This is a genomic window from Microbulbifer maximicatervae (SeqCode) (assembly GCF_052467305.1).
In genome coordinates this window covers 3915542-4030884 of record NZ_CP174306.1, presented here as the reverse complement: position 1 = coordinate 4030884, position 115343 = coordinate 3915542, and the positions used below count along the sequence as shown (strand labels likewise).

Below are 115343 nucleotides of genomic sequence, written 5' to 3'. Positions count from 1 at the left end.
TTTGTTACCGGTGTGGTAGGTTGCTATCTATGTGGTGCAGCTGCCAAGAAAATGGGAGTTCACGATCACGGCGGTATTGTTTGGGATGAAATGGTGGGCTACTGGCTCACCATGTTTATGGCTCCTGCAGGTTGGGCTTGGGCGCTATACGGTTTTGTCCTCTTCCGGATATTTGATATTGCCAAGCCCCCGCCCATTGGTTGGGCTGATCGCAAGGTGCAAGGTGGCGTTGGAATTATGCTCGACGATATACTGGCCGCCGTTTACGCGTCACTGGTGCTGCAATTAACCGCATGGGTACTGGGTGTCTAGGTTGGATAGGGAAGATCAATGCGCAGCTATTTTGCATTTGTAGTTAGCTTTTTACTTGCACTGAATGTCAATGCTCAGCAGGTGCAGCTAAAAGGTCTGTTTGGCGATAGCGCCATGCTGGAGATTGATGGCCGCCAGAAAATCCTTAAGGCGGGACAAAAATCCCCAGAGGGCGTCACCCTGTTGGAAGCGACTACTCGTTATGCACGGATCAGTGTTGCTGGGCAGGAGCAAAAGCTGACTTTGGCGGCTCCTATCGCAACCAGTTTTGCCAAGGCGGCAAAGGCTGAAGTACGGCTTTCCGCTGATAGCCGGGGTCATTACATGACGGATGCCTGGGTTAATGGCATGAGAGTGCCGATGATGGTGGATACCGGTGCTACCAGCATTGCCTTCAATTATCCCACCGCTCGCCGTCTCGGTTTGAATTTGGATACTGCACAAGAAATACGGGTTTCCACTGCCAATGGAGTTACCAGGGCTTACAAAGTGAGCTTGAACAGTGTAACCATTGGCGGAATCAAGCTTCACAATGTTGATGCGACTGTACACTCCGATGATTTTCCCAGCGTAGTGCTTCTCGGCAATAGTTTTCTCAGTCGGGTTGATATGGAACAGCAGGGCGGCGTGCTGCTACTGCGCGCTCGACACTGATTTAAAGAGGTATTAAGTTGACCATTCGTTTTGTGGAATCCTCAAAACTGCCCACCTCTTGGGGTATGTTTGAGATGCACGGTTTCGAGGAAGTGGAAACCGGAAAAGAGCACGTGGTACTCACCATGGGTGACTTCGATACCGAAGAGCCTCTGTTGGCCCGTATTCATTCTGAGTGCCTGACCGGAGATGCACTATTCTCCCTGCGCTGTGATTGTGGTGCCCAGCTACAACATGCGATGCATCGCATAGCGATGGAGGGGCGTGGAGCTATTTTCTATCTCCGCCAGGAGGGCCGCGGTATCGGTCTGTTAAATAAGATTCGCGCTTACCACTTGCAGGATTGTGGTGCGGATACGGTGGAAGCCAATGAGCAGTTGGGCTTTGGCGCGGATATGCGGGATTACTCAATTCTGAAAGCAATGATCGAACACCTGGGTATTCATGCCATTCGCTTGATGACCAATAACCCGCGTAAGGTAAAAGCGCTGGAGGACTTGGGCATCAATGTGACTGAGCGCCTGCCGCACCAGTCTGGGCGCAATCCCCACAATGCCAAGTATTTGTCCACTAAAAAAGGCAAACTTGGTCACCTGATTGAAAATGAGGATGAAGAAGGAAAAGAGGAAAACTAACTTTCACTTTTCTTTAAGCACCCCAATAAAAAAGGCCGGAGTTATCCGGCCTTTTTTATTTTGAAGAAATTATTTAAACTGAATTCGGATATTTCAAGCTCGATTTTAAACTATTCAGAGGCTTTTAATTCTTAAAGACCTTGCCCCCTTTCATCACAAAATCCACATCTAAAAGCTCATCGATATTATCCAGTGGCGAGCTATCGGTGGCGATAATATCGGCGTACTTACCGGACTCAATGGTGCCCAGTGAATCGCTCATATCGATCAGGTCGGCGGCGTTAACGGTAGCGGATTGCAGGATGGTCATATTGTCCATACCGGCTTCACTCATCAGTACCGCCTCGCGAGCATTGATGCCGTGCTTGGATACACCTGAGTCGGTACCGAAAGCAATTTTTACTCCGGCATTGACTGCTTTACGGAAATTGCCGCGCATGTCTGTGCCAACACGAATGGCTTTTTCCTTCTGAGCTTCAGATAAGACATCGGTATTTTTTGCCAGCTGTACCACAGTATCGCCGGCGAGAAGTGTCGGAACCAAGTAAGCGCCGGTTTCTTTAAATAACTTATGGGCGCGGGGACCTGCGTAGGTGCCGTGCTCAATGCTGTCTACACCAGCTTCCAGTGCGGCGATAATGCCTTCTTCCTGGTGCGCATGACTGGCCACCTTGCGACCCATACGTTTGGCTGCAAGGACCACCTCTTTTAACTCATCCATTTCCATCTGCTGACCAGTTCCGGTAGCGCGATCGGTGAGCACACCACCGGTAGAGGTAATCTTGATAAAGTCAGCACCATATTTGATCGCATGGCGGGTCGCGCGTCGGCACTCGTAGGGGCCGTCGCATACAGTTTTGGTCTTGTCATCATGCAGCTCCATTAGCTCTGGACTGACCCCGCTGATATCTGCGTGGCCACCAGTTATTCCCACCCTGCCGGCTGCAACAATTCGCGGGCCATCTACCCAACCTTTATTGATCGCATCGCGCATCGCATACATTTCTTCACCACTGTTACCAGCGTCGCGCACAGTGGTAAAACCAGACTCCAGGGTTCGCATGGCAAACATTTGCGAGCGCATCTGGGTCAGCGGCATGGACATCTTGAGAGCCTCGGTATCATTTTTAGGTCCCAGCTCACCTTGTAAATGCACGTGCATATCCATTAAGCCCGGCATTACGAAACTATTTTTAAGATCAATGACTTCAGCGTTATCCGGGCTTACATAACCGGATCTGACAGCACTGATCTTGCCGTCCTCGATAATTACACTTTGCTCTTGTAAAGGTTTCTCACCGGGAACGGCGAGTAGTGTGCCTGCATGGATAACAGTAGTTTTTGCCAGTGTCGCGGATGAGAGAAGAGTTGCGATGCCGCAGAGAAGGAGACGCTTCATGATTTGTACACCTATTTATTATTTAGGTACACGCTAAATCAATCTGCGGAATATGACAATTGCGAGCTGATTACTTGGTGAGAGCCGGGAAATAGTTTCTAAAAAATGAAAAAAAGGCCGGAAAATCCGGCCTTTTAAAATTTATAAAGAATTAATATCTACGGCGTGGCTGCACAAATACTGCGGTAGTTCGGCCGGGCAGAGTAAAGGTGCCGCTGCTCCTATCAAATTTTACTTTGTGCAGGCGTAAGTCTACTGATCGGCGCTGACGTGGGTGCTTGAACAGGTACTCACCAATAAGGTTTTCGCTGGTAAATTCCAATGATTCGTCATCGCCATTAAACAGCACCACAATACGTTCAAAGCGGCGATCGATGTTGCCACTGGATTCGGATAACTCCATCACAATCAGCCCAGGAACCTGGTCGGGTCCGGTGTTGAGGAAATTGAGGTGTGCCTCTACGGACTCTGCATCAGACAAGCGGAACAGGGGAGAGCTGTTGCGAATCGCCAGCTGCTCGCGGAATAGAGCAGAGCTCCACAAGCGGTGCCGGCGCTCGGGAGCCAATTCCGGGTTTGCCAGTAAAGGTTGCATCAGGGACCAGTTATCTTCGTTTTTATCTGCGATAGGTAAACCCGCAGCCCAATTATCGGTGGCGAGGCTGAAGTCCAGCGCATTAAACCAGTCACCGGAGTTGTAACTGTCCCGATCCATCGACTTTGAGCGCAGGAAATCCTGGCCTGCGTGGATAAACGGCACTCCCTGGGCGAACAGAACCAGGGAATTACTGAATGCCTGGATACGCACTCGTTCAGCCAAGTCGGCGCTGTCACTGGCTTTGATCTGTACTCCGTCGAACAGCGTCTCGTTGTCGTGGGCGGCAATATAATTAATGGATTCCTGCGGGTCGGCGGTATAGCCGGTGGGCTGGCCGTTATAGACCAGCTCGCTGCCGGTAATGATATTGCCGTTGGCATCTTCAAAAGGATAATCCGCCAGGTTGCCGGCTAGGGAAACGCGGACTTTATCTGCCAGGGTTAGCAGTGTGGCACGCTCATCTTCTCCCTCAAACTTACCGTTGCTGTCGGTGAACAGACCGGTACCAAAGCCCTGCTCCTCAAAGCCTCCGAAGGGGTTGCCACCACGCACGGAATCGCGCAGGCGATCGTTAAAGGTGCCGATACCGCTGCCGGCCATATTGCCCTGGCGGGCCTGTACAAAGCGAGCATCGTCAGCCACCTCGCCAAAATTCCAGCCCTCGCCGTACAGATAGATAGCGCTGCCATCGACACCATCGGCTGCGGGGGTCAGTGATTGCAGTGCCGCTTGCGCCTTGAGAATATTGTCGAGGCTGTGATGTCCCATCAGATCGAAACGGAAGCTGTCCACCTTGTAGGCCCGGGCCCAGGTGACCAGGGAATCGATCATCAGCTTTTCCATCATGGCGTGCTCACTGGCGGTATTGGCGCAGCAGCTACTCATTTCCACACCGCCTTCCAGATTGCGGCGGTGATAATAGCCGGGGACGATTTTATCGAGTACGGAGTTGTCGTATTGGCCATAGGAGCTGGTGTGGTTGTAAACCACATCCATTACCAGTCGCAGGCCGGAGCGGGATAGCCCCTGCACCATTTGACGGAATTCGCGAATGCGTGCAGGTCCATCGGGAGCGCTGCTATAGCTGCCTTCGGGGACCGTGTAGTGCAATGGATCGTAGCCCCAGTTAAAGCCATCGGTATCGCGAATTGCATCTACCTGGGCCTGCTGCTCGCTGCTGTCCGATGCGTAGTCTGAGAGGTCCGGTGTTTGCTGCTGCTGCATGCGATCCTCATTGACTGTGGCAAAGTCAAAGGCCGGCAGCAGGTGGATATGGGTGAGGCCGGCGCGGGCCAGTTTATTGAGGTGGCGCATGCCGTCGCTGTGCTTGCGGGTGAAAGCCTTGAAGGTGCCGCGCTCTGCTTCGGGGACAGTTTGATCCGCAATACTGAAATCGCGTACGTGCAGCTCGTAGACACTGATATCTTCTGGCTGGGTTAACTTGGGCTTGCGCAGGCGGTCCCAACCGCGCGGCATCAGGTCCCGGTCATTCAGGTTAATGATCTGGCTTTTGCCGCTATTGATGGAGAGACTCAGGGAGTAGGGGTCGGTGACCAGGTTGGTTTCAATCTGGCGGCTGAAGTAGGAATACACCTCGACCTCGTAGAGGTAAAAGCTGCGGTCCCACTGCTTATCGATATCGGCACTCCAAACCCCGGTAGATTCATCGCGCAGCATGGATACCACCTGATCGGCGCTATCGCTGCTGGAGTCTGTAAACAGGTGCAGCTTTACTGCCCGTGCGGTGGGAGCCCAAAGATCGAGCTGGATATTCTCCTCGCCGACACGGGCACCGAGTTCACCGTCGTAGTAGAAGCGATCATCGAGCGCGCCTGCCATCTGCACACCAGTCGCATCCAGTAAGTTGCCTTCCGCATCGTAAGCGGCGAGGGCCAGCTGCTGGGTGATCAGATCGCTGATGGAGGCCTGCCCTGGCAATTGCCAGGCACTGAAACTGGCCAGGTGCGGGAATTTTTGTAGGGCGCTGTCGGGCAGGGTGGTGATAGGGGTGAGGTCGATGGTGCCATCGGAACGGATATCACCGTCCTCCAGTTTTAGCTCGGCGCTGTTGCTGTAGTGCAATTTAACCTCGATACCTTCCTGCACCTGGATATCCCAGGCAAAGCTGATGGTATCCACCCAGTGAGCTTTATCGCTGCTCAGGTCACCCTTGGCGAAGCCGTCACTGCTGACGGTGACTTCTTTACTATTCGAGTCAAAAGCAAAGTAGATTTCGTCGTAATCGGCAGCCACGGTAAAGCTGACGTTAGCTCCATTGTTGCCGTAGCTCTCCTCCCAGCCTTCGTGCAGGGCTACCTTGAATTCATAGGAGCCGGCAGGAAGCGCTGAGGTGATAAAGGTGTAGGTGCCATCTCCATCGGCATCCTGCATCCAGCTGCGCAGGCAACCGGGTTGCCAGTCTCCCGGGCACCCCAGCAGGGATTGGAAGTTGCCGGCTACAGTGGCGACCACGCTATTGTGGTTGTCGGTGATCCAGTGACTCTCGTGGTCGTAGATAAATTTAACTTCGCGGGCCTCATCCAGGCTAAGGGAAATATTACCGCCGTCCCGCTGGCCGCCCGAGCCATAATTTTCATCCCAGCTGTTGTTGAGAGCGGCTTTGTACTCCCAGTTGCCACCGGGTATCCAAAAGTTGCCCTGCCATTTGTCGTCTTCGCTGTCATAGCTGAGCAGGGTGGCGACACAACCTGGTTGCCAGTCGCCATCGCAGCCCAGTTGGCTTTGTAGGTTTCCGGGAATATTGACCTCTGTGGGATCTGGTGTGTCAGATGCCCAAACCGGTATTTGGATGGAGCAGAAGACTGCCCCCAGAATCAGCCCGGCCCTTGTGCCGGGCCCTGTAAATTTTGTTGTTGGCATAGCGCTTCCCATTTTTTGTTGTACTTGTTGCGGTTCTCTCAGTTGGTATTGAATCGCAGTCACGCATTGACGGCCTCCCACCCCGAGGAGGTGGAGGTCTGGGGGAGGTGGTTGGGGGTGTCATAAAACCTTTATAAATTCGTCACTTGGTGGAAACACCCGCAGGAGAAGATGCTTCTCGAGTAAACGCGATGGCGAAAGAAAAAGCCGGATCTATACTCAACTGATCGGGTTATGGTGAGTCGAGAAAGGTGATGCACTCGCTGTAATCGGATTCGAAGGCCGGCTTTTGCCGGCTTTGCTTTTTGTGGCGGGGCAATTACTAAGAGGCTTCCCGGGATTATCCTTGCTCCTATCCCCGGGTAGTGCTAATTTGCCCATAGCCCGCCAGGTATTTTGGCGGAATCCAGAACTCAATGACTGCGGAGGATGATTGATGATTGTTGCAACCCTCCGTCGGGTCCAGTAGCAGCCTCCAGCTGCCCACGCCCGGCGATAGATTCCTAGACGTCGGGCTTTCCCTGAGAAAGCTCTGTTGGCCGCGTATCTGCGGTCGCTTGGTGCTTTGTTGCGCCCAGAGGGTTTCAATCTTGAGTAAATCTCACTTTACCCGCCGGTCTGTTAATAGATTCGGCACTAAATCCCCATCTATCAAAATTGAGCGGGAAGCTTCTCCGCTGCAAAAACTCGGTTGGAAGTCTTTTTTCCAGCAGCAGCTGACGCTCGAAGAACTCGAACAGTGTTTGCCGCTGCGGGTTATGGCTGTACACCGCAGTCGCCTGGAATTGGCCGGCGAGCAGGGGGCTGTGTCCCTTCCGCTAACCGGGAGTCTTGTGGCTAATTTACCCGCGGTGGGGGATTGGCTGTTGTTAGAGAAGAGCAGTGGATATTTCGTGCGTTTGTTGAGCCGCAGCAGCCAGTTTGAGCGCATGGCACCTGGGGGGCATCAGGTGCAGATGATTGCCGCCAATGTCGATAGTGTTTTTATTGTTTCGTCTCTGAATGATGACTTTAACCTCTCACGTATTGAGCGCTATTTGGCTCTGGCTCGGGAGTCTGGTTGCAGCCCACACCTGATACTGACTAAGACCGATCTGTGTGAAGATACAGCCCCTTTTCTTCAGGCATTGCGTCCATTCGGCGAATTACCCGCTGCAATGGTAAATAGCCTGGATCGAGAAAGCGTGGCACAGCTGCGCCAGTGGTGCTTACCTGGGGAAACTATCGCGCTGTTAGGTTCTTCTGGAGTGGGTAAATCCGCTTTGCTAAATGCGCTGTATGGCGAACCCCTGGCTGAGACTGGGACCATTCGCGAAGCCGATAGTAAAGGGCGTCACACTACACGGAAACGCTCTCTTCACTCCCTGAGTTGGGGAGCGCTGTTACTCGATAGCCCTGGAATGCGGGAGCTAGGATTGGTGCATGTTGAAGATGGCGTGGCGGAGACTTTTTCTGATATCGAGGCCTTGTCCAGAGAGTGTCGCTTTTCTGACTGCCAGCACCAGTCAGAGCCAGGCTGTGCGGTACAAGAGGCAATAACGGGCGGTTCGCTGGATGATCGGCGCTTGCGCAATTGGCAAAAACTGCAACAGGAACTAAGCCGTAACGGTCAAACTCTCGCGCAGAAACGGGCAGGGGAGAGAGCGCTATCCCAAATGTATCGATCTGTACAAAACCAGGCGCGTAAACACAAATATTCAGAGGATTAATAGAACTGGCGCCCGGGAATTTTCCCGGGTGCTTCTCAATTAATGAGAGAGTTTTAACGTGACAACGCCTAAGATAATGAGCAAAACCCCCAGGTAGCGTCCAAGGCTGGTGGAGTCTCCAAAGAACAGCACCCCTACCGCAAAGGCTCCGGCGGCACCAATTCCCGTCCAGACCGCATAGGAAGTACCAATAGGTATCTCCCGTTGCGCCAGCCACAAAAGAAATCCACTGACCCCAATAAATACCACAGCCATAACCACACCCAGAAGGCGGGTGTTACTGCCCTGTGAAATTTTCAGTCCAAGCACCCAACCAATTTCGCATAGTCCGGCGAGTATTAAGTAGAACCAGGCCATGATATTCCTTTAAAGAGACTCGGCGATTTGCTTCTAGCGGAGAAATCAATGTTGACATGTCAGTAAACAAGTCTTTCCCGTATTAGAACAGATATAGTTGAGAATAGCTGAGATGGCTTTATTGAAAGTCAGGTGGATAGCTGTGCCTCGCTCCCATTCAGTAATTAATCTCAAAGTGCAGCCGGACCCGTTTGAGCTCTTAATACGCTATCTATTAGTTACATTGCCAAGTGCATTGTTTCGGAGGAAGTTGTGGAGCATGATAAATAAAATCTTTACTGAGAGGGCTTTGCATTGTTTTCCAGATGAAATCTGGAAAACGATAAAACTGTGCGAAAGTCTATTTAAATCAGAGCCCAAACTTGCGCGAAATGAATTTTTCTATATCATTGTAATGATAATTATTATCATTTGGTACTGGTTCAATACCCTTGTAAATTTAAAATAACTATCAGATAAAGTAATTAAAACTTATGTCAAATAGATTGCCACCTGAATGGGCCAAGCAAGATGCAATAATGCTCACTTGGCCCCATGCGGATACTGATTGGAAACCGATACTAAACGAAGTAGAAGCGGTTTATATTTCTATTTGCGAAGCTATAACTGCTCGGCAAAAACTGGTAGTCGTTTGTCATGATGAGGTTTTAAAAATACATATTAGCCAGTTATTACATGGGGCTAATGTAATAATTCAGAACATTCAGTTTGTTGTTGTTGCTACAAATGATAGTTGGACGAGAGATCATGGCCCAATTTCAGTAGTGAACAGCCAAGGAGAAGTTGTTGCTCTCGATTTTACGTTTAATGGATGGGGAAGCAAATACCCGGCTGATTTAGACAATCAGATTAACCAGGAAATGTTTAAGCAATTGGGTATCTGTAATTGGCGAAAAATTGACGTCGTTCTTGAAGGTGGAGCAATAGATATTGATGAAAAGGGCAACCTTTTAACGACTGAGCGCTGTCTGCTAAATAAAAATCGTAACCACCGCATGACAAGAGCGGATATCGAGGGACTGCTAAAAACTGAGTTAGGTGCAAAGAATATTCTATGGCTGGATCATGGCGCATTAGAGGGCGATGATACAGATAGTCATATCGACACTCTTGCACGGTTCGCACCTAGCCAAACTATTGTCTATCAGGGCTGTAATGAAAGTGGTTATCGTTTTTTTGATGAACTTGAGAAAATGAAGCAGAGTTTATTACAAATGCGCTCACTTGATGGGAAACCATTTAATTTGCTGGAATTACCATGGCCTAGCGGACAAGTAAATGCAAGTGGCGAGCGTTTACCTGCCACTTATGCCAACTTTCTAATTATCAATGATGCGGTACTAGCTCCTGTATATGATATTGAAGAAGATACTGAGGCGTTACAAACTCTCCAGATGGCATTTCCGGAGCATCAGATAGTTGCAGTTAATTGCCGGCCCATTATCGAACAGTTCGGTAGTTTGCATTGTTTAACTATGCAGCTGCCGAAAAACCTCATGGCTAATTAGGCGTTAAAAATAATTTTTTGCATCTAATCTAAAATTAAACAATCTAGCGAATTTATTAATGAGTAACATAGTTAAAGTGGCACTTGTTCAGCAAGATAACACTGTTGATTGCCAACAAAATATTGATAGATCAACTCAGGGAATACGTGCCGCAGCGAGTGAAGGCGCTGATTTAGTAGTGCTGCAGGAGTTGCATCGTAGCCTATATTTTTGTCAGTCAGAAGATGTGAGTTTATTCGATTTAGCTGAGACGATCCCCGGACCCAGTACGGATTATTTTGGAAGGCTTGCAAAAGAACTCGGCGTGGTCATAGTGACCTCTCTGTTTGAAAAGCGTGCTGCAGGTATTTATCACAATACTGCAGTGGTATTGGATAAAAATGGCTCTATTGCCGGAAAGTATCGAAAAATGCATATTCCGGACGATCCGGGATTTTACGAAAAATTTTATTTCACGCCTGGTGATTTGGGCTTTGAAGTTATAGATACGAGTATTGGCAAGTTGGGCATATTGGTTTGTTGGGATCAATGGTTTCCTGAAGCTGCCCGACTGATGGCAATGGCTGGAGCAGAATTACTGATTTACCCAACCGCAATTGGATGGGACCCGCGCGATGATGCGGCTGAGCAGCAACGGCAACTTGAAGCCTGGAAAATTTTACAAAGGTCCCACGCGGTAGCGAATGGCGTACCAGTTATTAGTTGTAATCGTGTGGGCCATGAAAGTGATTCCAGTGGAAGTTCTGCCGGCATTGATTTCTGGGGTAATAGCTTTATCTGTGGTCCACAGGGCGAGCTACTTGCCTGTGCAAGTGAAAGTGATGGTGAGATACTAATTGCGAATATAGATATGGAGAAAAGTGAACAAGTACGTCGTATTTGGCCATACTTGCGAGATAGACGTGTCGATCATTACCAAGACTTAACGAAAATTTACCGTGATTAAGAGTTGATAGTTTGGGTCTGCCAGATTTCCTAGAAATTAGCAGACCCAATTTACTAAATGGCTAGTGGTTCGCGACACTGCTGAAGTTGTTGAATTAGGTATCTATCTCTAGCTAGTGTTTCTTTACAGTCATCACCAAACCATTCCAGTGAAGCTTCAATGTTGCGGACTCTCTTGTCTGGATGCTGACTAATATGACTTACGAATTCCTGATAGTTAACAGCGCCATCAAACAGCGGGACAATACCTTCCCGCGAGCCAGAAGCAGAATATACATTAGCAGGCGAGAACACATTCAGGAATTCTGCAGAACTTACATTTTTTAAGTGGATATGATTAATATTATCTTTTAAAGCCTCAAAAGCTGGGATCACTTCAGTTTTTGATTCCCAGACATGGAGTACGTCAAAATTGATTTGAAGATTGTCACAAGCAACGCTCTGTAATAAATTTTTTGTTGCTGGGACGGAATCCGCATATGTATTGGGATGTGTTTCAATAATTAAGTTGAGATCATGTCGGGACATCCATTGACAGACCTTGCGCAACGTCTTTGTTAATCGTGCAAAGCCATGCTCAGATGTGTTTGCGCTTGCCTCGGAGCCGGCAAAAGTCCTAATTTTCTTAGCGCCCCAATGTTTTGCTAAGTAACATAAATGTTCTACTTGTTTATGTAACTCTGCTTCAGTGGCATATAGCGCTAAATAATCACTTAACATCGTGATTTTTAGGCCGTAGTCCGCCAACCAATTTTTATTATATTCTGGTTGAGAGGCGAGATTTTTTGCGTGAGTTCCCCACAATTCAATACCCTGAAAATGATTATGCTTCGCCCACTTTGCTAAATGATCAATTGAAACCAGTTGATGGCGAAAAGAGATTGTACAGATAGATAAAATCATATGCACACCTCATTGGAACGTTCTTTGTTAGTAATAGCTACATGGTTTTGCCATTGTTGAAATAATGTATGTAGCTGACGTTTGATTTTAAATTCTCGCTGATCTTGTTGATCCAGTAGCTGCATGATTTCTGTTTTAATATCTGTCGATGATTCGGATGGATAGTTTCCTTCAGTAGCGTAATTCGCGATTTTCATAGAACGAAATTGAATCTGCTTATAAGTGGAAACTAACTCTTCAATAATGTCGCACCATGTTTCAAATTCATCAAAATCCAAATTCAGTTGCAACATAAAATATGCTAAGCCATGTTCGTAGGCATACTTTCGAATAGCCAATACGGGAAGCTGAGTGAGAGCATGGCTCAAATTAGAGGGGCATAGCTGACTTTCAGGAGCCAAATGTGCCTTGACAATTTTTCGCACAGCATCCGTCATCGGATTATTGTTTAAGTTCAAACAGGTAGTAAAATAGTCATGGATTGCCTGATTGGAGCTTGGTTTAATTTGGCTGCTATCAAAGATATAACCGCCAGCAACAGCATCCGACTCAATTGCGTGTAATACTTGTTTTTTATTTTGCTCTCCTTCCCAGCGAAAATCAGGATCCCACATAAATAACATTTCTGGATTTTGACTATTTTCCAGCATTACGTAGTGAGGGAATGGATTCTGGTTAAACTTATTTTCGCGTTCTGGCAACCTATACATATCTAGCATTACCATTATGTTCTGACTGGCAGATTTATTGTCTAGTAATGTTAGTAAAGTGTTAATATTGTCGCTTTTGGATAAGCCTTGGTTGTACCAGGACTTTACCTCGACACCATAAATTTTCTCGAACCAGTTTCGAAAGAAGTCATGGTTCAAATTCTCAGCGTGATAGTTGATACAATAATCATTATCAACTACAACATCGGCGTCCCATACACCAAAGTAAAATGGTCTATGGTCAACATGATCATTTGCTTTGATACACTCGCATAGACAACTCACAAAACAATGTACTTTAATATCCTCAAACTCTTCTGTCTGCTCTTCAGCTTGTTCTGTTGGAGCTATTTCGACTCCTGATTTCTCTTGAGGATCGGTATGTTTGGGAGAAGCGCCATTCTCGCTCTTATAGTTAACCCGGCCTAATATAAACTCACTAAAGCTATCGACTGTATCAAAATCCTTCAAGTTCAAGGCTTCATCGGGTATATCAATTCCCAGCTTTAATTCCAAGCTAATAAGTACTTGCAGGATCAGTACGGAATCAAGGTATAAATCTTCATTTAGCTTGGAGTGAAGCTGAACATCTTCTATATGTGTTAGATTCAACTCATTAGTAAGTATGCTCTGAATCGAATCTACTATTTCAGTCTTTTGCATAATTAATATATTGTTTGTTTGCTCAATAGATAGCCCCTACTTACTAGTTGGCTCTTTCAGCTTGTTTTCCTTCACTACTTTTATTTGTTCTGGTTAGTATGTTCTGTTGATAGTTCAGCGCAATCTGCTTACGGTTCACTTTACTGTTAGCCATTCGCATTATCTCATCGACCGGCTGTAATATTTGCGGTACTTGAAATAGTGCTAAGTGTTGACTGCACCATTGGCGTAGTTCGGAGGGGTCTATTGCTGGGGAAGCGACATACTGTAGGCAAACTCGTTGGCCCGCAAATTGATCATCTATCTTAAATACCACTACATCATTAACTTGCGGGTGTTCAAGTATGATATCTTCTACTTCTGCAGGATATACATTTAGCCCTGATACGATGATTGTGTCATCCATTCGTGCAAGAAAATGCAGTCGACCATTTTCACTCAAATATCCGATATCCTGTGTTTTAACAGTTTTAATTCCTGATGCAGTTTTTACATAAGCAACTATCTCTTGCTGTTTATTGTCGAGATTACCACAGGTAATTTCGACATGAGGTAATGGCTTTCCTTGATCGTTAGCAGCAGATAAATCCTGTCCTATACTAATACAGCCCGCTTCAGAGCATCCATACTGTTGATATAAGTTTTCTACACGTGCCTGAATCTGCTCAAATACCTGTTGTGGCATAGTGGAACCTGAAGTCATAGCAGCAAATAGTTTGCTATTGGCCGGCCATAAACGTAGTAATCCCTGCAACATTACCGGAGAAGAATACAAAAGCGGACGCTGACAACTCTGCAGCTTCTTGATAAGGTATTTAGGATTGATATTGCTAATTATCAGTGGTGACTGACCCCGATTCAGAGCAACCATTACGCCACAAATTAATCCATATGAATGGGTAACGGGACAAGCGACAACTGGAGTCATGCTGTCCGGGTCGCTGAAAGCCTGGCAATAACTCTTTACCTCAATATCAATATCCGCCCAGCTTCGCAATATGCATTTTGGTTCACCTGTGGTGCCGGAGCTCATTTGAATAATACCTGCTTCAGATTTATTCAAATTAGTTGCCGGTAGCTCAATTAATCCTGCTAAGTCACCATAAATCAGCAATTCGCAGCCAGCTTTTTCTGCCATACGCTTTGCAGTATCCTTTGGAACACTGGGGTGGATAGGCATGGCAGATATTTTCTTTGACTTTAAGTAATAACATAGAGTCAACCAAATAAAATTATCTTCAACACATACCGCAACAGCGTTACTCTCATTAATAGTATTTATTGAGACATAGGACTGCTGTTGCTCGTTAAAGTCTTCTTTACTATAAAACTTATCATTTATTGTAAGCATAGGATTTTCCTGGTACTGCTGGCACTGATATTGATGTCTTGGAGGTTTCCTTTTGGGTATCATGTAAAGCAGCGTCTGCTAACGGATTTCTTATGTGATGATGAAATTCTGTTTCACGATTCCCGCGAAATTTCTTATCCAATAGTGATTCGGTTTTAATTTCCGGTTGGAATAAATCGATTTGGGCTATGCGCTTTTGATCAGTTAAGTTTGATTGCTGATATTTTCTAAAGCTGTGATAAACTGATTTCCAGAATTCACTTTCTGGAAATTGGTAGTAATCTTCAAGTAATACGGCCAAGTCAGATAAATTAAAAACCAATAAGGTATCTACTAAAAGTTCGCGCAAAGCTTCGACACTTTCCATCCAATAATATTGGTTTGGCCCGCCAAAACTATATTCTTCCTCGAAGTCAGTAAAAGTAGGCGCTAATTCCGGTTGTGCTAAGTAATTGTGAACGTACTCCATGCTTTCATGAAAATCGCGCACTATAACTTTTTCAGGCCAACCATCTTTATGTTGCAATAAGATATTTTGCCCGTGCGCCTCAATTGCAATACCGTGATGAACTAGTAAGTGCCATATGGGAATAATCACCTTTTCGAGCAGGTTCTCCAGCCAACTATGACAACCATATTCGGCAATCCAGGGCTCGATAAAAGGGCTGCCATCTTGTTCTATTATACTTAGGGCTACAAAAGGTATTACAGTTTTCTCATCACAGTATGAGTGCAGGCTCTGTCGAAAAATTACACCCAATTGACCATCGAGATTCTCAATCCATTCCTGATGTTCAGTGCCATCATTTGTAGGCCTTATTCCGGCGTACTCCGCCAGCAAAATCATATTTTGCTTCAGGTAGTTATCCGACTCCAGAATTTGTATTAACCAGTTTGATATAGCAGGTGCAGTACAAATGGTGTGACTTTCTATAGTGCGTAGTGAAGAAGTATTAATTATATTCAGAGGTAGTTTTATATTAGCTTTTTCAGGATGGCTAATATTTAATAATGTACGAATAGAAATGCTGGCTTGATATTGATCGCCAGCCTCTCCAAGGTAAAATACTTGTCCATCAGCAATAGCGGGCTCAAGTTTATCTTTTAAAAACTTCCACTGCCATGGATGGATGGGCATCAATGAAAATGCAGTACTATCGGAAGTTAGATTTTTAATTTGTGTATTTAACTGCTGGTAACATTGTTCACCAAGCTCAGTTTCCCAAAATATTTTTTCAGTTACAGAGTTAAATCGACGCTTCAAATAGCATCGTCTAATCGCCAACCAATGTAGTTGAAAATTATTGCCAAACTCTGGACCATAAAGTTTATGATCAAGCTCACTAAACCCAGTTCGTGCCTTGAAGCATGGATGATAAGGGTGCCCTTCATCAATTGCAGACTCTAACTGGGTATATGTTAATTCACGACGGCTTATATGGCGGTTTAAATGCTTATTGTTCCACTGGCAAAGTTTAACAGTTTGTTCGAGCTCAATTGCCAGCTTTTTCTTTACTACTACTGAAGTAGGCAAGTCTTCAACAAGGGCATTTAGTGTTATTGGTTGCCAATCAATGCTTTGAGATATATTTTTTATCCATTGTGCCTGAAGTTTTGTATCTACATGCTTTTCATCTCTTTGAGAAAAAAACATTTCTTCTGTATTGATTCTAATTCGACTAAAACCAGAAATTCTTCCTGAAGCACGATAAAAAGATCTTCCTAATGTAAAATAGAAAAAACCATCGTGATAAGAGTAATCACAAAGATGCTCGAACAACAATGCTTCCAAGAGCTGGCGAATCACTCTTTTTTCTTCAGCTAAGTGGCTGTCAGAATTTTTATAAGGAGAGATTTCTAAGTCTTGTTGAGATAAATGCTGCTGTGGGTTAACTGTGAGCAAGAGTCACCTCGTTAACTTGCTTATGGGTAGTCAAGCTTTCTTGATGCAGGTCGAAGAAAGGATTTCGTATATTAGTGTAAACAGCTAATTCTTTTTCCGCTTCCAGCTCATCAACATCTTCAACGCGAGTTAGAAGGTTTCCCTTGCAGGGAATACTAGAATTATTAAATAATCTATCTGTAAAGTTTTTGCCGACGCTTGTCAGTACCCTAGAATTTAGAAAATTAAGCTTGCTGTAACTTAATTGTAATAGTTTATTCTCATCAATAAGGTCATCTTGTCCCATACGGCCAATAATTGAGAATAACTGATTGACAAAAAGATAGTATCCAAACCGGTCTGCAATCATATTGTCAGGATAAAATAAGTCAGGATTATTCCTCAACTCAGGTACAGCTTCGAGCAACTTATCCTGCATTTTTTCTGACAAGTAGAAACCTTGATTGTCTCGGTAGTAGTATCTAATTGGACAGTCATCATAAATAGTTAATAGAGAATTTTGTTGATGAGCTTCTAAACCAATACCCTGACTATCGTAAAGTCTAATTGTTGGTTCAATTGCACATTGCCAATAACAATTAAACCATTTTAACGCTGCTTCCTCTACGCTAATGCCCTGCTTGGAAGCCAAGCTTAAAACTTGCTGCGCTAATTTAGACTGAGTTCCGGATAAGATAGGGTCTTGTACCAATGCAGCGATTGAAACTGTGGGTAGTTCTAGACTGTTTGTATCTCTACTGAATGGATTTTGCCGTATAATAGTTTCAAAGCCTGTTTCCTGCATATTAGGTAATTTAACAGTAATAAAGGCAGGATCTTCAATTAAAACAAACTGTGGAAATTTTTGCTTGAAGTTGCTTAATGAGAACAACTTTCCAACATTTAATCCCGGATCTAATTCGTGAGCCATATTTTTTCTTAGCGAATTAGTTATTTTTACAGGGATCGAGAGCTTAATCATATAATTCAGCTCACTGCAGTACAAAGTGCGGACAGAAGAAGTGGGCGTAAACATCTTACCCATAAGACCTAAGTCGACAATTAATCCGTCACGTTGTAAATGCTGAACATAGTCCTGGTGTAACAGCCACTGTGCTTGTAGGGGATGTACAGGTATTAGTTGTTTATCGATATCAATATCAATATCGATATCGGCCCCTAATATATTATTGATAATTTCCTCAACGCTCTCGTCGAGTAAAGAATCTTGCTCCAGAAGATCTTTTGACACGGCAAAAAAGTGTAATTGAAATTTAGATTTCAATTCCGGCGTATACTTTTCATGTTGCCAAGAGTGAATGCCTTGGCGTGACTTGGGTGTTGGATGAAGCCAATGTCCAAATAACAGAGACTGTTCAGAACAAATATAATCGGAGCTATTAAGTGTAGGATCATCTAGTCGCTTAGTAAGATAATCCTGCATGATTTGAAGACTTTCTAAAGTGCGATTTAATAGTTCTATTTTGTTGGCTGGAGTATTTGGCTTATTGTTTTGGTTATTATCTTTTGCATAAATGTTATCTATTAACATCATAATCGCAGAAGTAAAATCTATGGGTTGCCAATTCCATTGATTTGCTAATTTGCGATAGCTTTTAGTAAATACATGTCGGCCGACAATTGAACGATAAGAAGCCTCTAAAGCAAGTGTAACTCCAGTTCCGTTCAAATAAAGTTCTAGTGCATAACCATTTTCTTCTTCAAGGGCCACACCAGTTTGTAATTGCCAATCAGAGCTTGTATGCCAAACACCGGGGTCAACTTCTCTTATATATGCATTAGCAAATGCTTGAAAAGAAGCCTTTTCCGCCAGCTCTTTTGCGGTGAATGGCATGACGATATTCTCCTGGAGATACTAAGTAAAAGAACTTACCCAGATGATAATGATACACATTCTCACCAGCAAGTAAGTTTACAATTGTTACTATTGTTTTAGAGCTGTATCTCACTTGGCGTTACTTAGACTGAAGTTTGATTTACTTTCAGCTTCGTAGGCCTGTATTGGTAGCAAAAATAGGCGGCCAACAAAAAGGTGCACCATTCTGCTAATGGCAGTGCAACAATAAATGATAAATCACTTATTGCTGCTGGTAATAAGTGCCAGCTGGGCAACATATAATAAAAGGCAATCAAAAATACGGCGGGGAATAATAAGCTGCGGTTAATAGCAACTAAAGCTGAAGGTTTTGGTTTGTGTATTGCTGTTAAGTAACAGGTTAAGACGATGTTAGTCCCATTAATTAAAAATAGTGGAAGCAACAATGGCAGCAATTGCATGCTGACTCGGGATATTTCCTGATCTTGTTCATTGGTAAACCAACTCAGAACAGTTTCTGGCCAAAAAACGAGCAGCGCAACGATTATGATACCCAGGCAGATGGTACTTAATATTGCAATTGACAAAAAAGATTTCACTCTAGTTAAGTGCCGAGCGCCAAAATTTTGACTGACAACGATATGAAGTGCATCAGCTAAACCATAACTAAGCATGACACTTAAGAAAATGAAGTAATTGACCAGAGTAAATGCCGCTACACCATCTACGCCTAGCCGCATTATCATTAAAGTATTTAGAATGAAAAAAATAATACCAACAGATATCTCGTTTATAAACTCTGATATACCGTTATAAGCTGAGTTAAGAAGTAGTTTCCAGTTTCTTTGTTGTAATTCGAACTTAAGTGTTCTTTTCTTGCTAAAAAAATAACGGCTCAATACTAAAAATTGTATAACTTGTGCTATTGCAGTTGCATAAGCAGCCCCAGCTAATCCGAATTCCAAGTACACGATAAACCAGGCATCGAGAATAATATTGAGAACAGCGCCGATTACTAATGCACATGTGGCTAATATCGGATGGCCATCAGCACGTACAAAATAATACAGCACCATTGTGGTTAACTGTAAAATGAACACCCAGCGAATGACGTCGAAATATTCCCTTGCTAATACAGCAACCTGGGCTGAAATATTGAGTATTTCAAAAAGTAAATCGTTGAAGGCTAAGCTGCCCAGCGCTAACAGAGTGTTAATAACCACAGCGGCAATAAGGGATTGGCTGAAGATGGCGTTTGCTGTTTTCGGATCTTTCTCACCTATGGCTTTACCTACGCTCACAGCCCCGCCTATTGCCAGCATGATGGCAATAGCTATCAACAAGGTGAAGTACGGGATCATTAGAGTGATTGCAGCGAGAGCGTCTGTACCTATGGTGTTGCCGACAAAAAAGCCATCAATCAGGTTGGCGCTTGTTATTGCAACTAAGCCGACTATTGAAGGTAGTACATAGTAAAAAAAAGTCTTGACGATACGACCGGAAAGCGCTGGATTTTGGGCTGACATTAAAGTGTCTCAAATCATGAGAAAATAGGTTCTGAGGCAGTATTATATATTCCACTTGTTGCAAATGATAGTGATTATCATTAATATCGGTGAATTTAGGTTGATACATAAAGCTGCATCGTGAAGTTTTGATGTTCTAAATGTGAACAGATTTGTGTTATAGCCAATGCAATATTGTGTTGGGCACTAAGCATGCTGGTGGCGTGTCCCGGGCAATGGTTGTACAGGAAGTGCGCAGCAGTATTGATGTTTTGCAGTGCTAAATGTCCTGGTAAGTCATATGTGTATCCATTGAAAATAGTTTAGAAAATGTACTATTAAAATTACTGTCAGACGTCAAAAGTAAGAGCTATGTGTAGGTTCCAGTCGGGTTCCCCCATATTAAGGTCGTCCGTGGGCGAGAGTATTTTTGCGCTATGAATAATTTTGGATTCAAAAAATTCAAGTTTTAATTTGGTTGTGGATAAGAGGCTGTTGTGGCAAGTGCGCATATTTTAATATTGGAAAGTGATACTAAAATAAGCAGACAATTGAGCGGCACTTTGCAAAAGCAAGGATTTGATGTCACTCAATGTCAAGATGTTAGTGATGGGTTGATGGTGATGCCCGCAGGCTATTTTGATCTTATTTTAGTTAATGCGTTTTTGCCCACCAATGATGATTTATCACCTTTACAGGCTATACGTAGCTGGGGCCAAACGCCTGTAATTGTTCTCTCTTCAGTTAATACAACGGCAAAAAGGATAGAGAGCTTTCGGCAGGGGGCTGATGATTTTATATCCAAACCGATTGATTCCACTGAGATAGTGCTGCGTGTAAACGCAATACTGCGTAGGACTCACAAGGGGGAAAGTAACATTGAGGGTGAGATTGATATCGATCATTTAAGGTTATTAAAATCAAGGCAGCAGGTTTTTTATAGGGGAGATAATTTAGCGTTTACACCTATTCAGTTTCGATTACTTTGGATACTCGCTGAGAACCGATTCAAGGTAGTTAGTAAGCAATTTTTATATCGTGCGGTACTCAACAGGCAATTTTCCCGTTATGATCGAAGCCTTGAGATGCATCTTAGTCGTATCAGGAAAAAGTTTATTGAAGTTGGTATATCGGCTGACCGCTTTGCTACGATTCATGGCAAAGGTTATAGATTTTCATAATAAAAGACTAGCTTAAGTTAAACGGTAAATTTAGGTGTACTAAGTATCGGTTTAGGCATTATTCAAGTATTTTTTCCTTTCTAAAATTCTAATCAGGCTTGTTTAACATCAGCAAGCTTAAAGCTGTCTTTGAGTTCAAAACGTTTTAATTGTCGACGGTTTTTATTAGCTATTATGCTCCCGTAACAATTGTAAAAGTGGTTTTTTTCGGCCATGAAAGCAATTAACATCTTTGATAATGATTATCATTACCAAAGGTGTTAATTGCTGAATACATCTTTTCGTTTAAAAGTTGGCTCGGCATAAAGTGAATTAATTAAGAAGTGGGGATATGAGCACTATTAATAAAGTTGAGGCTGAGCATGATAGGCAATTTTTAGCTTTTTCAACGGTAATTCACATTGACAGCGAGAGGATGATTAGGCGTTTATGTAAGCACTTCGCTCACAAAGTTAATGCCCACTGGAGCAGCGAGTGCGGCCATATTGAGTTTGATATGGGTTTCTGTGATATGAACGGAAGTGGAGATCAATTGGATTTGTGTTGTGGTGCTAACTCTGATGCGGAGTTAAAAGAGATCATAGATTGCATTGATTCCCACTTCTTACGATTTGCGAAAGGTGTGGAATGTTCACTTCAGTGGAATCTAATGAATTCTTAATGGTAAAAAGATGTTAGAGAAAGATAAACTCGAGAGTGAAGTTAATACTCAGTGGAATATAGCTGAGGCAGGGAATATTTATGGTGTTAACCAGTGGGGCAATGGTTATTTCGATATAGATTCACAGGGTAATGTTGTCGTAAAAAATCCTAGTGATGAAGAGGCAGATGCTGTTCCCTTGATGCAAATTGTAGAGGGTATGCGGGACCGCGATTTACACATGCCTGTTTTACTGCGTGTCGAGAATATTCTTGATAAAAGTATTAGCTCACTTAATGAAACTTTCCGTCAGATAATCGAAAAACTGGATTACCAGAATAAATACCAAGGTGTTTATCCAATTAAAGTAAACCAGCAGGCCCAAATTGTCGATGAAGTAGCTCAATTTGGTTCTCGCTATCAACATGGATTTGAAGTTGGTAGTAAAGCTGAAATGATTGCAGCTTTATCCACCATCGAAGAACTTGATAGCCTAATTATTTGTAATGGCTATAAGGACCAAGAATTTATAGAATTGGGGTTAGAGGCAACAAAACTTGGATTGAAATGTATCTTTGTTATTGAAACCTTAACCGAATTGCCGATTATTGTAGAGCGAAGTCAAGCGTTAGATATTTTTCCTCATATTGGAGTGCGCGTTAAAATGACGACTCAAGTGAGTGGACATTGGAGTGCTACCAGTGGTGAGAGAAGTGTATTCGGACTGTCATCAAGTCAACTTATACATGTGGTTGATTACTTAAAAGAGCATCAAATGCTCAATTGCCTTGAGTTACTACATTGCCATTTGGGCTCTCAGATTCCTAATATCCGTGATATCCGCGGTGGTGTATTAGAAGCCTGTCGCTATTACTCCGATTTATGTAAAGAGGGCGCGGCATTAAAGTATATTGATTTAGGTGGTGGTTTAGCAGTTGACTACACCGGTAGACAATCAAGTACCGGGCAAAGCCGCAATTATTCACTTGAGGAATACTGCGAAGATATTATTGATACAATTAAGAGTACATTAGATAGCAAGAACTTACCCCACCCGATAATTGTTACGGAGTCTGGTCGTGCTACTGTAGCCTACACATCAATTTTGCTCTTTAATATCCTTGATGTTGTAAGTTTCGACTCAGAAGAGCTAAAAGAAGCTGAGGAAGATGAGCATCAATTGCTTCAAAATATGCGTGAAATTCTGACTTATTTGAAGCCTCAAAGATTGCAAGAGTGCTTCAATGATGCGCAGTTTTATCGGGACGAAGTTCGCGAATTATTCAAGCGTGGCCAAATAGATCTTCGTGTTCGTTCTGTATCAGAGACAATTTATTACAATGTTTTGCATCGTATAAAAGAGACTCTTTCAGAAATGGAGCGAATACCTGAAGATCTGGAAGGCTTGGCAGATTCATTAGCTGATATCTATTATGGTAATTTTAGTTTATTTCAGTCCTTACCTGATAGCTGGGCTATTGATCAGTTATTTCCTGTTATGCCTATTCATCGACTAAATGAGGCTCCAAGTCGGCGTGCTATCTTGGCCGACATTACCTGTGATTGTGATGGAAAAATTGAGCGATTCGTAGTCAACCAGGTAGTCGAAAAAACCTTACCTCTGCATTCAATAAAGCACGGTGAGGAGTATTATCTCGGTGTTTTCCTAGTGGGCGCTTATCAGGAAACTCTGGGTGATCTGCATAATTTATTTGGTGATACGAATGTTGTCAGTGTGAGACTGAATTCAGATGCCAGCTTTGAGTTTGTGAAAGAGGTTCATGGGGATACTATTGAGGATGTTTTAAGCTATGTCGAGTATCAGCCGCATGAAGTAAAGACGCGTTTTCGTAATAAGGTTGAAGCGGCTGTTCGCAGTGGGCGTATTAGTGCTCGTGAACGCCAGCAAATAATTAAGACCTTCAATGCAAGTATGCAAGGTTATACCTATTATGAAAGAGATTAGAAACCAGTGAGAGACATGACCTGTTTAAATCTTTATCTGTATATATGAAGGCTTAAATCTAAGTATGTCGACGATGCCAGATCTTCGATCTGGCTAAAATATTTAAGCCCTACTCTGTGAAGCTAGCTCCTGACCACGTTAATAAATTCTTTGTTTTTATATAGTTATGCTGTTAGCACCTATCCTGATTTAGTGTTTTAGGTTTATATTGGTTACTTTAGCGCCAGATAATTTTCTAAAGTGATAGTATATACAATTATACAGAATCTATTCTTCTTTATGACCAGTGCAGAACTCTGAATATACTTACTTTTATACTTTAGTGTGCTTGAGCTCGAAAGATAATCTCTCTGTAAAAATTGTTAAGAGTTTTGATCTTTCTTATTTCTTTGTCTGATTGTTACTTGCATTTTTTATTGCGTAAAAAGTAACGAGAATTAAAATATTAAATTTTACGCCATTTAGTAAGGAAACTAGGGTTAGCTAATATTTATAAGGATCATGAATATGATTTTCTGATATTATCTGGTCACAACATAAGATATTCTATCTTTTAAAGAATAGGGATGTGGACTTGAGGATCATAAATAAGATCACTTTGGGTTATATTGCACTGGCTCTGCTTCCGATCAGTTTTTCACATAGCAGTGAAACTCAGATTGAAACTATCGTTGTGACTGCGGGTAGATATGAACAGGATATTTCACAGCGGGTGGAGAGTATTTCTGTTGTAAATAATGATGTGCTCAGAAAAAGTGGTAATACCCATATTCAACAAAGCCTGGTGAGTGTACCTGGAGCAAACCTAGCAAGAGGGAATGGACAGGAATACCTGCCAGCCCTACGTTCCCCGGTACTGACTGGTGCGGGAGCCTGTGGTGGTTTGTTGACAGCAGAGGATGGGATTCCACTGAGAGCAAATGGATTTTGTAATATCAATGAGTTATTTGAATCCTTCAGCGAGACAGCTCGGCATGTCGAAGTTGTTAGAGGGCCTGCTGGTACCCTCTATGGCTCTAATGCAATGCATGGATTGATCAATGTTATCAGCCGCGATCCTGTAGAAGGAAAGAATGGATCTCTCAACACTGAAGGGGGGCCCCACGATTACTATCGATTGGGTGTATCAGCAGATCATCGCCTCAGTCGTGAAGGTGATGTGATCAGTGCAGATTTGTATTTGATGACTGATGGAGGATATAGGGATCAGTCAGGATTGGACCAGCAAAAGGCTAGCATCCAGTATACCCACCAGGTCGGTGATAGCAGAGTTCGAACTCGTCTAGTAGCGACAAGCTTAAATCAGGAGACGGCTGGTTACCTCGAGGGTGACGGAGTTTACCGCAATCGTCGATTGAGTCGTACCAACCCTAATCCAGAGGCGTTTCGAGATGCCAATTCTCTCAGATTTTACTCTCTGATTGATATACCTGTGAATCAAACTAGTCAATTACATTTGGCTCCTTACCTCCGTAAAACTGACATGCGTTTTCTGCAGCATTATTTACCGGGGCAACCAATGGAGGAAAATGGCCAGGAGAGTGTTGGGATAAGAAGCGGTTATTATCTGGAACTGGGTGAAAAGCTTAATCTGCTAACCGGTATAGATACTGAATTAAGTAAAGGATATCTCCTGGAAGCCCAAGAGAGTGTTACCGAGGGCTCTGAATTTCTGCAGGCAACCATACCAGAGGGAAAGCACTACGATTATGAAGTCGTAGCCTGGAATATCGCCCCCTATGCATCGGCAACCTGGAAGGTTAATGATCAATTAGAAGTCACTGGTGGAGTCAGGATTGAATCTGCACACTATGACTACGACAATCAAATGCTTCCCGGGCGCACAGGTGAAAATGGATTACCCTGTGACTTTGGAGGCTGTCGGTTTAGCCGGCCAAATGACCGAAAAGATAGCTTTAACAATATATCCCCCAAGTTGGGAGCGCTATTATGGTTAAGTAATGAACTACAACTCTTTACTCAATTGGCCCAGGGTTATCGTGTACCCCAAGCGACAGAGTTATATCGATTACAGCGAGAGCAGACGGTAGCAGAGCTGGATCCAGAGGAAATTAATAGCTTTGAAGTAGGGCTGAGGAAAATAGGCGACTCTTTGTCATATGAGTGGGTGGCTTATACGATGAAAAAGGAGAATGTAATATTTCGTGATGCTGACTATTTTAACCAGTCCAATGGCAAAACCCGGCACTGGGGAGTTGAGTTGGCTGTAGATTATGAATTCACTGAAAGCTTACGGCTAGAGGTGAGTACCAGCTATGCAGAACATCGCTATGCAGATCAAAGGGAGTTGCAAGGTGTAGAACTGGATGGAAATCTTGTAGATTCTGCGCCAAAGACCTTTGGTAGTTATCGACTTCACTGGTCCCCGAATTCTTTGGTATCAGCGGAGCTTGAATGGTTACATCAGGGTAGCTATTTTACAGATCCTCAAAATGCTTATCGGTATCCAGGACATGACTTACTGAACCTCCATTTGGCCTGGCAGTGGAAACAATATGAAATTTCTACTCGAATACTGAATATTACCGATAAAGCCTATGCTGAGCGCGCGGATTACAGTAGTTTTAGTGGTAGCCGCTATTTCCCCGGAGAGCCTCGCTCAATTTACTTCGGAATTAATTTTGATTGGTAATGTAGAAAGGGCTTGCTTTTAATTTTCAGGTTTCATTTGAGCATCACGAATCAAAGCTGCCATCCGATAAAAACCATGAGCCATTTTGGTGTAGGGCGTAAGTAAAAAAAATGCGAGAACTGCACCCAAGTGTAAATCCAATAGTAGGGGTAGTGCAGCTGTTCCCCCCAGGGCAAATAGTAATAGACCGCTGAGAGCGATAAATAACAGTAGGCCAACAAACCCCATCTCCCCGCTCCAAACCCTTGCTGAGCCAAGTTCTGGATCAGCCTTGAGCTTTAGCTGAATAAGCTTGCTACACCCCACTAATATGAGTAATCCACCGGGGATACCAAGTAATTTGGGTACAGAAAAAATCGAGTATGGCCCTGGCATGTTCAGAAAGTAATACATTACTGTGCCCGAACAGGTGGCTGCAAAGCACAATAAAAAGCCGTATAGAACAGCTTGGTGTGCGTATCGTCGCTGGTTGCTGAATCGGTCTTCCTCTTCGAAGTTACATCCATCTCCGTGGCCCCCGGATAGATTCTTTAGTTTTCCTGCTGAAATTAATGCACTTCTAAATTGACCCCAGGTAATTTTTTCCCCGCCGACTTTCCTCCAGTAGCGACGTAAACTTATCCCCAGGCTAAACAGCGGATAAAGAAAGGCCGGTAAAAAAATACTGGTCATAGTGGCGTGAGAAACAATTGCGTAGAAGCCCTCACCACCACTGGGTTTCAATACTCTTATTACATAAAAGATGATGGCAAATCCGATGATAGTAGCCAGGGCGATCAGACTGCCGCGTTTTTGGAACATTCTAGCAATACCTCCCGGCCAGGCAAAAGTTTCCCAGCTTTTCTGTCGCGCTTCGGCCATGACTTGGGGAATATTAATATTGAATTCGTGGGGATCGGTATACTGGCAGGCGTAGTAACAACCTCGGCAGTTGTGGCAGAGATTGGCCAACTGGGTGATGGTTCCCTCTGAGAAAGAGCGGTGTAGTTGAAGTGCTGGAAAAACGGCGCAGTAGCCCTCGCAATAGCGACAGGCATTACAGATTTCTGCTTGCCGCCGTGCCTCTTCCAAATTATCCATTTGCATAGTTAGCGGCTTCCCTTCCAGCAATACGCCCAAAAACGGTGCCGATCATCATACCCAACCCAGCCAAATATCCCTGACTAAGGATTGACCCGGCCATGGTTTCCCCTGCAGCCCACAAGTTTTTTACCGGCCCTGTGGCAGTGCTGCACTGGGCATTCTCATCAATCTTGAGCGCCAGATAAGTGAAGGTAACCCCGGTGCGCAAGCTATAGCAGTAAAATGGTGGCTCGCTGATGGGGCGGGCCCAATTAGTTTTTTCTGGTGTCAGGCCGGTAGTGGCGACACTATCCAGCTCGGTGGGGTGAAAAGCGTCACTACTGCCACAAGCAGCATTGAAGGTTGCTATGGTATCGATCAGTTTTTCAGAGGGTAAACCGGTTTTTTCCGCGAGTTCCTCCAAGGTATTCGCCTCGGTAGGAGGGAATGCTGACGGCATAAACATTTTTAAAGACTTGGAGTCGATAATTGCAAAAGCCACTTGGTCTGGCTGTTGTGCGACAAGGCGGCCCCAGATGGCATAGCGTTTGGGCCAAATATCTTCTCCCTCGTCATAAAAGCGCTGGGCATCCTTGTTAACGACGATGGAAAAGGGGACACAATCCAGGCGGGTTACTATGCCCCCATCAAACTTCGGCGCTCGCCCGTCAATTGCCACTGCATGGCACTGGGTGGGATCTCCGACGGACTGCACGCCTTGCTCCAGTAAATCTTCCAAGACCACACCCCGGTTATAAGGTGTTCCGCGTATCAGGAAATTTTCGGCAGCTGGGCCCCAGGCTTTTTCCAACCACTCAAGATTGGCTTCGAATCCGCCGGAGGCTGCTACAACTGACCTGGGTTCAATTTGGTATTGCTGTCCCTCGTAAACATAGTCGACACGAGCAATAAGATTGCCTTTCAGCTGCAGGTGCTTAACGTGTGCCCGATACAGCACATCAATGCCTAATTTGTCTGCAGTTCGGTAATAGGCGTTAACCAGGGACTTACCGCCGCCGAGGAAAAAGGCATTAGTACGTGTGAGGGATAGAGTGCCGGACAGAGGCGGCTGGAAATGAATGCCGTGCTTTTGCATCCAGGGAAGCGCTTTTTCTGATGAGCGTATAACCAGCCGAGCTAACTGCTCATTGGTTTTACCCCCGGTAACTTTTAGCAGGTCTTCATAGTACTCGTCTTCACTGTAATCACCTTCCAATGGACCCAGGGGGCCTCGGTGCATACAGCGTATATCCCTGGTGTGGCGGGAATTGCCGCCTCGATAGGGCTTGGGGGCAGTTTCCAGGATAATCACCTTGGCCCCGAGTTCGGCAGCAGTTATAGCTGCGCACAGAGCGGCATTGCCACCCCCAATTACGGCGAGGTCGTAGTGAGTGTTCACCGATAGAAAACCCTTTTGCAATGGATCAGTGTTCCATTGCAAAAGGTAGGTGAAAATTGAGAATAAATAGGCGGGCAGGCAATTCCTGCCGCAAAAAATCGTCAGCTGGTGGCGGGTTGTTCAGCTTGCTGCATGTCGATGTGAACAGATACAGAGGCCTGGCTTTCCAGCCAGTTGTCCATGCGCTCTTCAAGAATATTCAATGGCAGTGCCCCAGATCCCAACAGAGCGTCATGGAAACTGCGAATGTCGAAATTGCTATCCAGGGTTTCCTCCGCTTCCGCACGCAGCTCTTTAATTTTGAGCTGCCCAAGCTTGTAGGCCAGGGCCTGACCGGGCCAAATTAAGTAGCGGTCTATCTCGACGGTCACATCGTGGAGCGGTTTGGCGCTGTTCTCCATAAAGTATTCGATCGCTTCCTCGCGGCTCCAGCCCAGCTGATGCATACCGGTGTCCACTACCAAACGCACTGCACGCCACATATCGTAAGAGAGTGCACCGAACTCGCTGTAGGGATTTTTATACAGGCCCAGGTCGTAGCCGAGACTCTCGGAGTAAAGGCCCCACCCCTCTACAAATGCAGTGTAGAAAGTCATACGGCGCAGCGGGTGAATATCAGTTTGCTCTTGTGCTAGGGCAATTTGCAGGTGGTGACCCGGCATTGCCTCGTGCACTGTGAGCGCCTCCATTTCCCATTTCGGGCGGCTGGGCAGGTTGTAGGTATTGGCAAAGAAGATACCTGCACGGCCAGCTTCGTTGGAGCCGGGCAGATAATAAGCCGTTGTTTGGGATTGTTCTGAATAGCTGGGTATCGGTTTCACACCATAGGGCAGGCGCGGCAAGGTGCCGAACAGGGCAGGCAGCTCTGCATCAATGCGCTTGGCAATATCGCGGTAATCCCGCAGTAACCCCTCCCGGCTGGTGTGGTAAAAGCGCGGGTCGGTACGCAGAAACTCGGTGAATGCTTTGAAGTCTCCCTGGAAGCCTGTCTTCTGGATAACTCTATCCATCTCCCCGCGAATTCGCTTCACTTCCGAAAGCCCAATGCGGTGGATCTCCTCGGGGCTGAGGTCGGTGGTGGTATTCTCTTCCACTTTATGGGCGTACCAGCGCAGACCGTCAGGGCGGCTGGTTAAAGCGGTATCTACCTGGGCCTCGGGAATATATTTGCGCTCAACAAATTCAGCCATACCCTGCCAGGCCGGTACCAGTTGTTTGCTGTAAATGGCATAGGCGCGTTGCTGCAGACTTTTCCGCTTAGTTGCTGGAATGGCCTCAGGCATTTGATTAAATGCTGTCAGCAATGGGCTGTGCTCCGGCGCGGTAGGTACCAGTGCGCGTATTTGACGCGGCAGGTCGCGCAGGGTGATTTGTGGTGGTGTGACTCCTTTGCGCAGACCCCGGCGCATCAGCCCCTGGGTTTGTTCAATCAGGATTGGCAACCTTTCCAGACGGCTGATTATTGTTTCGTAATCGGCTGCAGTGCGCTTGGGCATGCTATTGATCACTTCCGGTATGCTGCGTTGGATGCCGCTCATATGGGTAAGCGGTTGCAGATGATCCGGGAACTGGAAGCCTTTCACTTCTCCCAACAAGTCCTGGTAAAGCAGTTGGTAATCCAATTGCTGTTCGGTTGGCAGATCGCTTTGATCGATATTACGTGCAGCCCCTAAAAGGATCCTGGTCTGCTTTTGACGCAGTTCCACAGACTTAAGAGAGTTATCCACCCAGCGATGATTTTGCCCTGGGTAGCCTTCGTAGGTTGCTAGGCTGGGGTAACTCTCCATTATCCAGCGATAGCGCAAATCCTGCAGGGCAGTGAGCCGCTCTGAGGCGCTGCTCTCCGGAAGGGATTTGTAGGCTTTTCGGAAGGTGTCCTGGTCCATCGCCGAGGTATTGAGGCTCACAACAAGTCCCAGGGATGAAAATAGGGCTTTTCTGATAAACGACATAATCCCCTCAAGTGAAAACGTGTGGCCCAAATAGTGGCCGGATTTAGTCAATGGGTGGTTTGTTACCACTGCCGGCAATTTATTGCCGGGTATTCGAAGAGCAGCCAGCAGAATCAGCTGGCTGCCAAAGGCGGGCTGGATCAGTTGGCTGCCGCTGTGCGACTGCTAAACTCCTGGTGATTGATCAGTTGCAAGCGCCTGCGAATTTGTTCCTCAATACCGGAGGCATTGAGGCCGATGGCCGCCAGCAGGTCTTTGTGCTTGCCGTGCTCAATAATTTGATCTGGAAGCCCCAGTTGCAGAACCGGTACCGACCGCGCAGTGCTATTGAGGTATTCGAGTACGGCACTGCCAGCACCACCAGCAATGGTGTTCTCTTCGATGGTAACTAAGAGTTGGTGACTCTCGGCAAGTTCATCGATCAGTGTCTCGTCCAGGGGTTTTACCCAGCGCATATCGGCTACGGAGGCCCCCAGCTGCTCTGCAGCGGCCATAGCGGGGCCGAGTAAGGTTCCGAAGCTGAGGATGGCTACACCACTGCCCTGGCGCAACAGGCGCCCCTTGCCGATCGGTAGCTCTGTCATTTCCTTGTTGATGGCGGTACCCATACCGGTTCCGCGTGGATAGCGCACAGCAGTGGGGCCGTTGTGTTGGTAGGCGGTATAGAGCAGCTGGCGGCATTCGTTTTCGTCACTGGGCGCGGCGATAGCCAGGTAGGGCAGGCAGCGCATAAATGTGAGGTCAAAACTACCCGCGTGCGTGGGGCCGTCTTCGCCCACCAGGCCGGCGCGGTCGATGGCGAAAGTGACATCCAGGTTTTGGATTGCCACATCGTGCACCATTTGGTCGTAGCCGCGCTGTAAAAATGTCGAATAAATAGCAACTACCGGCTTCTGGTCTTCACAGGCGAGGCCCGCAGCGAGAGTGACGGCGTGCTGTTCGGCAATGGCTACGTCGTGGAAGCGGTCCGGGAAGCGCTTGGAGAACTCCACCATACCGGAGCCCTCACACATGGCCGGGGTAATAGCGACCAGGCGCTCGTCCTGTTCTGCGGCATCGCACAGCCACTGGCCAAAAATATCCTGGTACTTGGGCAGTTTCTTCTTGCCGGGTACGGCCACTTGCACCTTGGCTTCCGGCTCCAGCTTGTTCAGCGCGTGGTAGCCCACCGGATCCTCTTCAGCGGGGCCGAAGCCTTTGCCCTTGGTGGTGGCAATATGCAGGAGTTGCGGGCCCGGCTGGCTGCGCAAGTTGCGCAGGGTGTGGACCAGGTCGTGCATATTGTGGCCATCCAGGGGACCCACGTAGTTGAAGCCCAACTCTTCGAACAGGGTGCCCGGCGTGATCATGCCTTTGACGTGCTCTTCGGTACGTCGCGCCAATTGCCAGGCTTTGGGGATGGCAGACAGTATCTTACGGCTGCCCTCGCGCATATTCAGGTAGGTTTTACTGGCCAGGATTTTGGCGAAATAGGTAGCCAGGCCGCCGACATTTTTTGAGATAGACATACTGTTGTCATTGAGAACAACCAACATGTCCTTGCCGGTATGTGAGGCGTGGTTCAGGGCTTCGAAAGCCATTCCCGCCGTCATGGCGCCATCGCCAATCACCGCCACTACCTTGCGATCGTCAGGGGAGCCCAGGGCCATACCCAGGGCGGCGCTGATCGAAGTGCTGGAGTGACCGACACCAAAGGTATCGTAGGGGCTCTCGCTGCGTTTGGGGAAGCCGGACAGGCCCCCTTGCTGGCGCATGGACAGCATCTGCTCGCGGCGACCGGTGAGGATTTTATGGGGGTAGGTCTGGTGGCCCACATCCCAAACCAGCCGGTCCTCCGGGGTATTGAATATGTAATGCAGGGCGATGGTCAGTTCCACCACACCGAGACCGGCACCAAAGTGCCCGCCGGTCTGGCCGACACAATACAGCAGGTACTCGCGCAATTGGCTGGCGAGTTCCGGCAATTGGCGTTCATCGAGGGCGCGCAGCTGCGCCGGGTCGTCGATCGAGTCGAGAAGCGGTGTCTGCGGGCGTGTGCGTGGAATTTCTTCGAGCATCAAATGTATCAGTTGCAACAGATGGTGATATTGAGGGGGATTGTATGCCCGTGGCGGGCATATTGCATCCCAAACCCCACAGGCAAGGCTGTGACTTAGTGTCCGCGCTGCACGATATAGTCTGCGAGCTGCTGCAGTAGCAGGGTATCGCCATCGAGACTTTGCAGTGCCTGGGAGGCCTGGGCGTGCAGTTTTGCCAGCTTGTCCCGGGCGCCGTCGACGCCGAGCAGAGAGACATAAGTGGGTTTGTTGCGCAGGGCATCGGCGCCCTGGGTTTTGCCCAGAACCGCGGTTTCAGCAGTGATATCGAGAATATCGTCCTGAACCTGGAATGCCAGGCCAATAGCTTGGGCGTAGCGGGTAATAATCTCCAGCCCCCTCTCGCTGGCACCCCCCAGCAGTGCGCCCATACGTGCGCTGGCACAAATCAGAGCCCCGGTCTTGAGGCGGTGCATGGGCTCCAGCTGATCCAGGGTGAGGGTTTGGTCAACGGAGTCCAGGTCGATAGCCTGGCCGGCGACCATACCTCGGGCCCCCGCCGCAGTGGCGAGTTCACGCATAAGCTTTAACTGCAATTGAGGGGCAAGCGGTTCTGCGAGAAGTAACTCGAAAGCTTGGGTTTGCAGTGCGTCGCCGGCGAGAATGGCTGTGGCTTCGTCATAGGCGATATGACAGGTGGGGCGACCTCGACGAAGGTCGTCGTCATCCATTGCCGGCAGGTCGTCATGGACCAGGGAGTAGGCGTGAATGCACTCCAGGGCCGCTGCTGTGCTATCGCAATAGGCCAGGTCAAAATCGACACCCCGAAAAACCTGGGCACAAGCGTAGACGAGAGCGGGGCGCAGGCGTTTGCCGGGGCCCAGTGCGGCATAGCGCATTGCTTCGAACAGCTTTTCTGAGCCGTCGATCGGGGTGTTGAGCGCCTGCTGGATTCTGCTTTCGACGCGTGTGGAGGAGGCCTGTAGAAAGGCTTTCAGCTCCTCTGGCAGGTTTGCGGAACTCACTTAAACTGGGTCCCCGGAGTTGTCGTCGGCATCAAAGGGGAGCTCGCGGATATTGCCGCTCTCTTCAATTAACAGCTTCACTTTCTGCTCGGCTTTGGCGAGCTTCTGTTGGCACTCCCGGGTGAGTTTCACTCCCTTTTCGAAATCAGCGAGAGCCTCCTCCAATGGGAGATCTCCGCCTTCGAGTCGCTCAACCAGCTGTTCCAACGCCTCGAGACTCTCTTCAAAAGTTGCTGTTTTTTTCTTTGCCGCCATAGCATCGCCTCTTAATTGCGGGGCAACCTTAGCGGCTGGCGCTGCGGGGGTCAATTCCATGGCCCCCTCATCCGGGAGCCTCTTCTCAGTGTCGTTTAGGCGTGCAATTCCTAGAGGCTCGACTCCCGGGATAAAAGATAGTGCGCCAGGGCTTTTTTCTGCACCGCCGTAAAGTTGTAGTTAGGCATTGGTGGTGTTGGGGCATCGAAGTAGTCAGCCAGAGTCTGCGCTGTGTATTTAGCGGACAGGTTGCGCAGGGGAAACTGGGCCTGATGGCAGTGGGCACAATCGTTAGACCGATAGAGCTGCGCGCCCAGTTGAACCACCTCGGCATCTATTGAAGGCGCGTTGGCCGTGGATGTTTTTTGCAGTTGTGGCTGCTGTGTTGTCAATACAGCTTGGCGAGGGGCCCCTTGGCTCACACGATAAACTGCACCGGCGTAGTCATCGGAAATATAGATATTGCCCAGTTTATCCTCGGCGATGGCGACAGGGCGGCCGTAAACCGTTTGGCGGTCATTACTGAGAAATCCCCACAGGAAATCCCTCTGTTGAATTTCCCCGTCGTCACTCCAGTGTAGGGAGACAACTTTATAGCCATCTTTCACGCTGCGATTCCACGAGCCGTGCAGGGCGACCAGCGCTGCATGGCGATAATCCTTAGGCTGTTCCACACTGCGCAAAAATTTAATCCCGAGTGGCGCGTTGTGAGCGCGAAATTCGTACACAGGAGGAATTGAGTCAGCAATCTTTTGCTGGATTTCAGGGCTTGCATCCACCCCAAGATCCGGATCGGGAACCCGGTCACCGTAGGCGTAGGGCCATCCGTAGAATTGGTCTTTGCGAATCAGGTTGAGCTCATCTGGCGGCAGGTTGTCGCCGAGCCAATCGCGGCCATTATCTGTTGCGTAAAGTCCGCCATCTTTTGGAGACCAATCGAACCCCACACTATTACGCAGGCCGGTGGCGTATATTTCAAAATTATCTCCGTTTGGTTTCATTTTCATGATGGTTGCGCGGCGAGGATCCTTTTCAATACAAACGTTGCAGCTGGAACCACTGCTGAGAAAAAGCCATCCATCGGGACTCATATCAATAGTTTTTGTCCAGTGTCCATCGTCCTCAAGATTTTCAATAATTCTCTGGTAGCGCCCAGCCAGTCGCCCATCGGAATGATCAAAGGGAACCCGTCCAACTGCGTCGCTTTCGGCAATATATAACCAGCCGTCGTGTAGCAATAATCCGTGGGGCCGTTGAAGATTATCAATTAGGGTCTTTTGCCCGTCACTGCGGCCGTCGCCGTCTTTATCTTGTAATAAAAGTGAAACTTTGCCATGTTTAGGCTGAGAGACGATGATGTCTCCATTGCGGGTCACTGTGAGCCAGCGTGCGCCGGGAACATCCCCTGCAAATAACTGGACCGAGTATCCATCTGCTGCGGTCAGCCGGCCTGTCACTTCTTTTTCTGTTGTTTTGACACCACCGACCAGTTGGCGCCAAGGCACGCTGACGCTGGATTTAAAGGTGGCTAAGGCGGTAGAAAGCACCGCGCCGAGGGCGATAAAAAATATTAGCGTATATTTCAACGTTTTCTTCATGGTATCGATTGAACTTGAAATAAAGATGTTTATAGTTGCCGCGCTTATCTATTTACCCCTATAGTTAACACGGGATTAATTTCCTGTCTTCCCTCCCTTTTGTAACAGGTAACTCAGTTTGTGAGATATCTCTTACACAAAATTCAGCAGATTTCCCCTACTTTTTTCTCCCTTGATGTCCATAATTAACTTGCAAGGACGCGAAAGGGACTGCACTACTGCGGCAATGGATAAATGGATTGCGCCGCTCGCCCTAGGGATATGGGCACCATCCTGTGAGACGCACCGCCCGGGCCGGATTGCCTGGGCGGTGTTTTACATTCTGCTTTAACCTGCCTGTTGCTGCCTGCAACGCTTTCCACAATTTACACCTTTCTTTTGTAATTTGCTGTTATTCCATCAGCGGCATGTCGCTGTCTGGAATTTGTAATAGTTATCCGCTTTAATGTTGATAGGCCGGCCAAATTACCCATGGGCCGGCGGAGGGTGGCGCATTCAGTAATCTACCAGCAGAAGTGCCCGTATTACCCAAGGCAAAACTACGCCTGTGGGCATCTGTATTTTCGTTGGTAAAAAAACTTTCAGGCTTTTCTATTCTGTCTGGGAGCAAGATTTTACTTTCGAAGGTGGCAGTTTTTTCTAATGCTGCGAATTGCGCCAGCCTCTGTCATCGTCATCCAGTCCCTTCGATCTGTCACTCCAAAACTTCTTTTTTCTTCTTTATAAAAACTGTTGTGATTACACGGAAACAGTTCCGGGGCTGCCTTGTTCTATTCGACTGTGGGGAGGCGAGGTTATGCACGCGAGAATATTGCGTTTAAATCTGGCGGGACAACCGCTGGAGTGGCTGAGTTGGCAAGAGGCATCCTGTTTGTACGTGCGGGAGCTGGTTACATGGTCGCTGGGAGGTGTTGTCCAGCGGGTGAGAGGAGGCTTTAATCGCAATGGCGATCGTTCCAGTCTCGATCTGGCCGCTATTATCGCCTGTGGCGGTGCACGTATGGCCCGTCCGCGCCGGCGCCCACCCCTAACAAATCGAGCACTGTTTTTTCGCGATTCCCATACTTGTCTTTATTGCGGTAATTTCTTTAAAAGTGTGGATTTGACACGGGACCATGTTATTCCTGTTTCCAAAGGCGGAGTTGATTCCTGGGAAAATGTGGTCGCGGCCTGCAGGCGTTGTAACCAGCATAAGGGCAATCAACTATTGGAAAATATCGACATGGAGTTGTTGGCCTTGCCCTTCTGCCCCAATGCAGCCGAATACCTAGCCTTGATTAACAGTGAGCGGATTCGCGGCGATCAGATGGAGTTTCTGCGCGGCCAGTTTTCACGGCGGCGTCAACAGGGGTGGTTGTTGCACTAGCCCATCGGATCAAAATGAGCAAAAAAGAAAAGGGGCCAACAGGCCCCTTTTAATTATGACTTGTCGTTAGGTGAAGATACCGCAGAGCGGATCAGGCCGGCCAGGTATTCGGTGAAATTGTGCCCGTGGTTTTCCATCATTTTGGGGAACATGGAGTTTGGCGTCATACCGGGAAAAGTATTGACCTCATTGAGATAGAGTTCGCCGGTCTCTGTCAGGAAAAAGTCTATGCGGGACAAATCCTTCAGTTTTAGGGCTTTAAAAGTGCGCAGGGATACTTCGGCTATCCATTGAAGCTGTTCTTCGTGAAGATCAGCAGCTTCGATAAAGGTGACCGCGCGGCTGCCCTCGGCATACTTTTCCTTATAAGTGTAAAAAGTATCTGTTGGGGCGCGTACTTCTCCCGGGCGGGTTGCGATCACATCATCGTTGTAGTGGTAAACCGCAACTTCCAGCTCTCTGGCTTTCAATGCTTTTTCTATCAGCACATAAGGGGAGAGTTTAAAGGCGTCTTCGATCGCGGCCTCTAAGCCCTCCTTGTCACGGACCTTAAAGCAACCTACGGAAGATCCCTGGTTGGAGGCTTTAACAAATACCTCACCCCAGTTCTCCAGGGCATCGTGAGCTTTTTGTAGTTCCTCGACTTCAGTGCTGTGCAAAAACTCGTAAGGTGTGTTTTCAATACCCAGAGCGCTGAGCCACATCTTGGTTTTAATTTTGTTAAAGCAGATTTTGCTGGGCTCAGGTGCAGAGCCGAAATAGGGGATGCCGAACATATCCAGTTGCGACTGCAAATCGCCGGTCTCTCCCGGGTAGCCATGAATTGCAGGAATTACGTAGTCCACATCCCAGGAGTTACCTTCTTCATCGCGAATTTTGCGATCGTAAAAGATATGGTAAACCCGGCCCTGGCTGTCGGTAAGGCAGCCACTGTTATCCATTTCCACCCGCAATAGGGCGATGTCCTCTGCCGCTGACAACTTGTCCTCGATAAAATCAGCAGTTCTGAGGGATACGTCGTGCTCGCTGCCGCCACCGCCGCAGATAAGCAAGGTGTTAATCATAAAATTATTCCGTCGTAGTGCCTGCCGAAGGTGCGGTTAATACCTGTTCGCACTGTTGGGGCAAGGTCTTTGGTTTCGGCTTTTTCTGTTTCGGCTGGGGTTTAGTGCCATTGAGAATTGCATAGAAGTCATCGCTAAACCACCAATCCAAGTCACTGCCACAGGCTGCAGTGGTCACCGGAGCCTGGGGCTTACAGTTGGTGCTTCCCTCTGGGCAGGCCAGGCGCACATGAAAATGGTAATTGTGCCCCCACCAGGGGCGCACTTTGCGCAGCCACTCGTTATCTTCGCCGGATATTTCGCACAGGTGGCGCTTGATGGTCGGGTGTACAAAAATTCGTTCGACCCGCTGGTCCTCTGAGGCCAAGCGCAGGATTTTGGGAACCCGGTCGTCCCAGTTTTCAGGGATTAGGCGGTGTTTGCGCTCATCAGCCAAGGCAACAGCAGAAATATTATCACGCTCCCACGGGGTGAGGGGACGCTCTGCGGCTCGCCGATCCTGGGAATACCAGATGTCTACGTCCAGGCCAGTTTGGTGGCTGTTGTGCCCACCACTGCCGAAAGGGCCCCCTCGAGCCATAGACATGTCACCGATCTGGATTCTGCCCAGATCTTTCTGCGCCACGCTCTGGGAAAACTCCTTCAGGAAGTTGATGGTCTGGGGGTGGGCAAAATGTCGATCGCGGCCAGTCCTCACCAGCTGATAGCCCTCTCCCCTCAATGGCAGGGTCTCCCCTCCACTCAGGCAGCCATTGGTGTAGGTGCCAATACTCGATGGTGTCTGTGCACTGGGCCCTTCGACCTTATCCCAGTCGTTGGCACTTGCGGCGCCGCTCGCCAGGGCCGAGGCGAGAATCAGGGTGTGGGTTAATTGCCGTAAAAATCCCGCTTTAAAGGGGCTAACGGCCTCGGTAGTGGATACTGAATTTTGAGCTTTCGGGTGCATAGGTCCCTGGATACCAATAAGTCACAGTTGTCGGGCCACCTCAAGTGGCGCCCGACGAGTATAGACAGACAGAGTGCTAGCTCTGTGACGCAAGTATCTCTTTGCAGTTCCGTATCAGCTGCTCCATTTCCTCATCGGTGCCAATAGAGATACGCAAGTACTCACTGATCCGGGGCTTGTTGAAGTAACGTACGAGAATATTACGCTCCCGCAGTGCCAAGTACAGGGCTTCTGCGCCGGGCTCCGGTGGTTTGGCGAGGAGGAAATTGGCTTGGGAGGGAATCACTTCGAACCCCAGGTCTGTAAGCGCCCGCTCACAGCGCTCGCGGGTGGCGATGACCTTGCCGCAATTGTCGCTGTGCCAGGCGGTATCGCGGATCGCTGCGGTGGCCACACGCTGGGCAATGGCATCAATGGGGTAGGAGTTAAAGGAGTTCTTGGCTCTCAGCAACCCTTCAATCAAGTGCTTTTGCCCCATGGCAAAGCCGAGGCGAAGCCCTGCGAGGGCATAGGACTTTGACAGTGTGTGTATCACCAACAGGTTGGGGTAGCGATCGATGAGTGTTGCTGCACTTTGTCCGCCAAAATCGATATAGGCCTCATCAATAACCACCACTCTCTCAGGCTGTGAGCGCAATAGCTGCTCAATCTGCTCTAGCGGCAGGTACCGTCCCGTGGGTGCGTTGGGGTTGGGAATAATTACACCGGCTGCGGGAGCGGCATAGTCCTCAAGCTGGATAGAGAAATCGCCGTGCAGGGGAACAGTGCGGCTTTTGATATTGAAGAGCTGGCAATAAACCGGGTAAAAACTGTAGGTGATATCCGGAAATAGCAGGGGCTCGCTGCGGCGGAAAAAACTGTAAAAGCTCAGCGCCAGCACTTCATCGGAGCCATTGCCCACAAATACTTGTTCGGCAGAGAGATTGTGCTTATCGGCAATAGCGCGGCGCAATTCACAGGACTCCGGGTCGGGATAGCGGCGCAATGCATCGGCAAAGTCGTGCTGCTCCAAGAGCCTTAAAGCTTCGGGGGAGGCAGGGTAGGGGTTCTCATTGGTATTGAGCTTTATCAGGGTTTCACTCTTGGGCTGCTCCCCGGGGGTATAGGGTTCCAGCTGGTCGAGCCCTGGGCTCCAATAAATCTTGCTCATGATTCTACCTCTGCGGTACTACTTTGATTGTCGCTGGAGGAGCCTTCAGCGCCTTCTTTAGTTTCTTTTTTCTTAATGGGGATATCAAACAGGTCGGCCGAATTTCCAATAAATTCCTGCATGGGAACAGGGTTGCGGAATAGCATATTATCGTATTTCAGCTCTGTGGATATCGGCGGAACCTCGCTGAATTCGTCCATGTTGTTAACGCTTTCAGCTAAGCCCAGGCCGAGGAATGCCAGTGGCAGTGTCAGTGCCACTGTCCAGCGCCAGCCTCTGGCGAGGTTGGTGGCCAGGTAGCAGGCGGACCAGAGCATTGCCGGTAATATGATGGCAAGTACCAGGAAGTCCAGGACCTGAATAGTAGTGCCGATGGCAAAATTGAAATTGATTAGCCCCCTCAGCCATTCCCAAAAGGTGTAAGTAAGTGCACCTATGGCGGCGATGGATAGATGGGTGAAAAAGTGCGTTTCATGCCTGACTACCCTGCCGATAAACGCCCAGACTCCGGCGTAAATCACCATGCCAATTATGGCCGTAGCAAGAATGTTGACGGCAATAGTCCATTGATAGTTACGGGCGTAACCGAGGTAGCTCATCAGTACGCTGGCGAAGCCAAAACACAACAGCAGCAGTATTGCTCCCAGGGGGTGGGACAAGCTGGAAAACAGGTTTTCCAGTGAATGGAGAGGGGTAGCTTCAGGTACCGGGTCATCCGTATGGAAAACCCGGAAGCGTGACTTCCCACACTGCAGCAAGTCACCGGAGGAGATCCTGTGTTGAGCGATGGTATCGGGTTTAACGGACTTGTCTTTCAGGTTTCCCAAAAGCTGGCAGCCGTTGATCGAATTGAGGTCGTGTAAGACGTACTGGCCGTCCTCTCCCCGCTTGATTTCGGCATGGTGGGCATCGGAGTGGATGTCCTCCAGAATTGCATCATTGTCGTAAGCGCGGCCCAGGGTAAATTTATCCCCGTCCATTCGGTAGCGCAGCTGCACCCGGTGGGCGCGATTGAGTTCTTCAATAATCAGGGCCATTGGATCTCGCTCGTAAACTTCTGGGTAAAGGCGTCGGCGGACTCCTGGGTAAAGCCGGACAAGGTAAAGTGGCTGACCAGTGCGCGATTTTTCTGATCCACACTTAGGCTCAGGAAGAAAATATCGTAGAGGTCTGGGAAGTCCTTGTAGCGCCTGACGCAGTAGCTGGTGCGCGCGATCAGGGGCTCGCGATTGCGATCCGGCTTGGACACCGAGGTTTCATTGCCGCGCTCCTGAGAGGTAAATCCTTGCTGGCAGCGGAAATTGGTTACATCTTCTTCTCCAGCGCTATTGCCTGGGTAAAAGGAGTCCATCTGCCCTTCGTACTCGGCATAAAAGCGCGCGGGCAGAAGATCCTCGGCTTGCAGCCAGAAAAATTCGTACTCTACCCGCCCGGTGTTGAAGTCGTCGGACAGGAAAATAACATCTTGTCCGGTGCAGCCTTTATCAATTCGCTTGATCGGATTGGTTTCGCTCTCTTGGGTGTTTCCCCAGCATTTAATGGCTGGAATTATTTCACCGACAACCTGGGCCTCACCGAGGGCGCGACGCTGCCAGTCGGCCCTAAGTATTGAGTCGATAATTTTTTGCTGGTTATCCAAAAGCTGTTGATAAGTTACTTGCTTCAGGTTGAGAGTGCCGCCTTCAGCGCGGTAGTGTTTTAAAAGTGACGACAGCTTATCCACTGGTACCAGGAAGCTAACCTGGTTGCCTGCAGTCGCCACATTAATGCCCACTACCTGCCCTTGGGTATTGATCGCTGGCCCGCCGCTCATTCCCGGATTAATAGATCCGGCAAAGTGAATACGGTCGTAGAAGCTACCGCCGGCAATACCGTTATAGGTCCCGGGAATCAAGGTCATGCCCAGGTCCAATGGGTTGCCCAGGGATACAATGGTTTCCCCTTTTTTGGGGGTGTCTGTCGCCAACTCCAGGTATTCGTCTCCCGGTTTCTCCTGGCGCAGCAGCGCCAGGTCATTGACCACATCAATATCCAGTAGAGTTAATTTTCCCCGGGTGCCATTAACTGCAAGATATTCCAGGGAGTACTCGTCCGGCTCGCTAACCGCTTGAGCCACTACGTGGTAATTGGTGGCGATCAATCCATCGGGGGAGATTTGAAAGCCTGACCCCAGGCCGGCTTTTGAATTGGAGGATTTTTCGATAAGTCGAATTTGATAGAGGCTGCCGCGATAATCACTGTAGAGCTTTTCATAGCCTTGCGCCATTGCAACAGTGGATAAGCAGCACAGAATCCAGGCGAAGAGCCACGTGGAAAGTTTCGGCATTTTGAATTGATTAAATTGTGGACAGGAAGCGTGATACTACGGGATATAGGATAGTGCAACAAGCGCCCATCACCGGCGCTATCTACCGGTGATGGTTTTGTTTTGGATGGTTAGAGATAGTCCACAATTTTTGGCTGTGTCTCTATCACTTTTTGGTGCGACTCGAGATAAAAGCGGCTGAAGAGTTTGTCGGCTTCTTCCGGAGCGATAAAGCCCTCGCTAAATCCTGGGCTAACTGGATCGAGATGCAGGCGTGCGCAGTTGATCACATGGGCGGCCATCTGCGCCATATTTTCATCCCCAACAGAAATTCGGATAGTGGTTGGGAATATACCCGCCGCTTCCATCGCTTCAGGTGATAGCTCTGAGTGAGATGTCAGGGCGGGGCACAGCACCATAGTATTTGTCTGGCCCAAGCTCACCATCTGCCCGAAAGCGGGCTCCAGCGCGTCAAAGAAACTTTTAAAGGCTTCGGTGGGAATTTGCGCAGCTTCCATGTCAATGCTGAATAGTGGTGTGGGGAACTGGTAGCGCATCAGCGATTCTCGCAGCCCGGAATTGGGATGGGTTTCCACTGCATGGCTGTTGACACGAATCTTGCTGTGACTGGCGAAGAAATGGCTGAGGCTCAAAGTATTAATACACTTGGTGAGCATGCGCATTTCCAGGGTGCGCATACCGCAATGCACTTCCCAGGCCTTGTCTGCATCCAGGAAAGCCCCCTTGATGTAATAAACATCCCAGAACATGCACTGATCCCAATTAAGGCCTTTTGCGCTGTCACCTTTAGGGATAAACATGCGGTGGTTTTCGCCGATAACCACACCGGCAGTGGCGGCACCGGTGCCGCCGATATCCTTGGTGTAGGAGTGAACAACAAAATCCGGTCTCTCTTCCCTATCTTTGCGGCGCAGTGGCTGATATAGGAAAGGGGTTGCCAGGGTGGCATCCAGGCTTACCAGGATATTTTCCCGGTGAGCGGTTTTACAGATAGCCGGTACATCCAGCATGATCCCGTGGGGATTGCATGGAGACTCAATATAGACATGTATTTTTGCTCCGGCACTGATTGCGTCTGCGTGTGCTTGCTGGGTATCGGCCAGTAGCTTTTCGAATTCTTCACCGGTAGTGCCATCAAACCAGGCCAAATTGATAGAAAGTTTATCTTTGCGGGCGTAGAAATCCTGTAACAGCTGGTGAGTGCCGCCATAGATATTCCTGGAAACAATTAAGATATCCCCGTGGCGTAATTGATTTGACAGGAGTGCATCGATTGCAGCCATACCGGAATTAAAATTCCAGGCCATATATTCACTGGCTTCAGGTCCGCATTCCAAATCCACAATAGCATTAGCCAAGGAAATGGAAGTGGGGTTGAGTAAACGTGAATAAATGTCGTGGCTCGGCTCGCGCCCACGGAAAGCATCGTCCACCCACTCGGTGCAGGCATAAATGTAAGTTGCTGTGCGAGCAATTACCGGGGTTGCAGAAAAAATAGCGGGAATATTATCGAATAGGGGGTAACCGCCCCGTGTGGTGATATTAAAGTCGTCCCCCTGCAGGCTTTGAAAGCTAGCTCGCAATGGGTTTTGTAAGGTGTCCAATAATTTTGCCAGCTGAAAACTCATAAAGCGCTTGGCATTGAAATAGGCAATCTTGTCAGACTTGTCCAAGTGTTGGAGTGTGTCCGTTACCTGGCTCCACAGCTGGCTTAGATTACCCTGTGCCTGGTAGAGCAGGGTTGCGGTCTGTTCTAACAGTTTTCCATGTTCTGATTCACTATCAATACAAAAGTGCTGCAATTGCTCTTTTGCCAGTTCATCAATATTTTTTGCCTCGGTGCTGTTGCGGCGGGGAGAGAGAATTTTTACATCTTCTAGGTTCGCTTCCATTGTGTCCTCACTACGAGATGCTTTTTGTTATATGGCGACTCTAACAGTCCTGTGCGGCGTATAAAACACTTGGTGGGCAATTAGTATGTAATTTGCTGTGTTTTGGCGTGATCGATCTGTAATTTGGAAATCTGTACAGTAGCTTCCAGTTGAGGGGGTAGGTGGCTGTAGTAATGGTTGCCTCGCCATGGAAAGGCAGCCCCCACAATTTTTCGAAAGGATTTGATTTCCTGGTTCCCTTAAGTGGCGCGAGGAAATAAAGGGATTCAGCGCAAGCTGAACGGTCAAGCTGGAATTGGCAGGTGCAGAGTCTTAGTCGATTCTCTTGGATGAGCTTGTCCGGGCATGGATGCCAAATTTTGCTCTTGATAGTGTTGTTGTAACCGTCGATGGTTGGGACCATCATTTCGGGCCGGCAGTTTTATTACTGCCGGCTTTTTTTATTCTCTGGTTTTTTGTTAGGGTTATTGCTTTGGTGAAAAGTGTGCCTGCCACCGATCCTGCTAAATAGCATCGAATGAGTTTCTATAATACGACTTCAATAAGAATAAGTTATATAAAGGAAGGCTAGTCCCCTTCAATAAGTATTCAGAGCATCTCCATATTTATTTAAAAATATAGCGCCTTACTTTTGCCTCGATGTTTTTGCGGTGGAGAGGAAAGCTCACTTTCAACTCTCAATTTTGCTTAAATTATGAACTTGGCCTGTGGTATTTTGGCTAATGGTGACTTTATGGCTCGCTTATAATATTTAGTATGAAGTCATCTGTAATGGCGTGTGATCGACCTGTAATTCTTAAGTATGTACATTGAGCTCCAGTTGAGGGGGCATAGGTTGTTGTGGCAACGATGACCTTGCCATGGAAAGGCGGCCTCCTTAACAAAATCCGGGTAGATTTTCCCTGTAGCCCCTGATGTGGTGCTAGGGAGTGAAGGCGTTCAGTGCAAGTTGAGTGGTCAAGCTGGAGCCGACAGGTACAAACTCTTAGCCGACTCAATTGGATACACTTGCCCAGACAAGGATGCTGAATTTTGCTCTTGAGAGTATTGTTGTAACCGTCGATAGTTGGAGCCATCATTTCGAACAGTTAGTTTAAGTTTTGCTGGCTTTTTCTTTAGTTGAGGCTGGTTATGATGACTCAGTCACGGACGTAGTTTACAAAAGATAAAGCGTCCTTTTATGACACCATATAACAAATTTTTGGAAGGGGATGAAAGAATGGTCAATTGCGCAGACTTACCAAAACTTGAGTGTGAGGTGCCAAAAGAAGGCATGACACTTGATTTGGTTTTACAGCCTAAAGAGCAGGCAGGCGGAGAAACTCAATACTGGCCGCTATTCAATGCTGATAATCCAGAAGAGCATTTTGGTAACATGAGTTTTACAATTGCTCAAGGTGGTGTACTCACGTTAAATGTTACTTTGGACTCATCTGAAGTGCCTGGCAGAGAGCTTGAATTTGTCCGTTATCGCCAAAACTATAAACTGGATGGAATTATCGCACTGAGCCCTGATTTTCGTCATCAGTTTCGTGCACGCGCTAAGAATGAAGATGGCGATTACACTTCATTAGTAATTAAAATTAAGGATAAACAAGAAATCCCTGATGTTTTCTCTTTCCTGTGGATGTGTGTCGATGTAGAGACGGGGATGCACTTTGTTTCAGGTGATCCCCATGCGGAAGTCAACCCTGTTCCAGGGGGGTAAGGCACACTGTCGATAAAATTTTCTGAGATGTCTGGGAGTGGGTGCAGAGCAAGTTAAAAGCCGGCATTTGGAACCACTCTGTGCTCATTCCCTGATCAATCAACAGTTCTGTATAATAACTTGCTGATTGCCATTCACTAGCAAGGGCATATACTTGGGCGGCAGTATATCTAACGTAAGTATCTTCAGGTGAATCTCTCAGTAGTTCGGTAATCAGGAAAATGGCTTTGGCTATTTGCCCAGTGTAAGCTAAAGATTCTGCGCGTGTTTGTCTTGCTTTTAGGCTGGTCAACCCTTCGGTTATAGAAAGTGCCTGCATGAAGTACTCATGAGCTTTTTCTTTATTTCCCAAAGAGAGATAAGTTACTGCAATATTTGATACAGCTCGATGATTTCCAGGGGAGTTTTTAAGCAGCTCAAGGTATAGGTTTAGGGCTTTCTGGTACTTTTTCTGCAAGAAGAATATTGTTGCGAGATTTGACTTGGCTCTCCAGTCTCGCATTTCCTCAGGAATAGAGCCTAGTGCGGCTTCCGCTTGCTCTAAATTGCCAATTTCCAGTTCCATTGTTCCAAGTAAAAAGTAAGATCTCCAGTTGTTTTCAGGGTATGAGTCGATCATTAAGTCTAATGTCGATCTAACCTCAGGATAGTTACCTAACGCTAATTGGTTTATTGCTATGTAGTAGTAGTTATTAAAGGAAGGGCTAAGTGCAGCTGCCTCTTTTGCATGCTTCAGGCTTTCTTTATAACTTCCATTTATATATTGAAATCTAGAAAATTGGGCCAGGTGGTGGGCAGAAGGGTGCCCCTTCGTTTGTAGCTTTTTAAGTACCGTCAAAAAGCCTTCGCGGTCTGAGCCTAATGATTTTATCTGGAGCTGAGCTTCCAATATTGCTGTCTTATCAGCCCCAAACCCCTCGGCACTTGCCAAGATTCCTAAACTTCTTGATATTAATCTTTCATCATTAGTTGTGGAGTGAAGTATCGCTGTTGCATAGGCGTAAGATGAATATAAATTTGTATTCCTTGGGTATTTATCAATCAGTGTTTCAAGATTTTCCAAATCTTCTAGCTTTATTGCCTTGTCACTAGCCGGTATAGAGAGGATTGCTAGATAGCGATTGTAATCTGAAGCATCCATTCGAATTTCATTACTTGATACCTTGCGGTAATTGCTTGGGAAAAGTTCCAAGGTACTATTGCTAATTGTGTACTGCGCCTCTTGGCGTTTATCGCTCAGAAATACAAAGTTAGCCTGCTGGCGAACCTGGCTATCTTTGGGGTTAATACGCTGTAGCTCAATGTTGCAGCGGAGTTGGAGGCAGCGTAGACGAGCAAGAAGCGCGTCAGTAACTCCGCTTTCTTGAAGTTCCTTCAAGTGGTCCTCAAAGTTTGCTCCCTCTTTGGGGCTATAGCTTACTAGTGCACTTGATTTCAGTTGGCCTGGAGCGCTCATTAATGCCTGTCGTACCATGGTTTCCACAAGCATCTCGGCATTTTGTTCACCTTTGACCGTGCCTTTAAGCTCCACGGGTAAGATCGCAATGTATTGAGGTGGCAGTTGGGTGAATACATTCCAGCCCCAGAATGCTACTGCACAACAAAGCACTGCTGCTGTCAGGGCTAGAACTGTTTGATTACGCTTTTTACGGGGTTTGACAAGCAACTGAGTTACAGTTTCTGAATATTGCTGAGTATCTGCGTCAATCCCATGTTTTCGCAATAGATCTAATGCTTCAAAAACTTGCTGGGCGGAATCCGGGCGTTGCTCGGGTTGCTTAGCTAGTAAGCGGTCCAAAAGAGCTATTAGTGGCTTGGGGATATCTGGCCAAGCTTGTTGGGGAGGAATATGGGGCTTGTTTGTGATTTGTTGGGCAAAAGCCAACGCGCCCATATCCTCCCGCTCAAAAGGTTTTGACTCACATAACAGTTCGTAGGCAATGCCCCCAAGGCTAAATAAATCGCTACGGCTATCTAATTTTCCGCCTTGGAGTTGCTCCGGGGACATGGATTGCACGCTTCCGGCGATATGGTCTTCACGGGTGAGTTGCTGATCGCAGTCCAGGGCCTTGGCTATACCGAAATCAGTAATTTTGGCAATACCGTCGACGGTGACCAGGATATTCTCAGGTTTAAGGTCACGATGAATAATGCCAAGGCAGTGAGCTTTGCCAAGTCCCTGGCAAATCTGCGTTAGCAAGTCGAGCTTTTCGGCCAAAGTAGGGCTTTGCTCCCGCATCCACTCTTTTAGAGTAACCCCTTCAACCAACTCCATAACTAGAGCAATGCTGTGTTCTTTTTCGATAACATCGTACAGCCGTACAATATTAGGGTGGTTAAGTCTTGCTAAGAGTTGTGCTTCACTACGAAAACGTGCCTCAGCAGAGTTACCGGTCATGTCCGATCGAAGTTGCTTGATCGCAACTTTACGATTGAGTTTAATGTCCTCAGCGAGATAAACAACTCCCATACCCCCGGCCCCCAGGGTGCGTTCAACCCTGTAACGGCCTTGATATTCCTCGGTTTTCTCCAACGCAACTACGTCCATTGTATTGTATTCTTCTCGGATGGATGGGGGATTTTACCTGATAGTACAGTTTCGTGAAGGCATCTGTCGCCTCTTAAGAGGAAATGGTTCACGTTATTCCATTCTGTTGAACTTTTTTTGATTGTTTAGGTGTTAATTATGTCTGGACATAACGCTGGGTAATTGGCACGTAAATCCTCAAAATTTGCCAAAGTGCAAATAGGTTGAAAGCCAATTGTTGTGAACCATACTGGTGCCATGCCTAGCTCCAAAGTTTTTCGTATATAAGCTTTGGCGGAAAGCATATCGCCGCTGGCCATATAAACCTGGGCGCGGCTGTAATTGACAAATAGGCCGTCTGGAGCGGTGTTATCCATCTTTAATAGTGTCTCAATAGCTTGCTCTCCCTGGCCCAGTTCAGAATAGGCCCTTGCCCGTAGTAACAATCCAAGCCAGTCCTCCTGCTCTTGTGCCAAGGTCAGAGCGCGCTGGGCAAACTCCCGTGATTGCGGCTGTCTATTTTCCAGACGGGCAATCTCTGCCAGCAGCAGATATACATGGGGATCGTTAGGGGCTCGTTCAGCAACATGACTCAGGCAGTTTTTTGTATCCTGCAGCTGCTGTTCGATGTAATAGGACAAGCAAAGGTTGAAGGTATCCCGGTCCCCTAAATGCTTTAAGCCCACCTCACTAAGGAGCCGGATAGACTCTTTGGGGCGGCCTGAATCCAATTCATTGGCTGCAAGCAAGGAAATAGCATCAATATATTGATTGTTGAGATGGATAGCATGTAAAAGGTAAGGCCTCGCTTTTTCCATTTGCCCCATCAGGGTCAGGGTCAAAGCCTTTTGGCGAAGATAAAGAGGGCTGGTACGAATGTTGAGTGCTTGGTTAATGACTTCCAGCGCACGGTTGTAATTCCCCCCTCGCTGGTGGGCTTTCGCACGCAGGAAGTAGTAGAGAGCCTGATCAGGTAGTTGCAGCTTTAGTTTTGCAAGTAAGGACTCTGTAAGCTCTGTATCTGCCAGGAAGATGGCAATACGCAACTTAGTGATCAACACCGTTGGGTGGTTGGAAATCTTAGTTGGTATGTTGTTGAGAAGCCCTGTGAGTCGGCCGCGTATTTTGGTATCCCGCGAGTGATATAGGTGGGTGGCTAATAGATCCGCTAACAGTTCATAGTAGGAGGGGAAGTAGGGGTTCCTTTTTAGCAGAGCCTCAACTTTGGTAATTGCCCCGGCAACATTAGCTTCATTATTGCGCTGTTCGAATATCTCGAGGTATTGCTGGTAATCTTCAGGGCTAAGGCTGAACTGAACTTCTAGGCTTCCTGCTGGGTAGTTGGGAAGTAGATAGTGCAGTTGCTGCAAAACACGTGCGCGGCTCTCCAGCGGTGCATCCAGGTTCAGCATGGCACTGCGGTTGGCGACTTCAGCAAACCCCTCGGTTTCTATCAGGGCAAATGAAGCTTCACAGGCGGTGGCCTCACAGTTTAGGGTAAATTGCAGCAGCAGTTGTGCGTTGAGCGCTTTTGCTTGCTCGCGCAAAGGCTTGCCTTTTAGTTGCTGGGACTCCGAATAGGGTACAAGTAGTAGCGCTGGTTGATCGGAAAGCCCCTGCTTGATGGAGCTGAGAAGGTTATTAGCCAGCAGTTTTTCCTCTCGGCTGCGCAGGTTAGATAAGTCTGGCTCAATAATCGCAATGTACTTTGCCGAGGGTTCTTTACTTCCCCATAGAGAAAGCTTAGGAAAAACAGCGGCGGTTAAGCCGAGTAACATCGCACCGGATGTCAGAAGTATGCCGGCTAGAAGTTTACGTCCTTTGTTTTTGCGTCGATGTTGTACATGAAAGTCTTCCGTGGTGATCGTGATGTCATGGTCATCGGCGGTTTCCTGATCCGATGCTAATTGACTCAGTATCACATCCAAATCGGTGGCTACAACGGCAGCACTGACGGGGCGTTTGTCCGGGTTTTTGGCCAGCAGCTTATCCAGTAATTTACACAACGACGTAGGAAGTCCGGGGTTTATGACCCCTGCGGGCGGGTGCGGGTTGTTGATGATCCGATCGATAATAACGTATGGGCTTCCATGCTTGCCGAAGGGAGGCTGATCACAAAGTAGCTGATAGGCGAGCATTCCCAGGGCAAATAAGTCACAGCGGTTATCCAGTTTCTCACCGAGGGCCTGCTCGGGGGACATTGCATACCAGCTGCCGGCTATATGCTGCTCGCGGGTAATTTCGTTCGTATCCTGCCAGTTCCGAGCAATACCAAAATCAGCGATTTTTGCGATGTTATTACTGTCAATAAGGATGTTGTCAGCTTTCAAATCGCGGTGAATAATTCCAGCAGCATGCGCCCGCGTAAGACCGATAGTGATTTGCTTGAGTAGCTGGATTTTCTGGCGGAGGCTGGGGTTAAACTCCCGTGCCCAATAAGTGAGTGGGCGGCCATCAACATACTCCATAACCAGGGCTACATCGTTCTGCTCCTCTACAACATCATAAATTTGTACGATATGGTTGTGGTTTAGTTGTGCGAGTAGTAATGCTTCCTGGCGAATTCGCTGTGAGGCAGATTCGTCTTCTGAGTTGTTGAGCAATCGTTTTATAGCGACCTCTCGATTAAGTCGCTTATCTTGGGCAAGGTACACAACTCCCATTCCCCCGGCTCCAAGCTGCCTGATGATCTTGTACCGGCCGATATAAGAGAGTGGTTGTGCTGACATCGTAATTCTTGCCGAGGGATAAGAGATTCAGCTCCGCCACCCTGGCAAATAATTACTGAATAGGTAATGAAGGGGCCTAGCCTTAAGCCCCCTTTCTGGAGATTAAGCTATACCGCTTCCGGCTCTGTTTTTACCTCGAGCTGGCTGCCTTTATATATTTCGAATTGTAAGCAACCAATACGGATTTCCCAGGATCGACGCTCTACCAGACTCGAAGTATCCACTGCATCAGGTAGTGATTCAGAGATTTGTTTGCGGGCGCGGAAAATTTGGGTGTTTAAGTGGTTAACAGTGATACCCAGCTCGTGAGTGGCTACCTGAATAGAGACCCAGCCCTGGGAGTCAGTGTCCATGCCGCTTTGCATATCTTTGTGGCGGGCACGAGCAAGGTACAACAAGAGATAATTGTGGATTCTTGCTGGTAAGGATTGCTTCATGCCTTCCCGCTGAAGTTGTAACTGCACATGCTCTTCGTGGGAACTCACAGAGAACTTCAGCTCAAAGTCGACAATAGACAGCTGCTGCAGTGACAACTCTTTCGTTGCCCCTTGGTTGTCCGCCAGGAATAGCTGCCAGCTATGCAGGCCGCAATCGATACGATCGCCATGATTTACCAGGATCTTATCGCCGTCTTCAGCGGATGGGCCCGTGAACTCGTACAACCACTGCCCTGTTAGGGGGCTGTACTGAAGGCTGGCGAGGGGCTCATTTTCGTCGGGCAGCAGGTGGTATTGTTCCAGCAGTTGTGCTTCGCCGGAGTGAATATCGATCAACAAATTCTCGGGAGCGTCGAGGTTTTCGACGATCCAGGCTGGGTTATTAGCCCGACCAAAAGCGATCTTATCACCGGTCTGGAGTGGGTAGCTCTTAGCTGGCACCAGCTGCTGGCCATTTAGCCAAGTGCCATTGCGACTTAGGTCGCGGATATTCCAATGTGTACCGGTCCACTGCACTGCGGCATGGATGCCCGATATCTCGGCACTTGTGATTCTTGTGTCTACTGCACCCTGCCGGCGCCCAATGGTGTGGTGTGCCATTAAGTAAACTGGTTGTTCCCTATCTGGATGCTGTAAGCAAGCCATATTCCTACCCTTCTGCCGTGGCCAACTCAATCTGTGGCCTGATTGCGACAAAGTTCATTCATACTGGTGGATGCCCGCTGTGCTTGTCCTGCGAATACCTCAGCAGTACGGAGTCTTGGCTTACCATCTGCGGCGATTATTTCCCTTGAGCTGAGACACTACGTGTTGTGATGGGCGCTGCTCTGCGCCGCTGTCTCACTGCTAGTCTCGGAGAGGATTGCCCCAGTTCTGAATGATTTAGTCACTACGATTTTTGGAAATTGTTCTATTTTTGCGCTCCCTTGATAACTGTCTCTAGAGGGAGTGCAATAATTGTCAGTAATTGCTTCCATTTTCGCTGAAAAGTTGTGCCGCCGTCAAAAATCTTAAAGACCTTTTCGTACTTTTACTTGTGACTTGGTTAATGTTCTCCAAATACACGGCTGCACACTAGTTTAATGGATACTTGCTTGTATCTTTGTCGATCGCATCTTCTTTAATCGATGGCTACACAATATATTTCACAGTTGTACGCCAGTGCTAGCGGCATTACTGCTAATTTGGTAAATGGATACCACTTTTGTTGTTATTGAAAATAAGTCTCAATTGTAAAAGAGAATATATATTATTAACCGTTAAATTTGGCACTTTTGACGGCTTGTATGTCATTGTTGAAAAGGCTGATTTGAAGTAGATGCTTTGGCGCGTTATTTATCAGATGCACTTAGGTGACACTTTGCAGCTAAAGAATGAAAATTTAGCGGTGGTGAAGCCCGCAGCAAAACGCTGGGGCACTCTGACGATATTTAACCTTTGGGCCAATGCTGCACAAAGTCTCGCTGGCTATACCCTGGCGGCAACCCTATTCCTCGGTCCCAATACGAATGCTTGGCTGGTTCTCGCTGGGATCGCTATTGCAGCAATTTTAATTATCATCCTGTTAAATTTAATCGGTGAACCGAGCGTTAAATGCGGTATACCGTTTCCCGTATTGGCCAGGGCGAGTATGGGGATCCGAGGTGCTAACGTTCCTGCGTTGCTTCGGGGGAGTGTGGCAATATTTTGGTACGGTGCGCAGGCTTGGTTTGCTGCCCATGCCATGTCTTTGTTACTGAGAGAGTGGTGGCCACAAGCTGTCGGAGGGCAGTGGCTGGCAATGGACCGGATCGATTGGGCTTCACTCGTACTTGTCTCATTATTTCAGGCTCTTCTATTTTTCAAAGGTATCAATACGATCCGTTGGTTTATCAACCTGGCTGCGCCATGTGTCTATGGGGTGATGCTGGCTCTGTTGTGGATGCTAGTGGTTCGCAGTGAGGGACAGTTTGCATTTGCAGTTGCTACTTTCTTTGATCGGTCTATAGCATCCTGGGGCGATGGCTTGGTCCAGCTCATCAAAGTCACAGGTACTATGTTGGCTCTCTATGCGCCGATAATCCTAAGTTACGGAGATTTTGCTCGTTTCTGTAAGAACGAGTCTGTTATGCGAAGGGGAAATTGGCTGGGAATCACTATAAATATGACTGGCTTTGCGATAATTGTTCTGTTCACCACTATCGCCGCCCAGTCAGTTTTCCACCAGAACTTGGCAAATCCCACTAATATCGTGCAGAAGCTTGGGAATCTGGAACTGTCATTGATCGCCGCGGTTGTTTTTTTTACAGCAACGGCCGGCATCAATGTGGTGGCGAACTTTGTGGCTCCAGTTAACGATATTTCAAATCTTCTGCCAAAGTACCTGGGGTTTCGCAGGGCGGCATTGATAACGCTGTTTCTGGCCTTTCTGATTAGTGCGTTGTGGCCCGCTGTTATCAAACAAATCGGTTTAGTGGCGTTCGTAAACTGGATGGGGGTTTTCCTGGCGCCTGCCTACGGTGTCATATTATCTCACTACTACTTAATAGAGAAGCGCCAGATGGAGGTAGAGCAGTTGTATTACAGCGGTAGTGATGGGCGTTATTACTATTTCTGTGGCTGGAACCCGCGAGCACTGCTGACTTTATTGGCGACATGTATTGTCATCACAATGCTAGCTTTTTTCTTACCGAGAGGGTTGATGGCAGGTGTCGACTGGCTATTGGCTGCGGCTGCTGCTTCCATTGTTTATTGGAGTGTTGCGCAGCGCAATTAGGGGGGGAGCCCGGAGGTATTTCCGGGCTCAGGGGGCGTACTTTTTTGTTGTTAGATACGGATACCTTCGATATCCAGGATCATCTCAACTTTCTGGGAGGCTGGGCCTAGGGATTTGATACCGAATTCTTTCAGCTCGAACTCAGTTGTTCCACTGAAGCCCTGGCGGTAGCCGCCCCAAGGGTCTTTACCGCCACCGATATTGGTAACGTCAATTGTGATTGGCTTAGTGATACCGCGCAGGGTCAGTTCGCCATTTAGACGGGCTTTGCCGTCTTCCAAAGGTTCAAAGCTAGTGCTCTTAAAAGTAGCAGTGGGGAATTTGGCAGCGTCGAGGAAGTCATCGCTGCGCAGGTGCTTGTCGCGCTCAGCGTGATTGCTATTGAGGCTGGTTACATCGATGTCGACATTGATAGAAGATTTTTCCGGCTGCTTTTCATCGTAAAAGAAGGAGCCGTTGAAGTCATCGAAACGGCCGTATAGCCAGCTGTATCCAAGGTGCTTGATACGAAACTGCACAAAAGCGTGAGCCCCTTTGGTGTCGATTTTGTATTCCGCTGCTTGAGCTACAGTCCCCATCAGAGCTGCAATAAGAAATACAGAGAGCTTCTTCATGTCATTTTTTCCTTATTTGGTGGTTGAGAGTGTTGTTTGTACGTGTGAGTGATTGTCTGTAGAACTTTTTACACGGATGCCGATGATTCTGCGCAGTGTGCCGTCACGGTCAATAAAGTGGTGCTTGAGGGCTGCCAAGACATGTGCTGCTACGAGTCCAATCAGGCCCCAGGCAAGGATTTCGTGGATAGATCCCGCAATGTCTTCCTGATTGGGAATTCCTTGTAAGGTTGCAGGGATGCTCACTATGCCGAAGACATCGATAGGGCGGCCATCGGCGGTAGAAATCAGATAGCCGGAAACCATGATTGCCAGTAGTAACAGGTAAATCAGTCCATGAGTGGCGGTGGCGGCAAATTTCTGCCAGTTGGGAGTTTGGGGGTTGCTCGCCGGAGATGGGTTGGCAAAGCGCCAAGCCAGCCTGAAGAGTAGAAACACAAGCAGGATGATGCCTACCCCTTTGTGAATTTCAGGGGCTCGTTGATACCATGGATCGTAGTAGGATAGCTGGCGCATCCACCAACCGAGAATAAAAGTCCCTATGATCGCAAGGGCCATTATCCAATGGAGGACGATGGCTACCCAGCCGTAGCTGGAGGAGCTGTTTTTGGCCTGCACTTCTCTCTCCTATTGGTAGTACGTCACACTTAGATTTGCTAAGTGCCACTAGGGTACAGCCTTTGGGCTCTACCACCAATGGGGAGTTCATGAGTATGGGAAAGGAGTCAAAGGTGTTAGTAGGTAATGCCGCGCTATATCGAGCGCCCCGGAGAGCTTTCGCGCTCGGCCGCCTGAAGGATGCGCTCACAAGATAGCCGATCAAGCGCGGAAGAGCGCTGTGCCAGTTGGTCCGCCAGCCAGCTGGTGGAGTGCTCTTCATCCCCAAGGGCTAGTTGTTCTAGCTGCCAGATAACATTCAGTAGGGTCTCACGCTCAAACCCGGTCTCAACCGCCTGGCTGGTAAACAGATGGGGTTCCAGTTGTTCCAAATCGTTGCGCTTGAGCACTAACTCCGCATAGGTAGGGTACCAGCGGCTGCTAAACGGTTCTGGCCGCTGGTGGTAGTCGAAGGTGATTCGCAGCCGGTTTCCGTCGGCATCTTCCAGAAGCGGGGTGTCATGTTCGTAGGCGGGCAGCGCTGGATTGTTCCGCAAGATATCCACGATGGCGTGCCAGTCACTGGCATTTTCGTAACAGAGCCGGACGGGCTCTACCAGTTCACGGGTCCCCTTGTGATCTTCCAAGGACAGTTTTTGGCCTGGACGGTACCAGTACAGGTTAAGAAGCTGCTCATCGGCCAGGTCTGCAAGATGTGCACTGGTTAGTGGCTCTTCAGACAATGCACTCAGGTGGTCAACGGCCTGCTGTACGCTGAGCCATTGCTTGCGGTGGAAGTGTTGCTTATTACCTGTAATTCCCATTCTATTCTCCCGGCGCAATTCTACGACCTGGAGCCCCAAGTTTAGCAGGATGCAATGCTGCTCCAGTTACTATCGTGCCTTTGCGGCGTGGGAAGATAAAAGTTACTAATTCATGGTTATAGAAAAGGTACAATGGCGCCTTTTCATATCCAGGACATACTGAAAAAATGAGGCCGCTCACCGGGCTGCTGTCACTGGTTTTATCCGTGCAGTTTGCGCTGATGTATCGCCAATAGATTCAGACTATTCAGTCAGAAAATATGGGGTTGAAATGCGTGTTACTCTCCCAGAGTTGCAGCGGTTTGATATTGCCTCTGGCGCGGCTAAAGCCTAGGCGCTCGGCGCATGAATTTATTGTAGTGGAGCAGTTTCCCATGAGCCATAAATATACACAGCCATGTTAATTGCGATAGGCAGCCTGTAGCCCGGATTATGTAAATACACTGATGAGAGCAGAGTCCGCTTAGTTTTTGATAAGTGGATTTCAAGATATTAAAAAAGAAACGGGTAACCTGTGAATATGGCGTGACAGCCTGACCTGTAAGCCCGGAAAATTAAAAGAGCCTTTAGATGTTTAACTTTCTCCCCTCGTTTTTACTGTTGGTCATATCTTCGGTGTTGCTGGCCATTAGCACATTGGTTTGTGCAGCCCCCATACTCTTGTTTTCAGTTTTTAGGTTTATTCTCCCTTTTGCCTTTCTGCAAAAACTTTTCATGGGTTTTTTTATTTCTTGGGCAGAAATGTGGATAACCCTAAATAAAGGCTGGATGAAGCTAACCCAAAGAGTCCAGGTGGATGTACAGGGGATAGAGCATCTCGATCAACATGGATGGTATCTGGTCACAGCGAACCATCAAAGCTGGGTTGATATCTTTATTATGCAGTCGATTTTTAATCGAAGAATTCCATTCCTGAAATTTTTTGTGAAGCAAGAGTTGATCAAAGTTCCTGTGATTGGAATGTGCTGGTGGGCACTCGACTTTCCATTTATGAAGCGTTACAGCAAAGAATTTTTGAAAAAACATCCAGAGATGCGCGGTAAGGATCTTGAAGCGACGAAAAAATCTTGCGAAAAGTTTAAACTAATGCCCACCAGTATTATGAACTTCCTTGAAGGAACAAGGTTTAGCAAAGAGAAGCATCAAAGACAGCAATCGCCTTTCAAACATCTTCTAAAGCCCAAGTCCGGAGGGATTGCTTTTGCAATGCACTGTATGGGTGAGCAGTTGAACCAGCTACTGAATGTCACCATTGTTTACCCTGATGGTATACCTACTTTTAAAGATTTCCTTTCTGGTAAGTTAAAGAAAGTGATTGTTCGTATTGAGAAAGTCCAGTTGCCCAGCCGGTTTTTTGAGAGAGACTACGCAACCGATCAGGAGTTTCGGGTGGAGTTTAATCAGTGGGTAAATGAGTTATGGACTGAAAAGGATGCCCTGATTGATAAACTTTTAACAGAAAGCAGGGCTTAAGTGGGGTTCGTAGAGAGGTTCACTCGTGAGCCTCTCTACTGGCCGAACGTTACTATAGCCAAATAGGGAGCTGAGCCCGGATCTCCTCGGGTTCACAAGCCACCAGATTTTTTCCTGTTTCTCCTGCTATTGTTGCGCGGGTTGGAGATTTCAAGGCATCCCTCAAGCTGCCAACCATATAGGGTTCTGCGACAATATACAGTTTTTCGTACTGGCCCTCCTGTCTTCCCCTCTCCAGGGTATGTGCAATTTCTCTGGCAAAATTCTCACCTTCACGGCGATGTAATCCTGCAGAATTACCTACTGAGTGCCTTCCTTGACCATAGCTGTCGAAAGTGCGTCCGGGCGCATCACTCTCTTGGTCTCTTCCAGAGAGCCGTGATTCTGGATGGAGAAGTGCCTGGATTTCATTGAGATTTCCCGCGCGTTTGTTGGCTTCAAAAATTCGCGCTTGGGACTGGTTAGCCACAAGGACCCATGCTAAGGCCATGAACATATCCTCGTTTAACTGCCTTATTTAATCCTAGTAAATAGCCATATTGGCCACGAGCCCTGGTTGCTTATTGATGGATATGGAGGTGGAAATTCTCTTTAGGTGCACTTGGAAAGGAAGTTTTTAATATTTATATGTACAAAAGAAATATACGACAGCTCTCATATTCAATTTGTAATGGCTTTTATCGGCACTTAATCCCTTCGTTTGTCGCAGTATTTCCTAGACTGTACTCAAGATGTAACAGGCGCAAGACGGACCCTTGAGTTTTCTGGCGCCTTTTGCGGCTTAGCGTAAAAAGAGGTTGTAGATATGAGTCTGATTCCCAGAGGGTCCCTATTGGACCTTGATAATATGTTTGAACAAATGCTCTCACCGACCCGTGCAATCGGATCTGAACGCGAGGGATTTTTTTCTCCGCGTATTGATGTGAGTGAGCGCAAGAATATGTATGAAATTAGCGCTGAGCTGCCGGGAGTGGGTAAGGACGATATCAGTGTAACCCTAGAAAATGGGGTTTTGACCCTTGAAGCTGAGGTGCACCGCGAGGTTAAGGAGAAGAAGGATGGCCGCGTGCTTCGTCAGGAGCGGCGTTACGGCAAGTTCTTGCGAAGTTTCAATCTTGGTGAAGATGTTCGCGAAAGTGAGATTGATGCAAATTTCAAAGATGGGATTCTCACGCTCACGGTACCAAAACATGAGGGGCATCCCCCGCAAAGAAAGCGGATTGAAGTGCACTGATCTATAGGGGGTAAGGGTGATGGGTTTTACCCGTCACTCTCTTTGGCATTTGTCTAAAGAGCTTTGAGGTACCTATGAAAGTTAAACACGCAATGCATGAGGGGGCTACCTGGTGCACCCCGGATACTCCATTACAGGAGTTGGCAAAAATTTTACGAGATGAAGATATTGGTGCAGTGCCGATCGGAGAAAATGACAGGCTTGTAGGAATAGTGACTGATAGAGATATTGTATGTCGCGGTGTGGTTCAGGGGGGTAATCTCAGCTCTTTGTCCGCCCGAGATGTTATGACAGAGGGGATTGAATGGTGCTGGGAAGAGGATGATCTGCTGTCTGCTGTCCACAAAATGGAGCAACAGTTGTTACGGCGAATGCCGGTACTCAATAGTGAAAAGCGTATGGTCGGTATTCTCAGTTTAGGGGATATTACCAGTGCCATCGCCAGCAAGCAGGGTGGGCAGTTCGCAGCAGCGGTCTCCTCGCACCACTGAGTGTGGGACTTAACGCATAATGCTCTTTACAGTCGTCAATCTATATTGGCGGCTGTTGGAAGTTTGAGTGCTCTAGAGTGTCTTGTCCGAAGCCTGTGAATCCCTCGGCAACCTAATGGCTCCATCTACTACTGGGCTGTTGATAGTCTTATTTACTTCCTGTCTGAGCTTGATCATGTTCACGGTCGACCCCGATGTCCGTTAAATGTGATTATTTGGGAGGCGTGAAGGAAGAATCAGTCGTATAATCCCTACTTTTTTTGAGGTTACTTATGGCTGTGACTCAGGAGCAGTTGGCACAACGCAGTGGAAATCAGTGCGAGCTCTGTAAAGCAGAAAATGGCTTGGCGGTTTATGACGTACCCCAGTCAGAGGGCTATCCAGATGCGGCAGTATTATTGTGTCAAACCTGTAGGGACCAGCTGGAAAATCCTGCACAGCTGGAAAGTGCGCACTGGCAGTGTTTGTCGGAGTCTATGTGGAGTACCGAGCCGGCAATTCAAGTGTTGGCATGGCGTATTCTAAAGCGCTTATCTGGCGAGACCTGGGCCCAAGACTTGTTTGACATGTTGTATTTGGATGGCGATTTGCTGGCCTGGGCAGAGGCCGGGGCAATACCAGAGGCTGGTGAGTTGGTGATTCATCGGGATAGTAATGGTGCCCAGTTACAAGCTGGAGATAATGTAGTTATTATCAAAGACTTGGATGTAAAAGGAAGCAGTTTGGTTGCAAAACGGGGAACGGCAGTTCGCGGTATCAGCTTAAGCGATAATCCTGAGCATATCGAAGGACGGGTCGAGGGTCAGAGAATTGTTATTCTGACAAAGTTTGTGAAAAAGAGTGGCTGATAAATATTTCAGAAATAACTTCATTTTCTGAAAAGGGTATCTGCCGGCGGACCCGAAATACTCCCCTGTCCGTCTTAATTATGAAAATAAGAAAGGTATAGTTTACCTTTCTTATTTTTTTGCAAAATATTTCCGCTTTTATCGATTAACTGATAATTTTTAGAGCAAAATACGGTGTAATATTGAAGACGATAATAGCAATTTTGTATTGTGCTAGATATTGAAAATATGCACGGCCTAAATCTTGTTCATTAAGCTCAAATATTCGTGCGTGAATCCTGGTGATCGACTTCCTCAGGCAGACAAGTCCAATAGTTGATAGCAGTAGTATCAATATGTTTATAATCGAAGCCCAGCCTAAAAATAGTGTTAGATTTTCAGTTTCCATGTGAAATTTCCTTGCAGTTCTTTCTCGTATAAACCGATAGTTTTATGAGTAGATAGTGGAAAGTGCCACAATAGTCAGGCACTAGCCTTCAAATAAGTTGCGTTTGTGGATAGGGGTAGTCCCAGTTAGTTGAAGAGCTATGTTATATGATATAGCTATTGTCCGATGCTCATTATTCCTAGACACTGTGTGATAGTGCAAATGAGAGGTTGGCAATATGGTAGCTATAAAACATGAAGCCTATCTATGAAATTCGCAGTGGTGCGCTGGCTGGGTTTAATCTATTGGTGCCACAGCTCGGTGGTCAGTCATCAGATTTTTTAGCGCAAGTGGGGCTTCCTGCGGATTGTACACGTCGTCCAAATATCTTGATCCCCATTGCAACGCTGGTAGACCTCCTTAATTTGTGTTCACGGGACTTGTCCTGTAGTGACTTTGGCTTGCGATTGGCGGGGAAGCAAGGGCTGCGTATGCTGGGCGTCCTTGGTAAGCTGATACTGGAAAGTGAGAATCTATCCAGTGCTTTGACAGTAACTCATCGGTATATGGTGTTACACAACCAGGCGGACCACTGGAAAATTTACCAAACCGATGACTGCTTGATTGCAGAGAGAGTTAATCACTTCCCCGACGCAATTCCCGCGCAACAGTATACTGAACTTTCAGTAGGCGCCGCCTATCGCCTGATACAGGAGATGGTTGGCTCTAAAGTATCTCCCCGCTCTGTTTCATTTCGGCATAAGCCCCAATCTTCGCTGAGTAGTTACCAAAATTTTTTTGGCATTGAGGCTAGTTTTGAGCAAGATCGAGATCGCTTGGTTTTTGATGGATCATTGATGAACTATCCCCTCGCTAAACCCAGCAGCGGTCTTATGAGATATTTTGAGGAGTTTTCCAAGTGCTTATTGGCAGAGCACAAGGGTGATATCAGCCGACAGGTTCAAGTCTTAATCCTTCAAACTCTCGGGGCCCAGCAGCACTCCCTGGAGCAAATTTCTCGCTTACTCGGTATGCCAATGAGAACGCTTCAGCGCCGTTTAAATGAAGCGGGAACCTCCTTTAAGCAGTTGGTACAGGGGGCGCGAATGAAGACTGCTCGCTGGCATCTACGGGCCTCAAGTATTGATGTGGGATTACTATCAGCAAGTTTGGGCTACACCGATATCAGTGCTTTCTCAAAAGCATTTCGAGCCATTCATGGAAGCTCCCCACTGCAGTGGAGGAAGCGACAAGCTATTAATTGTTAATCAATTAAAGGAATTATTTTGAATAATTGTTCAGCGCTACCAATTATTACTATAAGGGTGAGCTTTTAGATTTTTCCTGATTTTACTTCAGCAGCGGCGCTTGGCTTTGCACCAATAATCTTAGGGGACTATGCTGGGCGCCACTGGAACGAATGATGAAAGGCAGAATTGAAAATGAGTGCAGAGACAATCCGTTGTAAAGCAGCTGTAGCTTGGGGGCCTGGGGAGCGTTTGGTTATTGAGGATGTCGATGTTATGCCTCCCCAACGGGGTGAAGTTCGCGTGAAATTACACGCCACCGGCGTTTGTCACACAGATGCGTTCACTTTGTCAGGAGATGATCCTGAAGGGGTATTCCCGGCAATCCTCGGTCACGAAGGTGCGGGTGTTGTTGAATCCGTTGGTGAGGGGGTGACCAGTGTCTCTGTCGGGGATCATGTAATTCCTTTGTATACCCCTGAATGTGGCGAATGTAAGTTTTGTCTCTCTGGAAAGACTAATTTGTGCCAAAAAATCAGGAGCACCCAGGGCAAAGGATTAATGCCTGACGGTTCGACACGTTTTTCGGTGAATGGGAAACCCATTTTCCATTATATGGGATGCTCTACTTTTTCTGAGTACACAGTCCTTCCTGAGATATCTGTGGCCAAAATTAATCCCGAAGCCCCCTCAAATGAGGTTTGTTTGCTGGGCTGTGGTGTTACTACGGGAATGGGAGCCGTTACCAATACAGCCAAGGTTGAGCCGGGTTCCTGTGTGGCAATTTTTGGTTTGGGTGGAATTGGTTTATCCGCAGTGATCGGAGCCAAGATGGCTGGCGCCTCACGAATTATTGGTGTCGATATTAATGAGGACAAATTTGCGCTGGCGAAGAAACTGGGGGCCACTGAGTGTATTAACCCCAAGGCTTACGATAAGCCTATCCAAGAGGTTATCGTAGAGCTTACCGATGGCGGAGTGGATTATTCTTTTGAGTGTGTGGGTAATGTTAACCTGATGAGAGCTGCCTTGGAGTCTTGCCACAAAGGATGGGGGGAATCCATTATTATTGGAGTGGCAGGTGCGGGACAGGAAATCAGTACACGCCCATTCCAGTTGGTTACAGGGCGGGTTTGGAAGGGATCAGCATTCGGCGGTGTAAAGGGGCGCTCTGAATTGCCTTCTTTCGTAGAGCGTTACCTGGCTGGAGAATTTAAATTGAATGACTTTATTACTCACTCAATGCCCCTTGAGCAAATAAATGATGCCTTCGATTTAATGCACGAAGGTAAAAGTATTCGCAGTGTTATTCATTTCCAGCAGGCTTGATAGGAACACTTAAAATGTCGATTGAATTGGTTGGCAGTACTAAATCTTTTGACGGTTTGCAGCAGCGTTACCGACATAAATCCAGCACGCTCAACTGTTCTATGGTCTTCTCCATTTTTTTACCACAGGATGCAGAGGGGAATACACAGAGGAAATATCCTGTTGTTTATTGGCTATCGGGCTTGACGTGCACGGATGAAAACTTCAGTCAAAAGGCTGGTGCTCAGAGAGTCGCTGCAGAGTTAGGGATTATCTTAGTGATACCCGATACGAGCCCCAGAGGAGACGATGTGGCGGATGACCCGGGTTATGATCTGGGGCAGGGGGCTGGTTTTTATGTAAATGCGACTCAAGAACCCTGGAAGCAGCATTATCAAATGTATGACTACATCGTGGATGAACTTCCAAGCCTGGTAGAACTTCATTTCCCCACCAATGATCGACGCGGGATTTGCGGACATTCTATGGGCGGGCACGGTGCCCTGGTCATCGGTCTGCGAAACCCCAAGCGATATCAATCAATTTCTGCTTTTAGTCCAATTTGTAATCCTATTGCTTGCCCTTGGGGAGAAAAGGCGCTGGGAACTTACTTGGGAGCTGATCCCAAGAGCTGGGAGCCATATGACGCAACAGTGCTAATGGGGCGCGCTGTAGAGAAAACGCCGATTTTGGTTTCTCAGGGAGAACAGGATGAGTTTCTTGAGGAGCAGCTGAGACCACATTCCCTGCAAACAGCTGCCGAAGCCAGTGATTATCCTCTTCGGATAGAGCACCATGCAGGCTACGATCACAGTTACTATTTCATCGCTTCATTTATTGAGGAGCACTTAAGGTTCCATGCAGACTCATTGTTGAGCAGACATATATATTAGGCTGGATAAATTACGGACTAGTGAAGTTAGCCCCTCAGTTGAGGGGCTGTTTGGGCAAAGGGCTTTGCGCCCTGGCAAGTTGCTATGTATAAAGCGATACGAGCAGAATACATAGAGCCAAAGTGAGAGGCGTAAGCTTATCGTGCAACCGCCCGACACTCGCCAATAATTTCAGCTCTGTTCTGGTCAAAAGTTTGTTCGATCAGGAACCAGCCATTGGGACAGAAGCCACTTTCGGCTAGCAAGAGTTCCATTCTCTGCCGGGCAACTTTCTTCACATCTCCAGAATTGGCGCCGCCGGGACCGCCACTGCCGCTGGGACCACCACTACCCTTACCGCCGCCGGGACCACCACCGGGACCACCGCCACCCGGACCTCCACGCCTACTGTCTTGGCCCTTGGGACCAGCCCCAATGGTTGCCTTGTAGGTAAAGCGACGATGGCCCAGTTCAGTGATGTCAGTGACAAATGATTCAGTGGTGGGGATCTCTGGTGTAGAGCTACAGCCAGCAGCGATCAAAATCACAGCTGCAGATGCAAAGAGATGAACCTTCATTATTGTTACCCCGTATTTTGATAAAAGCTTTAGTCAGACATTAGCTAACCACAAATGTTGGTTAAGCAGAGTAAACATTTGTAAAGGGGGGCAATAGCAGCAGGATTGTTTGTGCTCAAACCCAAAACTGTAAGGTACTGCATGTCCCGGAAGGTTCCGTTGTAGAATCCTCAATAGTTTGCTCTATCCACAATATAGCTGCATTTTTTAGAGGGTTTCCGATAAATTTGAGATACTTCTGGTGATCAGAACAAGTCCCAAAGAAAAGCTATGGTTTATCTGGATGCCATTTAGGCCGACTCTTAAGGAAGCCGGAGATAATATGGAATTAATCAGAGTTTTCTAAATAATACCCTTGGTAGCAAAGTGGTACGTGAATTGCCAACAATACTTAATATAAAGAGTTTTCCTATGAAACAAGCACTGCTTGCATTACTTGGATGCACTTTTGCAGGAATATGTTCTGCAGAGTCACTCAGCATTGAACGGTTATTCTCCGACCCGGCTCTGGGTGGTACTGCTCCCCGTGCGCTGGAATATTCACCTGATGGGCAGCGCGTAACTTTCCTCAAAGGTAGAGCTGAAGATTACAACCGTTACGATCTTTGGGAGTACAACCTGAAAGACGGTCAGTCCCGAATTTTGGTCAATTCCGATAGCTTGCACAGCGGTAGTGAAACTCTTTCGGATGAGGAAAAGGCAAGACGGGAGCGCCAGCGAATTTATGGTAGTGGAATAATGGAGTACAGCTGGTCCGAGGATGGTCGGTCTCTGTTGTTCCCTTTGGCCGGCGATATTTACTATTACGATCTCAAAGACCGTTCTTCGCGTCGACTGACTGAAACGGAAACCTTTGAAACCGATGTAAAGGTCTCTCCCGAGGGGCACTTTGTTTCGTTTATTCGCAACCAAAATATCTATATTGTCGATCTGAAAACCGGTAGGGAAAAGCAGCTAACCAGCGACGGAAAAGATCATATTAAAAATGGAATGGCTGAGTTTGTTGCCCAGGAGGAAATGGACCGGATGACCGGTTATTGGTGGTCTCCTGATGATCGGCATATTGCTTTCCTGCAAGTTGATGAGTCGCCAGTTGATCAGGTAACCCGTAGCGAAATCTATGCGGATCGTATCGAAATGATACAGCAACGTTACCCCGCTGCTGGGCGTGCGAACGCAAAAATCCGACTTGGCCTTATAGATATTGATTCGGGGGATATCCGTTGGGTCAACCTGGGAGATAATCAGGATATTTATATTCCCCGAGTAAAATGGGCCCGTGATCACCTGTTAACTTTCCAGTGGCAATCTCGAGACCAGCAAAAGTTAGAGCTTCGTGCTTACAATCTCAATACGGGAAAAACCCGAACGCTCCTTACCGAGTCCAGCGATACCTGGGTTAACCTGAGCCATGATCTCCACTTTTTGGAAAATAGCGATGCTTTTATTTGGTCATCGGAGAGGGATGGCTTCAAACACCTGTATAAATATGATTTTGGCGGCGGATTACAGGCACAATTGACTAAGGGAGATTGGGTGGTTGACGAGTTAGAGGCTGTTGATGAGCAGGCTAACCGTTTGTATTTTACCGCACGGAAAGATACTCCAATCGAGAGGCATCTCTATGCAGTCTCCCTGCAGGGGGAGAGCGACATTAAGAGAATTTCACAGCGTAGTGGTATGCACTCTATCGAATTTTCTGAGGATGCCTCTGGATATATTGATAAATTTTCCAGCGTTACCACGCCCCCTCAGGTGAGCCTGCACAGCAGCCCAGGGACCAGAGTTACCTGGCTTGAGCAGAATGCTGTAAATCGTGATCACCCTCTCTATCCTTTTAAAGATCAATGGATCACTCCGGAATTTGGCAGTATTGAGGCGCCCCATGGCCAGGAGCTTTTCTACCGCTTGTACAAACCTGCTAATTTTGATGCGAAGAAAAGTTACCCGGTAATGGTGTTTGTCTATGGTGGTCCACACGCTCAGGTGGTTACCAATAGCTGGGATAAACTATTCAACCAGTATATGGCCCAACAGGGTTATATTGTTTTTTCCCTAGATAATCGTGGTTCAGCAAACCGCGGTACCGCTTTTGAGAATCCTATCTTTAAGAATATGGGATCTCCTGAAGTGGAAGATCAAATTACCGGCGTTGAATTCCTGCGCACCCTGCCTTACGTTGATAAAAATAAAGTAGGCATCTTCGGCCACAGCTACGGTGGTTACATGGCACTGATGAGTATGTTCAAAGCCGGAGACTACTTTAAGGCGGGGGTATCGGGTGCGCCGGTTACGGACTGGACGCTGTATGATACTCATTATACTGAGCGTTATATGGGCAATCCAACCAAGGATATGGATGCCTATGAGGCATCTTCTGTGTTTCCCTATGCGAAGGGCTTACAAGGTGATCTGCTGATTTATCATGGTATGGCGGATGACAATGTGTTGTTTACCAATACCACCAAACTCATAAAACAGTTGCAGGATAACGGCCAACAATTTGAACTGATGACTTATCCAGGCAAGAAGCATAGCTTGCGCGGTAAGCAGACTCGCATCCACCAATACAGCATGATCAAGCGCTTTTTTGATCGGTATTTAAAGGGGCAGGATTAAAAATTAAATAATCTCCCAGAAGAAAAAAACCGAGGCTAGCCTCGGTTTTTTTCTTTATTGAGGTATATGACCCCTAAGACTGAGGCTGATCAACCCGATCCAAATTCATTACTTTGGTCCAGGCCAGCACAAAATCATTTACAAACTTGTCAGCGCTATCACTGGAAGCATAAACCTCTGCGACTGCCCTTAATTCAGAGTTTGAACCAAAAATCAGATCTACAGGTGTGGCTGTCCACTTTGCCTGGCCACTTTTGCGATCTTTTCCTTCATAGATACCCTCTGATTTTGCCGACTTGGACCAGACAGTAGACATATCGAGCAGGTTCACAAAGAAATCATTCGTCAGTGTGCCGGGGTGCTGAGTAAGTACACCATTCTGTGAGGAGTCGGTATTTGCATTAAGTGCCCGCATTCCTCCAACCAGAACAGTCATTTCAGGCACACTTAGGGTTAACAGACTGGCTTTATCAACTAATAACTCTGTAGGGGTTCTTCCATAACCATCGCCAAAGTAGTTGCGGAAGCCATCGGCCAGAGGTTGTAGTACCGCAAAAGAATTAACATCTGTTTGTTCCTGGGAAGCATCGGTGCGTCCAGGCTTGAAAGGGACCTGAATTTTATGTCCGCCTTGCTCTGCAGCTTTTTCAATGGCTGCTGCGCCCCCAAGTACAATGATATCTGCCATTGAGATTTTTTTGCCCCCGGATTGGGAACTGTTAAATTCCTGCTGGACTTTTTCCAGCGATGCCAGGACTTGTGATAGTTCAGTGGGATCATTTACCGACCAGTCTTTTTGGGGTTTCAGGCGAAGACGGCCACCATTGGCGCCACCGCGAAAATCTGAACCACGGAAGGTAGAAGCTGAGGCCCAGGCAGTCCTCACCAGATCGGGAACGCTAATGCCCGCCGCCAGTATTTTTGCTTTGAGAGAATCTATATCCCGGCTGTCAATTAGAGGGTGATCAACTTTGGGGATAGGGTCTTGCCAAATTAAATCTTCTTCAGGCACCTCCGCTCCCAAATAGCGCGCACGAGGGCCCATATCCCGATGAGTCAACTTGAACCAGGCTTTGGCAAAGGCGCGTTGAAACTCTTCCGGATTTTCCTGAAACCGCCTGGCAATTTCTTTGTAGCTGGGATCGAACTTAAGGGATAAATCCGTGGTAAACATGATGGGGGCATGGCGCTTGTTCTTGTCGAATGCATCGGGCACCAGATTTGCCGCGCTCTGATCATCGGGAATCCACTGAACGGCACCAGCTGGACTTTTTGTTTTGACCCAATTGAATTTAAACAGGTTGTCCAGATACTGCTGGCTCCAATTGATTGGGGCGGCAGACCAGGCCCCTTCCAGGCCGGATGTCATTGTGTCGTCGGCATTTCCTTTCCCACACTTATTTTTCCAGCCAAGCCCCTGTTGCTCTATCGGGGCGGCGGCGGGCTCTGGGCCGAGGCAATCAGCTTTCACTGCACCGTGAGCCTTACCAAAGGTATGGCCTCCGGCAATCAAGGCTACTGTCTCTTCGTCATTCATCGCCATGCGGGCAAAAGTTTCGCGGATATCTGTGGCGGCAGCCACCGGATCGGGATTGCCATTGGGTCCCTCAGGGTTGACATAAATAAGCCCCATTTGCACTGCGCCAAGAGGTTTGTCCAACTCCCGGTTGCCGGTGTAACGCTCATCCGCCAGCATCTTGGTTTCGGGCCCCCAATAAACCAGGTCGGGCTCCCAGTCATCCTGTCGCCCCCCGGCAAATCCGTACGTAGGGAATCCCATGGACTCCAGAGCTACATTGCCGGTTAGCACCATAAGATCAGCCCAGGACAATTTGCGCCCATATTTTTGTTTGATGGGCCAGAGTAGACGGCGGGCTTTATCCAGGTTGGCATTATCAGGCCAGCTGTTGAGGGGATCGAAACGCTGTTGACCACCACGGGCACCACCGCGACCATCACCGATCCGGTAGGTGCCTGCGCTGTGCCAGGCCATTCGGATCATAAATGGGCCGTAATGACCGTAGTCTGCGGGCCACCAGTCCTGTGAAGTTTTGAGCTGAGTTTCGATGTCCTGTTTTACCGCTTTAAGGTCCAGGGTTTGGAATTCGGTAGCGTAATCAAAGTCGTCACCCATTGGATTGGATCTGGGGGAGTGCTGTCTGAGCGGGCGTAGGTCGAGTTGGTCTGGCCACCAGAACCTATTGGACTTTGGTTGCCCTTCAACTGCGCCCTCAAGAATGACGGGATCAGTCACCACTTCCTCATTGGTGTCTGCGGCATAGAGTGGCGCGGTTATAAACAATGAGACTATTAAAGCGGCACAACTACGATTATATTTTATTAGCATCGAAAGTGTCTCCGTACGATCGTTGATACATCCTTCGTTTCACTATTACTCATCGTAATGATATAGGCGACTTGCTGCGATTTAGTAAGGTTACTTTCGGTTTACGATAGCACCTGATTCATCTATCCAGCAGATAGTATAGCGGGTAAATAGTATAAGAATTTACCGGTATAAGGATTAAAAGTAATCAATAAGGTAAATTAAAAACTTAATAACCAAGCCTATTTGTTGAGTGGCGATATGGGCTGGTGTAGTTTTATTTATAGGGTGTTTTGTCTGGGGCCTATTGCATTATTATGTGGGTGTCGTTTGGTGGAATATATAGGTTGTGGGTTATATGACTCCGGGAATTGCCTTATTAAAAAAGAATAATATCAGTCACAAGGTTCATGAGTATAGACACGACTCTTCAAGTGATTCTTACGGTTTGGAAGCATCACAAAAATTGGGAGTTGCTGAGGAGAGAGTGTTTAAAACGTTGGTAGTTGCGCTGGGCAATAAAAAGTTAGTTGTTGGTGTTGTTCCGGTTTCGACGATGCTTAACCTGAAACTTATTGCAAGAGCTGCCGGGGCAAAGAAGGCGATAATGGCCGCTCCAGCTGATGTAGAGAGATCAACAGGTTATGTTTTGGGGGGCGTTAGCCCGCTTGGGCAAAAAAAGCGCTTGAAGACTATCCTTGATCTATCGATTCAAAATCACTCAACCATTTTTGTGAGTGCTGGCCGTAGGGGACTGGAAATAGAATTAAGTCCAGATGACCTGATAAAGGCTGTCGATGGCAATCTAGCTAAAATTTGTGAGTAACTGAGCCGGGCAGTTCCTGATGTGAGGGTTTATTAGCTTCAAGGTGAATAGCTATTGCCTTCTCAAAAGTAGTGCATGAAGAAATCAGTAAGTTAGTTGTTATTGAAACTGGGCTCTCCCTGGGGAGAGCCCAAAAAGTATTAATTACAGAGTGTCTGCATTGTCAGGAGAGGGCTCTGTCCACTCTCTTTGGAGCTTATATCGAGGCCATTAATGCCTCCCTCTGAAGCGATCACCAGGCCGTGATTACTAGCGTTGAGCCAGCGGTCCACTATACCGGAGGCTCCCAGGTCAATGAGGTGTCGACCAGTAGAAGAGGGCGTAAAGCTACCCACCTGAAGCCCAAGAATCGAGCTGCCGCCAACAGAGTCCCATGTAGCGGATTCCTCTTGCCAGCTTTGTGTCGCCATATATATGCCATAGCTGTTGCTGGATGTATTGATGACATTCAGTTCGAGTGTCGCATCAATATATTGCTGACAACTTAAATCGGATAAATCGAAGCGAATCAGGCTATACATTGTGCCGTAGATCAAATCGCTACCATCGGCGAGAAGTCCATCGCTGTCACCATCGAAATTGTCATCTTCCTTTCTGGAGGAGATAAAGACATCATCTGAGGCAACTTGGGATATCTTTTCGCTGACAGTGTCACTGCAGTCTGCAACCACCTTGAGGGCTGGTGCAATACCGGTTTCCTTTGATGAGATATCTACGCCATTGCTTCCATTTTGCGCGGCGATGACCATCCCGGTATTTTCAGCGTTTAGCCAGTCTTCCAGAATACCAGAAGAGCTTAAATCCAGGGTTAGGGTTCCAGTGGATGAAGGAATAAAGCTGGCTGCCAATTGTGAAAGCACTCCCGATCCGCCGACTGAATCCCAAGTGACTGATTCTTCGTCCCAGTCAGATTCGGCCAGGTAAATTCCATAATCGTTGGTGGAGCGGTTGCTAATATTTAATTCAAGCTTAACTGAATTTATTGCTGAACAATTGGCGATATTGGAGAGGTCAAATTTGATTAATGAGTAGAGAGTTCCGTAGGTACTATCGCTACCATCTGCCAGTAGCCCGTCTGAGTCACTGTCGAAATTACTGGATGAATAGCGGGAAGAGATAAAGGCATCATCTGCTACGGGTAGGGTTACCTCGCCGTTGTCACTGCTATCCTCGACAATGACACTCCTGCCAACACTATTTTGTGCAAGAACCATAGATTTGCCAATTCGGTTGGCACTCCACCAGTTAATGTCCTCTGGTAAAGCAAGGGGGTCATTGGCGCGATCTTCACGGGTCAGGATACTGGCGCTGTCGTCAAATTGGGCCGTGCGGACGCTCAGCTCATCAGGACTAACTTGTATCACTTTAAACTGCTGGATGCTGGCCATATCGATGGTCCAAAACTTGGCATCATTGGCGGAACGGGCCGGAGCCCCCCAACTGCCTTCACCCACATAGACAGTGCCTCCGGTATCACTGGTAGAAAAATCACTATTGCCCGGGGCGACGACTTCAGTGAGCTTGGTCAGGTGGGTATCTGATTCGACCACTAGGTTCATGGCGTAGTCATAAAATGGCTCTGCCCACCAATTGAATAATGTGGGGTTATCGGACTTGCCACTGTAATGGGGGAACATGGGCTTGTGGTATTGGGCAAAACGCCAATTGCTGTAGGCGCCACTTGTAGCTAAATCATCTTCCAGCCAGTTGTTCATAGCCGTTGCATAAGATGACCAGCCACTTTCCTGAAATTGGCTGTTTAGGGTGTAGACGCGTAAGAGGGGGGAAATCTGTACGGCGCCGTAAGTATCGCTGGGGCTACAGCTACTATCTGCATTGAAGTCGACTCCAAATACCTGGCAAATAGTGGAGTAGTTGTCATCTTCATGATTTCCATGGGTGGGAATTAAGGGGTAAATGCGTTGGTAGCTATACCCATCAATTTCATCGCTGGAATAAGTCAGGGTCCAGTCTTGTAAAAACTCATCCATCTCTGATGCGCTGTTGGCGTTAGTAAAATCGCCGCCGTGCATAACAGCCAGCGGACGGATCTTAGCCAGCAGTGCATTCCCCTCGCGCCGGGTTGTGTGTCCGGTGCGGGTATCGCCTCCAGCAATAATCACAAATGGGGACTCATCGTCAGGTGCAGTTTTAAACCAGAAACGATCGCCACAGCCATCCTGGTCACAGATCCGGTAATAAACCTCTGAATTCGGTGTCAGGTTTTCCAGTCTTACAAAGTAGCTATTTAAGCTACCGTCGAACGTAGCTGCGGTATCAACTGATCGACTGCTCCAACTATTTTCATTGGTTGAGTAGCCAAAATTGATATAAGGGTTATTACTATTACCGTCCGGTGAAAATCCAATGACAGCACTGGTAGAGGCATCGCCATCCCAGGCCAATCTGTGATATTTGGTCGCTGAGTTGGCATCAATTGCCAAACATAGAGTCGAGAAAGCAAAAGCAGTGCTTAAGAACCGTCTCATGGGGGATTCCTGTAAGTAGTGGTTATTATCTGAAGGCGCTGCAATTTGAAAGGTTAGTTGTGAAAGCTGGATGCAGCGCGCCGGAATTATTCGGGATTATTATTACAGGCGGTTGAATGGTTGGAGACTAAGCGTACAAAAGCGGCGTTTCTATAAGGAATTGTGATAGTTTCTGCGTTCATGAAATTAACTGCCCCCGCCCCTGTTTTCAGGTACTGGTAAACATCGTATAAAGGCCTGTCAAAATTACGGGTCCAGTAATCTCCCCTTTGAGTTTTCGGGAAATATTCAGTCGCAATTAGAGGCCTGCCAGATTTACTCTCCTGCAGGATAATGGATCGTAACTCTGTAATATCGGGGAGCCTCCAATTTTGCGTTGCACACAATTTCTGTTGATTGGTATTGCGAATCAGATCCTCGGTATCACACCGCTCTTCTTCAAAATAACAATCTCCATTATTTTCTATACCTTCTTCATATTGATACCACGAGTAGGTCCACCTTCCATCGTGAATTCCTTCGTCGTCGGTTTTTACTTCCCAAAGAAGCCCTGTATCGGTGTCGCAGATACAGGACCAGGGGCCTGCCCAAGCCTCGATAGGCTCCCCATTTTTATCAATTTTAACTAAGTGGTATTCCCTTGGCAGAGGTTGTGATGGTTGGTGCAGTATGACTGCACAGACCGTGATTGCAGGAAAAATGAATACCCAAAATATGCGCACAAACATTATTGATCTGGCAACTTGATTTTGACGGGGAGGGCGTGGCGAGTGTGGGCGATTTGCGAGTGATCAAAGGCAGAAACCCAGAGGCAAATACCGTCATTTATTGCTACATCTAATGCTGATCCAGTATCTAATTTTCGCACCATCTCCATAGACCAGTAGCCGTCCTGCCAAACAGCATAGGCCCTGACATCGGCACGATCTCCCTCAAAGCGATTTGAGGTATAGAGGACTGAAGGCATAATCGTATTGATAGGATAATTGTCATCTTCAGCCGTGTATGGCTGGTAATCAAACCAGGAAATAGTCCAATCGCTCTTTGTATCCTCGTTTTGATATGGCGTCAGGCTGGAGGGACTTTTGGGTAGTCGTTTTGGTGTAACGTTTTTTGAGGAGTACCACTTCCAGTTCATTAAGTATGCCCCGGACTCTTTGCCATCCTGGAGATATCCTGCGGTATAGCGGCGAGCTCCTGGCCTTACAATATCAGGCTTGCCAATATAATTGTCATCTGCCAAGTGCATTTTATTGGTTCTTACTGCTTTCCAGTGCCAGAGATCGTGTATTTCATCGGATGAGCTGTAGTGGTAGCCCTTGCCATGCCAATTTGCGGGCAACTGTGCTGATGGTTTGCGGCCCAGGTGAGAGGTTCCCGAAGCACCGAAATCACAGGAATTGGAAAGCAGGATGGCAAACTTATCTTCATAGTGACGGGTTTCATTAAAATTTTGAAAACCTTGCTGTTGTATTTCCCAGCCAGAACCAATTTTTTTCAGTGGTAGGTGTTTCAGGCTTTCAGTGGGATCTTCCCAAGTGATATGAAAAAATATTTCCTGTTGGTTATGCAAGGCTCTCAAGTTGACGGTTGAGCTACCATCAATAAAGTTAGCACCTCCGTCAGTATGGATTTTAAGTGATATGGCTGAGGACCATGCGGATTCTTGGGGGATGCCATCTATGTTTATAAAGGTTTCCGGACTTATTTTCTCAACTGTAAGATCGTGGTAACTGTTATTTGTAACAATAATCCAAAGTAATAAAGTGATACAGCCGGTAGATAAGTAGGTAAAAATTGAAGTTCGATAGCCCGATCGAGCATTGGGAAGTAAATAACTCAAAGTCTTCAGGCCATAGGTTGTTAGGTAAACGCCAGCGTGAAGGAATATATAGAGTAAGATCGCAAAAGCACTATAAAAGTGTGCCTGGCGAAAGATAGAAGGATTACCGGAACCAATAAATAAAATCCAGCCACTTAAGATCATGAGTGTTAAAAAAAATGAGCCAATGCGTGTTACTACTCTATGGTAGCTAATTGATGTTTTATTAGCTTCGCTGGATGAGTTTGTATTTTTTAATTTAATTGTTACTTTATAGAATAAGTAACAGAGAAGGATGGTTGAAGTAACAATTGCGACAAAGAAGTGAATATCATGAATCTGTCCCTGGGGTAAAAGTTCTTCGATATTTCCAATACTTGGCTTAGTCAAGGTGGAGATACGGAGCCCCGTTAGCAGACTACATAAAACTGCAACAATGGCCACGCTGTGCAGAATTATCCAAAGAGTACTCTTCGGTTGTTTGGCCATGGGAGTATTCCAAAAGGGTTTAGGCTAGTAAAAAAGTGTGGCATTTATATTAATTAAAATAGACTACATTCTGCTGATGGAGTCACGGCGCCTAAAAAATGAGGAATGCGCTGCGCTGTAGTAACGCATAAAGGATGAATGCCGATTCCGAGCTTACCGAGATATAATCACAGCGAGTCTCAGTTGTAGAGTCTCCTTTCCGCCTGACCCAATAGTGTACTACTCAGTATTTTGACCTGTTCAGAAAAAATAGCGGGATAACTTATTCTTGTTGGTATTCGGCATTCTGTAACTACTCATGCAGCTGACACTTATTCAGGCTTTCACTTTTCTCCAAATCTTCCGATATGGCCATAAGTTTCGGGTGGTCACTTCTCCAGTCAAAATCTTCATGGCGAAAATCAAGATAGGATAGTGCTGAGCACAAGTTAATATGTGGCAAGCTAAGACTGGCGGGTAATCGATCCAGGTGCTTTTCCAGGTAATCTAGAGATCTCTCAATAGCACTGAAGTAGCGCTGCCACCAAAAATCAGACCTGAGTTCTTCCCGTGCGCGCAGCTTTTCCATTTGCAGATGCACTGCTGCGTCCATTAATCCAGAGCTGATACTGTGAAAAGTATACAGATCCCAATTGTTGTCCAGTGGTGCAGATAAGTGACCATCCCCTAAGCTTTTATCAAGAAATGCACAGATGACTTCGCTGTCAATGATCGAGGAGCCATTATCCAGGGTTAGACAGGGGACTTTTCCCAAGGGGTTGCTGGAAATAAGTTCGTCGTCATTGTGAAAGGGGTGAGAGAAATGCTCTGTTACCACAGAGTGCAGGCGCTGTTCTTGCACAACAATGCGCGCCTTGCGCGCAAAGGGGGAGGAAAAGGTCAAGTACAGTTGCATAGGCCAAGCTCTTTTAGGCTGCGTGCCCTTTCAGCAACTGCAGTGACCGCCAGTGCTGCTACGAGCAACTGTTAACGCGTACTTTAGTGATGTGTAATCACTGAAGTAATGCGGTTATAGAGGTGCTGTTTTAAGTAGGCTCTCTGTTTTTTGAGGCTGGAATAGTGATCGTCGTCGGTGCCAATACCACTATCCTGAAGGCCTCTTATTTGTTTATCCAGTTTGCTGTAGATGTCGTTTTCAAGTTTGAATTGAATATCGTCTTCGATGAGCTGCTTGATTGTGTCTGCATATTCTGGGAAATCCACCGAGAGCTCGTGTGAAGCAATGGGCATAAGGGACCTCCACAATCGATATTAGTTAATGAAGTGTAGGTTCAGTCTTGCCAGTCACAAAAATGCAATTCTAGCGCTGCTTCCCTTAATCAACATAGTTATAAAGTGAAGTTAATATAAGTCTGTATATAGCCATTTGATATATATAAAAGTTGAAGCTATTTTATTAGCAAATATTTTTTACCCTCTTTTTTTTGATTATTGGTAATTGTTAGTCAGGTGAGGCTTAAACAGAGGGCTGGGTGGAAATGACGGGCACAAAAAAGCCCGACAATTACTTGTCGGGCTTTTTTGTTAGCGGTTCTGCTACTGGGCTTAGGCCGAAGCCTCCAGTGGGGCAAAGCGCAATTGGCGCCTCTGCAAAAGCTCACCGAGGTAGAGTTTTAAGTAGGCTGCAGCGGCCCGCTTCCCCTCTGCTGCGGAGTCTTCTGTTATTTTCCCAAAGCGGGAATAAGACTGGGAGCAGAAAGAGTCGTTAATGTTGATGGCACACATAAACCGGTCTCGCCAATCCTGAGAGGGTGGTAACTCAAACTCCCGAGACAGGTTCTTGATCAGAGTATCTGCCAGGCGCCAATTGTTTTCCATTTGTAGTTGGCGTAATGCCCAACTGGACTGAGGTCCAAAATGTACTTTTAGTGCCGCGAGATTCTCTTCATAGTAGCCGCGCACAAGGTCGCACAGCTGATTAAGCATATCCTGCCAGCTTTCTGACGGAGAAAAATCCGAATGGCCCAATACTACGTCACCGAAAGACTTATAGTGACGCTCGGCCAGGGCGGTTAAGCTGGCATCTACACTTGGGAAGAAATGATAAACAGACGCTGCTGGAACACCTGCAACCTGACTAAGGTTTGCGAGGCTAATATCCGTAGAGTCTTGTTCAGTAATTAATACTTCAAGGGCGTCAAGAAGCTTTTCATACTTCTCCCGACCATTTTTGCGTTGTGGTTTGCGCGGACTGGCGGTGTCGCGCCGGCTGATTGCTCGTCGATCGATTTGGTTCAAACTACCTCCCCCTTTAGACAAGCGGTACTGGCCATGGGCTAGCATACGCTTTACTTCCATGTAAAAAATTGTCTTTTGGAATTGATTATTATAATCGTACCAAATTCGGGCGAGCAAGAAGAACTTGTTTGATTTGTGGGGTAGTTCCATCTTAATTAATTAAATTCGGCTAACAGGTATTTCTGCCAGCCGAATGGAAATGCAGCTAGTGATAATGTAGCTCTGTCGCCTTTCCTCGGAAGACGTAATAAGAGAAAACGGTATAGGCGAGGATGACGGGAACCACTATTACCGCACCCACAAGAATAAATTTTAATGAGGCGGTGGCACTGGCTGCCTGCCAAATATTTAGTTCGCCGGGAACAATATCAGGGAAAAAGCTGAAGGCCAGGCCGATAAAGCACATCAGGAAAATAACGACGACCGTAAAAAAAGGAACCGCTTTATGTCTATCTGCAGGCTTAGGCATTCTCGCCAATAGAACATCATTGGAGACAAAGGCAATAAAGCACAGGGTGGGGACGAGTAGTACAAACATAACCAGAGGGTAGGTAAACCATCGGTCGAATACTGTTGGGTTTACCAGTGGATTGATGGCCGATACTGCAACCACCCCAAGCAGGGTGGCCCGCCCTGCGTAACGGGTCCATGTGGTCGCTCGTTTTTGCAGCTCCGACTCGGTTTTAAGAACCAGCCAGGCGCCGCCAATATAGGCGTATGCGGCGGTAACTCCCAGAGCGCTGAGTGCTGAAAAAAGCTGTGCAGACCAGTCGGGCTTAAAGCCAATCACGTACTGTCCTAGCATGTACCCCTGCGCAAGGCTGGTAATAATAGACCCGGCTTTAAAGGTTCGATCCCAGGTTAGCTTTTTGTCGATGGCAGCCTTGGCACGAAAGTCGAATGCCACTCCTCGCATGATTAGCCCGACCAGCATAATCGCAGCTGGTATATATAGGTGCATTAGCACCAGGTTGTGTGCGATTGGGAATGCAATCAGGAGCAAACCGATTGCTAGTACCAGCCAGGTTTCGTTGGCATCCCAAAAGGGGCCAATGGATGCGATCATGGTATCCCGCTGCGATTCCTCCTCTTCTCCCATGGGGAGCAAAATGCCCACACCAAGATCGTAGCCATCCAGAATTGCGTAGACTATTACCGCCAGGCCCATAAGGGCGACAAAGGCGACAGGCAGCCAATAGGCCGCTGCAGAAGCGCTACCGGTCATTTGCCTTCTCCCTTGTCATTTTTCTCGGTATCTTTTGGGCGGTTGGTTAAGCTAGTGCCGGCGAATAGTTCCTGAGTTTCAAACTCCTCGACTTTTACAGACTTCAGGGCCATCACTTTCAGGGTTCTTATGTACGCATAGAGCAATATCACGTAGACAACCAGATAAAGGGTTAGGGAAAAACCGACATGAGAAGGTGGTACTGGAGTAACAGCGTCGGCGGTTTTCAGTACTCCTGTTACGAGCCAGGGTTGGCGTCCAATTTCTGTGACATACCAACCGGCCAAAGTGGCTATCCAGCCGGAGAATGTCATCGCGACCAGGGTTTTGAGCATCCAGCGAGGCAGCTCACCTTTACGCAATAGATAGACCCCTCCCCAAGCGGTTAGCAGCATCAATATTCCTATGCCGACCATAATGCGGAAGGCGAAAAATACGGGGGCTACCGGTGGGTGATTATCGGGGAATTCATTTATTCCCTTGATCTCACCATCCCACTCATGGGTTAGGATAAGGCTGGCCATCTTGGGAATGCCGATCGCCAAATGGTTGGTTTTTTCTTCTCCATCGGGTATCGCAAATAACAGCAGGGGCGCACCGCGCTCTGTTTCCCAGACTCCCTCCATTGCGGCGACTTTTTGCGGTTGGTGCTCAAAAGTGTTGAGTCCGTGTAAGTCACCCACATAGATTTGAATCGGAATAAAGATGGCAGCGAGAATCAGTCCTGTTTTAAGGGCGAGCCGGGGCGCGCGTTTGGGGTCTCCTTTAAGAATCCGATAAGCGGAAATCCCCGCAACAAAGAAAGATGCCGTCAAACCCGAAGCCAGCAGCATATGTGTAAGTCGGTAGGGGAAAGAGGCGTTAAAGATAATTTCCATCCAGCTTGCCGGGTAGGCGACTCCATCCCGTAAATCGAATCCGGCAGGTGTTTGCATCCAGGAGTTGAGAGCAATAATCCAAAAAGCGGATAGAGTGGTTCCTGTTGCCACAATAAAGGCAGATAAAGTATGTATTTTGCTTGGCACCTTATTAATGCCAAACAACATAATGCCGAGAAAGGTTGCTTCGAGAAAGAATGCAGTAAGTACTTCGTATCCGAGAAGCGGGCCGGCGATATTGCCGACCTGGGCCATAAAGCCGGGCCAGTTTGTTCCGAACTGGAATGACATGGTGATGCCACTCACTACGCCGAGAGCAAATGTCAGGGCAAAGACTTTTACCCAAAAACGATATGCGCGCATCCAGACCGGATTATTAGTTTGGTCGTAGCGTAATTTAAAAAAGAAAACGATCCACGCGAGTGCAATGGTGATTGTTGGAAATAGAATATGAAAGCTGATATTTGCGGCAAACTGTATCCTGGAAAGGATCAGGGTATCTAGCATGAGAGCCTCTGCTGGTCTGAGATCTTTGAACCAGTGAGCCGATTAGCACCTCCTGTGCTAATCGGCACTGCAAGAAAATATAGAGGCAGGTGTGTGTTCCCGCGTATACAATCCTGCAGGAGCCGACTTTGGATCGGCAGCGGCACGGCCTTGTGCCGTTTTTAATCCAGCACTATGGGCTGCTGGATTAAAAATATGCCGGGGCTTTTAGCCATGGATTTGGCCCTATGGGTTTCTCCCCGGAATAAGTGCTTCAGATGAAGGTGTTATTTCGCTTTGAGTGCAGCGGTATATTCCTCGTGCTAGCGTTTTTTTCGCTAGTTTGAGGTGTTCTGTCCACCTGTCATCTTACTTTTGAGCTCCAGTAGCTTGACGATACCGGAGCCTAGCTTCATCAATTTAAGCAGGTCCTGGTGTTCTAGCTTGCTGAGTGTGTTGGCAAATTCTTCGAGTAGCTCCAGCAAGCTGTAAACTTCCTGGATTTTTTCCTGTGCCTGGGCATCCAGCTCATCTTGGGGCTCATTGAGCAGCAGCTGGCGAAGCAGACTTAATGTAGGGTCGAGCTCTCGCTTGCGGCGCTCTTCGAAGACAGTGCGAGCGAGGTCCCAGATTGACCCAGCTGCAGTGAAATAATCTTTGCGATCGCCCGGTTGATGGTGCAGCTCAACCAAGCGCCAGGCCTGTAGCTCTTTGAGCCCCATACTGACATTGCCACGACTGATCTTCAGTGCCTGGGCCAATTGCTCGGCATTGAGTGGCGTGGGATGAATGGTGAGTAGGGCAAACATTTGTCCCACCGTGCGATTGAATCCCCAGCGGCTACCCATTTCACCAAAGTGCAGTACGAATGCCTGGGCTTGACTCGATAGTTTCATTTACTTCTTAAGTTTCAGAAATTTCTGAAAATTGTAAATGTAAATTGATCTATGTCAATCACCAATTTAGAAAATAATGTGAGGCCAGCAGAGGCTCCCTGATTCTGATCTGGGGAGAGGCTGGTTATATGCTCAAGCTACTTTTGGCTCTTTGGTACCAGTTGTCGGGCACGATAAAGCCTCTGCAGGCTTCGCCATTTTTATCGACGGCGGCGATGCACAGGGGGTGGGTAAAGCTTTCGGACAGCAGCGCCTCTAGCAATTGATCGGCAGTCATGCCGGTGGTGCCGCTCTGAGGCGCCAGCCAGGCTTGCTTGGGGAGTGCCAGCCACTCGAGAGCACCGCGGTTTGCCTGGCTCAGGGAGAGTGATCGAAACTCGGATAACGATACCCACCAAAGATCATGACTGGAGGGCCGGTGAAGTGTATCCAGGGGTTTGAATAGTCTCCCGGGCATTAGCGCCCACTGGCGATCTATCTCTAGGCCGTGCTCTTTCAGCATTGATTGAACTGCCGGCATTTCAATCAGTGGCAGTTGATGATCTGCCATTCTTGCCAGTTTGATATTCAGTCGGTCCTTGATTCCAGGCCCTACCCAATGGATATCGGTAACCTGGAGATAAAATTTTACGGCAATTTCCCAGTGTTCACACTGGTTGCTGGGCAGGTGTTGCACGACGAAGTCGAGTTCCCCCAGTGTCTTGCCGCCGGACCTTAGAGGGAGGTTTTGGTAGAGCAGCTGGTAGTCGGGATGTTTGTCAAAGGCAAATGACCAGAGCCTTTCAAAGTAAGTGCCCAAGCGGTTGTTGGGTTTGTTGAGGTTGAGTTCGTGCAGGTAATTATCCAGTTCAGGGGAAAGTGTATTTTTTACTTTCGGGCAGGAGAAGTATTCCAATAGGGACTTTCGTCGCGTGGGTAGAAGCCAGGGGAGTTGGTTAGCCGCACTAAAAGCTGTAACGGAGTCCTCGCTAGTGGGAATATCCGAACTTCCCACGGACCACATTAAGTTGTCCCAATTATCTACCTGTCCGCTTTTTAGGGAGGAAATCATGGCCTTCTGTATCGTTTCCTGAGTCATTAAACTTCTGTATATTGCTAAAATACAAGACAGATTGGTGCAGTCATCTATGATTGCTTTACCATCTGAACTAAAAATAATAATTACACTTATAAGAATCGATCCGAGCACCAAGAAAATCAGCGAATTACCGATGTCGAAATAAGTCCTCTGGCAGTGAAGTTTCTGCCTTGATTTCGTTATCCATCTCCAGTGCCAGCTGTATTCTGGAAGTTGATTTTGGTCGGGTATTTTTCTTACAGTGACTGATACTGGAGAAAATCATGGAATCAGGTCCCCTTATTTCGATCGGCTTGCCTATCTCGCTGTTTATCATCATGGTGGGAATAGGGATGACCCTAACTGCCAGGGATTTCCATCAGGTAACGGTAAAGCCCATTGGCCTTATTATCGGAACTTTTACCCAAATTCTCCTGATGCCAGCTATAGCAATTGGCCTCTGCTGGGGATTAAATCTACCACCGGCCATTGCTGTTGGCCTAGTCATTATTGCCGCCTGTCCGGGAGGCACAACATCGAACCTGTTTACCTTGATGGCTCGCGGCAACGTGGCGCTTTCTATTGTATTAACAGTTTCTGCCAGCCTGATTACTATTGCCAGTTTACCGCTTTTCGCAAATTATGCGCTTCGAACTTATTTCGGCGCTGACCAGACTATAACTCTGCCATTCGCCAGTACAGTGGTGATGTTATCCAGTATTGTCCTCTTGCCTGTTGTGATAGGGATGCTATTTCGTGCCTGGAGACCGCACCTGGCTCGCCGCGCAGAGGGAATAGTCAGTATTTTTGGCGGGGTTGTATTGCTTGCACTGGTAGCAGGCCTTATCTGGGGAATTCGCGATCGCCTTGCAGACTTGATGGTTCAAGCTGGACCCTCGGTCATTCTATTGAATCTCTGTGGTGTGCTATTGGGACTTCTTATCAGCCGGGTTGCTGGCCTGCCAAAGCGGGAAGGGGTTGCGGTTGCAACGGAACTCGGTATTAAGAACAGTACCATCGGAATGATGGTAACCCTCACGCTCTTACACTCGAGCGAGATGTCCGTGCCCTCAGCAGTTTACGGTGTATTGATGTTCCCATCTGGCGTTCTTTTGGCGTTATATGGTCGCCGTGGTGCAACGAAAAAACTGGCCTCTGAGACGGAAGGAGCAGGTGAAGTAGGGTAGTAAATGTTGCATTTACCGAAAACTAGACCATACCTTTACTATTGAGGGTGTGGTCGATCTTGGAAAATTGAGCTCGCCTATACCAATTTCTGTTACTGCACTATGAATTTCAATAATTCTAATGTGCGGCCACGGATTACTGGATGTCCTTTTTAGGTATATGTCTAAAACCAGGCATTGAGTTGTCTCAACCCCAGATTGTAAAGTCAATATGTTCAAGGGTTTTACGGCGAAGCGCAGCAAGAAAAATACAATCAACAACAACCTAAAATTAGATGCTCTGGTCTGGAAGAGAATATTGGAGCAGTCGGCCCTCAGTGGTAATGATTCTGGGGTAGGTAATGCGGCTAAACACAGTATTGTTGTTTCTCTGACTAGCTATGGAAAGCGAATCCATGATATCCATTTGTGTATCGAGAGTTTATTTCAGCAGTCGCTAAAAGCGGATTTAATTGTACTTTGGCTGTCGACCAAAGAATTTCCAGCTTATATGTTGCCCAATATTTTAATGAGGCAGGTGGATCGTGGGTTGAGAGTTGAATTTGTTGATGAAGATTTAGGACCTTACACAAAGTATTATTACGCGCTTCAAAAATTTCCTGATAGCCTGATAGTCACGGTGGATGACGATATCCTCTACCCGATGGATACCATCGATATGCTGTATCAGTCATATTTAAAGTTCCCGTCACATATTTTCTGTCATCGAGCTCACAGGATAGGTGTTGATAAAAAAGGCAATATATTGCCTTACAATAAATGGAGGACAACGCGGGAAACTTGGAAGTGCAATATGAATATCAAACCTTCTTATCGCGTTTTTCCTACTGGAGTTGGTGGTGTTTTATATTATCCCGGCTCTTTACATCCCGATGTTCTGAATAAAGATAAGTTTTTGGAGTTATGTCCTAGTGCGGATGATATCTGGCTTAAAGCCATGAGTATGAGGCAAGGAGTCAGTTGTGCAAGAGTGCCAGATGTTCGTTTCTGGAGGGATAGGTTTTTAACAATCCCTGGGTGTCAGGCTAGCGGCTTGAAGAAACAGAATTTAAAGGGAAAGTGTAGTAACGATAAGAAAATACGCAGAGTATTCTCTGAATATAATTTAACTCAGTTACTCTTAGAGTGAATAGGCGCTGCTTAATCTATAGGTAATGTAGCTGTCGTTCTCTAAGGTTGATGTTTGGCTTTCAGTTTAATCTCAAATTGCTACCACTTATAACGAAATCCTAATTCCAAACCTCCGGAAAAACTATTCCCCAGGTTTTCCAAACTGCTACTGTAATAAATTTCTGAATAGATAGAACAGTGATCACCGCACTCATCGTAGCTCGCGCCTAAGCGCAATTCACCGTACCAGGTATCAGGTTTTTGACTGAGTCGGGTTTCCGATACGAGTAAATTAGTCCTCTGGTCGATATTGTAAATAAGGCTCGGAGTTGCGAACAGAGAGAACCTTTCCAGGGGAATTGAGCCATACATATTGCGACTGCTCTTACGCTGGCTCTTGCGCTTTTCAAAGATGGTTCCCAAACGTAAGAGGAAGCCATTGTTATTGATATCTGTAGCTTGTACGGCATAGATATCCTGCAAGTTATTTGCTTCCTCCGAGGTGTAAATCAATTGCGCATGGGGTGTCCAGGAATAGTAATCATGCAGTTTAAAACTCTTGCCGCCCTCGATAGACAAGGCGTAACCAAATGCTTCATCGCTATTATTGAGTTCGCGCAGTGATTTGGCATCCATTTCAAAGTCAAACCAATTTAGCTTAAGTTGACTATCAATAAAAATGCCATCCAATCCATACCAGGTGACAAATGCGCTGACGCCGTAGTTACTCGCATCGATTGAGCCATCACCAAAAAATGAACTCACATCGTTATTTGAATCGCCGTAGTGCAGAGCGGCGCTGCCAATAAGTTGGCTTCCAAATACGGAGACTTGTATTGGTAAATCAAAGCCCACTTGTACTTGATAGTAAGTTTGTTTCCAGTTTGCACGGGTACTGGACTCATTGGGATCAAGGGTAATATGTCGGGCAGAGTTCCTGATCCAAAGTCCACGATTATCAATTGCCTGCTCTTGGGCATCGCTATACTCGCTGCTGGTCAAGTCCAAATAGCTTGTACCTACCCAATAGCGATTTCCTAGGCGGCTGCGTAGTGAAGAGGGAATATTGAGTGTTCTGAGAATTTGCGGGAGGGCTTCGTAGAGTACTGCAGTAGGTTGCCATCGGATCATTCCGCCTTCAGGAAATACTGAAGAGTTATCCACAGTTGAACGCAAATACCAGCTGCCATCATCACTTCCTCCTGCGCCGTTCTGGTGCAATGTGTAAGCATAGGCTCCACCTATCACTGCCTGCTGATCATCTTTACTGACAAAGTCCCCTGCCAGGGTGAATTGTGCATTTGATTCGCCTTTAACGGAAACCACCTTAATGCCATTGCCTTTTGTCCTCTTTCCTTTACCTGAGCGGTTAAAGACAGAGATAGTGGTAGTGCCAGAGCTGTCTCCTTCCACAATTAGTTGATCGCTCTGTGAAAAATCATCTTCAAGGACGGCGTCTACCCATAGGCGCCCATTGTCAGAGCGGTACTGCCCATAGTTTCCATTATCGTCTTTGGCTATGGTGAGGGTGTTGAACCTATTGTTGGATAGATCAATGGTTCCACTATTGGATACATCTCCTGAAATTACATAACTGTCGCTATCAAAAAATGCCTGTCCACCCCAGCGAATATCCAGGCCGAGGGAATTCCCTTCCGAATCGAGGCCTCCTCCGACAGCTAAACTCCCAGTGAATGTCATTTTGGAGCTACCCCAGATAACGACTCTTTCCCAGTTGTTTAGAAGAGTCCCATCAACGGAGTAATCCAATTTAAATATTAAATTGTCGACTTCACCATCATTTGCACTGAGATCATCACCACCATCCAGTATGACGTCTCCATCGAAAGAGTGTGAATCTATCAGTAGGGTGTCTGATCCGGAGCCGCCTCGAATTTCGTTACTGATGCCCTCATCCCAATAGATGTAGTCATCGCCGTTTCCGCCATCCAGGTAGTTAAAAATGAATCCTCCATCCAAGGTGATGGTATCGTTTCCTTCTCCTCCCCAGACGTGAAAGGACAGCCCATCGAGTAGAATCAGGGTGTCATCTCCATCGCCTCCATGAATGCCTCCCCCCCCGAGATAATTCCCTACATCACTGGATCGCTCGTCGAGAGTTATCGTATCGTTGCCAGCACCGCCGTCGGCAAATAAGGTAACAATTCCTCCCGTGATAGTAATTTCGTCATCACCCTCTCCCGCAAGTACATTTTCCGCCGTCCCACCGTTAAGGATGATGGTATCGTTGCCGGCATAAGTTTCTATGTCCGCACCATCGGGGTCATTGTCTTCGTCACAGGTAATTTCATCTGTGGCAGCGGTGCCACTATTGCCGGGGGTACATTGTGCTAGAGAGTGGCGGCTAAAAATAAGCAGTGCAGAAACCGTCATAATGAGTAGGAATATTTTTACGAATCCTACAGAAGAAAGCTGGAAACCAGTTTTTTGGGGAGACACAGTTATTCCTTTTATTGTGCCAGACAGTTGTAATACCGATTAGGTTTTTAGCGGCGAAGTTATAGTTGGGGACAACGCAGCTCTAGTATGACTTGACTTAAAATTTTAAGAGTATTCGCTGTCGCCCAACTGTATGAAATCACTCCGGGAACTAAAATTTAATACCTACCCCAAAATTTATGATCCAGGGGTTGTAGTCAAAATGGGCATAGAGGCGATCCCTGCCCAATTCAGTGGGGAAGTCGACGGTGGCATCGGTGTCTGCCAAGTAGTAAACCGTGGACAAGTTAAGCACTAGAGGATACCTCCAGTCGCGGAAATCAAAGATATAATCCAGGCCGGCTTGTAACCCCCAATCCCAGGAGTGCCCCATGTTTAATGATCCTGGTGCAACTGACAGTCCAGAGTCTAAAAGGTATTCGTTAAACTGGCGGCTGATTTCAACGGTGTGGAAATTGGTGTAATTGATTCCTGCACCGATATAGGGGCGAGCGCGATAGGATGGATCTAAGAAGTACCAGTTACCGAAAACCATTGTTGTTGTAGTACTGAAGTCGCCGAGCTGGATTTGGTTTCGCCCGGAATTGCCGGTGAAATTATCCAGCTTCGTACCATAGTTGGCGCCATTAATATGCATTAATTCAATGCCCCAGCGATCGCTGGGTCGCCACACTCCCGAAATTTGCCATGCATGAGTCGTGTCGATTTGCCAGCTGCTGTTGTATAAATCCCATTGCTGTAAAACTCTATATTTAAGCGCTGTGCCCTCATCGTTTGGCTGGACATAAGTCAGGCCAAAACGAACAATAAATTCACCCCATTCGATATCACGCCAATCATCCTGGGCATGGGTCGATAGTGCTGAGAGAGTGAAAAGTAGAGTAATAATTCCTTTATTAATTCCTTTTGCGGTCATCTCGATACCCATCTTTGAAAATCCGGACACAGGCAAAACAGCTTATCTGCCATAGGTGGCTTTGGTTGATAATTATTGGCAGTGCATGGGCCAAGTACCCCAAAAAGTAGCAGGAATGAAAAAGGTCGCAGGGAATTTTTCAAAATTTGAGGCCTAAATTATCTAGCCAGGTTTACAGGGAGAAGGGAATTTATAAGGAGAGAAAGAATAATGCGCTTGGTGCCTTTGGGGGTATAAGTGTCTATTCGAGTTTACAGGGAAATTTCCACTGCGAGTCTTGGGTGCAGTGTATTCTTTCCCTCTTTTCCAGTGATAAGGCTGGGCTACGGGAGATTACCCAGGGGCACTTTTTCCAGATTGCGGGCGTATTCCAGGAACTTCTGTGCTGCTGGTGATAGTGGACGTGATTTGCGTCGAGCTAAATACCAGTGGGTGACAATGGGAAGCTCTTCGACATCGAGAATTGACAAGCCTGCACGCCCGCCAAATGCCAGGGTATGCTCCGACAATATAGAGACCCCCAGACCGGACATAACCGCGTGCTTAATGGCTTCATTGCTCTCAATGGTCATACGGAGCTTGAGGTCTACATTACGTTTGCGCAGGAACTGTTCAATGGCATGGCGTGTACCGGAGCCCTCTTCCCGATGTAGGAACTGACATCCTGCAAATTCTTGCATGGAGATTTTCTTGCGGGAGGCCAGTGGGTGGTTCTCAGGCGCTATCGCCAGTAATCGGTTGGGTAGAAACTCCACCAGCTCCAGGTCCTGGCTCTTTGGAGGATGGCTGAATACGTAGAAGTCATCTTCATCCTCACCGGTGTAATCAATGATCTGTTGGCGGTTGCCCACCCTGAAGTGGATATCCAGTCGCGGATGCTGCTGATAAAACTCCCCGATCAGGTGGGGGATAAAGTATTTGGCGGTGGTCACTACTGCCAGTTGTAAGCTGCCGGTATCCAACCCTCGCAATTGGGCCAGTTTCAGGTCCAGGTACTCGTAACTCTTCAGGATTTCCCGGGCACTTTCTACCAGGGTTTGCCCGGCCTCCGTAAATTGCAGTTGCCTGCCCACCGAGTAATACAGAGGTAAACCCACCGCATCGGAGAGTTTGGCCAGCTGCATCGATACGCTCGGCTGGGTCAGGTGCAGTTTTCTGGCTGCGGCGCTGATATTGCCCAACTCATAGACACAGAGCAGGATCTCCAGTTGTCGAACGGTTCCAATGCGGGCATGGGCACGAGTTAAGGGCACAAAATCACCTATATAGGTTTTGGTTTATAGTTTACATAATAAATATCTATTTTTATCTATCAATAGCAATTCCGATAATGCGTCAATTTCAATAACCAGTGGGGGCATTATCAATGCAGAGATCACAACTCTTCTTTGGCGTGGTTGTCGGCTTGTTAGTTTTAAGCACAGGCTTATCAGTAAATCTTGCCGGTATGAACGGGGTTCCCTTGATGGCTGTAGGCCTAGTGGTGGTTCTTGCGAATGCTGCTTACTGGCTGATGGCGCAGCAAACCCCGAAACGCATACGTATCTCCAATAATCGCTCCAGACAGCGCCGGGGACAGCGATAGAGATGCAGTTGGATATTGTTGTTGGTTTCTTTCTGCTGGGCGCCTTTGCCCAGCTGGTTCGCAGTGACCTGCGTTTACCCAAAGGTCTTTACCAGAGCTGCGTTATCTTCCTGCTAATCGCCATCGGCCTGAAAGGTGGTGCTGCTTTAAGTGCGTATTCCGCTGCCACCCTGGTTCCCCAGTCCCTGGCGGTGGTGGCTTTTGGTGCCCTGTTACCCCTGGTGGCTTTCCCTATCTTGCGCTGGATTGGCAAGTGGTCACGTGTGGATGCGGCGGCAACGGCGGCGCACTATGGGTCTGTCAGTGTTGCCACCTACGCGGTGGCTGTAGCCCTGCTACAGTCACAGAATATTGAATACGAAGCGTATTTCCCTCTGTTTGTAGCGCTTCTTGAAGTCCCGGCAATCATTGTCGGCATGTTGTTGGCACGGCAATCGATGGGCAGTTCGAGCAAGCGCCGGGTGTTTCACGAGGTCACCTGCAACCAGGGAGTACTGTTGCTCCTGGGGGGAATCGTTATCGGAGCCTGGGCTGGAGAGCGCACCGCTTCAGTAATGCCTTTGTTTGGGACCCTGTTTCATGGCATATTGGCGCTCTTTCTGCTGGAAATGGGGCGTGTCGCTGCGGCGCGGTTGGCCGATGTTAGAGGGCAGGGTGCTTTCCTGCTCAGCTTCGGCATTTTTATGCCGCTGATTGGCGGTGCCGCTGGCGGTATCTTGGGGAGTTTGTTGGGGTTGTCGCCTGGTGGTATCTTTCTGCTCGCGGTGCTCGGTAGCAGTGCCTCTTATATCGCTGTGCCTGCGACTATGTCCGTTGCCCTGCCGCAGGCCAATGCTAGTGTGTCCATCACTTTGTCCCTGGCAGTTACCTTTCCTTTCAATGTGCTGGTGGCGATTCCCGTCTATCTGGCGCTCGTTCAATATTGGAGTTAATCGCAAGTGAAGCCGATTCCCTTTGAAAAAGTCACTATCGTAATGGGTTCCCGCTCAGATTGGGCCACCATGAGCAACGCGACTAAGCCTCTGGAAGAGCTCGAAGTTCCCTTTGCTACTGCTGTGGTTTCGGCCCACAGAACTCCCCAGCGTATGGTTGAATTTGCCAGCCGTGCCCACGAATCCGGTACCGAAGTGATTATTGCCGGCGCCGGCGGCTCCGCCCACCTGCCGGGTATGATCGCTGCTTTGACTCCCCTGCCTGTGATCGCAGTGCCGGTTGAGAGCCGTTTTATGACGGGTATGGACAGCTTGTTATCCATTGTGCAGATGCCTCGCGGTGTGGCGGTAGCAACCCAGGCGGTTGGCGCTTCCGGTGCCTACAATGCAGGTTTGATGGCTGCGCAGATGTTGTCTTTGGCTGATGCGGAATTGCAGAAGCGCCTGATCGCCTGGCGTGAGCGTCAGACCGAGCAAGTCCCGATCACGGTTGAGTGATAGGAGATCGTTGTGAGTAAGAGACGAGTTGCCATTATTGGCTGTGGGCAGTTGGCACAGATGATGGCTCAAGAGGGGCAGCCCCTCGGAGTGGAGTTCAGTTTCCTGGCTGAGACCGGTGAAAATACCGACTGTGTGAAGGGACTGGGGACTATCGTGGAGATGGAACCGGGACAGGACCCTGAGGCCTTGTATCAGGCACTGGGACGCCCGGAAGTGATCACCAGTGAGAGGGAGCAAGTGAGTGTGGACTTGCTGCGCTCTTTTCAGCCCTTCTGTCCGGTATATCCGGACCCGCATATTACAGAGAAGGCCCAGCACCGCTTGCGTGAGAAGCGAGCACTCACAGACTCTGGACTGCCTGTTGCACCTTTCGCAGCAGCACAGGGTGAAAAAGAGCTGCGGGAAGCGGTCGATCAACTGGGATATCCGGCGTTTATTAAGAGCTGTGAAAATGGCTACGACGGCAAGAACCAATGGTGTGTGAAGAGTGCTGCAGACTTGGATGCTGCCATTCCCCAAGCTGGAGATCAGGAGTGTGTGGTTGAGGCTGGGGTGAATTTCGCCTGTGAAGTTTCCATTATCGGTGCTCGCTCGGCATCTGGTGAAATTAAAGCCTATCCGCTGACGGAAAACCGCCACCGCAACGGCACCTTACTGCTGTCCACTGCTCCCTACGACAGCCCGGAGTTGCTCAAGGCCGCAGAGGGTTACCTGGCGACCCTGCTGAAGGACTGGGACTATGTGGGTGTATTGGCCGTTGAGTGTTTTGTCAGTGAGAGCGGCCTGATTGTCAACGAAGTGGCACCGCGAGTTCACAACAGCGGTCATTGGACCTTTGTCGGCCCTGAGGCCAGCCAATTTGCCAATCATATCCGCGCGATACTGGATATGCCCCTGGGCGATACTGCCTGCCCGGTGCCGGTTGCGATGGTCAATATGTTGGGGGTTGATGTAGCTCCGAAGCAGGATAACGATGGTGTTTGGCTGTACGGCAAAGCACTTCGCCCTGGGCGCAAAATGGGTCATGTCATTTTACAGGACCCGGATATGGAGCACCTGCGTCAGCGCAGCGAAAGTATGATTGAAGAACTTTACGGCGAAAAGATTTAGTGCTTACTGAATATTGCGCATCGGGTTCTTGAACTTGAGTTTGTAGCCGGTACCCCGCCACATGGGAGTGCCGGCTCGATAAGCCGCCCGGGCAATCATATGGACACCAATTGGCACTGTAAGTAATAAGAATAAAATAGCGGCTATGGCCCTGGCTGTTACCTGAGCGTCACTAAAAAGAATTGCTACGCCCGCCAGCAATAATCCGCAACACACCGTAGCCCCTTTTCCCGATGTACTCATTCGAGTGTAAAAGTCCGGCATTCGCAACAAGCCCAAAGCGGCACTGAACCCAAAAAAACTGCCCACCAGAATTATCAAAGCGATAAAAATTTCATCAAATGTCATCACGATCCCTATGGCTGTGGGTGACTGTGCGCGAGCCGCTTTTTTCAATAAAACGGGCAAAGGCCACACTCACTAAAAATGCGACCAGGGCCAGGGCGATGGCAGCGTCCAGATACACGGGTTGTCCCGAGGCGATTGCCAGTAGTGCACAGTAGGCTACCGCCAAAATATTGAGAACATCCAGGGCGACAACCCTGTCTGCTAGGGTGGGGCCCAAAGCGATACGTAGGAAGCACATCACCAGGGCGAGTAACAATAGAAAGGAAGCAATATTGATTGCTACTGTGACCAGTGGCGAATGAATATCGATAATTGTGAGAAACATCAGGAAACGGCCTCCTTAACCCGTTTCTCAAATCCCTCCCTAATCTCCTCGCGAAAGGTTTCTGGATCACTGACAAACATAGTATGTACGATTAAGGCATCATTGTTGGGTGTGACATCCAATACCATAGTGCCCGGTGTCAGCGAAATTAAGTTAGTGAGAATAAAAATCTGGTTTCTATCGAGCCTCTCCATGGGTAGCCGTACTACCAGGGGCCGGCTTTGCAAGCGGGGCGAAAAGACTTCATAGGCTGCACGCAGGCTGGATAAAACAAGCTCCTCGATAAAGAAAAAGAATAAATGAGCCAAACGGGGCAAGCGGGTAAAGTAAGTCTGTGCCCCGGGTAATATAGGTGAGACTCGCAGTGCCAGAAATCCGATCAGAAAACCAAAGAAGAAATTTGCCATGGAAGCATTGCCGGTCAGGGCCGACCAACTGATCGCGAGCAATAAATTTAATAGAAAAATACGCATTTCTATTTATCCATCCCAAAGTTAATGAGTGGTACCTGGTAACACGGCGTTCAGGTAATCATCAGGCTCCAATAACTCTCCGGCAGCCCCCAGGGAGTATTCGATAAAAGGCTCGGGAACCAATCCCAAAGCCAAAGTGATTAATGCCAATAACGCGACTGGTAACAGCCGCTGGAAGCGTTCTGCGCCGCTGAGGCTATATAAATTTTTGCAGTGCTCCTGGGGGTGTGGCTTCCAGAATGCCTCTGCCCATATTTTACTCATTGAAAACAGGGTAAGCGCCCCGGTAATCAATGCGACTGCAGCGACGATATAGGCGGCCTGGTCGAGACTTGCTTTAACTAATAGCAGTTTCGCCCAGAATCCAGATAATGGTGGGAACCCCGCTAAGCTAAATGCGGCGATAAAAAAGAAAGTAGAGAGAAGTGGGCTGGCGCGATATAAACCACCAATTTCATTGAGTTCATAACTGCCAGTAAGGCGCTGGGCAGTACCGCTAATCAGGAATAAATTTGTCTTTGCTACAATATTGTGGACCATGTAGAACACAGATCCGGCCAATGCTAAAGGGCTGTTCAGTGCTAATCCCAATACCAGGAATCCAATCTGGCTGATGATATGGAATGCGAGTATCTTGCGGAATTCGTACTGTGCTGCTGCGCCCAAAACACCCGTCAGCATGGTGAGTAATGCAGCTCCCAATAAAATATCCCGGGTGAACTCCAAATCATTGGGAAATATTAAAGTAAAGGTGCGAATTAGCGCATAGACGCCGACTTTGGTCAGAAGACCGGCAAATACAGCGGTTACAGCGACCGGTGGAACATGGTATGACGCGGGCAACCAGAAAAAGAGTGGAAATATTGCCGCCTTAATTCCAAAAGCGCAGATAAAAATAACTGCCAATGTCGAAATCGCGACGGGGTTTTGTACCTCGGCCAAAGAAATATGCAGCTGCGCCATATTAAGGGTGCCGGTGAGTCCATAAAGCAACCCGATAGAGGTCAGCATCAACAGCGTGGATACAAGGTTTAATGCTACATACTTGATGCCACCGTCCAGCTGTATTTTTTCCCCCCCCAGTACCAGCAGTGCGAAAGAGGCAATCAGCATCACCTCAAACCACACATACAAATTAAATAGGTCGCCGGTGATAAAGCTACCGCTAACACCGGCCAATAGCAGTTGAAAGAAACTGTGAAAGCCAAGTTTCACCCGTTTCTCACTGATATCTGAAATGGCAAATAGAGAGACACACAAACCCACGATGGCACTGATCAACAGCATTACCGCACTGAGCCGATCGGCGACCAATGTGATGCCGAAGGGAGCCTGCCAGTCTCCCATTTGCCCAGCTTGAGGGCCCTGGCTTTCTACCAGGACAAGAATATAAAGGTTAATGCAAAGGGCGGTAAGGCACCCCAATATCGAAATACCAGAGCAAAGGTATCTACGGCCTCGAGCGGGAAATGTGATTAACGCCGTGGCGATAGGGATTAGGAATGGCAGGGCCAATAACCAACTCAAGTAGTCTTCTTCCTCTTGGGTTTGACAGGCTCGGCAATACGCATGCTATCCACATCCAATGTGCCCAGCTCACGGTAAGCCTGGGCGATTAGGGCCAGGGCAAAGGCCAGCAGGCCAAAGCCAATTACGATCGCAGTTAGGATCAGGGCCTGGGGTAGGGGGTTGGCAACGATAATTTGCGGGGCTTCCTGGCCCTCGGGTACCAGGGGTGGTGAGGCGCGAGTCAACCGCCCGGCGATAAAAATTGCCAGGTTGGCGGCATTGCTAATTAGTACCAAGCCAAATAGATAGTGCAAGAGATGGCGGGCAAGCATTAAATATACGCCGGTAGCAATCAGAATACCGACGACAACGGCGAGGGGAGACTCCATATCAACTGGCCTCTTCCAAGGCAAAAATGAGTGTGAGAACGGCTCCAAGTACTGTCAGGTAAACCCCAATATCAAAAAACAAAAGATTGCTGATAATGATTCCGCCATCTTCCTTGCTGCCTACTATGGCAAACCACTGTCCGGAAAAGGGACCGTCTCCCCAAAATAGAGCCATCAATCCAGATAATCCGGCGATGACAACTCCCCAGGCAGCGAGGGTCCCTGGAGGTATGCGCAGAGCACTTTGTGCCGCCTCCATACCCCAAGCCATGGCAAATAAGGCAAAAGCAGAAGCGGCAATTAATCCAGCAATAAATCCGCCTCCGGGATAATTGTGTCCACGCAACAGCATATAAATGGAGAAGACCAAGATCAGGGCTACCAACACACGGGTCGCTGTCTGTAGGATAATAGAATTCACTGCTTGCCCCGTCTTAAATGATGACCGAGTAAGGTCACCGCAGCGACAGCCGCGGTAAACACCACAATAATCTCCCCGAAAGTATCCAGGGCCCGGAAGTCCACCAGAATGACATTGACGATATTGCGCCCATGGGCCTCGGGTACAGCAGCTTCCTTGTAAAATTCACTCACAGGGCTCTCGAATGGGGTTTGCAGAACCACCAGAATGCTAATGGTAAATAAAAGGCCAACTGTGGCACCGAGCAGTGCATCCCTGGGACGAAAGCCTTCCTTCTTTCCGGGGGTAAATACGGGCAGACGTGGAAGAATCGCAGCAATTAATACTAAATAGAGTGTTTCCACCAGAATCTGTGTAATGGCCACATCCGGTGCACCAAAGAAGAGGTAAATTAGAGCGATACCCACACCGAGAGCGCCGAGAGCGCAAATGGCAGTCAGAGGTTTACGCGCAAAACCCGCAGTAAATGTACCTCCTACCGTCAGCAGTATGGCTGCCCACTCTTTTAAATTAAGTCGTGGCGCAGTGTATTCCAGTGAGAAGTGGCCGGTATGAACAAAGGCATAAAAAAGGGCCATCGAGAGCGTAACAAAAATGACCGTGAGATAACGACGCATAATTCCATTTTGCAATATGCGTGTTTGCAGTGCGGCAAAAGCTTTTAATAGTTCTAAGGATTTATCCCACAGTAGATCGGCGCTAGTTGGCGCATGGGTAAAGTCCCAGTTTAGCCAGGCACGCATACGTTTTAAATTGACATACATAATCACCCCGAGCACAAAAGTAAGAATGCTCATCAGGAGCGGAATGTTAATACCGTGCCAGAGTTTCAGGTCGATGGTTTCCGGAAGGCCAAGTATCGCTGTCAGTGCCGGTTCCACCAGTCCGCCACCGACTAAGTCCGGGGCCAAACCAAATGTGAGGCCGAAGGCGCTTAAAACCAGTGGGCTTATCCACAAACCAGGAGGTGCCCAGCGAATACGACTGGCATCTTTGGGGGGAGGGCCAAAGAAGGGTTTGATGGCCACCATGCCGGCTACTGTCACCGTTACCGCATTGGCAAAAATTGCTGCTGTGCCCACCAGTGCGGGCTCTGAAGCTACCGCCAGTGCACCTTCATATTTAAGCTCTTTACCAATAAATCCAAGGAACGGCGGGAATCCTGCCATGGATAGGGCTGAAGCCAGTGCAGCTATAAAAGCAAAGGGCAATAATTTCGCCAGACCGTGCAGCCTGGTTAAATCCCGGGTACCTGTTTGCCGATCGATAATGCCCACCACCATAAACAGTGCGGCTTTATAAAAAGAGTGAACCAGCAAGAAAGTAATTGCAGCGGCGACGGCAGCTGAAGCATCAGAACCCAGAAACATGGTGATAGTGCCGAGGGCAATAACGGTGGTATAAGCGAGGGCCAGTTTCAGGTCTGTTTGACGCAGGGCGGCCAATGCCGCTACTGCGGCAGTGGCAATACCGGTGCAGGTTAAAATCCACTCCCAGTATTCAGTGTGAGCCAGTACCGGATGTAGGCGCGCAAGAAGGTAAATACCGGCTTTGACCATAGTGGCGGAATGTAGATATGCGCTCACCGGTGTTGGCGCCGCCATGGCATTGGGCAACCAAAAATGGAAGGGCAATTGTGCCGACTTTGAAAATGCTCCGATAAGCACCAGTATCAAGATAGGAAGATACAGTGAACTGGATTTAATCTGTTCTCCTTTTATTAACAACTCTTCAAGATCATAGCTATCGACAATCTCTCCCATTAATAGGAAAGCGGTTAGTAAGCAAAGCCCCCCTAAGGCGGTCACTAGTAAAGCCTGTAAAGCTGAGCGTCGTGCAACAGCACTGGAGTGGTTAAAGCCAATCAGGAGGTAACTTGCGACCGTCGTCACTTCCCAAAACACAAATAAAGTAATGAGATCGGATGCCAATACCAAACCCAGCATTCCGACCATAAAGAGATAGAGATAGAGGAAGAAACGCCGCAATAGTGGATTGCCGCGTAAATACTCAGCGGCGTAAATGGTGATAAAAAAACCGATACCGCTGATTAATAAGGCAAATAAAAAGCTGAGGCCATCAATATAGAAGCGTAGGGATACGCCAAGTTCTGGAACCCAGCTAATGCCAAAAGAAAACTCTCTACCAGCGGAAATATCGGGCAGATGAAAAAGCAATGACAAGGCGATAATGGCCGGAGGAATCGGAGAAAGCAGGGAGATCCATCTTCCCGGCGTTTTTTTATCGCCACTGCGACTTTCCATGTCGCCTGCTGATCCCATTATTTTATCCCTGGTGACTCGATGCCTGTATACAGCAGTGATTCACTGCCAGGGTAATAGTTTAGGTGTTATTCCTGAGGTAGAGTGCTTAGGATCAAATTACTCTTGATTGTCCGTATCAGGTGAATAACCTGAGAGGTCAAACCGGGATCTCGAAAGAGTATGATGATTAATGCTAAAGGCGGCAGTGGATTTGTATTCTTATAGTTTTATCCAGTCACTTGGATTAATAATTAAGAAAAATATCCTATAGATAAATACCCTATTCCCCTCACACTGTTCCTGTTATTGAATCGCAAGTATTTATGCACAATGAAGAATCGTGGAATATAGCATAGGAGAATAGATATGTTGAAATTGGCATGCTTAGCTGCAGTGGGAGCTTCTGCTGTTTTTCTGTCCAGTGGTGTTTCTGCTGTGAGCTGTGGGGATGTTGTAACTGTACCGGAAATTTTGGAAGGGGCGATAGAGTCATGCGCCGTCAGCCCTGCGGTCACCATTACTGATGCTGGATCATTGGATTTAAATGGTTACTCAATTAGCTGTAATGGTTCTGGGGTGGGCGTAAATCTGCAAGGTGCTGGAAGGATTCTGAGTAATTCAGAGGGGGGAGGGTTTATAGAGAACTGTGCAACAGGTGTTTCCGTTGAAGGGGTTGGAGCGCATTTTATTCAAAATGTAAGTGTCATGAGTAATTCTAATTATGGTGTTGCACTTACAAGTAACAATAATGTTGTTTTGGATTTATTCTCAAGTTTTAATTCCGGTGTAGGTGTTCGGGTATTGGGTGACTTTAACCAGGTAATAAATGCAGAAATAAGCGCTAATAATTCTTCTGGTATGGAGGTTTCTGGAGATGGCAATGTAATAAATTCAAATGAATATCAACTCAATGATGATAACGGAATTGTTATTTTAGATGCAGATAATAACCTAATTGTTGGGAATTTATTGGATGAAAATGGAACAAATGGAATTCTATTAGAGGCAGATAATCAGCATGGTAATGTTATTACAGGAAATGAAGTGAATGATAGTGGTAATACGGACCTTAGGGACCAAAATAATCCTGCCTGTGTGAATAATGTATGGATTTCAAATACCTTTGGTAGCTCTAATGATTCATGTATCCAATAGGAGGGTTATGGGGGTGATATTCTTTGCAGATGTATTTGGTTTGGTTGACGCAAGTTTAGGTGTTATTGCAAGACATAAAAATAAGCTAATTTCTATGTCACATTGGGACAGCAGTATCTATATAACTTGTTGGCAAGCTTAACTCGCCAAAATCTATATTTCAAAGACTCCTGTTTATCGAGATCTTTAAAGTTCGGGTAAAAGCTGTAGGTCCGAACGCCGCCTTTTTAAGGGTAGGCGTTAAAGGTTGCAGTTAGGGGGGGATCTAGGTATTGGATAATAAGTTGGCCATTTTTAAAGTAATCGATTCCGAGATCTGGAAATGGCATATCATAATAGATCAACTCTTCAAATATTGGCAGGTCTCCTAGTGGTAGTATTCAGAATTCCGAATACTACCACTAGGAATGATCATCTTGTGTGGGGCGTATTTTTCATTCGCTTTCCGAGACATTTAATTCACGTTTAATTGGGAAAGAGACCCCATAGATAAATCCTAGCTCTCTATCACACTATCAATAGCCTCGAAAATTACAGGCTTTGTAGTAATTAATTATGAATGGATGAGATGATATGAAAACTGAATGTGCTAACCTCGCAAGATTGACGCTTTTAACGATATCTGGTGTTTCAGCTTTTTCACTGGCGGGTGCCGCCTTCGCGGTAAGCTGCGGTGACACGGTTACTACTCCAGAGACTCTGGATGCATCTATTGTTGCATGTGCTATAAGTCCCGCTGTTACTATCACTGATGCAGGATCTTTGGATTTAAATGGCTTCTCGATTAGCTGCGATGGGACCGGAACTGGGGTGAGCTTAACTGGAATTGGAAGAATTCTAAGTGACACAACAGGCACAGGGTCCATTGAAAATTGTGAAACGGGTGTTAATGCTCAGGGAACCGGATCACACTTCATACAGGGAATCAATTCCACTAATAATACGCTTTCGGGAATAACACTTACGAGTGCTGCTAACCTTATCTTGGACTCTACCTCAGACATCAATTCCGGTATAGGCCTCAGAATGTTGGGTGATTATAATCAAGTGATTAATTCGCAAATGAACTCAAATGCACTTCCTGGTATAGAAATTGTTGGAAGTGGAAGTGTCGTAAATGGAAATACAGTAAGCTCTAATGTTGTGAGTGGTATCGTAGTTTTCGGATCAAATAACACGACTATCTCCGGAAATACAGCAAATGATAACGGTACTAATGGCATCTTGCTGGAAGCTTACAATCAAATGAATGTATTGGTTGTTGGTAATACCGCGAAAGGCAATACTGGGAATGATTTAAACGATCAAAACGTGCCTCCGTGTTCTGGCAGCATTTGGATTTCAAATGTTTTTGAAGATGCAAATGATACTTGTATTAATTAGTTAGTATTATCAGGGGGGGTGGCCCTGCTCTATGGGCCAGCAGGCCTAGTGAGGTTATGAATATTAGACTATAGGCAAATCAAACCATAATGCCGTTGCTCCATCTGTTGCTGCTTTTAGCCTTATTATTTCTTTAAATATGCCTAGACCATCCCCGGCACTTAACCGGCGATAATTTATAATAATGATGTCTCCATCTATGATATGTAGGTAGCCAGGGCGCTGCCATGTATCCAGTTGTAGAATCTCTCCAGGCTCTATTTGAAGACGATATAGGCTGGTATCCTGATGGATCTTTAGCGAATTATCTCGACCACTGGGTGTTACCAATGGGGTCAGCATGCTCGTTTGGTTTATTGTCCTTTGCTCGTAGGCAGGTTGAATACCCCTCTGATTTGGATGAACCCAGATTTGTAAGAACCTCAGGTTTTCTGATTTTGAGTGATTGTACTCTGAATGAGTAATACCTTTACCCGCACTCATTCTTTGAACTTCACCAGCAGGAACGACAAAGTGATTACCTTCACTATCCCGATGTTCGATAGCACCTTCAAGAATATAGGAAATAATTTCCATATCCCGATGTCCATGGGAGTCAAACCCGGCCCCTGCTTTTACTGTGTCATCGTTGATAACGCGCAGTGCAGAAAAACCCATATGGTTTGGGTCGTAATAGTGTCCGAATGAAAAGGTATGTTTGCTGTCCAGCCAGCCAAAGCGGGCTTGACCGCGTTCCTGTGACGGTCTGAAATAATACATAGCCAGCTCCTACTCCTATTAGTGCAGTAAATAGAATGTTAGGGCTATGTTAGTCTTCTGCGATATAAAGAAACATTGGATAAAAAGAAGCTTATTATTCGTATCAATAGAATAATCAGCCTTCCTCAGAGGTGGGCATATCTAAAGTGAGTAATCGAAGCTCGCCAATAAACTCCCTCGCCACGGGGCCTAATTTATCCTGGTCTTTAAAGTTCAGGTAAAAACTGCTGGACCGCACTCCGCCATTTTTCAAGGGGAGTCGATTTAAAGTGCCATTCTCGAGTAGTGTTGAGACCATTGGCAAAGGCAGCCAGGCGAACCCCAGCCCCTGTACAATTAAATCCACGGATGCCCGTAAACTGCCCACTTTCCAGCGTTGCTCTGCCCCCAGCCAGCCGGAATCCCTATTGGTCTGTAGTGCGGAGTCCCGCACAATAATCTGGCGATAAGACTTCAAGTCTTCATAACTCAGCTCGTATCCCAGCTGATGTAGTGGATGGTTCTTATGGGCTATAGCCACAAATTCGATACGACAAATCTCATCGTTGAGGGCATTCTTCATGCGGAAGGCGGAAAGTCCCAGATCTACCAGCCCCTCCTGGATCAACTCATTAGTGCCGGATAGTACTGTATCAACGATATCAATATTCACTTGTGGATAAATTGCGGAAACTCTCTCCAGAGCCTGAAAAACGACACTTTGGGGAAAGGCGCCATCTACGGCAATACGCAGCTCGGATTCCACTCCCCGGTTAAGGGAGCCGGCAATATCCTCAATACGTGAGACTTCATCCAGTAGGTATTGGCCCCGGCGTAGCATTAAATTACCGGCTTCAGTAATTACCACTTTTCTACCCGAGACTTCAAACAATTTTACGCCGAGTGCAGCTTCCAGATTGCTAACTGCATTGTGAATACTGGACTGGCTTTTGTGAACGTGGGAAGAGGCTTGATTAAAGCCGCCGGCATCTGCGACAGCTTTAAACATTCGCCACTGTTCCAGAGTGGTTTTTTGCATCTGGGTACTCTTTGAAGGCTGCGAAGGGCTGTTCCAAGGTTTAAGGAGCCTGGGGCAGCCCTGAATATCCTGACTGGCCCAGGCTGAATAGGCAAGGGTTTTTAGCTGCGGTTGTGAGAGCTGTTGTAATCGATTTCCGGCCCTACAGGTACAACCTGGGTTGGGTTGATCGATGTATGGCTAAAGTAGTAATGACGTTTAATATGGTGGAAATTTACTGTTTCAGCAACTTTCGGCCACTGATATAGCTCGCGTACATAGTTACGCAGGTTAGGAAAGTCCTCCAGTCGCTGGCGGTTGCACTTGAAGTGTCCATGATAGACAGCATCAAAGCGAATAAGGGTAGTGAACAGTCGCCAATCTGCCTCGGTAATTTCTGTTCCGACCAGATAGCGCTGTTCCCCTAAAATTTTCTCAACCTGGTCTAAAGCAGAGAATAAATTATAGTAAGCACTCTCGTAGGCTTCCTGGGTGGTGGCAAAGCCGCAGCGATAAACTCCGTTGTTTATATTTTCATAGACCAGTTGATTAATGGTATCTATATCCTGCTGCTTCTCTTCGGGGAAAAAGTCCTGTGTATCGCCGGTAATGGTATTAAACGCGCTGTTGAACATGCGGATAATTTCAGAGGACTCATTGCTAACGATACAGTTTTTTTGTTTATCCCAAAGTACTGGTACCGTCACCCGGCCCGAGTAGTCAGACTTGTTACGAGTGTATACTTGGTGCATAAACTGATAGCTAAACAGAGTGTCCCCGCTGCTACCTTCGTCGACGTTAAAGCTCCATCCCTGATCGAGCATATCGGGGCTTACTACCGAAACATCGATATGCTCTTCCAGTTTCTTCAGCTTGCGGAAAATAAGGGTGCGATGGGCCCAAGGGCAGGCCAGTGAAACATACAGGTGATAGCGGCCGGACTCCGCCTTAAAGCCGCTGTCACCACTGGGACCTGCACTGCCATCAGCAGTCACCCAATTGCGCAGTTGCGCCGCTTCGCGCTTAAAGCTCCCACCGGAATTCTCGGTGTCGTACCACTGGTCGTGCCACTGGCCATTGACTAACAGTCCCATTTTTTACTCCACAATCGGTATTTTCTGGTCCAGAGGAATTTATTGCTTGGTGCTTTTGCGGTGATCCAAGCTGAAACGCCCGGCGCCATGGGCTGCCACTACCAAAAAGCCGCCGGCAATCGCCAGGTTTTTGAAGAACATCAAAAACTGCATCTGATCGCCCAGATTGTTATGGAACAAGACAGCAGTAACTAAGCTAAAGCCAGCAAACGCCAAGGCGGTCAGGCGAACCTGGAAGCCGGCGACTAGTGCGAGCGCACCACCTATTTCAAATAGAATAACAAGGGGCAGCAGAAATTCTGGCAGACCGCCATAGGCTAGGTACTGTGCACTGCCTTCATAATTTTGGATCTTGTTCATTCCCGCCAACAGGAAGATCGCCGCCAAGCTGATACGGCCAGCCAAGTCAGCACTTGCGGAAAACAGGGAGCTGCCGTCGATATTGGCGCTTGTGGATAAAGTGGATGTGCTCATGGTATCGCTCCTAAAACTGTGAATTTTGCGCTACTCAGTAGTCGCTGCTGTGAGTAAGAGGCAGTTTACAGAGGATCGATAGAATGAAAATTGGTTAAATTCGACCAAACCATTCGAAAAAATAGAATAATTATTGAGCCTATCTTATCATTAGGTGCAATAGGGCCTTAGTTCAGAAATGGTAACCGATGCCCACCGAGTAAACCCAAGGGTCGATATCCACATCGACATTGATGCGGTCGTAGTCGTTATCTTCTGTGCGGAAGCGAATTTTGGCCTTGGTATCGATGCTCAAGTACCAGATGGCCGCATTAAACAGCCAGTTGCTCTCTCGTCCAAAGGCAATATCTATGCCCACTTCCCCTGCCAGGCCCCAGGAATTGCTCAGGCTCAGGGATGCTCTTGAGTCTGCACCCAGGGCCGTATCGAAGTAGTTTTGTGCCGTGCGGCTGATATCTTCATCGAAGAAATGGGTGTAGTTAATTCCCACACCAATATATGGCTGTACCCAGGACTCGGTGCATACCGGATACCACTGTACGCTGAGGGTTGGGGGAAGGTGCTTGATGTCACCCAGGGATACCCGACCCAGTGGATCACCGGTATCCGGGTCCGGTAAACCGCGAACATCAAGATCGTGCCGGAAAGGTATAGCTGCCAGTAATTCCAGTCCCCAGTGGTCTGCAAATAACCAGGTACCAGTGATGCTAGCGGAGTAGCCGGTATCCACGTAGACCCGGGTGTAGTCCAAGGGGGTGCCATTGAGGCGAAGCCTGCCTGAATCGTCGTTTGGATCGACGGCCGCTGCGCCAACGCGAACGATAAAATCTCCCTTTTGATAGTCCGCCACGGAATGGCCGGTGAGCAATAGTGCCATGCAAAAAACTATTGTCAGATTGATTCCTTTCATGTCCAACTTTCCAGAGATTCGGTGGAGTATAAGTAGGAGAACTGATAGGGGTAGGAGAACCCTAATCTACTGCCAGATTATTAGTGTAGATGTCTTGGGGGACTGGGCATGTAGATAACAAAAGCGGTGGCGCAGTATTTTATTGATATAACTATAAAGATCTCTTCTGGGAAAAACTTCCTATTTCGTTAGGAAAATATTTCAGAAGAAGAGTAATCATCGAATCGGTTAATCTGTTGGATGAAATTGCCCTGTATTATTGAATGTTTTTAGGTTGAAATCTCATCAGAGACCATTGATCAGTGTAATTTTCCTATTGCGTATTAAACACCATCAATGATCATATAAAACGGGATATCAGAGATTTAATAATATGCTTAAGATAATACAGGGAATAATGCAACTCACAGGGCGACTATCCCCCAAATTATCAGCAAATATAGCGATGTATATGGCCTCCCGGCCCAGGCACTATCCAGATTCAGAACGCGAGAAAGCGCAGTTAGCCCAAGCCAGGAAGATTATCTACCAGGGTGCTTTAGGTACAGAAAACACAGCTTGGTCCTGGGGTGAGGGCCCCGTAGTGATTCTATGCCACGGCTGGGAGGCCAAAGCCGCAAAAATGGCAACCCTAGCAATGGCAATTGCCGATCAGGGTTTCCAAGCGGTAGCCATAGATGCTACTGCTCATGGTCACTCCGAGGGAAAGGTTTGTAATTTCGATATTATGGCGAAAGATATTTATTCTCTGGCCAGTCAGTTTTCGGAAATATTTGCCGTCGTCGGCCACTCGATGGGTGGAATGATGACGATGAGAGCACGGGAATTTGGGCTTAAAGCTCAATGTTATGCTGTACTTGGCTCACCGAGTGCACCTCTGCCGATTCTTGAAATTATGAAAAATTTGTTGAAGGTAAGCCCTGAAACTATCGAGATATGCCAAGACAAGATTGCCGACCAGATAGGATACTCTTGGCAGGAATTGTTACAGTGTAAAATGTATACCCCGGAAGAGACTCCGCTTCTGATGATTTACGATACTGAAGATGATGAAGTGCCGATCTTTCACGGAGAGAGAATTCACAAAACCTGGCCAGCAGCGGAGATGATCAAAATTAGTGGTGTGGGACACCGGAAAATAGTTTGGGATACCTCGGTAGTAGAGTCTGTGACGAATTTTTTGGACTACGAGAAGAGTAAAGAAAGCACAAAAGAAGCTGGTTTGGCCAAACTTGTAAGCTAGCGAATTTACTGTAAATTAGTAGGCATAGCGGAATTAGGTTGCCCTAATTCCGCTTGATTATTTTCTTCAAAGCTGCCGTAGGCTGTCCTATTGTGAGGGCTGGTTATAAATAAGCTTATGGAAGCCGACAATAAAACCGAAATTATATGACTGATGGGGTTCTATCTACGACATACCTTGCCACTCATTTTTTTATCGCGTAAATCAGCCCTCAAACAATGATAACCATTGCTCTGAATCCATAGTTATATCTTTCCCACCTTTACTGTAAATCGCATCAGCCAGGGCTTGCTTGTGCGCCTGCATATCGACTATTTTTTCTTCTACGGTATTCTCACAGATAAATTTATATACAAAGACAGGCTTGTCTTGGCCGATGCGATATGCGCGGTCGGTTGCCTGGTTTTCTACTGCCGGATTCCACCAGGGATCGTAGTGAATGACCGTATCTGCAGCGGTAAGGTTTAGGCCGACGCCTCCGGCTTTCAGGCTGATCAGGAATACGGGAATATCACCCTTCTGGAAAGCGTCAATCGCTTCCTGGCGTTTACGCGTGCGCCCGGTGAGTTTTACATAGGGTATTGCCTGTTCTTCAAGGGCGGTTTCAATCTTGCCGAGCATTTCGGTAAATTGGGAGAATAAAAGTATCTTGCGGCCTTCCTCCACCATCTCCGGGAGCATATCCATCAGCGCTTCCAGCTTGGCCGATTGCTTAACCTTTTTTGCCTTGTCCAGTTTGACCAGTGCGGGGTCGCAGCAGATTTGTCGCAGCTTTAATAGGGCATCCAAGATTTCAATATGAGAGCGATTTAGACCTTTCTTCTTCATCAGGTCCCTAACCCGCTTCTCCATCACCGAGCGTACGGTTTCGTAAAGCGCGGCTTGGGCGGTATCGAAAGTCACCCGTTGGATAATTTCTGTTTTTGGGGGAAGTTCTGTGGCCACTTCTTGTTTGGTGCGGCGTAAAATAAATGGGGAGATTCTCTGGTTCAGAGTCTGTTGCTTGTGCTCATTAGCCTGCTTCTCAATGGGGTTCCGATAAAGGCTATTGAACCTTTTCTGGCTGTGTAGAAAGCCGGGCATCAGGTAATCAAATAGTGCCCACAGCTCACCCAAGTGATTCTCCAGCGGTGTTCCCGTTAGGCACATTTTGTGGTTTGCACTCAGAGTGCGGAGTAATTGTGCCGCTTTCGATTTGGGGTTTTTAATAACCTGAGCTTCATCAAGGATCAATAAATGAAAGTCATGTTCTTTTAATATTTCGCTATCCCGCACAATAAGGGGGTAGGTGGTTATAACCAGATCTGATTCGGGAATGAGGGGGAAATCCTCATGCCGGTTACTGCCGTGAAGTAGTAGTGGCTTTAAGGTTGGGGCAAAGCGATGGGCCTCGTTAAGCCAGTTACCTACCAAGCTGGTGGGTACAACCACCAGGGCAGGCTTGGCCAGGCGCCGGCTTTCTTTCTCTTTGAGGATATGGGCCAGTCCCTGCAAAGTTTTTCCCAGGCCCATGTCATCGGCCAGGATGCCATTCATATTGAGTTTACGCAGGTATTGCAGCCACTCAAAACCCGTTTGTTGATAGGGGCGTAATTGTGCCTTTAGGGCCCTGGGTGGCTTTACGCTTTGCGGGCCTTTTTGCAGGTTTTTAGCGAGCGATTTTAAGTCTTTATTGCCCTGCCAGGCTGAAGTTGCATTAGGCAGTTCCGGAACAGCAAATCTGGGCACTTTGAGGCTTTGGGACTCGCTGTCATACCACTCCTCTAAAACTGCGAATAAGTTGTGAAATAGTGCACTGGGTAGACGGATATACTGGTCTGAGCCGAGGGGAACCAATATGTCTTCTTCGTCTGTAGCCACATACCCCGATTCCAAATATTGCAATAATAATGGTGCTAAATGAATAGACTGCCCTTCAATATCTACAGTTGCACTAAGGGAAAACCAGTCGTTGGAAGATTGCTCTGTTTGCCATTCCCAATCTTCAATCTCGTGTACTTTTAAAGAAAAGTTATCCTCGAATTCAACTATCCAGCCAGATTCCTCAAGTCTTGGGATACCCTCATTGAGAAATTCATGCCAGCGCTCAATAGGAGTTTGGCCTGGCCCACTATCGGAGAAGAATAAAACGGGTTCACCAGTTTCGTCCGCCCCCAAGCTAAATTGCCACTGCAAGAGATCCTTCAGTACGGCGGCTTCATGTTTGAAGTCTCGCTCTACTTTATATAGTTTATCTTTTTGGGGGTAGATATTAGTCTCAGGACGATTCTCTGTAAGAATTTCTTCCGCGCGGATTACTACCGGACCATATTTAATAAGAAAACTTGCTGTATGGAGACTTTCAGCTCCTTCTCGAATAGAAATTGAGTTAAGGGTTAATACCGGCCGTAACAAATCATCCACAGGTATGATGGGCACCGACTTTGGCGTGGGTAATTGTTCACTGCCATATTGTTTATTGAGGAAAGTAATAGCATTGCCTATTTCATCTTTAGAAATGGCTGGCATGGTTGTAAAGTCATTAAGCGCTTCCCCATCCACCGGGCTGATGATGGGACCAATGATGTCTTCCTGTGGTGAATAATAGCAAGGTGGTTCGGTAGGTATGAGCTTCCAATCATCGGGGAGGTCAGGTACATCTAATTGCAACTGTGCACTACTCTTACTTTCCTTCCAACTTAGTTCCAATTTAACTGCCTCTCCCCAATGAATCGGGGTTAGGGAATCGATATCGCTGAAGAAACGCTGACTGGCTAGTAGGTTTCTCAACAGCATTGCTCCTTCTTCTCCTGAAATGCTCTTTTTGAACGAGGACTGGGAAAGCAGTTGTTGAAGGCCGAATATTTTTTGGTCGACTTTTGAAGTGGCGAGGCTACTGTTGATATGGAAGTATTCGCGCTGAGGCGCTCCATAGCCGCCTTTCTTGAGGCGTCGAGCTGAATATACGCTAATTCGGGCATGAGCTGGGGTATATTGATCACTCCAGTCCAAGGTGTATAGCAGGTCGCGATTATATGATGTGTCCTGCTCGGAGTCACGATATTTTTCTTTTACACCTTGTTGCCAGTTGTCCCAAGTACGACTGACTGATGGTTGCCCTAATGGACGTTTATGCTCAGCAATTACCGCTATTAGCACTGCAGCTACATGTTTACAGTTGTACCCTACTGGACAGGAGCATTCTCCATCAATTTCAAAGGTTCCCGAAATTGGATTTTCAGTTAGCGATATATACTGATGGTAGTGACTAGAGTAGGAGCCTTTCACTTTCCCGGTGATCGTTTTGCCATCCTGAGAAATATTGAATCTTTCGACAAAACCATTCCGGAAGTAATTTTTCCCTCTAGACAGGCTATTAGTGGGAAGTTGATTGGAAATACTACTGAAATCGATAGGGTTGTTCATTTTTGGGTTGTGTAATGACTACTGGCTGGCGGTTGAGGTTTGAAGAATATTCTTTGCTCTAATAATACCCTCTTTTAAGGAGCTTAATTTACTAATAGCTAAGGGATTTCTGAATAAATTTATGTCGATAAGGAAAAAAGGCTGCCTATTCAGGCAGCCTTTTATTTGGTAGGAATCTCTGGTACTGATAGGCCGCCCCCAGCATACACAGCCCCACTAACATACAAACGACTATCTTCTGTATTAGTGAGAAGTCCTGCATATCCCAGAGCACAATCTTCAGTGCAGCTATGCCGTAGATAATTAGTGACAACTTAAGTAACTTCTGGGTTTCGGGCTTTAATGTCTGGAACAATAGTAGGGTTGCATGGACAACGAGAGCGAAGGAAACTGCTGGTAGCCACATGGCATCAAATAGCTGTGCTAATAGAGCTACGTAAACAAAAATCGCGGTAACATGCACCAGCCACATATTTGCCATTCGATGACCAGACCAAACGGCTCTCGTAGGCAAGGTTTTGTGGTAAACCAGCAGGACAGCGATGCCAAGAGAGACTAGGTTATAGGCTCCAATCCACTCTGCATTGTGCGATTTCACAATGACAGCTCCGACTTGAATCAGTGTGATTAATTCAAAAATACCCAGTGTCAGCATGTAGAAGGGCGTAAGCTGGTTGCGTACTGGTGCCAGCTTGGGTTGGCTGAAAAAGAGGCTTCCAAAATAGAGCTGGGTGAGTAGTAATGACAGGACAAAGTCATGAGTTAAAGTGTAACTGACAGCTATCAGTACTGCCGCAAAATAGTAGAAGGCCATCGGGAATACAGGCTTCAGCGCCCAGTGAATAGCATGCTGCCACTCCCTACCTGCGGGGTATCGCTTTAAGCCCTGGCCAAGCCATATGAGCCCTATGAAGCTGGCGACTCCCAGCAATAGCCCCTCCATCGCCTTGCCCTGCCAGCCGACAAACTCCTGTAGGAGACAACCGCCGATAGTGATAAGGCTTGCAGCAGAAATCAAAATGCGAACTTCTTGTTTTAGATGTTCCATCCGCAGCCATTTATAGAGGAATAGGGCAATACCACACGAGAACCACATAGCAACAGTGAAGTAGTCACTGGCCTTATACAGTATGGTAGGTAAGGCAATAATGGGCAGTAAAGCGTAAAAGAGTTTACGCAGTGCCAATGCCAGCTTCTGCCCTGGTGATTGTATATTCAGCTGGTGATAAAGCTCCGCAAGCAACCAAAGTCCCAGGAAAGCTTCAATACTGGCGATTTTTCCGTAGGGGATTTGATCGTAGAAATGAAGGTTGCCTACAACCGATGCACTGGCTAACAGTGGGACAAACAATAGAAGGTAATGCCAGAGACCGAGCCACTCGCTAAATGCTGAATTCATGCGCTGGCTACGCCAGATCAGGAAAGTCATTGGCAGTGGTGCTAGCAACCATATCCCTTGCGGCCAGATAATACCCACCGATAGCAGGAAGCTCGCAGATAAAAGCAGTCCGAAAGCATTATCTGCGATATAAGTGAAACGTTGTTCTGCTGGAGTGATTTTACCGGCACTACGGCGTAATAGCTGGGTGAGCGCAAAGGCCCCAGCACTGAGGGTCAGCCAGTTAGTCCAGCCTGCACTCACCTCTAAGGATAATAGTAGTGGAGCAGGAACCAAGCTCTCAGCCACCCATATGAGAGCTTGCAAGAATATGGTTACGCCGGCGAGGGCTAGAGCGATATAGCCCTCAGTTCGCACGCTGACAAAACCAAAATGTATTCCAAGGTAAATCAGCAGGAGGCCTTCTAGGCACCACACAATGCCCAAAAATTCAGGGCTGCAGAGTGCCAGAATTGCCAGGCCTGTTAACAAGCCCCCATGGAGTAAAGCCATTGCGAGGATACTGCGGGCCGAGGCACTATTTACATCGTAGCCGAACAGGTGGCGTGAGTAGATGGCGAGCGCGGCCCAGGGTGTTAGGTTGAGTAACCAAACCACACCTAGTGCATTAGCAGTGGGTGCTAGAGACCAACTAATATGAATAAATAGTACTAGGTTTGCTACCAGCAAACCGAGGCGCCTCCTATCCATTTCTTTGCCACTAAGCCCACCCAGTATGTAATGGGCAAACCCGTAGAAGAAACCATGCAGTATCAGTAACAGACCCCAGTTTGAGCTAGACTCGCCCAAGTTTGCGACTGAAAACTCGAACATCCCTGCGCTGAGCACCATGGTGACCACTGCCAGCTGAGGCCATTGAATCAACTTGGACAAACGCAGCATTGCGAGCGCGAGTACCAACAAGTAGCTGAGATAAATAACTGCGGATGGATCAAAATGATTGGCCACCAAGGGCATCGTGGCTCCACCCAGTAGAGTCACCATGGCAACAACTCGGGTCTCGAATAGTAGGGCGAGTAAATAAGCAACTCCGGTAGTTACTACAAGCAGCCCCACACCGATAGGAATCGGAACCAGCTGATAGTAAGGCCCAGTAAAGTAACCACATAAGTAAAGCAGTATGACCCCGAGAGCGATTAGTCCTGAGCCGTAGTCCGCCATGTTGGGCATGCGCCGCCTGAACATTACCCCACCAGTAGTAGTCGCCGCTGCTATCAGGAAGCCCAAAGTCACTTTACCTACAGGCCCCAAATAGGCATTGAAGGAAAACTGCAACAGGTAAGCAAAGCCAAACACCAGCGCCAGGATGCCGGCAGCGGTCATAAAGAAGACAGGAGCCTTCCCTTGGCTTTGGTAGTGCCGGTAGAAACTCATCAGGGAGCCCCATACTCGGCTAATGGGTTCCAGAGCAGGTTCCAATAGGCTCGGTAGCTCTTCAGATAGCCATTTGGCCTGTCTACTAGGCTTTCTGGCTATATTAGGAGCAGTGGTGATAGTGCTTACCGGCTGGGTTGGAATTTCAGGAAGAGGGGGAGTAGCCTGCTCTGTCGACGGGGATCTGGAGGGATGAGTACCCATTAATTGGGATAGCTCATCTTCAGGCTCATCCACTGTCGGGAGCTGACTTGCCAACTGATCCCCAGTATCTTGCTGTATCTGCGCTTCTAGAGCCGATAACCGCTGTTCGAATATCTCAATGCGACGGCGATTGTCTCTCTCCAGCAGGGCTAGTTCCGCGCGAAGTGATTGCAGTTCACTTTCCATAACTTGCTCTAAATGCTTTTTTCCGAGGCTACCTGGGCCTGACTGAGGGAACAAGTATTTATAGGGTTATGGCTACCTATTCAATTAGTTTTGATAAATGTATCACTGTTTGTCAGGTAAGTGTTCGCCAACTGCCTCGTTGGCAACTAATAAAATCGTAGGAAGATTTAGTACAATGAAGATTGCTGTTTTTGTTCTGTCTGTTTTACGGTGATTGGGGCAGGGGAGATCGTTTGTTGTCACTCAACCAAGAAACTTGATAGGTCTCGATAAGATAGTTCTTTCACTGTATAGCGCTTACCAAAACTACTTTTTCTATATTTTTACTTTTTTGCACTTAATATTTCAATGTGGAAAAATCATTTGACCCCCTGTAATTCAAAATATATAAGTTCCCCCAGAAAAAAGATTAAACATCTTTAAATATTTCACGAAAAATATGGAAGCTAGGTTGCAAAGATCTAGATATCGCATGTTGTTAATCATTTGTTGTTGTCAATTTCATATGCTCGATTGTGTATCCCTCAAGTAACTTTGTGATTTTGTATCAGGTAGAACAGTAGATATTCCCAAATTGTAAAAGTTGTCAGTAATTATTATGGATGTTCAAAGAGCCATTCCCACAGAAAGACCGCATTCACTTGTAATGGCAGCAATACTTGATACTTTGCCATTAGCAATAGCTGTAATCCCCTGGGGGATTCTTTGTGGCTCTTTAGGGATTAAAATGGGCTTGAGTCCACTAGAATCACAGCTAATGTCCTTGCTGGTATTTGCCGGGGCAGCCCAGTTGTCGGCTCTTTCCATTATTGGTGTGGGCGGTGGACTTTCGTCTATTCTTGGTAGTACAGCAGTTGTAAGTTCTCGCCATTTACTCTACTCAGCAACTTTTAGAAATGAAGCTTTAAAGCTGCCTATATACAAGCGAATTGTATTTGCCTTTCTTCTTACGGATGAAATGTTTGCAGTTGCAGAGAATAAAAAGAGAGTACTTGGATATTTTTCATTTGAATATGCGTTAATGTCCGGATTTACCTTCTACTTAATATGGAATTTATCCACCTTTGCAGGCGTTATTGCAGGAAAGAGTATTCCAAACCTAGAAGCGCTTGGATTGGAATTTGCAATTGCTGCAACTTTTATTGCTATGGTAGTTCCAAATATTAAATCTAGGACTACTCTTATAGCTGTTTTGATTTCGGCAGTAAGTTCTGTAATGTTTCATATTTATGCAGTATCCAATGGGTTACTCTTTTCAGGATTGATGGGTATGTGCATAGGTTATCTATTGGAAGACAAGGCCGAGGAGGAAGAGGTATGAGTATTTATACAATCTTAGCAATGTCTACCATTACTTTTTACATGCGTTATGCTTTTTTTGTAAAGAATCTTCCAATAAAGCTAAACAATAATACTCAACGTTTTTTAAGATTTACTGCACCCTGTATATTGACCTCAATGGCTGCTCCAATCGTATTTGGAGAGGTTGAGCTTTCAAATTCCGATCTGGCTAACCCCTTCCTTGTGGCAGGTCTCTTTACTATTTCAGTTAGCTGCGTGATTAAGAATACCCTTGCCGTTGTCCTTCTTAGTATATTTGCATTTTCAGTGATGAAGTTCTTTTTTAGCTGAAAGAGCTTTAACTGTTTAGAGCGAAAGCTACTCGGCAGAAAGTTTATTAGGCTGAAGTTAGGTTAGGCCAATTTTTGATGGCAAATTAAGGTGTCAGTTTAAATAAATTTGTTCTTCTTGCTATTAATGGTCTAAGTATTATCAGGCGTTAACTTAACTGAGTCACGATAGCGCGCCAGCTCATCTAAAAGCCACTGCTGGGATACTTCTTTAGGCTTATCGGTACACTGAATATGATAGGGTTTGCCACTAAAGGTGCTTTTGGTGGCACTTAGCCTAATAAAATCCTCCGCGCTATCAATTTTGTTGGAGAAATACTTATATTTTTTCTCCATATGCTCCACTGCTTCCTGGCTGGTATGCTCGCTATCATTGCGGATAAAGGTACACTCTGAGGTAGAGACAAACTCTATTAGGTGATTTATTTCCTTGATAGCTGTATCTGCTTGTGCCAGGGTAGAGAACATACTTAGCGAGATAATAGTAACTATAGTTGAGAGATTTTTAATCATTATTTTATTTTTTGGCTGTGGGATATTCAGATAGCCCGATAGAGGGCATGAGAGAAGTGATGTAGAGCCTGGAGAGGCTCTACAAGAAGCTAAAATCACAGCACTCTGGACTTGGAGTTCGGTGCATTAGCTGTTCTTAGTTACTACCACTTTTGCAGCGCATTGTACGCTCTTGCTACCTTCCTCCCCAACAACTTCAGAGGATTCAGTCAAAATTTGTGAAACGGTAAGTTCAGAGACAGAGATCACCTCCATCATTTCCTTCTTACAGTTGGTAATGTTGAAGGCATTAGAAACAGCTGGGTCGTAGCTGATTTTATGAGAGAAGTCTCTCTCTTCTTCACCATTACGGCTTCTCTTGATGCTTTGGAACGCCTCTTTACCCGCATCTACCGTGTCCCCGATCACGTTGCCGGGCTGCACCTCGAGTTTCATACAAGAAGTAGTAGCAACGGCTAGTGTAATAATGCTCAAGAGGTTCTTCATTTCTTTTTGGGCTCTGGAAATTGTAGTTTTCTATAAGACAGTACAGTCTACTTGGTTAAAGTATTTTACATGAAGAATAACAACGAGTCCTGCAAGTGGTCTTTATAACAATAGGAGTAAGCGATTGGCTGCCTATTTAATCATCTTTTTGGTTAAAAACCATCCTGCCAGTTAAAGTATTACTTGTGAAAGTATCCCTCTGGCTGAGATAGATAGCTTTAAAAAGTGTTAACCGCAGGATATAAGCTATTTTCGCTTAAGCTGGTTTTTGAATATCCACA

The 115343-nt window shown here is 47.2% G+C and carries 95 protein-coding genes (1 of these 95 cut by a window edge); 34 read left to right on the top strand and 61 right to left on the bottom strand.

Going from position 1 to position 115343, the window contains the following annotated elements; all coding sequences use genetic code 11:
• The 3 genes in view from ACJJI4_RS17625 to ribA are tightly spaced (at most 18 nt apart) and all read left to right on the top strand, a layout consistent with a single transcriptional unit that may run on beyond the window.
• Positions 1-312, top strand: the 3' portion of a protein-coding gene (locus ACJJI4_RS17625; protein ID WP_413663383.1) for a phosphatidylglycerophosphatase A family protein. The gene continues 177 nt to the left of window position 1, outside the view; 312 of the gene's 489 nt are visible here — the last part of the coding sequence; its start codon lies beyond the left edge, outside the window; it ends in the stop codon at positions 310-312.
• Between the two features lie 18 nt (positions 313-330).
• The gene (locus tag ACJJI4_RS17620) at positions 331-966 is read left to right on the top strand and encodes a retropepsin-like aspartic protease family protein (protein WP_444925963.1); all 636 of its coding nucleotides are present in this window, start codon (positions 331-333) and stop codon (positions 964-966) included.
• Between the two features lie 17 nt (positions 967-983).
• Complete coding sequence (gene ribA, locus ACJJI4_RS17615; RefSeq protein ID WP_108734569.1) at positions 984-1601, top strand: GTP cyclohydrolase II; 618 nt, start codon at positions 984-986, stop codon at positions 1599-1601.
• Between the two features lie 124 nt (positions 1602-1725).
• Here ribA and ACJJI4_RS17610 read toward each other — a convergent pair whose 3' ends face one another.
• Positions 1726-3000, bottom strand: coding sequence for an amidohydrolase family protein (locus tag ACJJI4_RS17610; protein WP_444925962.1), 1275 nt, complete (start codon positions 2998-3000; stop codon positions 1726-1728).
• A gap of 151 nt (positions 3001-3151) precedes the next feature.
• Positions 3152-6478: a pullulanase-type alpha-1,6-glucosidase gene (gene pulA / locus ACJJI4_RS17605; RefSeq protein ID WP_444925961.1), complete on the bottom strand. Its 3327-nt coding sequence runs from the start codon at positions 6476-6478 to the stop codon at positions 3152-3154.
• Between the two features lie 590 nt (positions 6479-7068).
• On the opposite strand from pulA, the gene rsgA reads away from it, so the two are divergent.
• Entirely contained in the window at positions 7069-8187 is a 1119-nt protein-coding gene (gene rsgA / locus ACJJI4_RS17600) for a ribosome small subunit-dependent GTPase A (RefSeq protein WP_444925960.1), read from the top strand.
• Between the two features lie 39 nt (positions 8188-8226).
• Here rsgA and ACJJI4_RS17595 read toward each other — a convergent pair whose 3' ends face one another.
• The gene (locus tag ACJJI4_RS17595; protein WP_108734565.1) at positions 8227-8544 is read right to left on the bottom strand and encodes a DMT family transporter; all 318 of its coding nucleotides are present in this window, start codon (positions 8542-8544) and stop codon (positions 8227-8229) included.
• Positions 8545-9017: 473 nt separating this feature from the next.
• Here ACJJI4_RS17595 and ACJJI4_RS17590 point away from each other — a divergent pair, with 473 nt between their 5' ends.
• Both ACJJI4_RS17590 and ACJJI4_RS17585 read left to right on the top strand, forming a co-directional pair.
• Positions 9018-10052, top strand: coding sequence for an agmatine deiminase family protein (locus ACJJI4_RS17590; RefSeq protein ID WP_444925959.1), 1035 nt, complete (start codon positions 9018-9020; stop codon positions 10050-10052).
• A gap of 58 nt (positions 10053-10110) precedes the next feature.
• Complete coding sequence (locus tag ACJJI4_RS17585) at positions 10111-10998, top strand: carbon-nitrogen hydrolase (RefSeq protein WP_444925958.1); 888 nt, start codon at positions 10111-10113, stop codon at positions 10996-10998.
• A 53-nt stretch (positions 10999-11051) separates the two neighbouring features.
• On the opposite strand, the gene ACJJI4_RS17580 is transcribed toward ACJJI4_RS17585, so the two are convergent.
• From ACJJI4_RS17580 to ACJJI4_RS17555, 6 genes are all read right to left on the bottom strand, one after another.
• Entirely contained in the window at positions 11052-11900 is an 849-nt protein-coding gene (locus tag ACJJI4_RS17580) for a sugar phosphate isomerase/epimerase family protein (RefSeq protein ID WP_444925957.1), read from the bottom strand.
• The gene (locus tag ACJJI4_RS17575) at positions 11897-13273 is read right to left on the bottom strand and encodes a DUF6005 family protein (RefSeq protein WP_444925956.1); all 1377 of its coding nucleotides are present in this window, start codon (positions 13271-13273) and stop codon (positions 11897-11899) included. The genes ACJJI4_RS17580 and ACJJI4_RS17575 overlap by 4 nt, the downstream gene beginning before the upstream one ends.
• A 43-nt stretch (positions 13274-13316) precedes the next feature.
• Complete coding sequence (locus tag ACJJI4_RS17570; protein ID WP_444925955.1) at positions 13317-14624, bottom strand: AMP-binding protein; 1308 nt, start codon at positions 14622-14624, stop codon at positions 13317-13319.
• Complete coding sequence (locus ACJJI4_RS17565) at positions 14608-16527, bottom strand: IucA/IucC family protein (protein WP_444925954.1); 1920 nt, start codon at positions 16525-16527, stop codon at positions 14608-14610. Before ACJJI4_RS17565 ends, ACJJI4_RS17570 begins: the two co-directional genes overlap by 17 nt.
• Positions 16514-18361 (bottom strand): IucA/IucC family protein, encoded by a 1848-nt coding sequence (locus ACJJI4_RS17560; protein WP_444925953.1) that lies wholly within the window; start codon positions 18359-18361, stop codon positions 16514-16516. Before ACJJI4_RS17560 ends, ACJJI4_RS17565 begins: the two co-directional genes overlap by 14 nt.
• Before the next feature lie 125 nt (positions 18362-18486).
• Entirely contained in the window at positions 18487-19869 is a 1383-nt protein-coding gene (locus tag ACJJI4_RS17555; RefSeq protein ID WP_444911550.1) for an MATE family efflux transporter, read from the bottom strand.
• Between the two features lie 476 nt (positions 19870-20345).
• Here ACJJI4_RS17555 and ACJJI4_RS17550 point away from each other — a divergent pair, with 476 nt between their 5' ends.
• From ACJJI4_RS17550 to ACJJI4_RS17535, 4 genes are all read left to right on the top strand, one after another.
• Positions 20346-21029, top strand: coding sequence for a response regulator transcription factor (locus ACJJI4_RS17550; protein WP_444925952.1), 684 nt, complete (start codon positions 20346-20348; stop codon positions 21027-21029).
• 331 nt (positions 21030-21360) lie between these two features.
• Positions 21361-21690 carry a DUF2218 domain-containing protein gene (locus ACJJI4_RS17545; protein WP_444925951.1) on the top strand — a complete coding sequence of 110 codons (330 nt, stop codon included), beginning with the start codon at positions 21361-21363 and terminating at the stop codon, positions 21688-21690.
• 10 nt (positions 21691-21700) lie between these two features.
• Positions 21701-23635: a biosynthetic arginine decarboxylase gene (speA, locus tag ACJJI4_RS17540; RefSeq protein ID WP_444925950.1), complete on the top strand. Its 1935-nt coding sequence runs from the start codon at positions 21701-21703 to the stop codon at positions 23633-23635.
• A gap of 574 nt (positions 23636-24209) precedes the next feature.
• A complete protein-coding gene (locus tag ACJJI4_RS17535) occupies positions 24210-26288 on the top strand; it encodes a TonB-dependent receptor (RefSeq protein ID WP_444925949.1) in 2079 nt (692 codons plus the stop codon).
• Positions 26289-26306: 18 nt separating this feature from the next.
• Here the strand turns inward: ACJJI4_RS17535 and tcuB are convergent, their stop codons facing one another.
• The 7 genes from tcuB to ACJJI4_RS17500 form a co-directional block, all read right to left on the bottom strand.
• The gene (tcuB, locus tag ACJJI4_RS17530; RefSeq protein WP_444925948.1) at positions 26307-27374 is read right to left on the bottom strand and encodes a tricarballylate utilization 4Fe-4S protein TcuB; all 1068 of its coding nucleotides are present in this window, start codon (positions 27372-27374) and stop codon (positions 26307-26309) included.
• On the bottom strand, positions 27361-28770 hold the full coding sequence (gene tcuA, locus ACJJI4_RS17525; RefSeq protein ID WP_444925947.1) for an FAD-dependent tricarballylate dehydrogenase TcuA: 1410 nt from the start codon (positions 28768-28770) through the stop codon (positions 27361-27363). Before tcuA ends, tcuB begins: the two co-directional genes overlap by 14 nt.
• Before the next feature lie 80 nt (positions 28771-28850).
• Positions 28851-30701, bottom strand: a complete 1851-nt coding sequence (locus tag ACJJI4_RS17520) for a DUF885 domain-containing protein (RefSeq protein WP_444925946.1) — start codon at positions 30699-30701, stop codon at positions 28851-28853.
• Between the two features lie 140 nt (positions 30702-30841).
• The gene (gene dxs / locus ACJJI4_RS17515) at positions 30842-32758 is read right to left on the bottom strand and encodes a 1-deoxy-D-xylulose-5-phosphate synthase (RefSeq protein ID WP_444925945.1); all 1917 of its coding nucleotides are present in this window, start codon (positions 32756-32758) and stop codon (positions 30842-30844) included.
• A 95-nt stretch (positions 32759-32853) separates the two neighbouring features.
• Complete coding sequence (locus tag ACJJI4_RS17510) at positions 32854-33747, bottom strand: polyprenyl synthetase family protein (protein ID WP_444928243.1); 894 nt, start codon at positions 33745-33747, stop codon at positions 32854-32856.
• A 15-nt stretch (positions 33748-33762) separates the two neighbouring features.
• On the bottom strand, positions 33763-34077 hold the full coding sequence (locus tag ACJJI4_RS17505; RefSeq protein ID WP_413663362.1) for an exodeoxyribonuclease VII small subunit: 315 nt from the start codon (positions 34075-34077) through the stop codon (positions 33763-33765).
• 50 nt (positions 34078-34127) lie between these two features.
• A complete protein-coding gene (locus tag ACJJI4_RS17500) occupies positions 34128-35615 on the bottom strand; it encodes a PQQ-dependent sugar dehydrogenase (protein ID WP_444925944.1) in 1488 nt (495 codons plus the stop codon).
• Between the two features lie 796 nt (positions 35616-36411).
• On the opposite strand from ACJJI4_RS17500, the gene ACJJI4_RS17495 reads away from it, so the two are divergent.
• Positions 36412-36981, top strand: a complete 570-nt coding sequence (locus ACJJI4_RS17495) for an HNH endonuclease (RefSeq protein ID WP_282931208.1) — start codon at positions 36412-36414, stop codon at positions 36979-36981.
• Between the two features lie 53 nt (positions 36982-37034).
• Here the strand turns inward: ACJJI4_RS17495 and ACJJI4_RS17490 are convergent, their stop codons facing one another.
• The 6 genes from ACJJI4_RS17490 to ACJJI4_RS17465 all read right to left on the bottom strand — a co-directional run bounded on the left by ACJJI4_RS17490 (position 37035) and on the right by ACJJI4_RS17465 (position 44359).
• Entirely contained in the window at positions 37035-38045 is a 1011-nt protein-coding gene (locus tag ACJJI4_RS17490) for a D-alanine--D-alanine ligase (protein WP_444925943.1), read from the bottom strand.
• Positions 38046-38049: 4 nt separating this feature from the next.
• Complete coding sequence (gene mepA / locus ACJJI4_RS17485) at positions 38050-38991, bottom strand: penicillin-insensitive murein endopeptidase (protein WP_444925942.1); 942 nt, start codon at positions 38989-38991, stop codon at positions 38050-38052.
• A 76-nt stretch (positions 38992-39067) separates the two neighbouring features.
• Positions 39068-40141 carry a histidinol-phosphate transaminase gene (gene hisC, locus ACJJI4_RS17480; protein WP_444925941.1) on the bottom strand — a complete coding sequence of 358 codons (1074 nt, stop codon included), beginning with the start codon at positions 40139-40141 and terminating at the stop codon, positions 39068-39070.
• On the bottom strand, positions 40138-41178 hold the full coding sequence (locus ACJJI4_RS17475) for an FHA domain-containing protein (RefSeq protein ID WP_444907242.1): 1041 nt from the start codon (positions 41176-41178) through the stop codon (positions 40138-40140). Before ACJJI4_RS17475 ends, hisC begins: the two co-directional genes overlap by 4 nt.
• On the bottom strand, positions 41169-42467 hold the full coding sequence (locus ACJJI4_RS17470) for a S1C family serine protease (RefSeq protein ID WP_413663356.1): 1299 nt from the start codon (positions 42465-42467) through the stop codon (positions 41169-41171). The genes ACJJI4_RS17475 and ACJJI4_RS17470 overlap by 10 nt, the downstream gene beginning before the upstream one ends.
• Before the next feature lie 110 nt (positions 42468-42577).
• Positions 42578-44359: a trans-sulfuration enzyme family protein gene (locus tag ACJJI4_RS17465; RefSeq protein WP_444925940.1), complete on the bottom strand. Its 1782-nt coding sequence runs from the start codon at positions 44357-44359 to the stop codon at positions 42578-42580.
• Positions 44360-44684: 325 nt separating this feature from the next.
• Between ACJJI4_RS17465 and ACJJI4_RS17460 the strand changes: the two genes are divergently transcribed.
• Positions 44685-44870, top strand: coding sequence for a hypothetical protein (locus tag ACJJI4_RS17460; RefSeq protein WP_444925939.1), 186 nt, complete (start codon positions 44685-44687; stop codon positions 44868-44870).
• Between the two features lie 669 nt (positions 44871-45539).
• Positions 45540-46067, top strand: coding sequence for a hypothetical protein (locus ACJJI4_RS17455; protein WP_444925938.1), 528 nt, complete (start codon positions 45540-45542; stop codon positions 46065-46067).
• Here the strand turns inward: ACJJI4_RS17455 and ACJJI4_RS17450 are convergent.
• The 3 genes from ACJJI4_RS17450 to ACJJI4_RS17440 all read right to left on the bottom strand — a co-directional run bounded on the left by ACJJI4_RS17450 (position 46045) and on the right by ACJJI4_RS17440 (position 52405).
• Complete coding sequence (locus ACJJI4_RS17450) at positions 46045-48537, bottom strand: protein kinase domain-containing protein (protein ID WP_444928242.1); 2493 nt, start codon at positions 48535-48537, stop codon at positions 46045-46047. The genes ACJJI4_RS17455 and ACJJI4_RS17450 overlap by 23 nt on opposite strands.
• A 203-nt stretch (positions 48538-48740) precedes the next feature.
• A complete protein-coding gene (locus ACJJI4_RS17445; RefSeq protein WP_444925937.1) occupies positions 48741-51323 on the bottom strand; it encodes a protein kinase domain-containing protein in 2583 nt (860 codons plus the stop codon).
• 107 nt (positions 51324-51430) lie between these two features.
• Positions 51431-52405, bottom strand: a complete 975-nt coding sequence (locus ACJJI4_RS17440; RefSeq protein ID WP_444925936.1) for an FHA domain-containing protein — start codon at positions 52403-52405, stop codon at positions 51431-51433.
• Positions 52406-53120: 715 nt separating this feature from the next.
• On the opposite strand from ACJJI4_RS17440, the gene ACJJI4_RS17435 reads away from it, so the two are divergent.
• The gene (locus tag ACJJI4_RS17435) at positions 53121-54515 is read left to right on the top strand and encodes a cytosine permease (RefSeq protein ID WP_444925935.1); all 1395 of its coding nucleotides are present in this window, start codon (positions 53121-53123) and stop codon (positions 54513-54515) included.
• A gap of 50 nt (positions 54516-54565) precedes the next feature.
• Here the strand turns inward: ACJJI4_RS17435 and ACJJI4_RS17430 are convergent, their stop codons facing one another.
• The 3 genes from ACJJI4_RS17430 to ACJJI4_RS17420 all read right to left on the bottom strand — a co-directional run bounded on the left by ACJJI4_RS17430 (position 54566) and on the right by ACJJI4_RS17420 (position 56550).
• Positions 54566-55129 (bottom strand): YceI family protein, encoded by a 564-nt coding sequence (locus ACJJI4_RS17430; protein ID WP_282931220.1) that lies wholly within the window; start codon positions 55127-55129, stop codon positions 54566-54568.
• Positions 55130-55141: 12 nt separating this feature from the next.
• Positions 55142-55747: a cytochrome b gene (locus tag ACJJI4_RS17425; RefSeq protein WP_444925934.1), complete on the bottom strand. Its 606-nt coding sequence runs from the start codon at positions 55745-55747 to the stop codon at positions 55142-55144.
• Between the two features lie 134 nt (positions 55748-55881).
• The gene (locus tag ACJJI4_RS17420) at positions 55882-56550 is read right to left on the bottom strand and encodes a hypothetical protein (protein ID WP_413663348.1); all 669 of its coding nucleotides are present in this window, start codon (positions 56548-56550) and stop codon (positions 55882-55884) included.
• 570 nt (positions 56551-57120) lie between these two features.
• Here ACJJI4_RS17420 and yihG point away from each other — a divergent pair.
• On the top strand, positions 57121-58023 hold the full coding sequence (yihG, locus tag ACJJI4_RS17415) for a 1-acylglycerol-3-phosphate O-acyltransferase, YihG family (protein WP_444918205.1): 903 nt from the start codon (positions 57121-57123) through the stop codon (positions 58021-58023).
• 52 nt (positions 58024-58075) lie between these two features.
• On the opposite strand, the gene ACJJI4_RS17410 is transcribed toward yihG, so the two are convergent.
• Complete coding sequence (locus ACJJI4_RS17410) at positions 58076-58513, bottom strand: host attachment protein (protein ID WP_282931224.1); 438 nt, start codon at positions 58511-58513, stop codon at positions 58076-58078.
• A 315-nt stretch (positions 58514-58828) separates the two neighbouring features.
• Between ACJJI4_RS17410 and ACJJI4_RS17405 the strand changes: the two genes are divergently transcribed.
• The 3 genes from ACJJI4_RS17405 (at position 58829) to ACJJI4_RS17395 (ending at position 60596) form a co-directional block, all read left to right on the top strand.
• Positions 58829-59257, top strand: a complete 429-nt coding sequence (locus ACJJI4_RS17405) for an Hsp20/alpha crystallin family protein (protein WP_282931225.1) — start codon at positions 58829-58831, stop codon at positions 59255-59257.
• A 74-nt stretch (positions 59258-59331) separates the two neighbouring features.
• A complete protein-coding gene (locus ACJJI4_RS17400) occupies positions 59332-59748 on the top strand; it encodes a CBS domain-containing protein (protein ID WP_108734525.1) in 417 nt (138 codons plus the stop codon).
• A gap of 272 nt (positions 59749-60020) precedes the next feature.
• Positions 60021-60596: a PhnA domain-containing protein gene (locus ACJJI4_RS17395; RefSeq protein WP_282931227.1), complete on the top strand. Its 576-nt coding sequence runs from the start codon at positions 60021-60023 to the stop codon at positions 60594-60596.
• Between the two features lie 145 nt (positions 60597-60741).
• Here the strand turns inward: ACJJI4_RS17395 and ACJJI4_RS17390 are convergent, their stop codons facing one another.
• On the bottom strand, positions 60742-60984 hold the full coding sequence (locus ACJJI4_RS17390) for a DUF6868 family protein (protein ID WP_444911533.1): 243 nt from the start codon (positions 60982-60984) through the stop codon (positions 60742-60744).
• Positions 60985-61217: 233 nt separating this feature from the next.
• On the opposite strand from ACJJI4_RS17390, the gene ACJJI4_RS17385 reads away from it, so the two are divergent.
• The 3 genes from ACJJI4_RS17385 to fghA all read left to right on the top strand — a co-directional run bounded on the left by ACJJI4_RS17385 (position 61218) and on the right by fghA (position 64411).
• Entirely contained in the window at positions 61218-62231 is a 1014-nt protein-coding gene (locus ACJJI4_RS17385; RefSeq protein ID WP_444918204.1) for an AraC family transcriptional regulator, read from the top strand.
• A gap of 174 nt (positions 62232-62405) precedes the next feature.
• Positions 62406-63539: an S-(hydroxymethyl)glutathione dehydrogenase/class III alcohol dehydrogenase gene (locus ACJJI4_RS17380; RefSeq protein ID WP_444896077.1), complete on the top strand. Its 1134-nt coding sequence runs from the start codon at positions 62406-62408 to the stop codon at positions 63537-63539.
• Positions 63540-63553: 14 nt separating this feature from the next.
• Positions 63554-64411, top strand: coding sequence for an S-formylglutathione hydrolase (gene fghA, locus ACJJI4_RS17375; RefSeq protein ID WP_444892043.1), 858 nt, complete (start codon positions 63554-63556; stop codon positions 64409-64411).
• A gap of 137 nt (positions 64412-64548) precedes the next feature.
• On the opposite strand, the gene ACJJI4_RS17370 is transcribed toward fghA, so the two are convergent.
• Entirely contained in the window at positions 64549-64968 is a 420-nt protein-coding gene (locus ACJJI4_RS17370; RefSeq protein WP_444925933.1) for a hypothetical protein, read from the bottom strand.
• A 411-nt stretch (positions 64969-65379) separates the two neighbouring features.
• Between ACJJI4_RS17370 and ACJJI4_RS17365 the strand changes: the two genes are divergently transcribed.
• Positions 65380-67587, top strand: a complete 2208-nt coding sequence (locus ACJJI4_RS17365) for a S9 family peptidase (RefSeq protein WP_444925932.1) — start codon at positions 65380-65382, stop codon at positions 67585-67587.
• Between the two features lie 73 nt (positions 67588-67660).
• Here the strand turns inward: ACJJI4_RS17365 and katG are convergent, their stop codons facing one another.
• Positions 67661-69934: a catalase/peroxidase HPI gene (katG, locus tag ACJJI4_RS17360; protein WP_282931233.1), complete on the bottom strand. Its 2274-nt coding sequence runs from the start codon at positions 69932-69934 to the stop codon at positions 67661-67663.
• 337 nt (positions 69935-70271) lie between these two features.
• Between katG and ybaK the strand changes: the two genes are divergently transcribed.
• Entirely contained in the window at positions 70272-70739 is a 468-nt protein-coding gene (ybaK, locus tag ACJJI4_RS17355) for a Cys-tRNA(Pro) deacylase (RefSeq protein ID WP_282931234.1), read from the top strand.
• Positions 70740-70879: 140 nt separating this feature from the next.
• Here ybaK and ACJJI4_RS17350 read toward each other — a convergent pair whose 3' ends face one another.
• From ACJJI4_RS17350 to ACJJI4_RS17305, 10 genes are all read right to left on the bottom strand, one after another.
• The gene (locus tag ACJJI4_RS17350) at positions 70880-73228 is read right to left on the bottom strand and encodes a DNRLRE domain-containing protein (RefSeq protein WP_444925931.1); all 2349 of its coding nucleotides are present in this window, start codon (positions 73226-73228) and stop codon (positions 70880-70882) included.
• Positions 73229-73314: 86 nt separating this feature from the next.
• Positions 73315-73956: an Lcl C-terminal domain-containing protein gene (locus ACJJI4_RS17345; RefSeq protein WP_282931237.1), complete on the bottom strand. Its 642-nt coding sequence runs from the start codon at positions 73954-73956 to the stop codon at positions 73315-73317.
• Positions 73956-75539: an ethylbenzene dehydrogenase-related protein gene (locus ACJJI4_RS17340; protein WP_444925930.1), complete on the bottom strand. Its 1584-nt coding sequence runs from the start codon at positions 75537-75539 to the stop codon at positions 73956-73958. The genes ACJJI4_RS17345 and ACJJI4_RS17340 overlap by 1 nt, the downstream gene beginning before the upstream one ends.
• Before the next feature lie 292 nt (positions 75540-75831).
• On the bottom strand, positions 75832-76434 hold the full coding sequence (locus ACJJI4_RS17335; protein ID WP_444911526.1) for a glutathione S-transferase N-terminal domain-containing protein: 603 nt from the start codon (positions 76432-76434) through the stop codon (positions 75832-75834).
• Between the two features lie 83 nt (positions 76435-76517).
• A complete protein-coding gene (locus ACJJI4_RS17330; RefSeq protein WP_282931240.1) occupies positions 76518-76769 on the bottom strand; it encodes an HP1242/YdcH family protein in 252 nt (83 codons plus the stop codon).
• A gap of 315 nt (positions 76770-77084) precedes the next feature.
• Positions 77085-77837, bottom strand: a complete 753-nt coding sequence (locus ACJJI4_RS17325) for a TetR/AcrR family transcriptional regulator (RefSeq protein ID WP_444896086.1) — start codon at positions 77835-77837, stop codon at positions 77085-77087.
• A 145-nt stretch (positions 77838-77982) separates the two neighbouring features.
• On the bottom strand, positions 77983-79002 hold the full coding sequence (gene cydB / locus ACJJI4_RS17320; RefSeq protein ID WP_444918195.1) for a cytochrome d ubiquinol oxidase subunit II: 1020 nt from the start codon (positions 79000-79002) through the stop codon (positions 77983-77985).
• On the bottom strand, positions 78999-80387 hold the full coding sequence (locus tag ACJJI4_RS17315; protein WP_444896088.1) for a cytochrome ubiquinol oxidase subunit I: 1389 nt from the start codon (positions 80385-80387) through the stop codon (positions 78999-79001). The genes cydB and ACJJI4_RS17315 overlap by 4 nt, the downstream gene beginning before the upstream one ends.
• Before the next feature lie 317 nt (positions 80388-80704).
• Complete coding sequence (locus ACJJI4_RS17310) at positions 80705-81262, bottom strand: GbsR/MarR family transcriptional regulator (RefSeq protein ID WP_282931244.1); 558 nt, start codon at positions 81260-81262, stop codon at positions 80705-80707.
• 124 nt (positions 81263-81386) lie between these two features.
• Entirely contained in the window at positions 81387-82340 is a 954-nt protein-coding gene (locus ACJJI4_RS17305) for a DUF1853 family protein (RefSeq protein ID WP_444925929.1), read from the bottom strand.
• Positions 82341-82603: 263 nt separating this feature from the next.
• Here ACJJI4_RS17305 and ACJJI4_RS17300 point away from each other — a divergent pair, with 263 nt between their 5' ends.
• Together ACJJI4_RS17300 and ACJJI4_RS17295 are read left to right on the top strand one after the other, a co-directional pair.
• Positions 82604-83506, top strand: a complete 903-nt coding sequence (locus ACJJI4_RS17300; RefSeq protein ID WP_444892036.1) for a bile acid:sodium symporter family protein — start codon at positions 82604-82606, stop codon at positions 83504-83506.
• Positions 83507-83717: 211 nt separating this feature from the next.
• Positions 83718-84635, top strand: a complete 918-nt coding sequence (locus ACJJI4_RS17295; protein WP_444925928.1) for a glycosyltransferase family A protein — start codon at positions 83718-83720, stop codon at positions 84633-84635.
• An 80-nt stretch (positions 84636-84715) separates the two neighbouring features.
• On the opposite strand, the gene ACJJI4_RS17290 is transcribed toward ACJJI4_RS17295, so the two are convergent.
• The 3 genes from ACJJI4_RS17290 to ACJJI4_RS17280 form a co-directional block, all read right to left on the bottom strand.
• Positions 84716-87076 carry an autotransporter family protein gene (locus ACJJI4_RS17290; RefSeq protein ID WP_444925927.1) on the bottom strand — a complete coding sequence of 787 codons (2361 nt, stop codon included), beginning with the start codon at positions 87074-87076 and terminating at the stop codon, positions 84716-84718.
• A 151-nt stretch (positions 87077-87227) separates the two neighbouring features.
• A complete protein-coding gene (locus ACJJI4_RS17285) occupies positions 87228-87992 on the bottom strand; it encodes an OmpW/AlkL family protein (protein WP_444925926.1) in 765 nt (254 codons plus the stop codon).
• A gap of 323 nt (positions 87993-88315) precedes the next feature.
• The gene (locus ACJJI4_RS17280) at positions 88316-89245 is read right to left on the bottom strand and encodes a LysR family transcriptional regulator (protein ID WP_444925925.1); all 930 of its coding nucleotides are present in this window, start codon (positions 89243-89245) and stop codon (positions 88316-88318) included.
• Between the two features lie 113 nt (positions 89246-89358).
• On the opposite strand from ACJJI4_RS17280, the gene ACJJI4_RS17275 reads away from it, so the two are divergent.
• From ACJJI4_RS17275 to ACJJI4_RS17260, 4 genes are read left to right on the top strand one after another with little or no spacing between them, the layout of a single operon-like run.
• The gene (locus tag ACJJI4_RS17275) at positions 89359-89577 is read left to right on the top strand and encodes a hypothetical protein (protein WP_282931251.1); all 219 of its coding nucleotides are present in this window, start codon (positions 89359-89361) and stop codon (positions 89575-89577) included.
• A gap of 2 nt (positions 89578-89579) precedes the next feature.
• The gene (locus tag ACJJI4_RS17270; protein WP_444925924.1) at positions 89580-90509 is read left to right on the top strand and encodes a sodium-dependent bicarbonate transport family permease; all 930 of its coding nucleotides are present in this window, start codon (positions 89580-89582) and stop codon (positions 90507-90509) included.
• Between the two features lie 6 nt (positions 90510-90515).
• The gene (gene purE / locus ACJJI4_RS17265) at positions 90516-91007 is read left to right on the top strand and encodes a 5-(carboxyamino)imidazole ribonucleotide mutase (protein ID WP_282931253.1); all 492 of its coding nucleotides are present in this window, start codon (positions 90516-90518) and stop codon (positions 91005-91007) included.
• 12 nt (positions 91008-91019) lie between these two features.
• Positions 91020-92120, top strand: coding sequence for a 5-(carboxyamino)imidazole ribonucleotide synthase (locus ACJJI4_RS17260; RefSeq protein WP_444925923.1), 1101 nt, complete (start codon positions 91020-91022; stop codon positions 92118-92120).
• Positions 92121-92123: 3 nt separating this feature from the next.
• Here ACJJI4_RS17260 and mnhG read toward each other — a convergent pair whose 3' ends face one another.
• From mnhG to mbhE, 7 genes are read right to left on the bottom strand one after another with little or no spacing between them, the layout of a single operon-like run.
• The gene (mnhG, locus tag ACJJI4_RS17255; RefSeq protein ID WP_413663319.1) at positions 92124-92468 is read right to left on the bottom strand and encodes a monovalent cation/H(+) antiporter subunit G; all 345 of its coding nucleotides are present in this window, start codon (positions 92466-92468) and stop codon (positions 92124-92126) included.
• A complete protein-coding gene (locus ACJJI4_RS17250) occupies positions 92458-92793 on the bottom strand; it encodes a cation:proton antiporter (RefSeq protein WP_444911519.1) in 336 nt (111 codons plus the stop codon). The genes mnhG and ACJJI4_RS17250 overlap by 11 nt, the downstream gene beginning before the upstream one ends.
• Positions 92793-93266 (bottom strand): Na+/H+ antiporter subunit E, encoded by a 474-nt coding sequence (locus ACJJI4_RS17245; protein ID WP_413663317.1) that lies wholly within the window; start codon positions 93264-93266, stop codon positions 92793-92795. The genes ACJJI4_RS17250 and ACJJI4_RS17245 overlap by 1 nt, the downstream gene beginning before the upstream one ends.
• Positions 93267-93287: 21 nt before the next feature.
• The gene (locus ACJJI4_RS17240; RefSeq protein WP_444925922.1) at positions 93288-94793 is read right to left on the bottom strand and encodes a Na+/H+ antiporter subunit D; all 1506 of its coding nucleotides are present in this window, start codon (positions 94791-94793) and stop codon (positions 93288-93290) included.
• Entirely contained in the window at positions 94790-95164 is a 375-nt protein-coding gene (locus ACJJI4_RS17235; protein WP_444907269.1) for a Na+/H+ antiporter subunit C, read from the bottom strand. The genes ACJJI4_RS17240 and ACJJI4_RS17235 overlap by 4 nt, the downstream gene beginning before the upstream one ends.
• Before the next feature lies 1 nt (position 95165).
• Complete coding sequence (locus tag ACJJI4_RS17230; RefSeq protein WP_444915528.1) at positions 95166-95585, bottom strand: Na+/H+ antiporter subunit B; 420 nt, start codon at positions 95583-95585, stop codon at positions 95166-95168.
• Positions 95582-97867 (bottom strand): hydrogen gas-evolving membrane-bound hydrogenase subunit E, encoded by a 2286-nt coding sequence (mbhE, locus tag ACJJI4_RS17225; RefSeq protein WP_444925921.1) that lies wholly within the window; start codon positions 97865-97867, stop codon positions 95582-95584. Before mbhE ends, ACJJI4_RS17230 begins: the two co-directional genes overlap by 4 nt.
• Positions 97868-98215: 348 nt before the next feature.
• Between mbhE and ACJJI4_RS17220 the strand changes: the two genes are divergently transcribed.
• A complete protein-coding gene (locus ACJJI4_RS17220) occupies positions 98216-99004 on the top strand; it encodes a right-handed parallel beta-helix repeat-containing protein (RefSeq protein WP_444925920.1) in 789 nt (262 codons plus the stop codon).
• 573 nt (positions 99005-99577) lie between these two features.
• On the top strand, positions 99578-100387 hold the full coding sequence (locus ACJJI4_RS17215; RefSeq protein ID WP_444925919.1) for a right-handed parallel beta-helix repeat-containing protein: 810 nt from the start codon (positions 99578-99580) through the stop codon (positions 100385-100387).
• Positions 100388-100450: 63 nt separating this feature from the next.
• On the opposite strand, the gene ACJJI4_RS17210 is transcribed toward ACJJI4_RS17215, so the two are convergent.
• The 5 genes from ACJJI4_RS17210 to ACJJI4_RS17190 form a co-directional block, all read right to left on the bottom strand.
• On the bottom strand, positions 100451-101146 hold the full coding sequence (locus tag ACJJI4_RS17210; RefSeq protein WP_444925918.1) for a pirin family protein: 696 nt from the start codon (positions 101144-101146) through the stop codon (positions 100451-100453).
• Positions 101147-101261: 115 nt separating this feature from the next.
• Positions 101262-102164 carry a LysR family transcriptional regulator gene (locus ACJJI4_RS17205; RefSeq protein ID WP_444925917.1) on the bottom strand — a complete coding sequence of 301 codons (903 nt, stop codon included), beginning with the start codon at positions 102162-102164 and terminating at the stop codon, positions 101262-101264.
• Positions 102165-102265: 101 nt separating this feature from the next.
• Positions 102266-103237 (bottom strand): glutathione S-transferase family protein, encoded by a 972-nt coding sequence (locus ACJJI4_RS17200; RefSeq protein ID WP_444925916.1) that lies wholly within the window; start codon positions 103235-103237, stop codon positions 102266-102268.
• A 39-nt stretch (positions 103238-103276) separates the two neighbouring features.
• Complete coding sequence (locus ACJJI4_RS17195) at positions 103277-103711, bottom strand: DoxX family protein (RefSeq protein WP_444907274.1); 435 nt, start codon at positions 103709-103711, stop codon at positions 103277-103279.
• Between the two features lie 172 nt (positions 103712-103883).
• On the bottom strand, positions 103884-104621 hold the full coding sequence (locus tag ACJJI4_RS17190; protein ID WP_444925915.1) for an OmpW/AlkL family protein: 738 nt from the start codon (positions 104619-104621) through the stop codon (positions 103884-103886).
• A gap of 373 nt (positions 104622-104994) precedes the next feature.
• On the opposite strand from ACJJI4_RS17190, the gene ACJJI4_RS17185 reads away from it, so the two are divergent.
• The gene (locus tag ACJJI4_RS17185; protein ID WP_444925914.1) at positions 104995-105864 is read left to right on the top strand and encodes an alpha/beta hydrolase; all 870 of its coding nucleotides are present in this window, start codon (positions 104995-104997) and stop codon (positions 105862-105864) included.
• Between the two features lie 204 nt (positions 105865-106068).
• Here ACJJI4_RS17185 and ACJJI4_RS17180 read toward each other — a convergent pair whose 3' ends face one another.
• Together ACJJI4_RS17180 and ACJJI4_RS17175 are read right to left on the bottom strand one after the other, a co-directional pair.
• A complete protein-coding gene (locus ACJJI4_RS17180) occupies positions 106069-109269 on the bottom strand; it encodes a DEAD/DEAH box helicase (RefSeq protein ID WP_444925913.1) in 3201 nt (1066 codons plus the stop codon).
• 145 nt (positions 109270-109414) lie between these two features.
• Positions 109415-112432 carry a DUF2339 domain-containing protein gene (locus ACJJI4_RS17175; RefSeq protein ID WP_444925912.1) on the bottom strand — a complete coding sequence of 1006 codons (3018 nt, stop codon included), beginning with the start codon at positions 112430-112432 and terminating at the stop codon, positions 109415-109417.
• A 598-nt stretch (positions 112433-113030) separates the two neighbouring features.
• Here ACJJI4_RS17175 and ACJJI4_RS17170 point away from each other — a divergent pair.
• Complete coding sequence (locus ACJJI4_RS17170; protein ID WP_444925911.1) at positions 113031-113753, top strand: AzlC family ABC transporter permease; 723 nt, start codon at positions 113031-113033, stop codon at positions 113751-113753.
• On the top strand, positions 113750-114064 hold the full coding sequence (locus ACJJI4_RS17165) for a branched-chain amino acid transport AzlD family protein (protein ID WP_444925910.1): 315 nt from the start codon (positions 113750-113752) through the stop codon (positions 114062-114064). Before ACJJI4_RS17170 ends, ACJJI4_RS17165 begins: the two co-directional genes overlap by 4 nt.
• Positions 114065-114195: 131 nt before the next feature.
• On the opposite strand, the gene ACJJI4_RS17160 is transcribed toward ACJJI4_RS17165, so the two are convergent.
• Together ACJJI4_RS17160 and ACJJI4_RS17155 are read right to left on the bottom strand one after the other, a co-directional pair.
• Positions 114196-114576 (bottom strand): DUF5329 family protein, encoded by a 381-nt coding sequence (locus ACJJI4_RS17160; RefSeq protein WP_444925909.1) that lies wholly within the window; start codon positions 114574-114576, stop codon positions 114196-114198.
• A 126-nt stretch (positions 114577-114702) separates the two neighbouring features.
• The gene (locus tag ACJJI4_RS17155) at positions 114703-115062 is read right to left on the bottom strand and encodes a hypothetical protein (RefSeq protein ID WP_444925908.1); all 360 of its coding nucleotides are present in this window, start codon (positions 115060-115062) and stop codon (positions 114703-114705) included.
• Positions 115063-115343 lie beyond the last annotated feature (281 nt).

Coding starts and splice junctions, on each gene's coding strand:
- ACJJI4_RS17275 (WP_282931251.1), top strand. CDS start 89,359: ATGCAGAGATCACAACTCTTCTTTGGCGTGGTTGTCGGCTTGTTAGTT.
- katG (WP_282931233.1), bottom strand. CDS start 69,934: ATGCTAATAAAATATAATCGTAGTTGTGCCGCTTTAATAGTCTCATTG.
- ACJJI4_RS17420 (WP_413663348.1), bottom strand. CDS start 56,550: ATGGGAATTACAGGTAATAAGCAACACTTCCACCGCAAGCAATGGCTC.
- ybaK (WP_282931234.1), top strand. CDS start 70,272: ATGACTCCGGGAATTGCCTTATTAAAAAAGAATAATATCAGTCACAAG.
- ACJJI4_RS17455 (WP_444925938.1), top strand. CDS start 45,540: ATGACACCATATAACAAATTTTTGGAAGGGGATGAAAGAATGGTCAAT.
- ACJJI4_RS17160 (WP_444925909.1), bottom strand. CDS start 114,576: ATGATTAAAAATCTCTCAACTATAGTTACTATTATCTCGCTAAGTATG.
- ACJJI4_RS17575 (WP_444925956.1), bottom strand. CDS start 13,273: ATGCAAAAGACTGAAATAGTAGATTCGATTCAGAGCATACTTACTAAT.
- mnhG (WP_413663319.1), bottom strand. CDS start 92,468: ATGACATTTGATGAAATTTTTATCGCTTTGATAATTCTGGTGGGCAGT.
- ACJJI4_RS17205 (WP_444925917.1), bottom strand. CDS start 102,164: ATGCAAAAAACCACTCTGGAACAGTGGCGAATGTTTAAAGCTGTCGCA.
- ACJJI4_RS17475 (WP_444907242.1), bottom strand. CDS start 41,178: ATGGCCCTGATTATTGAAGAACTCAATCGCGCCCACCGGGTGCAGCTG.
- ACJJI4_RS17175 (WP_444925912.1), bottom strand. CDS start 112,432: ATGGAAAGTGAACTGCAATCACTTCGCGCGGAACTAGCCCTGCTGGAG.
- ACJJI4_RS17545 (WP_444925951.1), top strand. CDS start 21,361: ATGAGCACTATTAATAAAGTTGAGGCTGAGCATGATAGGCAATTTTTA.
- hisC (WP_444925941.1), bottom strand. CDS start 40,141: ATGAGCAAGATTTATTGGAGCCCAGGGCTCGACCAGCTGGAACCCTAT.
- dxs (WP_444925945.1), bottom strand. CDS start 32,758: ATGCTCGAAGAAATTCCACGCACACGCCCGCAGACACCGCTTCTCGAC.
- cydB (WP_444918195.1), bottom strand. CDS start 79,002: ATGACCGGTAGCGCTTCTGCAGCGGCCTATTGGCTGCCTGTCGCCTTT.
- ACJJI4_RS17300 (WP_444892036.1), top strand. CDS start 82,604: ATGGAATCAGGTCCCCTTATTTCGATCGGCTTGCCTATCTCGCTGTTT.
- ACJJI4_RS17315 (WP_444896088.1), bottom strand. CDS start 80,387: ATGCTAGATACCCTGATCCTTTCCAGGATACAGTTTGCCGCAAATATC.
- speA (WP_444925950.1), top strand. CDS start 21,701: ATGTTAGAGAAAGATAAACTCGAGAGTGAAGTTAATACTCAGTGGAAT.
- ACJJI4_RS17585 (WP_444925958.1), top strand. CDS start 10,111: ATGAGTAACATAGTTAAAGTGGCACTTGTTCAGCAAGATAACACTGTT.
- ACJJI4_RS17395 (WP_282931227.1), top strand. CDS start 60,021: ATGGCTGTGACTCAGGAGCAGTTGGCACAACGCAGTGGAAATCAGTGC.
- ACJJI4_RS17500 (WP_444925944.1), bottom strand. CDS start 35,615: ATGAAGAAAACGTTGAAATATACGCTAATATTTTTTATCGCCCTCGGC.
- ACJJI4_RS17325 (WP_444896086.1), bottom strand. CDS start 77,837: ATGGAAGTAAAGCGTATGCTAGCCCATGGCCAGTACCGCTTGTCTAAA.
- ACJJI4_RS17490 (WP_444925943.1), bottom strand. CDS start 38,045: ATGATTAACACCTTGCTTATCTGCGGCGGTGGCGGCAGCGAGCACGAC.
- ACJJI4_RS17555 (WP_444911550.1), bottom strand. CDS start 19,869: ATGTCAGCCCAAAATCCAGCGCTTTCCGGTCGTATCGTCAAGACTTTT.
- ACJJI4_RS17345 (WP_282931237.1), bottom strand. CDS start 73,956: ATGTTTGTGCGCATATTTTGGGTATTCATTTTTCCTGCAATCACGGTC.
- ACJJI4_RS17450 (WP_444928242.1), bottom strand. CDS start 48,537: ATGGGAGTTGTTTATCTCGCTGAGGACATTAAACTCAATCGTAAAGTT.
- ACJJI4_RS17430 (WP_282931220.1), bottom strand. CDS start 55,129: ATGAAGAAGCTCTCTGTATTTCTTATTGCAGCTCTGATGGGGACTGTA.
- ACJJI4_RS17505 (WP_413663362.1), bottom strand. CDS start 34,077: ATGGAATTGACCCCCGCAGCGCCAGCCGCTAAGGTTGCCCCGCAATTA.
- ACJJI4_RS17560 (WP_444925953.1), bottom strand. CDS start 18,361: ATGCCATTCACCGCAAAAGAGCTGGCGGAAAAGGCTTCTTTTCAAGCA.
- ACJJI4_RS17595 (WP_108734565.1), bottom strand. CDS start 8,544: ATGGCCTGGTTCTACTTAATACTCGCCGGACTATGCGAAATTGGTTGG.
- ACJJI4_RS17495 (WP_282931208.1), top strand. CDS start 36,412: ATGCACGCGAGAATATTGCGTTTAAATCTGGCGGGACAACCGCTGGAG.
- ACJJI4_RS17335 (WP_444911526.1), bottom strand. CDS start 76,434: ATGCAACTGTACTTGACCTTTTCCTCCCCCTTTGCGCGCAAGGCGCGC.
- ACJJI4_RS17570 (WP_444925955.1), bottom strand. CDS start 14,624: ATGCTTACAATAAATGATAAGTTTTATAGTAAAGAAGACTTTAACGAG.
- ACJJI4_RS17310 (WP_282931244.1), bottom strand. CDS start 81,262: ATGAAACTATCGAGTCAAGCCCAGGCATTCGTACTGCACTTTGGTGAA.
- ACJJI4_RS17190 (WP_444925915.1), bottom strand. CDS start 104,621: ATGAAAGGAATCAATCTGACAATAGTTTTTTGCATGGCACTATTGCTC.
- ACJJI4_RS17210 (WP_444925918.1), bottom strand. CDS start 101,146: ATGTATTATTTCAGACCGTCACAGGAACGCGGTCAAGCCCGCTTTGGC.
- ACJJI4_RS17340 (WP_444925930.1), bottom strand. CDS start 75,539: ATGGCCAAACAACCGAAGAGTACTCTTTGGATAATTCTGCACAGCGTG.
- ACJJI4_RS17620 (WP_444925963.1), top strand. CDS start 331: ATGCGCAGCTATTTTGCATTTGTAGTTAGCTTTTTACTTGCACTGAAT.
- ACJJI4_RS17235 (WP_444907269.1), bottom strand. CDS start 95,164: ATGGAGTCTCCCCTCGCCGTTGTCGTCGGTATTCTGATTGCTACCGGC.
- ACJJI4_RS17285 (WP_444925926.1), bottom strand. CDS start 87,992: ATGACCGCAAAAGGAATTAATAAAGGAATTATTACTCTACTTTTCACT.
- ACJJI4_RS17180 (WP_444925913.1), bottom strand. CDS start 109,269: ATGAACAACCCTATCGATTTCAGTAGTATTTCCAATCAACTTCCCACT.
- ACJJI4_RS17470 (WP_413663356.1), bottom strand. CDS start 42,467: ATGCCGAAACTTTCCACGTGGCTCTTCGCCTGGATTCTGTGCTGCTTA.
- ACJJI4_RS17330 (WP_282931240.1), bottom strand. CDS start 76,769: ATGCCCATTGCTTCACACGAGCTCTCGGTGGATTTCCCAGAATATGCA.
- ACJJI4_RS17195 (WP_444907274.1), bottom strand. CDS start 103,711: ATGAGCACATCCACTTTATCCACAAGCGCCAATATCGACGGCAGCTCC.
- ACJJI4_RS17370 (WP_444925933.1), bottom strand. CDS start 64,968: ATGAAGGTTCATCTCTTTGCATCTGCAGCTGTGATTTTGATCGCTGCT.
- pulA (WP_444925961.1), bottom strand. CDS start 6,478: ATGCCAACAACAAAATTTACAGGGCCCGGCACAAGGGCCGGGCTGATT.
- ACJJI4_RS17410 (WP_282931224.1), bottom strand. CDS start 58,513: ATGGCCTTAGCATGGGTCCTTGTGGCTAACCAGTCCCAAGCGCGAATT.
- ACJJI4_RS17170 (WP_444925911.1), top strand. CDS start 113,031: ATGGATGTTCAAAGAGCCATTCCCACAGAAAGACCGCATTCACTTGTA.
- ACJJI4_RS17445 (WP_444925937.1), bottom strand. CDS start 51,323: ATGTCAGCACAACCACTCTCTTATATCGGCCGGTACAAGATCATCAGG.
- ACJJI4_RS17220 (WP_444925920.1), top strand. CDS start 98,216: ATGTTGAAATTGGCATGCTTAGCTGCAGTGGGAGCTTCTGCTGTTTTT.
- ACJJI4_RS17245 (WP_413663317.1), bottom strand. CDS start 93,266: ATGCGTATTTTTCTATTAAATTTATTGCTCGCGATCAGTTGGTCGGCC.
- ACJJI4_RS17165 (WP_444925910.1), top strand. CDS start 113,750: ATGAGTATTTATACAATCTTAGCAATGTCTACCATTACTTTTTACATG.
- ACJJI4_RS17520 (WP_444925946.1), bottom strand. CDS start 30,701: ATGTCGTTTATCAGAAAAGCCCTATTTTCATCCCTGGGACTTGTTGTG.
- ACJJI4_RS17400 (WP_108734525.1), top strand. CDS start 59,332: ATGAAAGTTAAACACGCAATGCATGAGGGGGCTACCTGGTGCACCCCG.
- ACJJI4_RS17380 (WP_444896077.1), top strand. CDS start 62,406: ATGAGTGCAGAGACAATCCGTTGTAAAGCAGCTGTAGCTTGGGGGCCT.
- fghA (WP_444892043.1), top strand. CDS start 63,554: ATGTCGATTGAATTGGTTGGCAGTACTAAATCTTTTGACGGTTTGCAG.
- mepA (WP_444925942.1), bottom strand. CDS start 38,991: ATGCACCCGAAAGCTCAAAATTCAGTATCCACTACCGAGGCCGTTAGC.
- mbhE (WP_444925921.1), bottom strand. CDS start 97,867: ATGGGATCAGCAGGCGACATGGAAAGTCGCAGTGGCGATAAAAAAACG.
- ACJJI4_RS17610 (WP_444925962.1), bottom strand. CDS start 3,000: ATGAAGCGTCTCCTTCTCTGCGGCATCGCAACTCTTCTCTCATCCGCG.
- ACJJI4_RS17200 (WP_444925916.1), bottom strand. CDS start 103,237: ATGGGACTGTTAGTCAATGGCCAGTGGCACGACCAGTGGTACGACACC.
- ACJJI4_RS17405 (WP_282931225.1), top strand. CDS start 58,829: ATGAGTCTGATTCCCAGAGGGTCCCTATTGGACCTTGATAATATGTTT.
- ACJJI4_RS17305 (WP_444925929.1), bottom strand. CDS start 82,340: ATGACTCAGGAAACGATACAGAAGGCCATGATTTCCTCCCTAAAAAGC.
- ACJJI4_RS17580 (WP_444925957.1), bottom strand. CDS start 11,900: ATGATTTTATCTATCTGTACAATCTCTTTTCGCCATCAACTGGTTTCA.
- tcuB (WP_444925948.1), bottom strand. CDS start 27,374: ATGCAAATGGATAATTTGGAAGAGGCACGGCGGCAAGCAGAAATCTGT.
- ACJJI4_RS17365 (WP_444925932.1), top strand. CDS start 65,380: ATGAAACAAGCACTGCTTGCATTACTTGGATGCACTTTTGCAGGAATA.
- ACJJI4_RS17590 (WP_444925959.1), top strand. CDS start 9,018: ATGTCAAATAGATTGCCACCTGAATGGGCCAAGCAAGATGCAATAATG.
- ACJJI4_RS17350 (WP_444925931.1), bottom strand. CDS start 73,228: ATGAGACGGTTCTTAAGCACTGCTTTTGCTTTCTCGACTCTATGTTTG.
- ACJJI4_RS17250 (WP_444911519.1), bottom strand. CDS start 92,793: ATGTTTCTCACAATTATCGATATTCATTCGCCACTGGTCACAGTAGCA.
- yihG (WP_444918205.1), top strand. CDS start 57,121: ATGTTTAACTTTCTCCCCTCGTTTTTACTGTTGGTCATATCTTCGGTG.
- ACJJI4_RS17185 (WP_444925914.1), top strand. CDS start 104,995: ATGCTTAAGATAATACAGGGAATAATGCAACTCACAGGGCGACTATCC.
- ACJJI4_RS17465 (WP_444925940.1), bottom strand. CDS start 44,359: ATGGAAGCGAACCTAGAAGATGTAAAAATTCTCTCTCCCCGCCGCAAC.
- ACJJI4_RS17440 (WP_444925936.1), bottom strand. CDS start 52,405: ATGGCTTGCTTACAGCATCCAGATAGGGAACAACCAGTTTACTTAATG.
- ACJJI4_RS17270 (WP_444925924.1), top strand. CDS start 89,580: ATGCAGTTGGATATTGTTGTTGGTTTCTTTCTGCTGGGCGCCTTTGCC.
- ACJJI4_RS17385 (WP_444918204.1), top strand. CDS start 61,218: ATGAAGCCTATCTATGAAATTCGCAGTGGTGCGCTGGCTGGGTTTAAT.
- ACJJI4_RS17155 (WP_444925908.1), bottom strand. CDS start 115,062: ATGAAGAACCTCTTGAGCATTATTACACTAGCCGTTGCTACTACTTCT.
- ACJJI4_RS17215 (WP_444925919.1), top strand. CDS start 99,578: ATGAAAACTGAATGTGCTAACCTCGCAAGATTGACGCTTTTAACGATA.
- ACJJI4_RS17295 (WP_444925928.1), top strand. CDS start 83,718: ATGTTCAAGGGTTTTACGGCGAAGCGCAGCAAGAAAAATACAATCAAC.
- ACJJI4_RS17390 (WP_444911533.1), bottom strand. CDS start 60,984: ATGGAAACTGAAAATCTAACACTATTTTTAGGCTGGGCTTCGATTATA.